Source organism: Streptomyces sp. NPDC091279 (assembly GCF_044757465.1).
In the GTDB taxonomy this organism is placed as follows: domain Bacteria; phylum Actinomycetota; class Actinomycetes; order Streptomycetales; family Streptomycetaceae; genus Streptomyces.
The window spans coordinates 112,726-225,255 of record NZ_JBIVVA010000006.1 but is presented as its reverse complement, the minus strand read 5'-3'; the positions used below and the strand labels follow the sequence as shown (position 1 = coordinate 225,255).

Here is a 112,530-nt window from a genome sequence, read left to right as displayed (position 1 = left end):
CATCCCCCAAGCCGGCCACTTCATCCCCGACGAACAGCCAGAGGCAACGGCGACAACACTGACAAAGTTCATCGACCAGGCGAGCACGAGCTAGGGGGCCCTACCACCGGGACCGACCCCGGAGACGGCCGGGGGGGGGCACCCCCGCCCCATGCCCCCATCCCGATACCCCTCACCTTCACGCATCCGCTACGCTGTCCTGGTCAGACACTGATACACAGTTGCCCGCTCAGTCGGCAGCGCCTTCGTAGCTCAGGGGATAGAGCACGGCTCTCCTAAAGCCGGTGTCGCAGGTTCGAATCCTGCCGAGGGCACAGCGAAACACCAGGTCAGGGGCCCTTCCGTCCGCGAGGCGGGAGGGCCCCTGCAATCTGTGGGAGACGCAAGAGGGCACGCCACCGCATGAGCACGGCAGGGTGCCCCCTTCGGCTACAACGCCCCGGCACGGGTCAGGCACACATCACGCGGCATCTTCCTCCAGGACGGACACTGCCTGGGCGGCGTCCGACCAGCCTGGTTCGAGGCTGGTACCGCCCGGCACATCCACGACGTCCTCTCACCACACGTACGAGCGTCACGCTCATGGTCACCCTGCCGCTGACTGACGGAATGCGCACTCTCCCTCAAGTGCCGACCGCTGATCCCCCATCCGGACGGCGCCGAGCGACGGAGGCCGGCGTTGGGCGTTGTCTGGAAACGTTGGAGGTGCGACCACGACCTCGATCCGCGGTCGCACGCGGAGAAGATGGAACGTACGCGAAGTTCAAGAAGTCGTTCAGTCCCATGTTCCGCAGTGTGTGCCTCGTCCAGCCGGAGTTGCACGGTCGCAGCCAGTTCCGGGTCGCTCACCACGTCCGCCACCGAAACCTTCAGCTCGACCATGGCCCATGCATCGCGGTACCGGTCCGGACGAACACTGATCGCGCTCGGATCGGCTGCGCCTTCGCAGCTCAGGGGATGGAGCACCGCTCCCCTAACTCTTCACGCCTCCAGGTCCCGACCGGGGCGCCGACGGCGGGGGACGTTCCAGTCGTCGAGGCGTTCGGTGATCCAGACGGGGTTGACCTGGTATTCGCGGGCGAGGGTGGTGATGGAGGTCCCGGCGAGGTAGCGGGCGGTGACGTCGGCTCGGTCGCCGGTGAACTGGGCCTGGGCGGCCCTGACTTCGGCGGTGGAACGGCGCCGGGTCCGGCCTCGGAAGACGTGCCCGGCGGGTCGGCGCAGCGCGTGGGCCTCGTGCCGGTGACGCCGGGGCACGCCCCACTCCACGAGCCGCAGCGCCAGCCAGTTGGCGGTGACGCCGTAGTCGGCGGCGATGCGGGAGACGGGCTCGCGGGCCTGGTAGCGCCGGATGATGGCCTCGCTGTCGGCGCGGGCTGCGTCACGGGCGGCGGTCTTGGAGCGGGGCTCGGGTGTCTCGGTCACGTCCATGGGTCTTCCGGTGCGAGTGCGTAGAGGGGGTGGGTGAGTCCGCCGATGCGGTGCCGGACGGGGGTGTAACGGCCTTGCTGGGCAGACGCGTTGGTGTGGTGGAAGGCCACCGGCCAGGCGGTGAGGGTGTAGGTGCAGTCGGTGTCCGTGAACCTCACGTAGAGGGGGTAGCCGTTCTTGATGTGTGCGCGGGCGGCGTGGAGTTCGGTGGGGTCGGTGGCCCAGGCGCGGAGGCGGGCGGGTCCGGGGGGTGCGGGGTAGGTGATGGTGTGCATCAGTGGTGATACCCACGGCGTGCGGGTGGGGGTGGGGTCGAGCCGTTCGGCGAGGTGCAACGCCTGCCCGGCCAGCCAACGGAGCACCAGCTTGGGGGAGATGGACTGGAAGGTGGCCAGCACGCACTGGGCGTTCTCGCCGGTGCCGTGGACGGGACCCTCGGCGCGGACCTCGGCCCGGTACAGGGAGGGCTCCAACGGCCTGACGCCGGTACGGTGAAACGGCTTGCAGCGCAGGCCAGTTGGGCGTCGTCGGCGTCGGCGTAACCAGCGAGGGAGACGGAACCTGCGTCGGGCGGTCACCGGGATGCCTGCCTGGCCTCGATGCGGGCGCGTTCCCCGGCGGCGAGGGCGTCCAGATCGGTCACCGGGTCGATCTCGTGCAGGGTGACGATGAGGCGGGCGGCGAGGACCCACCGCAGCGCGACGGGGTCGGAGAAGTAGCGGACCTCGTCCACACGCCCGGTGAGCGGGGTGAGGGTCTCCGGGTCGTAGACGGTTCCGGCGACGCCCCAGTCGACGGTGTATCCGACAAGGGCGGCGACCCACCCGCGCCGGAGGAACGGGCAGTGCTGCACGGCGAGTTGAGCGCAGGTGGCGTGCAGCGGGGGACTGGAGGTGCGCTCCCCCTCCCCGATGGGGTGCCGGTCGGCCGACGCCCCGAACAGGAACAGCAGGCGTTGGTCCGCGCGGGCGTCGAGTACGGCTCCGCCGCAGACCTGGCAGCGGGAGCGGGTCATGGTCTGGCGCTGGCGCAGGGCGTGGACGGTGTCCCAGCGGGGCTCCCCCACTCCGGGCACGGCGGGCATGCGCATCCACAGCACGTTCAACTGCCGGTCGACAGCCGGGTCTTCGTCACGGAAGCCGAGGCCGCTGACCTGCCTGCCGTGGCGGACGACCAACGCCTGCGGCGGCGGGTCCTCGCCGGACCAGGCGGTGAGGAACGGGACGGGGACGCCGTTCCAGTACCGGATCGGCCGGATCACCGGCGGCCCTCCCGGATCAGCCGCAGCAGGACACGGCCCAGGCCGCAGCCACCGGCGTTGTCGGTGCACTGCTCACAGCTCGGCGCGTGCTCCATCAGGGCGCGGTGGGCGACCTGACCGGCGTGCTTGCGGCAGGACCGCAGGAAACAGACGCGGCCGGCGGGGTCCGTCTGTTCACCCAGGGCGACGGCGGTCTCGATGGTCAGCCGCTCGCCGCCCCAGACGCATGCGCGGCCGGTCGCGCGGGGCTCGTCCAGGTCCGCGAGGGCGGGTAGGGCGAGGGCGGCCTCGATGGGTGGGCGGTAGGTCTGGGGTGTCATGGGGCGACTCCATGTGACGGTGAGTGAGTTACTCGTCACATCGTGCCGAGGTGGCAAGACGGGAAGTACCCCGGATTGGGGTACCGCCGCCGCAGTCTCCGCCTTGACTACTCCAGCCCGAACCAGCTACTCAGCAACCGCAGTTCCTCCGTGGTGCGCCGGTACTTCATGGTGAGGAGCAGGGCGGCATCGCGAGCCATGGGCTTGTACCGCGTGATCTGAGGCGCCGCCCGTCTGGCCTTCTGGAGATGCAGCAGTGCTTGCTCGCGTCGATCTGCTTCGACATGCACCCGGGCAACGTTGATGTGGTAGGCGCTGACGCGGGTGGGCGGGACCGAACTCGGGAGGTGCGTGGCCTCGATGACCTTGTCCGCCTCCGACACCTGTCGTAGCTCCAGGCGGGCCTGGATCTCGTGAATGGCCAGGTTGCCCGCGCCGAAGACCACGCTGTGCTGGCGGCGGTCGGCGGGCGCCGACAACTGGCCGAGCACCCGACGCGCCTCCTCCATATGGTGAGCGGTGGCCTCCTCGTCGCGGTCTCTGGACGCGAGCGTGATCTCGCGCAGCCGGATTCCACCCACGACGGTGAGGTACTCGGAGTCCCGGCCCGGCCCTTCGCCCTCCAGCCGCTCGCGTGCGGCCCGGAGGACCCGCAGCCCCGCTCCGTACTCGTGAGCCGACTTGAACGTCTCGACACGCTTGTACTCGGCCAGAGCGACCAGCACCGGGTCACCGGAGAGTTGCGCCGCCCACCTGAGCCTGTCCTCGACCTGGCCTCTCAGGTCGGGATAGCCCAAGCGATAGGTGAAGTTGTGCGCCATGTCGTAGGCCAGCGCCAAGAGGCGCGCGGCCTGCTGCTTCTCGGCTCCCGAGCGCAGGTGCACGGACGCCGTCAGCTCCTCGATCAGCGCCGGGAGCACCCGGCCGAGCCGGGTCAGTCGGCCGTGCACGCGGTGGTCCATGGCGACCTGTACATCCGCACGCAGCCTCGCCAACGAGCGGGGTGTATCGAACCAATCACCGGGGAGGTCCCAGTGGCGCAGGGCCGCTCGCACGTCGGTGATGGGCGCGTGTATCCGGTCATCCTGGGGTTGTAGTCGGTACGGCTGGCCCGTCAGGTCCTCGACTGTGACGTGCAGGGCTCGCGCGACCCCGGCCAGGAAGCTCGGGGTGGGCACGCGCTCCCCGCGCTCGACTTTCCGGATGATGCCGAGGGACAGGTGTGAGTGCTCGGAGAGCTGACGTTGCGTGTAACCAGCCAGCTTTCGGCGTGAAGCAACGCGCGCGCCGATGTGAATGTCAGTGGGGTCTGGCATGGTGAACTCCGTTCTGACGTCGACGCTCAGAACGGTACGCCCGGTCCGCTCCGGGCGCGGCGCCTCGGCAACCGGTCACCCGGGCCGGGGAGTTCCTCATCCCCCGTGACGCGGGGTTGTTCAGCGCCAGGGTGTCAGGCCGAGGTCGGCGGGCGGCCCGGGCGTGGGGCCCGCCGAGGTGTCCGGCCCGAGAGAGAGGGTTCCAAAGGTCGGACATCGGTGCGGAAAACGGTTACAGCTCAGGTCAGTTGGCGCCGTACCAGCGCGCCGATGGTCTCCCGCATCAGCGGGTGGTACCGGGCCTGCTGCGGAGCGGCCTCGCGGGCGCGCTTCAGCGCACGGTACGCGGCCTCGGTCTTGCCCATCTGGGCGTAGGCGCGGCCCATCTCCATGTAGTACCGGCCCACTCGCATCTTGGGGTGGCCTGGTGGGAAGTGGAGCTTCTGGGCCTCCTTGACCGCGTCTCCCAGCCGGCCCAACTCGACCCGGGTCGCGACCTCGTAGTGCTTGACGTTGGTCACGCCGAAACTGCACCAGTAGGCGCTTGGCACGTCGCGGCCGATCTGGCTCGCCGCCCGGCCCGCCAGTTCCAGGTAGCCGAGCACGCTGTCCTCGTTCTGGGCCTGAGCGGCGGCGATCGCCGAGGCGAGGTGGAGGCTCCCGGCGACAGCGAGGGCATTCACCGACTGCCGGTTCTCCGCCTGCTCGACCAGGCCGTGGCCCCGCTCGATGACCCGCAGTGACATGAGGTTGTCGCCTCGGCGCAGCAGCATGCTGGAACGCCTGGCCAGGCGCACGGCGAGCAGGAGCGGGTCCTGTGCCTGCTCGGCCATCCACCCCATCCGCTCCAGCGCGATCGACGCCAGGTCGTGGTAGCCCAGCCGGTAGGCGAACTCGTAGGACACCCAGTACGACCAGGCGAGGCTCTCGCTGGCACGCCGGCGGTCAGGGCCGGGCGGCAAGAGCGCGACGGCCGTGGTCAGTTCGCCGACCAGGCCCGGCAGCCTGGCCCCGACGTCCTTGTACTCGGTCGCGCAGGACGCGGCGCACAGGGCGGCGACGTCCTCGGCGACGCGGGCGACCGGGCGCGGTGTGACGTCGGGGTCGGGGCCGAGGTCGTACATGTCGAGTGCCTCGGACAGCGGGCTGATGAGCCGGTCGAGATGATCCTGCTGCAACTCGCTGGTGTAGGGCTGGCCGTGCAGCACGGCGACGTCGACCTGGAGGGCGCGGGCGATGGCGGCCACGACGGTGGTACTGGCCGGGGACAGTCCTGCCTCCACTTTGGCGATGGTGCTGCGCGCCAGGAACGCGCACTGCGCCAGGCCGGTTTGGGACAGTTGGCGGAGCTTCCGGTAGTCCGCGATCCGCGTGCCCGTGTGCTCCTCATAGCTCTGCGGCATGCTGAACTCTCCGTTCTGCCTCGACACTCAGAACGGTACGCCCGGTCCGCTCCGGGCGCGGCGGCTCGGCAACCGGTCACCCGGGCCGGGGAGTTCCTCATCCCCCGGACGCGCGAAAGCAGCCCCGGTCCCGTTGCGCCGGAGCGGGGCCGCCGTCGTTCAGCGCAGCGCTGCGGGAGAGGAGGTTCCTCGCCTCCGGAGAGCCGTCGAGGTCGCCCCCTCACGCCCCCTGCGACACCCGGTACCGGCCGTTAGCGCCCCGCCCACGCGCCCCCCTCCGCCACTCCCCCCAGCATCCCCGCCACCAACGCCGTCTGTTCCGGGACCGTGTCCGGGTAGATGTACTCGCCCTTTGCGTGGGCGCCGTTGCCTACTGCTCCCATGCCGCAGAGGACGGGGAGGCCGAGGGCGGCGATGAAGTTGGCGTCGCTGGCGCCTCCTACTGCCGTGTCCGGCAAGGAGGGGCGGCCCTGGGAACGCGCCACCTCTCGGGCCAGGGTCAGGAGGGGGACCGACGCCGGGCCCAGGGTCATGGGCGGGCGGTTCCAGGCGTGGTCGATGTCGATGCGGACGCGCGGGTCGCTGACCTTGATGGCGTCCAACTCGGCGTCGACCCGGGCCTGTTCGGCCGCGCTGCTGACGCGGATGTCGACGCCGGCGGTGGCGTGGCCTGCGACGACGTTGATGCCGGAACCGCCCTTGAAGAGGCCGGTGTTGATGGTGGTGCCCTGGGCGGGGTCGGCCACCGCGGCGGCGGCGACCACGAACTCCGCCAACGCCGTGATCGCACTCGCCCCGTCCTCCGGCGCCAGCCCCGCGTGCGACTCCACCCCGGTCGCCGTGACCTGGAAGATCCCGGTGCCCTTGCGGGCGGTCTTGACCGCGCCGTGGGCCGAGGGTTCCAGGACGAGGGTGGCGTCCACGCCCTGTGCGGTCGCCTCGATCACCGGGCGCGAGGACAGCGAACCGATCTCCTCGTCGCCGTTGAAGAGAAAAGTGACCGTGGGGAGCGGGGTGCCGGACTCGCGGGCCAGCTTCAGGGCCCAAATACCCTGCGCCAGGCCGGACTTCATATCGAAGATGCCCGGGCCCGACAGTTTTTCGCGGCCGTCGGCGGAGGGCTCGGGCTGCTGCCAGCCGGACAGGGTTCCCGTCGGCCAGACCGTGTCGTAGTGGCCGACCAGCGCCAGATGGCCGGGGCCTGTGCCCTCGTAGGTCAGGGTGAGGGTGTCGCCGCAGGCGCCGCCGGGGTGGCGTTCCTCGCGGTCGGGGCGGCCGAGGCGTTGCACGGTCAGGTCGCGCAGCAGGTCGAGGCCGCTCGCGAGCGCGGGCAGGTCGTAGCTGCTGGTCTCGTGGCCGACGAGGGTGACGATGTCGTCGACGATCCGGGAGGAGACCGACTGGGCGTGCGTCAGGAGGGCGGCGGGGGCGGGTGCGGGTGTCTCGGGCATGGGGTGCTTTCTGCTCCGTTCAGAATTCTTCAACGGCTCTGCTCAGTCTTCTTCGGCGGCTCTGCTCAGTCTTCCTCGGCGGCTCTGCTCAGTCTTCTTCGGCGGCTCTGCTCGGCTTCATTCCTTCTTCAACGGCTCTGGCTGTTGGGTCAGTTGATGCCCAGGGGGAGGCCCAGGAGGTACCAGGCCACGAAGAACGTCACCCAGATCACCCACACGACCGCCGCGATCGGGAGTGTGAACGAGGCCAGGGTGCCGATGCCCGCGGACTTGCGGTAGCGCTGGATGAAACCGAGGGCCATGACGAAGTAGGGGCTCATCGGGGTGATGCAGTTGGTGGCGGAGTCGGCGACGCGGTAGACGGCCTGGGTCGTCTCGGGCTCGATGCCGATGAGCATCAGCATGGGCACGAGCACCGGCGCCGCCAGCGCCCACAGGGCCGAGCCGCTGGTGATGACGAGGTTCATGAACGTGATCAGCACGGCGATGCCCACCAGCACCGTCCAGCCGTGCAGATGCAGGTCACGCAGGGTTTCGGCGCCCTTGACGGCGAGGATGTCGCCGATGTTCGTCCACTTGAAGTAGGCCAGGAACTGTGAGATCGCGAAGAACAGCACCAGGATCGGCGCCATCGAGCGGGCCCCGTCCACCATCGCGGCGATGACGTCACGGGCGGCGGTGAAGGTGCCGTTGACGCGTCCGTAGACGGTGCCGAGGACGGCGAAGAACAGGCCCAGGACGAGCGCCATCCCGCCCAGCAGCGGGGAGTTGACGATGCCGCCGCCCGCCCCGCGCAGCGGTGACGACGACGGGACCATCCCCAGTACCAGGAGCGCGAGGAACCCGGCCGCCACCAGGCCGGTCATGCGCAGCGCCCGCTGCTGGCGGGGGGTGACCTCGATCTCGGCCAGTTCGGCGGCGTCCGGCGCGGCGGACGGTTCGTCGGGCTCCAGGTCGGTGCGGCGGGCGAGGACCTTGTCGACGACGAGGGTGATCACCAGGGCGACCAGGAAGGACGAGCCGAGCCCGAAGAAGTAGTTGGCGACCGGGGTGACGACGTAGTGCTCGTCGATGGTGTGGGCGGCGGCCGTGGAGATCCCGGAGAGCAGCACATCGGTGGTGGTCAGGGACGGCGAGGCGTCGTAACCGGCGGCGATCGACACATAGGCGACGACGCAGCCGAGCACCGGACTGCGGCCCGCCGCGCGGAAGACCAGCGCGCCGAGCGGGATGAGGGTGACATAGGCGGCGTCGCCCGCGACATGGCTGACCATGGCCGTCATCGACAGCGCGAAGGTGAGGTACTTCCCCGGCACCCGCGCGACCATGCGGCGCAGCAGCGCGGAGAACAGTCCGCTGCGTTCGGCGACGGCGATCCCGAACATCACGGTGAGGACGGTGGCCAGCGGCGGGAACGACGCGTAGTTGTCGACGGCGCCCTCGACGGCCATGGTGAGGCCGTCCTTGCTGAGCAGGTTCTCCACCGTGATGGTCTCGTGGGTGCCGGGGCGCACCGCGCTGACCCCGGCCGCCGCGAGCACGGCGCTGAGAACGGCGACCGCGCCCGCCAGCATCCAGAACAGCCAGAACGGATCGGGGAGCCGGTTACCGACCTTCTCGATCGCCGCCAGGCTCCGGAACGCGGCACGCAGGACTCTCGACCGCGGCTCGGTCGGCTGGGGCGGAGCGGAGGTGACGCTCATCGGTACCTCTTCATGCACGGGGGATGTTCCTGCGAACACTGGCATTCGAATGGGAGATTCTCCATCTCAGGGAGGTAACGTTGGGATTAATCGGCGGCCGCACAGCGCAGACGCCCGTCATCGCGCCCGTCTAAGGTGAGGCCCCATGACCCGCCCTCTCCTCGACGAGCTGGACCGGCGCCTCATCGGCGCCCTGCACCTGGCACCCCGGGCCACCTGGGACGACCTCGGCGCGATCCTGGCCGCCGACGCCAGCACGCTCAAACGCCGTTACGACCGGCTCCACGAGGCACGGATGGTCCGCGCGATCGGGCAGGCCGACTGGGGCATGCACTCCACGGCGATGCCGGTGCACGTCTTCCTCGACATCACCGGCGAGACCCCCCTCGCCGTGCTCCAGCGCCTGCGCGGCCTGCCCCATCTCCAGCTCCTGGCGCAGATCTCCGGCGACTACCCGCTCTACGCCGTCGTGCACGCCCCGTCCGAGGCGGCCACCGGCGAGGCCATCGACCGGATGTTCTCGCTGCCCGGCGTCCGCCGCGTCAACGCCCTGCCCGCGCTCAGCACCCTGCGCCGTGGCATCACCTGGGACCCACGGTTCCTGAACGACACCGAGCGCGCCGACCTGCTCGCGCTCACCGGCGCCCGCACCGAGGCCGCCGCGACGGCCGCGCCGCCCGCCAAACCGCTCAGCGACGCCGAGCGCATCGTCGTCGCCCAGCTCATCCAGGACAGCCGGGCCTCCGCCGCCGGGATCGCCCGCACCGCAGGGCTCGCCACCTCCACAGCGCACCGGGTGGTGCGGCGGGTGCTCGACGAGGGGTGGGTCAAGCCGCGCCTGGAGACCGTGTCGGAGTGGCTCGGGTTCCGGACGGCGTTCATCCTGCGGCTGCGGGTGGCGCCGGGCGAGACGCCGGAGGTCATGCGCCGTATCGACCAGCTCCCGCAGACCCGGCTCGTCGCCCACGTCGCCAGCGACCTGTCCGTCCTGGCCACCGGCCTGGTCCCGGACCGCACCGCCCTCGCCCACTTCATCGACAACGACCTCGCCGCCATCCCCGGCCTCCACGCCGTCAACGTCACCATCATGCTGACGGAACCCCGCCGCTACTGGCTGGACAGGGACTTGGGGGAAGGGCTGGGCGACTTCCACGCACCGGTACTGCTGTGACGCCGCCTTGACGGACGGCGCCCTCTCAACTCCCTTGCCGGGATGGGGGACTTGCACGCGGGGACGGTGTGCGGGGGCGGTGCGCGGGGGCGGTGGTGGTGCGGGGGGGGCAGTGGTGGTGCGCGGTGGCAGTGGCGGTGCGCGGTGCTAACTGGCGCCGGGACAAGCCCCGTTGAAGCAAACCCCACTCAACCGGCGCCGGAGCCAACCCCCTTCAGCCCCCGGCGCCGAAACAAACCCCCTCCACCCGCGCCGGACGGACCCTGCCACTCCCCCACCGAACGCCCCCTCACTCCCCCACCCTCACCACCACACCCCCCGCCAACTCCCCGACCCCCACCGTGCCGTCCGCCGCCACGGTCACGTCGAGCCGTTCCCCCGCGATCCGAAGTCCCGTCAAGGTCAAGGGGCCGTAGGCCGACGCGAAGGTCGGGTGCACCGTGACCGTGCCCGACGGGACGTCCGCTTCCAGGCCCAGGGCGGACTGGAGGACCGCGACCACCGAGGCCGCCGACCAGGCCTGGGGGCGGCAGGACGCCGGGTAGGGCGCCGCGTCCGGGGTCTCCGACGTGCCGTGGCCCGCGAAGAGTTCGGGGAGGCGGGCGGCGAAGGAGGTGGACGCGGTCAGCAGGCCCTGCGAGAGGGACGCGGCCGCCGCCGGGAAGCCCGCCCGGACCAGGCCCCGCACGGCGATCGCGGTGTCGTGCGGCCAGACCGAACCGATGTGGTAGCCGTACGGGTTGAAGCCCGCCATCTCGGTGCTCATGGTGCGCAGGCCGTGCCCGGAGTCGAGGTCGGGGGCGGCGAGGCGGGCGGCGAGCAGGGCGCTCTCCTCGTGGTTCAGCAGCCCCGTGCCCAGCAGGTGGCCGAAGCCGGAGGTGACCGCGTCGACCGGGCGCCCCTCGCCGTCGAGGGCGATCGCCGGGTACCGGCCGTGCGCGTCCTCGACCCAGAAGCGGGCCCGGAACCGGTCGGCCAACTCCCGTGCCCACGCCTCCCATTGGTCCGCGCCGGGCCGGCCGAACGCGCGCAGCAGGGCCGCTCCGCCGACGGCGGCCTCGTAGGCGTACGCCTGCACCTCGCACAGGGCGATGGGGGCGCCGGCGAGGCGTCCGTCGCGGTGCCGGACGGAGTCCGAGGAGTCCTTCCAGCCCTGGTTGGACAGGCCCTTGCCGCTCTGGTCGACGTACTTGAGGAAGCCGTCGCCGCTCGCCGCGGCCTGGTCCCGCATCCAGGCGAGGGCGGCCTCGGCGTGCGGGAGGAGTTCCTCGACGTCGGCCGCGGGCAGGCCCCAGCGCCAGGCGTCGTGCAGCAGGGTGACCCACAGCGGGGTCGCGTCGACGGTGCCGTAGTAGACCGGCGGCAGGAACAGGGCGTCGTTGAGGGAGGCGCGGCGCACCTCGTGCAGGATCTTGCCGGGCTGCTCCTCGGTGCTGACGTCGGTGATCGCGCCCTGGCGGCGGGCCAGCGTGCGCAGGGTGCCGGCGGCGAGTTCGGTGCCGAGCGGCAGCAGCATCCGGGCCGCCCACAGCGCGTCGCGCCCGAACAGGGTCAGGAACCAGGGCGCCCCCGCCGCCAGGAACTGGTCCGTGCGGCCGCCGCCGGAGAACGCCGCGTCCGTCAGCCGCAGCCGGTCCAGATCGGCCAACGACTGCTCAAGCAGCCGGTCCAGGGCACGGTCGGCGCTGCGCAGTTCCGGCACGCTCCACGGCAGGCTGTCGGCGGGCGGCGCCGGGAACAGGTCACCGTCCGCGTACCCGGCCACGCAGATCAGGGTCAGCGACCACGCCTCACCCGGCGCGAGCCCGATGTCGTAGGACAGCCGCACGACAGCCCCCTCGGCGGTGTCGACGGCCTCGACGGCGTCCGGCGCCGGGCTCGTCGTCAGCCGCACGGTGAAGTCATCGGCCGCCCAGGACAGATCGGCCCCGCCACTGGCTCCGGCCCCACCACCGGCACCGCCACCGGCTCCGGCTCCGGCTCCGGCTCCGGCTCCGGCACCATCACCCACCACCCCCGCCGACCCCGGCTCACCCACCACCCCCGCCGACCCCGGCTCGCCCCCCGCCGCCAACCCCGCCGACCCCGGCTCCCCCGGCGTAGGCCACAACGGCCCTCGCCCCGGCGCGAGTTGGGGAACGCGCCCCGACTTCACACGTTCCATCGGCGCGAGGTCCGTGCCCGCCGTCACCGTCAGCCGGAACAGCACCGGGCGGGTGCCCGCGTTGGTGACCTCGAACGTCTCCTCCAGGCGTCCGGCGCCCGTGAGGCGGCTGTGGCGCAGGGCGACGGCCGGGTCCGGGGTGACCTCACCGAGGCCGCGCAGGATCGACCGGAACTCCGCCCGGTCCGCACCCCGCAGCCCGCCGCCGACCGGCGCCAGCGGAACGCCCTCGGCGACGACGGTCAGCCGGGACAGCGCCCGGCGGTCGCCGTGGTAGAAGCCGTCGGCACCGCCGTCGAGCCGCCCGTCCGCGCGCGAGACGACCAGGCTCGGGGCGTGCAGCGTGACGACCGCGTCGTGCAGGAACGGCTGGAGCCCGGTGGTCACGACGGGCGTCGCCGTGACCGATCCGTTGGCGTCCTGGGGCTTGACAGTGGTGTCCAAGTGAGTAGAACCTCTCAGCGTTAGATCGTTCCAAAGACAGTAAGCAGCTCTTCAGGGCGCTGACAATCCCTTTGGAACGCTAAAACTCACCACCAAGATCACACGAACAAGATCCACAGCCACCCTCGTGAGATCACGCACCACCGCACCACCGCACCACCGGAACCGCAGTACCGTTCCGCATCCGAAGTTTTCTCCCGTACGCCGGAGACCCCGCATGCCCCGCTCCAGCAACAGCGCCACGGCCAAAGGCGGCCCGGTGACCCTCGCGATGGTCGCCCGCCGGGCCGGGGTCTCGCCGCAGACCGTCTCGAACGCCCTCAACTCGCCCGCCCTGCTGCGCCCCGAGACCCTGGACCGGGTCCGGCGGACGATCGACGAGATGGGCTACCGGCCCAGCCGTGCCGCGCAGACTCTGCGCACCCGTTCCAGCAAGCTGATCGGCTACGGCGTCCAGCCGTCGTCGTTCAGCTATCCGGTGCTCGACCGGTTCCTGCACGCCGTCTCGCAGGCCGCCGACGACGCCGGGTACCGCGTCCTGCTCTTCGCCTGCCCGCCGGGCACCCCGACGCTCGCGGGGTACGAGGAGCTGCTCGACCAGCACGAGGTGGACGCCTTCGTGCTCAGCGGCACCGAGCACGGCGACCCCCGGCAGTCCTGGCTGGCCAAGCGGAACGTGCCGTTCGTCAGCTTCGGCCGGATGTGGTCGGGTCGGCAGATCGGCGACTGGGTCGACGTCGACGGCGCCTCCGGGACGGACGCCGCCGTCGAACACCTCGTCGCGCTCGGCCACCGCAGGATCGCCTTCCTCGGCTGGGAGCGCGGCGCGTCGGGCGCGGGTGACGACCGCGCCGAGGGCTGGCAGCGGGCGATGAAGCGGCACGGGCTGTCCACCCGGGGGCGGCGCGGGCAGAGTGTGAACGACATCGAGGCGGCCCGCGCGGCGGCGAAGCCGTTGCTCGACGCGGGAGCCACCGCTGTCGTCGGCGCGAGCGACCTGCTCGCCCTGGGCTGCTATCGGGCGCTGCGCGAGCGGGGCGCGGTGGCCGGGCGGGATGTCTCCGTGGTCGGCTTCGACGACTCACCCACCGCCGATCTCCTCTCGCCGGGCCTGTCGTCGCTGGCCCAGCCCCTCGAACAGGTCGGTCGGGAGTGCGTCCGGCTGCTGCTGGCCCGGCTGGCCGCGCCGGACGCCGAGCCCGAACGCATCCTGCTGGAACCGTCGTTGGCCGTCCGTGACAGTACGGCGGCACCGCCGGACCCGGCCTCCTAGCCGCCGGTCACCCGGGCGCCGCTGCCCCCCGTCACCGGCGCCCGGGTGGCCGGCACCCCAGCCGACGCGAGCCGATGACGACGGCCGGCTGCCGCTCACCCGCCCCACCCACCCCGGCCTCCGCATCCGGTGCGGTCCGGGCGAGCCCTCGACAGAAACGTTTCTCCACCACCTCAGAAGCCCCATCAAGCCGCACGTCACCCTCCTCCACCCCCACACCCCGGGCCCGGCCCCTGTGCCTCGCCCGGGTGGAGCCGCAGACGAACCACCCCCCGATTCCCGGAGGAATCCATGGCTCACCGTACGGCCGCCGCGGCCCTCGTCACCTGCGCGGCGCTGGTCGCCGTCAGCGGTTGCTCGTCGAACTTCGACAGCGGCCGGAAGACGGAGCAGGACACCGGCAAGCAGCAGCAGCTCAGCATCCTGATCGCCTCCTCGGGCGACGCGGAGACCAAGGCCGTGCGGGACGCCGTGGCCGCGTACGAGAAGGCGTCCGGCAACAAGGTCACCGTGGACGTCGCCAAGGACATCAACCAGCAGCTGGCGCAGGGCTTCGCGGGGCACCGGCCGCCGGACGCGTTCTATGTGAACTCGGACCAGTTCGCCAACTACGCCAAGGGCGGCTCGCTGTACGCCTACGGCGACCAGATCAAGGACGCCGACGACTTCTCGGCGCGGCTGCGGGCGTCGTTCACCTACGACGGCAAGCTGACCTGTCTGCCCAAGGACGTCTCCACGCTGGCGCTGGCGATCAACACGGACCTGTGGAAGAAGGCCGGGCTGACCGCGAAGGACTACCCGACCACCTGGGCGCAGCTGCGGACCGTCGCCGCCAAGCTGACCGGCAAGGGGGTCACCGGTCTGGTCACCAGCGGTGAGCACACCCGGCTCGGGGTGTTCCTGAAGCAGGCCGGGGGCTGGATCACCAACGCCGACCAGTCGAAGATGACCGCCGACAGCAGCCAGAACATCGAGGCGCTCACCTATGTGCGGTCGCTGCTGAAGTCCGGGGACCTCAAGTACGCGTCGCAGGTCGACACCAACTGGGGCGGGGAGGCGCTCGGCAAGGGCAAGGCCGCGATGACGATCGAGGGCAGCTGGCTGACCGGCGGCATGAAGACCGACTACCCGGACACCACCTACACGACGGTGCCGCTTCCCGCAGGGCCCGGCGGCAAGGGCACGCTCGCGTTCAGCCAGTGCTGGGGCATCGCCGCCGACAGCACGCACCGGGCCGCCTCCGTCGACCTCGTCAAGTACCTGACGTCGGCGAAGCAGCAGGTCGAGAACGCCCAGGCGTTCGGGGTGCTGCCGTCCAGGACGAGCGCGCAGGCCGCGTTCGTGAAGCTGGACCCGAGCGCCAAGGTGTGGGTGGACGGCACCGCCTACGCGCAGGGCCCGGTGACGGTGCCCGGCTTCGAGAAGGTGCTGACGCAGTTCAACACCGACCTCGCGACGCTGGCGACCACCGACCCGAAGACGATCCTCACCAGCCTCCAGCGCAACGGCGAGCAGGCGCTCACGAAGGACAAGGACAACTGAGCCGCCATGTCACCCTCCGCACCCCGCTCGTCGCACCCCCGGCCCGGCCCGCGCACCCGCGCGGGCTCGGCCCCCCGGGCGGCCGACCACTCCCCGGGCGCTCCTGACGCGTCCGGGGGGCCCGGCCCCGCCGCGTCGCCCCGTGCCACCTCTGCCCCGCGCGCGGGGCGCCGCGGCGAATCCGCCTGGGGCTGGCTGTTCGTCAGCCCCATGGTGCTCGTCCTCGGCCTGTTCATGGTGCTGCCGATCCTGATGGCGCTGTGGGTGAGCCTGCTGCACTGGGACGGGCAGTCCAACCCGTTCAGCGGCCGGGCGGACTTCGTCGGCCTCGCCAACTACCGTTCCCTGCTGACCGAGGACGGCCTCGACCGCACCCTGTTCGCGACCGCGCTGCGCAACAACGGCTACTACGTGCTGCTGACGGTGCCGTTGCAGACGGTGCTCGCGCTCGGGCTCGCGCTGATCGTCAACCAGCGTCTCCTGCGCGCCCGTTCGGCCCTGCGGACCGCGTTCTTCTTTCCGTCCGTGACCAGTTCGATCGCGGTCTCCACGATCTTCCTCTTCCTCTTCCAGGGCAGCGGCGCCGTCAACACGGCACTGTCCTGGGTGGGGTTGAAGGGCCCGAACTGGTTCAACGATCCTCGGGGCGTCCTCAGTCTGCTCCTCGGCGGCCTCGGTCTGGTCGACACCGGGCATCCCTCGGGTCTCCTCGCCGACCACACGTTCCTGGGCCTGTCGTGGTTCGAGTGGCTGTCGGGGCCGTCCGTCGCGATGTGCACGATCATCCTGCTCGCCGTGTGGACGACGTCCGGCACCTTCATGCTGATCTTCCTCGCCGCGCTCCAGGACATCCCGCGCGAGCTGGAGGAGGCGGCGGCGATCGAGGGCGTGAACCGGCGCCAGCTGCTGCGCCATGTCACGTTGCCCGCGCTGCGCCCGGTCCTCTTCCTCGTCCTGACGCTGGGCCTGATCTCCACCTGGCAGGTCTTCGACCAGGTCTATGTAATGGGCCAGGGCAAGCCGGGCAACACGACGCTCACCCCGGCGTTCCTCTCCTACTCGTCCGCGTTCGACGACGCGGACTTCGGGCAGGGCGCGGCCATCGCGTTCATCCTGCTCGCCCTGATCCTCACCATGACCGCCGTCCAACGTCTCGTGCTGCGTGAGCGCACGCCCCGCCCCCGGAGGAGCCGATGACCACGAAGTCCCCGGCCCGGCCGGTCCTGCCGCGCTTCGCCCGCCCGCTGCGGTGGGCCGGGTACGCGGCGGTGGCGGCGGTGGGCCTGCTGTATCTGCTGCCGTTCGTGCTGCAACTGGTCACCGGCTTCAAGACCGACCCGGACGCGGCCGCGCACCCGCTGGGACTGCTGCCGACCACCCCGACGACCGCCGCCTACCAGCGTCTTTTCGGGCTGAGCGACACCGCGGCCGGGGTGCCGTTCCTGCGCTGGCTGTCCAACTCCGCGTTCGTCGCGGTCGTCGTCACGGCCGGGCGGGTGCTGTTCGACGCGATGGCCGGGTACGCGCTGGCCCGGCTGCGGTTCCGGGGCCGGGGGGTGCTGTTCGGGTTCGTCATCGCGGTGATGGCGGTGCCGAACGTCGCGCTGCTCATCCCGCGCTTCCTGGTGCTGAACACGTTCGGGCTCTTCGACACCTACAGCGGCATGATCCTGCCGCTCCTGGTCGACGCGGCCGGGATCTTCATCATGAAGCAGTTCTTCGAGTCGATCCCGAGGGAGGTCGAGGAGGCGGCCCGGGTGGACGGCGCCGGGGTGTTCCGCACGTTCTGGTCGGTGGTGCTGCCGATGGCCCGACCGGCCCTGCTGACGCTGACGATCCTCTCCTTCCAGGGTTCCTGGAACGAGTTCACCCACTTCCTGGTCGCCACCCAGTCCAGCCGGTACGAGACCCTCACCGTCGGCCTCGCCCGCCTGGTCTCCGGCGGCCTCGGCGGCGGCACCCAGTACCCCCTGAAACTGGCGGCGGCCCTCCTGGCCACCCTCCCGGTGGCAGCCCTCTTCTTCTGCTTCCAGCGCTACTTCGTCCAGGGCGCGAACGCCGGGGCGGTCAAGGAGTAGGCCGGGCAGCGGAGTTGGGGGCGGGGGCGGGTTTCCGGCGCTGTGCGACGGCGGCTGCCGCCAGCGTCCCCGTCACCGTCAGGGAGGCCAGCGCCAGGGCGGTCATCGCCGTTGCCGGGGTGGTGAGTTGGGCGACGGTGCCGGCCAGGGTCGCGGCCAGGCCCTGGCAGGTGAGCATTCCGGCGGAGTGCAACCCCAGGGCGTGGCCGCTCAGTTCGTCCGGGGTGAGGGCCATCAGCCGCTCCTGCTGGACGAGGCTCGCGCCGAACCCGATCGACGCCGACCCGACCGCGAGCGCCGCCACCCACACCGTCGGCCGCAGCGCGAACAGCAGATAGGGCGCCGCCAGCAGCACGAGCAACGGCACCGCGAGCCGTCGGCGGACCCGGCGTGGCAGCAGACGGCCGACGGTCACGTCCCCGATGAGCATCCCGGCGGCCGCGCAGGCGAAGAGGGGGCCTGCGGCGTGCGGGGCGTAGGCGACGAAGAGGGCCTCGCAGCCGACGACCAGACCGTTGGGCAGCCACAGCCCGAGCAACGTCAGTCTGCGGGAACGGTCCGACCAGAGCAGGGAGTTGGCCCGCCAGGTCGCGCCGATCGAGGGGCGTCCGGTGGCCCGGGGCGGGCGGCGGCTCAGGCCGAGGCGGGCGACGGAGGCGGCCAGCAGATACAGCACGGCGGCCACCAGCAGCGCGGCTCGCGGGGAGAGCGCGGCGACCAGGACGCCCCCGGCCGCGTAACCGGCCACCTGCATCAGCCCGTTTGCCATGTTGCACACCGAACGCCCCAGCAGATAGCCCTCCTTGGGGAGGATCTCGTGCAGCAGTCCCCACTGGACGCCGCCGCCGAGGGAGGCGACCAGGCCGAGGGTGAGGGACACCGCGAGGAGCACGCCGACCGGCAGGCCCGGGGTCGCGAGGGCGGCGGTGCCGAGGGCGTACGCGAGGGCGATCAGCGTCAGGGCCGCGCGCGGCGGGATGCGGTCGGCGGCGGACAGCAGCGTCGTCGCGCCCACGACCTGCGCCAGCTGCGGGGTGAACATGCTCACCGCCGACAGGAACGGCGAGCCCGTCGCCCCGTAGACCAGGGTGCCGAGGGCGGGCCCGGCGACCGTCATGGCGGCCGACCTGGACGCGGTGTGCAGGAACAGCGGGGTGAACTCCGGGGCCCGGAACAGGGCTTGGTAACTGCGCATGCGGGGAGTCTGAGCAGCCACGGCGGCGCCGGGTACTCTTTCGCACCCGCGCGAAACGTGACCGGAAGGGCGGCGGACATGGGCTGGTGGCGGCTCGACGCGGACACCCTCGCCCGCAGCCGGTTCGTGGTGTCGCCGTTCGCCGAGACCTTCGCCTGCCTGAAACTGCTGCACGCCGGGGTGGGCGCCCATCCCGGTGAACGGGACTGGCTGCGCCGCCAGTTGCCGGGGTACCGGGCGCTGCTGGCGGCCGACCCGGTGACCGCGCTGCTGGTGCGGGCCGGGCTCGGCCGGGACTGGATCGCCGACTTCCTCACCCCCACGCCCCGCGACGGCGAACCCTTCCCCGACACCCTGGCCCGCGTCCGCGCCGTCGCCCCCGAGGACGCCCATGCCCACCTGCGCCTCTCCCTCGCAGGCCCCCTCCCGCCCGCCCTGGCCGACCGCGCCGACCTCCCCCGACGAGCCGCCGATCTGCTGGAGTCGATCTGGCAGAACGGCGTCCGCCCGGACTGGGAACGGCGGCGCCGCATCCTCGAAGCCGACGTCGGGGTACGGACCGCGCAGGTCAGCCGGGGCGGCTGGGCCACCGTCCTGGACGCGCTGCGGCCCGGCACCCGGTGGCTCGGCGAGAGCCGGTTCCAGGTCAACCGGCACGCGTATCCGCCGCGTGCCATCGAGGGCGCCGACCTGCTCCTGATGCCGGTCACCCCGCAGCGGCACGGCTGGGTGTCCTGGGAGGACGGCGCCCGGTACGCGCTGGTCTACCCGTGCGCGGGCACCCTCGCCGACCCCCGGGGCGCCCCGGTCCCGGCCCCGCTCGGCGCCCTCCTCGGCACCGCCCGCGCGGGCGTCCTGGTGCTGCTCGAAACCCCGCTCAGCACCAGCCAGTTGGTGGCGATCACCGGCCAGCCCCTCGGCTCGGTCGGCCGCCACCTCCGCCTGCTCCTCGACGCGGGCCTCCTGGAACGCCGCCGAACGGGCCGCTCGGTCCTGTACACCCGAACAACAGCGGGCGAGGCACTGGTCGGAGCGGCGGCCGGGGAGGGGGACGGGTAGGCCCCCAGGAAACCACCCGCCCCCTACGGAACACCCTCCCCCGTAGGAGACCGCTCCCCCTAGGGGCCGCCCGGATCGCTTCCTGGCTCCCGCCTCCTCCCCAGGGCCCGGCGGGCCGCCCCCTCTCCCGGCGGAGTTAGCATCCGGGGATGACGACTTCCGACAGCAGCAGCACAGCTCCCCTCGGGGTGGAGATCGGCGCGCTCACGGGCGGGTCCGCCGATCTCGGCCAGTACGCCGGGCAGGCCGTGCTCATCGTGAACGTGGCCTCCAAGTGCGGCCTCACCCCGCAGTACTCCGGCCTCGAACGCCTCCAGGAGCGGTACGCGGCGCAGGGCTTCACCGTGCTCGGCGTGCCCTGCAACCAGTTCCTCGGGCAGGAGCCGGGCAGCGCCGAGGAGATCGCCGAGTTCTGCTCCGCGACCTACGGCGTCTCCTTCCCGCTCACCGAGAAGACCGAGGTCAACGGCGATCACCGGCACGCCCTCTACCAGCGCCTGGTCGACTTCGCCGACGGCGAGGGGCACACCGGCGACATCCGCTGGAACTTCGAGAAGTTCCTGATCGGCCGCGACGGCACCGTCGTCGCCCGCTTCTCGCCGCAGACCGAGCCGGAGGCCGCCGAGGTCGTCGCGGCCATCGAGGGGCAGCTCGCCTAGGAGCAGCGGCACGGCTCCTGACCGGTCCCGCCTCCAACGGGGCCGGACCGGGCGGGAGTCACTTCAGTTCGTCCGGGCAGGGGGTGCCGCGCGGCACGGTGTACGGGGCCGCGAGCCGGTAGGTGCCCGCCTTGGGGGCCACCAGCATCGTCCACTGGTCGCCGTCCGCGTCCTTCTCCGTCTCCAGCAGACAGCCGTTGACGTTGTCGTACGTCTTCGGGGCGTCGTCGGCGCGGTGCTGGGAGGCCGCCGTCTCCTGGGGCGCGGCGAGCTTCTTGCCCTGGGCGTCGACGATGGACAGCCACGGCGAGTACGGAATCCGGATGAGGACGCGCCCGGCCTTCTTCACCCGCATCGTCATCTCGCCCTGCTCGGCCCGGTCCACCACCGCATTCGGCTCGGCCAGCGGGGCGGGGTCGGTGACCCGGAACAGCTGCCAATTGGCGTCGCCCCAGACCTGCTTGAGGTAGGGCATGCCGCGCTGGACGAGTTCCCGCTCGCGCTCACCGCCGTTGCCGTCCGGCTGGTCCTTGGGCAGCACGACGAAGTGGACGGCCCAACGCCGCAGCCACTCATGGTAGTTGGCGGAGTTGAGGGTGTCGTCGTAGAAGAGCGGGTTGCGTTCCATGTCGGCCTGGCGGTTCCAGCCCCGGGCCAGGTTGACGTAGGGCGCGAGCGCGGAGGCCTCGCGGTGGGAGGCGGCGGGGACCACCTCGACCCGGCCCTTCTCGGCGCCGACCTCCTGCAACTCGTTGACGAGCGGCGCCAGTTCACGGGCCCAGGAGGCGGCCGGGGTGGTGTGGACGACGTCGTCGACGGTCTTGGAGCCGATCCAGGTGGTGAAGACGGCGACGGCCAGTGCCGTCGCGTACCACCTGCGGGTGCCGCGCACCGCGAACGGCAGGGCCGCCGTCAGCGCCACCCCGCCGAACAGCATCACCAGCCGGGTGATGTTCGACCCGATCTGCGAGCTGACCGCCCACACCCCGACCACCGACAGCGCGTACACCCCGGACGTCAGCCGGACCGTCGTCCACCCCTTCGGGACCAGGACCACGCACAGCACCGCGAAGAGGAACGGCAGCACGGCCGAGCCGAAACTCATCGGCTGGGTGCCCGAGAACGGGAACAGCCACGCCGACAGGCCCACCACGGCGGCCGGTGCGAGCCCCAGCGCCCAGGCACCGGGACGTCGTTTCTGGAGGAACATCGCGACGGCGACCAGACCCACGAAGAGACCCGCCACCGGCGACGACATCGTGGCGAGGGCGGCGAGGGGGGCCGCGCACAGGGCCTTCGCCCAGCGTTTGTGGCGCCAGCGGTGCGGCCAGCAGAAGACGGTGGCGACGGCGCCCAGCGCGAACACCGTGCCGAGGCCGAACGTGACCCGGCCCGAGGCGGCGTTGCAGAGGAAGGCGAAGACGCCGGAGAGCGACGCCCACAGCGGGTTCCGCACCGAGCGGCTGCGGATCAGGATCATCGTCAGCAGCCCGGCCGAGACCGTACCGGCGATCATCATCGTCGTCCGCACGCCGAGCAGGGACATCAGATACGGCGACACCATGCTGTACGACACCGGGTGCATGCCGCCGTACCAGGCGAGGTTGTACGCGGAGTCCGGGTGGCGGCCGACGAACTCGGCCCACGCGTCCTGCGCCGCGAGATCCCCGCCGCTGTTCGCGAACGTGAAGAACCAGACGAGGTGGAGGACCCCGGCGAGCGCCGAGATGGCGAGCACGGGGTGGCGCAGGAGCCGTTCGCGCAGGGCGAGCAGGGCGCGGGTGACGGGGCGGACGGGGGCGTCGGCCGGGGTGGCAGTGGGGTCGTGATGTCTCGGCGCGGGTACGTGTATTCGCCCGTCGGCTCCCTGGCCGGGTTCGGCGTCGTCGGCGTGTGTCGGCTCCGCAGTGGCCACCTGTAGGCACTCCCCATGGTGTCCCGAGTTCGGTCGCGGGACACGTCCCGTCGACCGCCTGCCCCGATTCGTGACGCTAGCACGCACCCCGCCGACGGTCGCCCGGGTGGGCACGTCGACGGGGTGCGGGAGCGCTGCCGGCCGCTGCCGACGGGTCAGAGCAGGCGGGTCAGCTTCGCGCCGAGGGCCGGTTCGGTGAGGTCGCTCTGCAACTGCACCGGCACCTTGACCGCGCCGCCGTCCCCGTCGCCGACGGTGAGCGTGCCGACCCGGGTGCCCGCCTTCGCGGTGTGCGGGATGTCGTCGGCGTCGAAGGACAGCTTCACCTTCAGCCCCGACCAGCCGACCGCGCTGACGTCCTTGGAGGCGACGATCGGGGTGTGGCCGCCGAGCTGGTCGTCGACGTACCCGACGACGTCGCCCTTCTTGAGGATCTTCGCCGACTTCAGCGCGTCCTGGGCGGCGACCATCGCGGTCTTGCTGACGGCGTTCACGGTGTCGATGATCGGCGCGGTGTGCTGGCCGAGGATCGCGCCGACGACGGTGACGGTCTCGCCGCCGACCTCCTTGGTGGCGGCGAAGAGCAGGTTGCCGCCGGCCTTGGTGGTGGTGCCGGTCTTGATGCCGAGGGCGCCGTTGTAGGGGACGAGTCGGTTGTAGTTCGTCCACTCCTTGCCGGAGGGGTCCTTCCAGGTGGGCAGCTTGGTGATCTCCATCAGGGCGGGGATCTTCACCAGCTCGTTGCCCAGTTTCACCTGGTCGGCGGCGGTGGAGACGGTGGTCTCCTTGAGGCCGGAGGCGTCGGTGTAGGTGGTGCCCGTCATGCCGAGTTCCTTGGCGGTGTCGTTCATCTTCTTGATGAACGCCGCCTCCGAGCCCGCGTCCCAACGGGCCAGCAGCCGCGCGATGTTGTTGGCCGACGGGATCATGATGGCCGACAGCGCCTGGCGCTCGGTGAGGACGTCGCCCTCCTTGACGGTGTCGAGCGTGGACTCACCGTCCTTGCTGTAGCCGCCCTCCTTCTCGGCGAGCGCGTCCACCGGGACCTTCGCGCCGTCCTGGCCGGACTTCAGCGGGTGGTCCTTGAGGACGATGTACGCGGTCATCGCCTTCGCGACGGACCCGATGGCGACCGGTGTAGCGGTGCCGAAGGCGTCCATCGTGCCGATGCCCTCGACGTCCAGGCTGCCCTGCCCCTCGGACGGCCACGGCAGCGTCGCCTTGCTGCCGTCGAAGGTGTACGAGTCCTCGGCGGTGAGCGCGAGGGTGGGCGACGGCAGCGGCCGGAAAGCCTGTGCGATCGCAACGATGAGAATCAGGAGGAGGACCAGCGGGGTCCAGATCTTGACCCGCCGGACCAGGACGCGGACCGGGGTCTGCGGGGGCGGCGGGGTGTTGGTCAGCTCGGCCAGCAGATCGAGCGGCGGCTTCGGCGGCAACGGCGTCTGCGTGGTCCGCTCGGGCCCGACCTGCGGCACCAGCGCGGTGACGTCCCCGGCGCGCGGCGCCTTCGGCTCGTCCAACGGCTTCAACGCCACGAACCTGCTGGTCCGCTCGGGGTCGCCGCCGAGCTTCAGCATCGTCGTCGGCTGATCGACCTCGGGCTTCGGCGCCGGGGCCTTGAACACGGCGGTCGGCTGATCGAGCTGCTCGGCGCCGGCGTCCCCGTCCTCACCCTTGCCGGTGCCCGTGCCCGTGCCGTCGGGGTCACCCGTAGGGGCGGCACCCTTGGGGGCCTCGTCGCCACCAGCGGGCCCGGAGGGGTCCTCGGGGGCATCCGGGGCACCCTCGCCACCACCGGGGACGACAGCGCCCTCGGGGGCCTCCTCAGCGCCGTCGGCCTTCTCGGCGGCGTCACCCTCGGCATCGGCACCGGCGCCGGACGCGGCCGACTTCGCCGGGGCTTCCTCGCCGGTCTCCTCGCCGGTCTCCTGGTCAACGGCGGGAACGGCGGCCGCCGTCGGGGTCGCACCGCCCTTGCCGCCGGACGCGGCCGACTTCGCCGGGGCTTCCTCGCTGTCCGCCGGTGCGGACGGGTCTATCGGCGCCGTGACCGCCGTTGCCGATCCGGTGCCCTTCGCCGGCTCGGGGGCCTTCGCCTGCTCGTCGGCGGCGCCCTCGGCCGCCTCCGGCCCACCGTCGGCCTTCGGGGCAACGCCGGTGCCGGGCTCGGCGCCGGAACGGGACTCCGGGTCGGCGTCGGGGTCGAGCTCGGGGTCGGCGTCGGGGTCCGTGTCGGGGTCCGTGTCGGGGTCCGTGTCGGGGTCGGCGTCGGCGGCTCCGGCGCCCTGACCGGCGTCGGCGGTGACTGCGTTCCCGGCCTCGGGCTTGCCCGCGCCCTCGGCGGTCCCGGTGGCCGGGGTGGTCGTGCGCTGCGGGTCACCGGCGTCCGGGGTGCTCGACGGGGCCTCGGCGTCCGGGGCGTCGTCGCTCGCGTCGGCGTCGTTGCCGTTCGCGTCGGCGGCGTCGTCGTTGCCGTTCGCGTCGGCGTTCGCGTCGGCGTCGTTCGTCTGGGGGTCGGGGCTGGGGCGGACCCAGCCGGCCACCGCCTTGCGGGCGGGGGCGTCGTCGTCCGGGGTGGGGTCGGGGTCGGTGGTGGCCTCCGTCGTCAGGTCCCGGGTGGAGATCACCCGGGTCGCGGTGTCGACGCCGCCCGAGGCGGAACCGCCGGGTTCCCTTGTCATGCCCACGCGCGGGTCGCGGGAATCCCGCTCCGCGTTCCCGGACCGCTCCGGGGTCCCGGGGTTCACGGAATGGTCGGAATTCCTGGATTCGGGAACCGAACCCCCGCTCCCCGACGTCGGTCCTGCCGACGACTCGCGCTGCTTCGACCTGTCGGGGGACTCGCCCGCCACCGATGCCTCCTCATGCCGCACGTACTCCGTGCGTCTTGCGAACAGTGAACCGTCGCCCGCGACAGCGCTCCACCGCGCTGTCCGAACCATGTACCAGTGTCCTGCTGTGTGGGCCTGGCCACTGCGGTAGACGAGAACGACATACCTACCGGTTCCCTCACAAACAGGTCACGCACCCTCGACAGATGAATGTGAGAGGGGTCACCCTGTCTGTCATCCACGCGGGGAGGCATGGATGGGCAGGAGCCGCAGAACCATTCCGGAAGAGCTTTTGCTGCTGGCGTTGGACCCGGCCACGGGTACCACCGCACAGCCGCAGTCGCTCGACCTCGGTCTGGCCGGAGCACAGCTAGTGGAGCTGGCGCTGGCCGGACGGATAGCCCCAGATGGGGATCGTATCGCCGTGGTGGCACCACGGCCGACCGGAGATCCGACTCTGGACAGCGCGTTGGAGCTGCTGCGTAGGCGTGGCGCTCCGGTACGGGCGGTCCACTGGATCGGCGGGCCCCGACTGGGGCTGCGCCAGACGTATCTCTCGCATCTCGAACGGTGCGGCATGGTTGCCGCCGTGCCCGGACAGATGTGCGGAGTGCTGCCGACGACTCGTTACCAGGCGACGGACACCGAGATCAGCCGGGAGATCAAGGCCCGGCTGGACTGCGCGATCCGCACCGGCGTTCCGCCGGACCCGCGGACCGCGGCGCTCGCCGCCCTGGCACACGCGGTCGGCCTCGGCAAACACCTGTATCCGGGCAACGAGGGTCGCTCCTCGCGCTCCCGGCTGCGGGACCTGATCAGGCACGACCCGATGGGCGGCCTCGTGGCGCACGCCGTGATGGACGTCCAGAACGGTGTGGCGGCACAGCCACGGCGGGCTCCGGCCCCGGCCGGCCGACAGGCCGCGACCGGACCGGGCAGGCCGGTGCCGGAACCCGCTCGCGGTGTTCCGATGCAGCCACGCCGGGACGTCATGGCGCGCGTCCCGGCACACTGAGCCGCCGCCTTCTGGGGCGAACTCCGTTCGGCAGCAGGGCAGTTGTGCACGCCGTACCCGAATCACCGAGATCCGGTTCGGGAGCCGCAGTCCGCGCGGGCGGCGGGATCGTACGTCGGTCGTCCCTCAACGGGGCTGTCCGGTCGGACGGTTCCGTCGTCCGCGCGGCCGCGTGCGCGGCCGCATTATGCGGGACCGGGGCGCCGTTGTGCCGTGATGTGGCGTATGCGCACCGCATATCAACCGTTTCCCAGCGGTAGTGAGCACCTTGGTGGCAGTCTGCTCAACAGCAGATACGCAAAGTGGCAGGTATGTGGCACGCAGCCGGAGGTGCACGTCTCGTGGCGTCCAATGTCAATCCCACCGTCCGGCGTCGGAGGCTGGGGCAGGAGCTTCGTCGGCTCCGCGAACTCAAAGGCATGACGGCGGAAGAGGTCGCCGATCGCCTCTTGGTGTCGCAGTCGAAGATCAGCAGGCTGGAGAACGGCCGGCGCAGCATCAGCCAGCGGGACGTCCGTGATCTCTGCGGGGTCTACGAGGTCGAGGACGTCCGGGTGGTGGACTCCCTGATGCAGATGGCCAAGGACTCGCGTCAGCAGGGGTGGTGGCACACCTTCGGCGACATCCCGTACTCCGTCTACATCGGTCTGGAGACGGACGCGGCGAGCCTTCGGGTGTACGACCCGCAGGTGGTGCCGGGGCTGTTGCAGACGCGGGAGTACGCGCAGGCGTTGATCGCGGGCGCGTTGCCGGAGACGGCACCGGCCGACATCGAGAAGCGGGTCAGCGTCCGGATGCGGCGCCAGGAGCGGATCACGGCGCCGGAGAATCCGTTGCGGCTGTGGACGGTGCTCGACGAGGCCGCGCTGCACCGCCGGGTGGGCAACGGCGCTCTGATGCGGGACCAGTTGGAGTTTCTGGTCGCCCAGTCGCAACTGCCGCATGTGACGGTGCAGTTGATTCCGTTCGAGATGGGCGCGCATCCGGGACTGAACGGGCAGTACGCGATCCTGGAGTTCCCGGACGCGGCGGATTCCAACGTCGTCTACATCGAGGGCGTCACCAGCGATCTCTATCTGGAGAAGGCGAACGACGTCCAGAAGTACAGCGTGATGTATGAGCACTTGAGGGCGCAGGCGCTCAATCCCGACCAGTCCCGGCAGTACATCGAGGACGTCGCGAAGACCTACACGCGGTGAGTTTCGTTCCGGTCTCCGGGAAGGTCGCGCACGGTACACCTTCCCGGAGCCGGAGTGGAAGACCCCCCGGAATATGCCATCCAGTCGAGTGAACGCCCCCGTCGCGGGTGGGGGATTGCGAGTAGCTTCGAAAACACGCCGGCGAGCACCAGGTTGGCGCGCACCGCGAGGCCGGTTCCGCAGCGGAGTCGGCACCCGGTGACTGCAACTCAACGACTGGCAATACGGAGCGAAAATGGCAATTCTTCAGGGTGTCTCGGACACGTGGACCAAGTCGTCGTACTCGACGGGCAACGGCGCGTGCGTCGAGGTCAAGTCCCCCGTCGTCGCGGCGATGGCCGTGCGCGACTCGAAGGTGACCGACGGACCGGAGTTGGCTTTCCCGGCGGACACGTGGAACACCTTCGTGTCCTCCGTCAAGGCCTAGGGAACGGCCCTCCTGATTCTCGGCCGTAGTCCAGGGGAATAACTGCACACGCTGTACAGAATGAGCCCTCTCGACCAGTCCGCCGTCCTTGCCGAGGGGGCTCGGCCTGTGTGCCGGCGTCTTCTGACCTGACGGTCAACTCCGGGCTTTCGCGCCGGTGTCGGTCTGTTTGAGAATGCGGGCCGCCGCGTTGAGTCCCTGCCGGATGGCCTGGTCCATGTCGATATAGGTGTAGGTCGCGAGGCGTCCGGCGAGGTGCACCCGGGGGCCCAACTCCTGGGCTACCAGGGCGCGGTAGTCGTGTGCGAGGCCGCGGTTCTTTCCCTCGACGTCGTCGACCGGATAGTGGCGGGCGGGCGCGCCGGGGTATTCGTAGCTGACGACGGTGCCTTCGCGGGTCTGGCCGCTCATCCACTTGGTCTCGATGCGCCGGGTGTACGTCTGGTCGAGCCCGGGGTGGTTGACAACGCCGCACGGCAGGACGTGATCGGCGCCCGGGATGAAGTGGCTCTCCAGGCGGACGCCCCGCCACGGCAGTTCGCCCAGGGCGTGCCGGAAGAAGACGTCGAGGGGCGCGGTGAGAACGACGGCGTCCGCGCCCCGGGTCCGCTCGGCGACGTTCTCGGCGTCCACCGGGGCGCCCAACTCGACCGGGACGCCGCCGAGCAGGGCGTCGATGAGGGTGAGGTAGCCGCCGCGCGGCCAGCCCTGATAGGGGTCGCGGAAGAGGTCGCGGTAGCCGTCGACGCGCAACTCGATGCGTTTGGGCGCCCATTGGGCGGCGAGTTCCCTGGGGTCGGTCCCCCACTGCTTGATGGTGTAGGGCCTGATGAACAGCGCGTAGAGGGTCGGTCCCATGATGTCCTCGCACCAGGTCTCGAAGTTCGTGGTGCGTGGTGTCCTCGGGCACTGGTCCAGCTCGCGGCGGATGTCGGCCCACTGCGGCAGCTGTTCGAGTTCGGAGATCTGCGGTGGCCAGGACAGCACCCGGTCGTCGACCTCGGTCATCACCCGGTGCCGGTAGGGCAGCATCTCCACCCGGTCGGTGACGAAGTCCCACACCTGCCGGTCGGTGGTGTGCAGGATGTGCGCGCCGTGCGGTTCGTAGAGGATGCCGCCCGCGTGCTCGGTGCGCAGCTGGCCTCCCCACACGGGGCTCTGTTCGAGGACGCGCACGTCGGCGCCCGCGTCGTGCAGGGCTGCGGCGGCGGTGGCTCCGGCGAGGCCGCTGCCGATGATGGTCACCTTCACTGTGACGCCTCCTTCTTGGCCGGGAACGCCGTGTCCTGTCCGGCGAGGACGCGGTGACGGAAAACCCACAGCCGCAGGACCACGAACCGGCCGACGGTGCCGACGGCCGACGACACCACCAGGGCGGCCAGTTCGAGGCGGCGGGGCGGGGTGGCCACCACGGCCCGCAGCAGGACCAGGGCGCCGGAGGTGAGCAGGGAGTACGCGGCGAGGACCAGCAGGCCCTGGGCCTGGGTGCGGGCGGCCGAGCCCCGGTGCGCCGCGAAGGTGAAGCGGCGGTTGGCCTCGGTGTTGACGAGCGTGCACACCAGGAGGGCCGCGAAGTTCGCGGGCAGCGGGGGCAGCCGGGTGCGCAGCAGCGTGTACAGGGCGAGTTGGAGCAGCACGCAGGCGGCGCCGACGACGCCGAAGCGGACGGCCTGGCGCAGCAGGGGCCGCTCCGGGGGCCGGTTCACCTGTGCTCCCCGGTCACCCGGCGCCACAGCGACGACGAGAATCGGGGGTCGACGAACTCGCTGAACGCGGTCCACTGCGGATACATCAGCCGGAACGTGTCCGGGTCGAGCGCGGAGTCCTTGGCGAGGTAGACGCGGCCGCCCAACTCGGCCAGCAGCGCGTCCAGTTCGTGGAAGAGCCGCAGGGTGCGCCCGCCCCTGTTCACGAAGTCGAAGGCGCCGCCCAGGCCGTGGAACGGGAACGACATCATGCCCGGCGCGGTGGCCGGTCCGTAGCGTTTGAGGATGGCGAGCACGACGAGGTTGTCCGAGCGGCGGACGGCGTCGAGCAGCCGGGGCAGCCCGGTCCGGACGGCGGCCGCCGGGAGCAGGAAGTGGTACTGGTAGAAGCCTCTGCGGCCCAGGAGCCGGTTCCAGTCGCCGAGCGAGTCCATCTGGTAGAGGTAGGTCCGGTAGTCGACCGGGCCGGGCTGCTTGCGCGCGCCGAGCCGGAACCAGGTGCGGTTGAACGCCTGTGCGGCGGGCCGGTTCACGCACCATCGCGGCAGGTCGAACGGCACCCGGGGCCGGGGTCCTTCCGGTGGCAGGGAGCGTTCGCCCGGCCCTTCGTCGCCCAGCTCAAGGAGCCCGCGAAATTTCTGACGGTCCGTCATGTCGAGCCATGCGGTGGCGTGTTCCGCGCGGCCGGCGGTGGTGTCGAGGTGGTCGAGGAGTCCCGGCAGGTCGGTGTGGGCGTGGGTCTCGACCTGGAGGAACGACGACTGCACGCGCCGCAGTTGGAGCGTGGCGGTGGTGATGAGGCCGGTCAGGCCCAGGCCGCCGATGGTGGCGCGGAAGAGCGGCGCGTCGGTGTCGGGGCCGCAGCGGTGCGGGCCGTCGCCGCGCAGCAGCTCGATCTCCAGGAGGTGGTGGCCGAAGGAACCGGCGCGGGGATGGTTCCTGCCGTGCGCGTCGTGGGCGACGCAGCCGGCGACGGAGGCCAGGCCGGTGCTCGGGGAGACGGCGAGGCGCCAGCCGTGCGGGGTGGCGTGCCGTTGCACCTCGCCGATGGTCACGCCGGCCTCGCAGTGCAGGACGCCGGTGTGCGGGTCGAAGGAGAGGACGCGGTTCAGTCCCCGGGTGTCGAGCAGGGTGTTGCCGGCGTTCAGGCAGCTGTCGCCGTAGGAGTGGCCGAAGCCGCGTGGCAGCACCGAACCGGCGCTGTCCGGGAGGGAGTCGAGTCCGCGCTCGATGTCCAGCACCCGCTGCCGGTACCGGTGCACCCGGTTCCAGGCCAGCGGTGCGGCCCCGTGGTCAGTGCGCATGAGGGTCCACTCGTTCGGGTGCGGTACGGGGGCCCCGGCGCAGGGCGAGCAGGGCACCGGCGCCCAGCAGGGCGGCGCTGGCCGGGAGCAGCGGGAGCTTCGCGGGGCCGGGTCGCACGCCCCGGGAGCGCAGAGCGCGGATCGCCTGCTCCTGCTGGCTCTCCCGGTCGCCGATGTAGCCGTTGACGAGGTCGTCGGTGGCCCGTCGGCAGGCGGCCGCCGTGCTGGTGCCGGGGTGGGTGCGGCGGTCGGTGGCGATGCCGGTGGCGATCCGGTCGTCGCGTACGGGGACGTTCCAGCGGTAGTCGCCGCCCGCGTAGAAGGTGGGTGACTGGCTGCCGGACAGCAGGAACGCGCCGACGAAGACGGCGACGGCGGGTACGGCGGTCCGCAGCAGGATCGTGAGCCGGGCGCGGAAGTCCCGTGCGGGGAACCAGAGTTCCTGCACGGCGAGGTAGGCGCGGGTCAGGGCGTACGCGGCCACCGCGAGGGTGCCGATCACCAGCACGGTGGCGATCGTCGTGACGGTGTCCGCGCTGACCGGGCCCGGTGCGCAGGGCGGCAGCAGGGCGAGGACCGCGTCGGCCGGGTCGCCGTACCCGTAGTACAGGCCGGAGCCGAGGTACTGGAGTCCGGAGAGCAGGTTCACGGCCCCGTAGGTGATCAGGAGGAGCCGGGTCCAGCGCGACCGGGACGTCACGCGGCTGAGGAGCAGGGCGAGGGTGCCGCCGAGGATGTGCGAGAGCGGGCCGACGATCAGGGCGAGGAACCGGGGGGTGGCGCCGGTGCGCGGAGGGAAGGAGAAGTTGCCGTACCCGTCGCCGAACAACGGCACGTGCAGTCCGGCGAGTTGGGCGCCGAGGAGGCCGCTGACCACCAGGTGCGACGACTCGTGCAGGGCGACGCCGAGGCGTGAGGTGACCCAGATCAGCAGGGCGAGCGCGGCGGTGAAGCCGAGCAGGCGTCGCCGGTGCACGCTCAGGCCGCCGCGTCGTGCGGGTACCGGCTTCCCCAGGGTGCCTGGCCGGTGACGTAGGCGCCGTGCACGGTGAAGTTGTACCGGATGCCCTGGAACCGCAGCCGCCAGAGCAGGAGTTGGCCAAGGCACCGCAGGCAGGCGCGGGCCAGCCGCCAGCTGACGATGGAGACCGTGCCGGTGGTCCGTTTCCGGTGGGTGATCGGCACGTTGACCACCGGGACCTGGAGGGTGTGGGCGAGGACCGCGATACAGACGTTGGGGATGAAGACGCCGGTGGGGATGTTCTCGGCCGCGAAGGCGAGGTAGTGCCGTTCCATCAGGCGGTAGGGCACGTTGGCGTCGGGGATGCGGACGCCGAACAGGGAGTTGAGCAGCAGCCGCAGGGAGAAGGAGATGAACCGGCGGGAGGGCGGGGTGCTGCGCCGCACCCGCCACCCGAAGACGAACGGCGCGCGGTCGCGGTGCTGCCAGACCGTGGGGAACTCGTACGGGTCGAACTCGTTGTCGGAGTCGACCTGGAAGATGTGCCGGGCGCCGGATTCGAGGGCGAGCCGATAGCCGTTCACGACCGAGGGGCCGTGTCCGATGCCGGTCTGCCGGACGATGCCGATCCTGGGGTCGGTCGCCGCCAGTTCGGCCAGGATCTCGGGGGTGCGGTCCGTGGAGCCGTCGTCGAGGACGATCACCTGGACCGTGTCCTCGGTGGTGAGCCCGGTGGCGGTCAGGACGTCCAGCCATGCGTCCAACGTCTGCCGGATGCATCCTTCCTCGTTGCGTGCGGGCATGACGATCGCGAGTTCCGTGGCCACGTGAAACCCCTTCCTCTGAGAGTGCGCCCATGCCGTGGAGAGTGCGCCCGTGCCGTGCCGCCCCCAGCCGCCGAAGAGTTTCTCGACAGCCGGTTCATTCCGGCCTCACAGGAATTGCGGGAGACGGCCGGGGATCAGCGGTACGGGGCGGAGAATCCTTCGCCGGGCGGGAGGTTCTTGAGGGTGTGCGGAGAATTGAAAAAACCGTACCGGGCACCCCGGGGGACGACAACCTGCGCCTTCACAGAGAGCGTTCGGGACCACACCCGCATACCGAACAGCCGGTGGCGCGTATTCGGCAGCGGACCTATTCGCCTTTCCGGTCCATGGAAAGGTGAGGATGTGTCACGTCGATAGGGGGCGGTGTCGGCGCGCGGGTGTCAGAGGTCGGCGCCGCCGTCTTTCGTCCCCTGTCCCGCGACGCGCTGGGCGAAGTCGGCCCAGGCCCGCGCGCACTCCCAGGCGAGGTCGGCGACGGACTCCACGCGGTGCGGCGGCACATGCTCGACGAGCCGGTCCCAGTCCTCCGCCCGCCCCAGGTGCAGATCGAGCAGGCGCAGCAGGGCGCGACCGGCCTCGGTCATGCGCAGCGAGGGGTCCTGACGCAGCAGGTCCACGGTGGAACGACGTTGCGGGGAGCCGGCAGGCCGTGGGCGCGGGGTGTCCTGGGGCGGTACGGGGAGCCCTCCGGGCGGGAGGTCGCGCCGGTGCTCGGCGCCGGGCGGACGCTCGGGCGGGCGCTCGGCCTCGTGGGTGGGGGTGGGGGCGGGGGCGGCGCCAGGGGGGCCGCCGGGGTGACCGTCGGGGGTGGCCGGGCCTGCCCGGAACGCCTTCTCCCCGGTGGGCAGGCGGCGTACTCGGCCGTCGCGTCCGGTGCGGGCCGTCAACTGAGGAAATTCCTCAGACAGGCGCCCTCGGATCGCGCCGACGGTCTTGGGCGACAGGCCGACCAGAGCCGCTATCCGCCGGTCGGACCACTCGCCCCGGTCGCGCAGGATGCGGCCCGCGGCGGCCTTCCGGTCGGCCAGTGTCAGCGGTAAGCCGTGGGCGCTGTTCACCCGGACCGCCTCGACGAACGCGTCCTCGGGACTGCCCTCGAAGTACCTGACCTGTATGGTCGCGCGCCCCCGCGACTTCGCCGCCGCGAGCCGGTGCATGCCGTCGATCACCCGCATGCTGCCGAGGTGCACGAGGATGGGCGGGAATTCCTTCCCGGACTCGGCCAGGAGCCTCACGTGTTCGTCGCACGTTCCCCGGAGCCGTACCGCTTCTCCGTCGAGAAGCATCGCGAGGGGCACGGTTTCACTCGCGGACTCCGACGCGACCGGCAACGGCACGGAATGCAGCGACGAATATATCAACTCTTTGCCGTTCACGATCTCTCCCTTGAGCACCTTGGACTTCCGCTCGGTCGACTCACCCCCCAAAGGCCCGGCACGCCTCCATATAGGACATTAGCGGCTCGATAGCGACAGTTGAAGGGCAGCAATACCGCACCCACGCAAGGACCGAAACCCTTTCGAGAACGGAAGGAATCTCCTTCAAACCTCATTTATTTATTCTTGACGGCTCGGCTTTTGAATCTTCACACCGTCTCCCGAAGTGCGCCTCTCGGCCGTTCCGGCTGGTTCTCGACCCCCTACCCCTATTCACATCCATGAATAGGGGTCAGCGAGTCGAACCTTTTACCGCCTCTTGGCCTTAGCCTTACTTGTCGTGTCCATGCGCTCACACCCACGATGAGCGGGCACGTCGCGGTCACCGGCGCCCCGTCCCGCACGGGTGAACTGCCGTGCCGCCGAACGGAGTTCACAAGTCAGACCCCGGAAGGGGGGCGCATGAACAGTCTCGACTGGGCCGTACTCATCGGCTACTTCGGGGTGATGGTCGCGATCGGCCTCTGGTCCCACAAACGTGTGGACGACGTCAGCGACTTCTTCACCGCCGGAGGCAAGATGCCGTGGTGGCTGTCCGGCATCTCGCACCACATGTCGGGCTACAGCGCGGTGATGTTCACCGGGTACGCGGGCATCGCCTACACCTACGGCGTCACCTCGTTCATCACCTGGTCCTTCCCGATCGCCCTCGGCATCGCCATCGGCTCGAAGCTGTTCGCGCCCCGCATCAACCGGCTGCGCTCACACCTGCACGTCGCCTCGCCGCTGGAGTACCTCAAGGCCCGCTACAACCTCGGCACCCAGCAGGCCCTCGCCTGGTCCGGCATGCTGCTGAAGATCGTCGACGTGGCCTCCAAGTGGGCGGCGATCGCCACCCTGTTGTCGGTGTTCACCGGCATGTCCCTGAACCAGGGCATCCTCATCACCGGCGCGATCACCGCCCTCTACTGCACGATCGGCGGCCTGTGGGCGGACGCGCTGACCGAACTGGGCCAGTTCGTCATCCAGTTGCTGGCCGGGGTCGCCATGTTCGTCGCCGTCGTCATGAAACTGAACGACAAGGGCATCGGCTTCCTCGGCGCCTGGGACGAACCCGCGCTGCGCGGGCACGGCGAACCACTGGTCGGCCCGTACGGCACGGTCTTCCTGCTCGCGTTCCTGTTCATCAAGCTCTTCGAGTACAACGGCGGCATGCTCAACCAGGCCCAGCGCTACATGGCCACGGGCAGTCCCCGCGAGGCGGAGCGCTCCGCGCGGCTCTCGGCGCTCCTGTGGCTGGTGTGGCCGGTCGTGCTGTTCTTCCCGATGTGGATGTCGCCGCTGCTGGTCGAGGCGCAGAAGCCGGACGGTTCCGACTCCTACGCCCTGATGACCGAACAGCTGCTGCCGCACGGGCTGTTGGGCCTCGTCATCGTCGGCTTCTTCTCCCACACCATGGCCATGTGCTCGTCCGACGCCAACGCCATCGCCGCCGTCTTCACCCGTGATGTGGCGCCGGTGCTGTCGAAGGGGGCGCGGGGGTGGGGCTCGCGGTCCGCGCTGGTCGCCGCGCGGGTGACGACCGTTGTCTTCCTCGGCCTGTCGATGGCCGTCGCGACGCAGGTCGACTCCCCCGCGTTCAAGGACATCATCACCGTGGTCATCAAGTGGGTGGCCGGGTTGATGGGGCCGATCGCGATTCCGATGATGCTCGGGTTGTTGCGGGCGTTCCGGAGGTCCGGGCCGACCGCTGCGCTCACCAGTTGGGCAGCGGGTCTCTTCGCCTTCTGGCTCGTGAACTATCCCATCAACTGGAGCATCGAGGGTGGGGTGCCGCTGGAGTACCAGGTCTCCGCGCCGCTCGCCGTCTCCCTGATCCTCTACATCGCCGTCGGGTTCCTGCGCCCCGAGGACACCCCGGAGCGCCTCGCGATCATCACCCGCGTCAACACAGACGCCCCAGCCCCGACCCCGGCCCCCACACCAACGGCCCCCCACCCCACGGACTGAGCCCGCCACGAAGGGAACGCAGACCCGCCACAGCTGCCCGCACCCCCAAAACACCGGTCCGTGGCCGGGTGCGGGCCCACCGTGACTCGTCGCGCAGTTCCCCGCGCCCCTAAAAGACCGGTGCGTGGTCGGGTGCGGGTGCATCGTGGCTGGTCGCGCAGTTCCTCGCGCCCCTTGAGGGGCAGAACCCACCGTGGTCGGGTGCGGGTGCGTCGTGGCTCGTCGCGCAGTTCCCCGCGCCCCTAAAAGACCGGTGCGTGGTCGGGTGCGGGTGCATCGTGGCTGGTCGCGCAGTTCCTCGCGCCCCTAGGGGGTGGTGCCCCGAGGCCCGTTGGCGCAAGGGTCCTTGGGTGGGACCGCAGGCCGACTACAGCGAGCCCCAAAGGGGCGCGGGGAACTGCGCGACCGGCCACGACGGCGCCGCAGCCGGACAACGAGCGAGCGTGGCACCCACCCCTCAAGGGGCGCGGGGAACTGCGCGACCAGCCACGACGGCGCCGCAGCCGAACGACAACCGCCCCCGGCACCCACCCCTCAAGGGGCGCGGGGAACTGCGCGACCGGCCACGACGGCGCCGCAGCCGAACCACAACCGCCCCCGGCACCCACCCCTCAAGGGGCGCGGGGAACTGCGCGACCAGCCACGACGGCGCCGCAGTCGAAGGACGGCCGGGTGCCGCACCCACCCGTAAGGGGCGCGGGGAACTGCGCGACCAGCCCTCGCGGTCAGCGGGATCTACCGGTTCCCGGGGTAGTTCGCCGGCCCGGCGACCTCGCAGGCGCGATACGCCGCCGCCGTAAGCCACGCCACCCCACCCGCGTCCTGACGAAGGTCGATGTACACGGCCAACGTGGACACCAGATACCGGTACTTGGACCCGGTGTACCCGTTCTGCGTCGCCCGGGACAACGCCTCCCCCTGCTGACACACCCCCGCCCCCGTCCCCACGGTGGGACACCGATACCGCCACCCCCCGGTGTTGTCGTGCTCAAGCCTGCCGTGGGCGGCAACCGCGGTGTCCCGGTCGGCCAGCGCCAGCACCTCCACGGAGACGAGAACCCGGTCGTCGGCGTCGACGTACGTCCCGGTGACGACCTTGTCGCTGGAGCACCCCGCACGGGCGAGAACGGCCGTGGCCTGCACGTTCGTGGTGAAGGTGCCGCACGTCCCCACGCCCCCGCCGTTGCGGGCGTACCGCACCCCCTTGGCGTCGGTGAAGGAGTCAGGCAGCAGCGCGGCGACGGAGACCGGCGTACGGTCGGTCGCCGCGTCGTCGAGCGTCCCGGCGTCGAAGGACGGGCTGGGCGAGGGCGTGGGCGAGGGCGCCGGAGTGGGGGTCGGCAAGGGCATGGGACTGGACGTCTCCGCATCCGCATCCGCATCCGCGTCCGCGTCCCCCGTGTTCGACGACATCGGCGTCCGCGAGGCCAACTGCCCCCACCCGGAGCCCCGTTCGGAACCGTCGGCGGAGGACGTCGCCTTCGTCGACGCCGTCTTCTCCGTGCCCCCGTCCCAGTTCTGGTAGGTGAACGTCAGCGCCACCCCCACCACCGCGACCACCGCCAACGCCCCGGCCCTGATCACGAACGTGTTGTGCTGCGTGTTGTGGTGGCCGACCTGCACGCCCTGGGCGCCCTGGGCGTTGACGTTCGCACGGCGGTTGTTCGCGGGCATGACTCCCGACCAGGTCGCTAGAACGTGTTGTGCTGCGTGTTGTGGTCGCCGACCTGCACGCCCTGGGCGCCGCTGGCGTCCACGGCGATGCCGCCCGCCCGGCGCATCTGGTCGAGCAGGAGGCCCGCCATGGCGACCGCGGCCCGGTCCCGCTCGATCCCGGAGCCCGCCAGCGCGCCGGCCAGCCGCCGCCGCCACACCTCCGGGTCCGGATCGGACGCCTCCAGCACATCGACGTCCGCCCCGCTCCGGTCCAGCCGCCTGCGCACCGCCGCGCGCAACGTGAGGTACAGATCGTGCACGGTGGACCGCGCGCTGTCCGTGAGCCCGGCCGACGCTCCCGCCACCAGTGCGGCCGCCACCATTTCCACCTCGGACATCAGCCAACCCCCTTGACCCTGAACGTCGTTCGGCATGCAAAGAAGCGTGCCGCCGAGGCGCTCCCCCGTGGCGCTCGGCGGCACCCGCTCAGTGTGCGCCCGCAACGCCACCGTTCGGAAGAGCTTTCTAGAAATCTCCTCTAGAAAATTTATCTAGAACGGAGTTCTGGAAGCTGGCGATCTGGAATAGGATTCCGGCATGAGCCCCAAGCAGCAGCGCGGCGAGATCACCGTCGATCGCCTCCTGGACGCCGCGTTGCAGGTGTATGTGACCGAGGGTGAACGAGGGTTCACCGTCAAGGCGGTGCGGGAGCGCAGCGGGGTGAGCCTCGGCAGCCTCTACCACCACTTCGGCACCATGGACGGCCTCTTCGCCGCGCTGGCCGAACGGTGGCTGGGCCGCCTCCTCGTCGAGATGGTCACCGCGCTCCAGGAGCAGGAGGGTGCCCGGGAGGGTGTCCGGGCGATCGTGGAGTCGTATCTGAACTTCCTCCGCGAGCACCCGGACGCGGCCCTCTTCCTGCACTCGTCCGACGCCGACCGACGCGGCATGCAGGCGGGCAGGGAACTGCGCGACGTCCAGGAGGCCCGGCTCTCCCCCTTCACCCAGTGGGCGCAGACGCACATCGCGTCGGGCGAACTGGCCCCGCTCCCGGTGCCGTTGCTGGAGGGGCTGCTCCTGGGCCCGCTCGTCGGCACGGCCCGCCGCTACCTCGCGGGCTACGGCGACATCGACCTCGACGAGGCGGTCGAGGTACTCCCGGAACGGATCTGGCGATCGGTCGCCGCGTAACCCGCGCAGGTTCGGCAGGCGAAGGTCAGGACGTGGGCAGATCCGCCAAGCCGAGAAGCAGCCCCTTGACCTCGGTAGCGTCAATCTCGTCGCGCCCGCGCCCCCGCCCGCGCCCCCGCCCGCGCTCCCGTCCAGACTCCCGTTCAGGCTCCCGCCCCCGCTCCCACCCGGGCTCCGGGCGGGAGCAGAGCAGGACGGGGCTGTCCTGCGGGTCGTCGGGGAGTCGGCCGTGGCTGCCGCGTATGCCGGACGGGTCGAGCGGCACGGTCCGGATGCGGTAGCGCAGACCGGCCTTCTTGCGGGCGACCTGGGCCAGGGCGCGCGCCTTCACGGCGGGCACGGCGGGGTCGTAGAGGAGTTCGGCGGGGTCGTAGCCGGGCTTGCGGTGGATCTCGACCTGGCGGGCGAAGTCCGGTGCCCGGTCGTCGTCGAGCCAGTAGTAGTACGTGAACCACGCGTCGGACTCCGCGACGGCGACGAGTTCACCCGCGCGTTCGTGCGCGAGCCCGTGCCGCGCCTTGCCCTGCGCGTCGAGCACCTCGGCCACCCCGTCGAGACCGGCGACGAGGTCGCTGACCTGCGTGAGGTCGGCGGGGTCGCGGACGTAGACGTGGGCGGTCTGGTGGTCGGCGACCGCGAAGGCGCGGGACGTCCACGGGTCGAGGTACTCCATGCCGTCCTGCGTGTACACGTCGAGGAGACCGGCGCGGCGCAGGGCGCGGTTGATGTCGACGGGGCGGGAGGCGGGCGCGATGCCGTATTCGCTGAGGACGACGACGGTGGCGTCCTCGTTCCTGAAGTGGTCGAGGAGGGGGCGCAGCGCGTCGTCGAGGCGGCGGGCCTCGCGGGCGGTCTGCGGGGAGTCGGGTCCGGTGCGCTGGGGTTCGTAGTCGAGGTGGGGGACGTAGACGAGGGTCAGGTCGGGCTGGTGCTCGTCGAAGATCTGGCGGGCGGCGCCCAGAATCCACTGGCTGGAGGGCATGCCCGCGTTGGGTCCCCAGTAGGTGAACAGGGGGAACGGGCCCAGCCGGTCGGTGAGTCGGTCGTGCAGTTCGGGCGGCCGGGTGTAGCAGTCGGGTTCCTTGCGGCCGTCGGAGTAGTAGACGGGGCGCGGGGTGACGGTGAAGTCGACGTCGGCGCCCATCGCGTACCACCAACAGACGTTGGCGACGGTGTAGTTGGGGGAGGTGCGGCGGGCGGTGTCCCAGATCTTCTCGCCGCCGACGAGGGCGTTGTGCTGGCGCCAGAGGAAGACCTCGCCGAGGTCGCGGAAGTACCAGCCGTTGCCGACGATGCCGTGGTCGGTGGGCGTCACGCCGGTGAGGAGGGTGGACTGCATCGAGCAGGTCACGGCGGGGAGGACGGGGTTGAGGCGGGCCTGGAAGCCCTGGTCGGCGAGGGCGGACACGGCCGGCATGTGGCGCAGCAGGCGGGGGGTGAGGCCGACGATGTCGAGGACGACGAGGCGCGTCATGGGGCGGTCTCCTTGCGCGGGGTGCGGTGGGCGGTGTGCTGCGTCAGGCCGAGGGCGGTGAACTGGTCGCGGGTCCAGGCGAGTTCGGCGGCGAGTCCGTCGACGAGGCCCTCCCGGTCGGTGGGGCGTTGCCGTGCGGGCAGCACGGACCAGGTGTAGGTCTCGACCTCGACGTGATCGCAGACGGCGTCCGGTCCACCCAGCAACTCCCTTAGTGCCGAGGCGAGTTCACCGGTGGTCGTGCGCAACGGCGGTTCGGGTGCGGCGTGCAGGGGGGCGTGGAAGTGGACGCGCCAGGCGGAGGTGTCGTCGAGGCGTCCGGCGAGGGCGTCGGGGAGGTCGTCGACGCCGGTGACGACGCCGTGCGGGGCGCTGCGGGTCTGGTGCAGGAAGCGGGGTTCGGCGAACCGGGTGAGGGCGCGGCGGGCGGCCGGATCGGCGGGGTCGTCGGCCTGGAGGGCGCTGGAGGCCTGCACTTTGACGACCGGGAGTCCGGCGTCGGCGAGGCGGCGCAGGGCGTCGGCGGGTTCCTCGAACTGTACGGCGAGGTGGCAGGTGTCCAGGCAGATCCCGAGCCGTTCGGGGTCGAGTCCGCCGAGTTGCTGGGCGGCCTGCACGGTGTTCTCGACGACGCATCCGGGTTCGGGTTCAAATCCGACCCGCACGGCACGTCCCGTCTTCCGCTCCAACTCGGCTAGTTCTGCGGTGAGTTGGTCGAGGGCGTGGCGTGCGGTGTCGTGGGCGGGCGTCGGCCAGGGGGTGCGCCAGGCCAGCGGCAGGGTGGAGACGCTGCCGCGCCGGGCGTCGTCGGGCAGCAGGGCGGCGAGTACGCGGGCGCAGTCGACGGTGTAACGGAGCCGGGCGGGGTCGGTCCAGTCGGGCAGGTAGACGTCCCGCTTGACGACCTCGCGGTGGAATCCGCCGTAGGGGAAGGCGTTGAGGGTGACGGTCTCCAGGCCGCGTGCGGTGAGTTCGCGGCGCAGGTGGCCGATGGCGTCGGGGCGGTCGGTGAGTGCGGTGACGACGTCCCGGGCCAGCCAGAGGCCGATGCCGAGCCGGTCGACGCCGAGCCGTTGCCTCACCGGTTCGGCGTAGGAGGCGAGTTGGCCGATCACGCCGTCGAGGTCCTCGGCCTGGTGGACGTTGCTGCAATAGGCGAGGTGAACGGTGGTGCCGTCAGGGTGTAAGAAGCGCACCGGGTCTCACTCCCCGCCGCGCTGGACGGAGTTGCCCTGGAAGAGGGCGGTGGCGTCGGGCGCGACGGTGTCGAGGTCGAGGCGTCCGCTCTGGCCGTAGAAGGTGACGGGGTTGCGCCACATGACCTCGTCGACGGTGTCGTCGTCGAAGCCGGCCGCGAGCATGGCGTCGGCGGTCTTGCGGGTCTTGAGTGGGTCGCTGCGGCCCCAGTCGGCTGCGGAGTTGACGAGTTTCCGTGCGGTGCCGTGCTCTTGGAGTATCCGCACCATGCGGTCCTCGCTCATCTTGGTGTCGGGGTAGACGGAGAAACCCATCCAGCAGCCGCTGTCGGCGACCATCGCGACGGTGAGTTCGTTGAGGTGGTCGATGAGGACGTGTTCGGGCGGGATGCCGGACTCGCGGACCACGTCGAGGGTGCGGCGGGTGCCGACGGCCTTGTCCCGGTGCGGGGTGTGGACGAGGACGGGTAGGCCGTTTTCCAGGGCGAGTTGGAGTTGCCGGGCGAGGGCGTCGTCCTCTTCGGGCGTCATCGAGTCGTAGCCGATCTCGCCGACGGCGACCACGCCGTCTTTGGCGAGGTAGCGCGGCAGCAGGTCCAACACGCCTGTGCAGCGGGGGTCGTTGGCCTCTTTCGGGTTGAGGGCGATGGTGCAGCGGTGCTGGATGCCGAACTGCGCGGCGCGGAACGGTTCCCAGCCGAGCAGCGCGTCGAAGTAGTCGACGAAGCTCTCGACCGAGGTGCGCGGCTGGCCGAGCCAGAACGACGGTTCGACGACCGCGCGTACTCCGGCCGCGTACATCGCCTCGTAGTCGTCGGTGGTGCGGGAGGTCATGTGGATGTGGGGGTCGAAGATGCGCATCGTGCGGCTCCTGTGGGTGTGGTGGCGTGGAAGGCGGTGAGGGCGAGGACGGCGGCGGCGCGGCGTTCGGGTACGGGTGAGTGGGCTTCGGCGGCCAGTCCGGAGGCGTCTGCCGCGGCCCCGTGGGTGCGGAGCACGGGCCAGATGTCGGCGGGTACGGTGCGTCCGGCGGCGACGCGCTCATGGGCGAAGTCCCCGAGCATGCGGGCGAGTTCGCGATCGGCGCGGGTGTCGAGTCCGGTGATGCGGTCGAGTGGGATGCTGTGGAAGACGCACTTCAGAACGGCGTGCCGGTAGCCGTCGGCGTCCAGGTGCCGGGCGGCGTAGGGGCCGAGGGCCGCCTCGATGAGCCGTGTGTCGTTGCCGCGCAGCGCTTCCCGTACGAGGGTCAGTCCCAGGGCGCCGTAGGCCGGGTCCGTGTCCTCGATCGACGCCAACGACCCGAGTACCGCGCGTTGTTCGGCGGCGTCGCCGTACCGGTACAGGGCGGCGACCTCCTCGGCGAGGGGTGTCCCGCGCAGCGGCAGGGCGCCGAGCAGCCGGGCCCGGGCGGCGTCGGCCACCGTCCATCCGGCGAGCAGCGGTGCCCGTCCGCAGCGGCGTCCGACGGCCGGGAAGACGGCACGCACCGCCTGCGGGTGCTGGGCGATCCGGGTGAGGGCGTCGTCGAGCCACTGTCGGGCGGCGTCGTCGAGATGTCGGTCGAGGGCGGCAAGGACCTGGGTATCCACCGCGCATACCTCCTCTTTTCGGGCAGCCGTGGGACACAACTGCCTTACGGTGATGGTGAGTTGAAAACGCCCCGAGGGGAACGAGGGGGACGCCCCGGAATCGGGACGCACCGGTGCCGGAACGCGCCGGCGGCACAACGCCCCGGCGTCAGAGAGCGTTTCAGCGCCACAACACCCCGGAGCCGGAGCGGCTCGCCGTCAGGATGGTTCGGCGGCCTTGAGGAACTCCAGCGAACGGCGGGCGACTTGGGGTGCGTCGAGGGCGGCGCCCTGGATCTCCACCGAGACCGGCCCCTGGTATCCGGCGGCCTTCAGGGCGGCCAGCACGGGCGGGAAGTCGATCTCCCCGGCGCCGAGTTCGAGGTGCTCGTGCACTCCGCGCCGCATGTCCTCGATCTGGACGTTCACCAGGTGGGGCGCCGCCAGTTCGACGCAGCGCGGCAGGGGCAGGGGGTCGACGCAGTGGGCGTGCCCGATGTCGAGGGTGATGCCGAAGAGGTCGGGGTCGCCGAGCCGTCGCCGCAGCTCGACCACCTTCTCCACGGTGTCGATGAACTGGTGCGGCTCGGGTTCGAAGCCGAGGGCCACCCCGTGCCGCGCGGCGACCTCCAGCACCTCTTCGCAGCCTCCGGCCAGCCGCTTCCAGGCCTCTTCCGCGGGCACGTCACGCGGCGCGGGGCCGCTGCACAGGTGGACGGCCGGGGCGCCGAGGTCGGCGGCGATCCGCACGGCGCGGCCGAGCAGGTCGACGCGGCGTTCGGCGCCGGGCAGCGTCATCAGGGTGGGGTGGTGCTGCTGCCAGGGGTCCAGCAGATAGGGCGCCCCCGTCTCCACGGTCACGGTGAGCCCCAGCCGGTCCAACCGCCGTGCGAGGCGGGCGACTTGCCAGGTCAGGTCGGCGGCGTACGGGTCGAGGTGGCGGTGGTCGAGGGTGATCCCGACGGCGTCGTATCCGAGGTCGGCGAGGACGGTCAGGATGTCGTCGAGCCGGTGGCAGCCGAACCCGTTGGTCCCGAACCCGAATCGCAGCCGCTCCAACTCGGGCCCGGGAAACGGCCGTTGGGCGAGCGTGGGTCTGGAGGTCATGTCGGTGACACCTTCCGGGCGAGCCTGCGCGCCAGCGGATGCGCCACGGCGAGGACCGAGGCGAGCCGCACGGCCCCGCCGCCCGCGGTGAGCGCCGCCTGCAAGGGCATCAGCGCCATGATGCCGGTGCCGACGGCGTTCTGGACGTTCGCGGCGGAGGGCTCCCGCACCGCACGTGCCTGCGCGGTGCCGTACGAGGCGAGGTAGCCGAGCGCGCCGACGGCGGCGCCGACGCGGGCGGCGGAACTGCGGCGCCGCACACCCGGAAGTACCGCTGTGGCAACGGCGGTTGCGGTGCTCCCGGCCAGGGTCGCGACCGGCAGCGCGGGCGGGGCGCCGGTCACCTCGTGGCGGCTGAGCGCGGTGAGGGTGTAGGTGTGCGCGCCGACCAGCAGGGCCGCCGGGAGCGCGGCCGCCCGCTGTCCGGGTGCCGCTCCGGCGAGGACGTTCAGGGTGCGGGCGCCGGCCATCGCGGCGGGCCCGGCGGGGGTCGACTTCAGGCGCAGGTCGTACGCCCAGACCAGGCCGGTCAGCGGCACGGCCACCCCGAGCGCCCGGCGGCCACCGGCCAGCGCGGCGAGCCCGAGCCCCGCCGCCGTGAGCCCACCGGCCACCGCGAGCGCGGTCCGGCGGCCAACTCGCCCTGACGGCACGGGTCGTTGGGGCCGTTCCACCGCGTCGACACTCGCGTCGGCGTAGTCGTTGAGCGCCATCCCGGCCCAGTACAGGGCGACGGACGACGCCATCGTCACGACGACCCGGGGATGCGGCCGCCCACCCCCGGCGACCGCACCGGCGAGCACGTCACCCGGCACGCTCAGGGCGGCGGGCATCCGGACGAGGGAGGCGAGATCGGCGAGCCGGGGGGACTGAGACATCCCATTTGGGCTGTGCATGACCAAACCCTATACGCGCCCCTTTGACGTTTAAACACCTGACTGCCTGTCAATTCGGTGAAGAGTCTGCATTCATAACTCTTGGACAGGTACTAGACGAAATCAGGCCAATGTCCAAAACAGCACCTCTGGAACGCCGTTGCGGAAGAAGGCGGGCCGGTATGAGCCTGCCCCAACGCCGTTCTACGCGAACGAGAGGACGATGCGAGAGTCGCCCTTGTCGATGACGTGACCTGCGGGAAGTGCATGGTCCGGCGTGCCCGCCGGGTGGAGGGCGAGACGAGGTACGGCGGTGCGGTCGGCTCCCCACGCGGTGATGTGCGCGATGAGGCGTTCGGCCAGACCGACACCCTCGGGCCCGAGGTGGGCGGCGCCCAAAAGCGAACGCCGTTCGGTGTCCCCGTCGTCGCGCTTGGCGATCAGGTAGGCCAAGGAGCTTTTGGAGACCAGTGCGGGGCTTCGGCCGATGATCGCAGGGCGGCGCAGTCCGTTGTCCACGGCGGCTGGAGTGGCTTCGAGTCGGCAGACGGTGTCCTCGAAGGCGGTCGCGCGGAGCCAGATCCCGTCGAAGGATTCCTCGCCGCCGACCCGGACGTCCGACCATGCCTCTGTCGCCGCCTGGGTGAGGGCGTCGTTCAGCCGGGCGGCGTTCACGTCCTGGTCCTGGTCGTGGTGGATGCGAACGGTGCCGTCGGCCGACTCGGTGGTGTGTTCGCCGTCCTGGCCGACGATGGGGACGAAGCCGCACAGCTCCATGGTGTGACTGACCAGTGCTTCGCCCTGGCGGGTGAGGGCTACGGAGCGGGTCTGGCCGCGCCAGCGCAGCGGGAGGACGAACCGTCCGCCGTCGACGAGTTGGTCGCGCAGCGTCAGGGGGATGTCCCAGAAGCCCACGGTGCCGATCATGCGGGTGTAGGGGCCGTACTCGGGCGCGCCCTTCAGCCCGTCGCGTTCCATGACCCGGACGTGCTCGTATCCGGCCCGGTCGAGCGCGGTGCGGGCGTGCAGGGCGACGTCGGGTTCGATGTCGATGGTGGTGACCTGGCCGTCGTCGCCGACGATCTGGGCCAGGAGCGCGGCGTTGTAGCCGGTGCCGGCGCCGATCTCCAGGACGTGGTCGCCGGGCTGTGCGTCGAGCTGGGTGAGCATCATGGCCACGATGGACGGCATGGAGGCGCAGGACAGGGCGAGCGGCCCGTCGGGGTTGTCCTTGATGGTGACGGCCTGGTCGTGGTAGGCCACGGCCGGATCGAGCCCGGGCAGGTGGATCTCCCGGCGCACGGTGCGCAAGGCCTCTTCCACACGCGGTGGGAGCGGCCTGTCGACCAGAAGCTGGTCGACGAGACTGTTGCGGAGGGCATCGACGGTCGGGGTGTCATTCACGTGGGAATGCCTATCAGTCGAGGAGGAGGCACGTCTGCCAGGTCGGTGCAGCGCGCCGGTTCGGGTCGAGGGTGAGCAAGGTGAGCAGTACGCCGTCCGAGCCTGTGAGAAGTCCGTCCGTGCCGGGTACCGGCTGCTGGTCGAGATGAGCGGCCAACCGCGCGCGCAGCAGGGGTACTTGTGCGGGAAGCGGACTGCCGGGGGCGGCGTCGGCCGCGGCGGCTGCGGCGACGAGGACGAGTCCTGCCCAGCCGTGGCAGACCGTGGCGTCGCGGAGCAGGCCGAGTTGCGGCGGGTCGGTGAGGCAGGCGGTCAGCGCGTCTTCCGCGCGTCGCCGCGCGAGGGCATGGCCGCAGACGAGAGCGGCCAGTTGAAGAGCACGAGCGATGCCGGGGGTGCCGTAGCACCAGGACGGCCGGCCCGGAGTCCTGAAGGAGGGCGGTCCGGTGTACCACTCCTCCACGGTGATGGCCTCGGGCCAGGCCGTTCCACCCGACAGGACACGGCAGGACCACTGTTCCAGCAGTCGGCACGCGTACGACAGCGCCTCGAACTGTCCGGGTACCACGAGGCCTGCGCGGGCGGACAGCGCGAGGAGGGCGACAGGACCCGCTACGCCGTGCGCGAGCCCGAAGTTGCCATGCCCGTGCGGGAGTTCCTCGACGGGCCGGCCGCTCGGACTGTCCGAGGTCCACCAGCCCGGTACTTGCCGGTCGTCGATCGTGACGGGCTCAAGCAACAGCCGGACCTCGTAGCGCAGCACGTCCCGCAGAAGCTCCGGCCTGCTCCTGCGGTGCAGGAGACAGGCGCCGAGCCCGGTGAGCCCACTGATCAGGTCGTACTCCCGCGTCCTCGGCAACTGGCCGGCGGCCAGCCGCGCCCCCGCCGCCGCGAGCCGGGCGCGCACCAGACCGGCGACCGCCTCGTCCAGCGTTTCGAGCGCCGGGCGGTAGGCCGGATGCCCGGCGGTGTGCAGCGCGTAGGCGAGGGCCGGTGCGCCGCGATACAGGCTCGCCTCGTCCAGGTGGACGGAGGCGGGCTCGGCGACGACGGCGCGGGCGGTGCGGTGCGCCGCCTCCCACACTCCGTCGGCGTGGGCCGCGACGGCCTGCCGAAGAAGTGTTCCGACTCCACCCGCGCCCAGCTCGTGGACGTGATCGTTCACTGGCTGGTCTCCGTTCACTGGCCGCTCTCCCGTATCCACGCGGTACGACACGCTTGTCGGGCGGCGTGACGGCAGACGGCTTCCGCATCACGGTCCGGTCCGATGAAGCGGTTGTGATGCATGTGGAGAAGCGACTCCAACACGGTCGTCACCTGCCGGTCGGCAAGGTGTTCGCGGTAGCGGCGCAGCGCATCACGCCGGGCGGCGTCGGCTGCGTCGAGGCGTGGCGTCCAGCCGGGCGGCCGTGCCCGAAGGCCGGTGGATGTCTGCTCCGCGAGCAGGTGGTTGACGTGGGAAAGGCCGCTGCCGGGGGCGGGCGTGGTGGCCATCCAACGGGTGCCGTCCGCGTCGCCGAGGAAGTCGAGAACGATGTCGATCATGCCGAGAGCGCACAGCGCACGTCGATCCGCGTGCGGGAGGTCGGTCAGGGCGTGACGGACGATCCTGCTGTCGGCCGTGAAGACCTCCTCGGCAGCCTTCATGGCGGCGCCGATGCCGTACCGGCCGGTTTCGGGGCGGTACCCGTCGAAGGCGTGCCGGGAGATCAGTGCGTCGTCCTGGAGCTGCCGAGCCCAGGACGCGAGTGTCCGGGTGAGGGTGGCGTGCGTGTCCGGATCGGTCGCGGCGACGCGCAGACGCAGGTGGTTGTCCTCCAACAGCGAGTGATAGCGGACGAACCAGGTGGGGTGCTGTTCCAGCGGGTCGGGAAGCGTGCGGGCGAGGATCTGGTCCATGACGGCCGGGGCGGTGAACAGCTTGACCTGTACCCACGGCTGATCCGCGTCGGGACCGACAGGGGTGCGGTGGGTGACCACAGGCGCGTCGGCGGTGTCCGGGTGGGGCAGCGGCGGCCGGGTGGACGTGAGGGACACGACGATCTCGTGGGCGTGCCCGATCCACCCCGACTCCTCGTCCAGGAAGGCCTCTTGGAGGTCGGCGCTGCCGTGGCGCCGAAGATGGTCGAACAGGATGCGTGCGTGCAGGGCCTCGCGCAGGTCGAGGCGCAGGGTCCGGTCGTCCTCCCTGAGTTCGAGGAACTCCGGGCAGCGCCAGGTGCGGGTCCAGCCGGTCAGGGCGTCGCGCCAAGCCGGTGTGAAGGGTCCGGCGGGAAGGTCGCCCGGTGTGATCTTCCATCGGGCGGGGGTGAGCAGGGCCTTGCCGTAGCGGACGCGGGGCAGGAACGGCATCCCGGCGCCGAGCGGGCCCCAGTCGAACGGGGTCCAGGCAGTGGCGAAGCCCCGGCCGAGCTGGGCCAGGAAGCGGGCGATGGGCGGTGCCTGTTTGTCCAGAGCGAGCGGGTGCAGGACGACCGGCTCGACGACGCGTCGTCGCGAAAGGCTCACCAGGTGCAGGTGCTTGCCGGTGGACAGCACCGCCAGGTCGTCCAGGGGGATGAGATGGGCGGCGGGCGGCCGGTGCTCGCCCAGCGGAATCACGTACGGCAGGAACGCCGGGATGCGCGCGACGTTCTCGGCATGCGGATAGTCCGGGGTGAACGACAGCTGCGCGGGAAGTGCCCCGTCCACCAGGGTCGGCAGCTTCCCGTACGTCTCTCCCAGGCCGCTGTCGGGCAGCATGGCCGCGAACCGGCCGGTGAGATTCCCGGTGCTCCAGGCCGGACGCACCGATACCGTGAAGTCACCTTGGTCAAGGGCCTGTTGGCTCCTGGCGTGGACCTTCACGCCCATCTCGACGTGCGGCGCGAGGGCCACATCGTCGTCGGCGCTCTGCGCGGTGGGGCTCAGTTCGTCGATATCGGCGTCGGTGAGGCAGATCTCGTGCACTCCGGTGACCGCGGCCTCCCAGGCCCGCCGCATCAACAGTTCGTCCCTCGGCAGCGCCCGGTCCTGCTGCTCGGGCCTCAGCGATGTGGGGAAGCCGGCGGGCAGTCCCACTCCGGCCGCGAGGTCCACGGCGTCGCGCACGGGAACGAGGCTGCCCGCACCGTACCGGTCCCAGAACACACTGTGGTAGGCGGCCCAGTTGGGCTTCGCGCCCTGGTGACGGGTGAGCCGGACCAGGACCTGGGCGGCGGCCTCGGCCTCGGCCAGAACAGGTTCGGGGATCTGCACAGTGGCGTCGAGACGAAGGTCCACGCCCAGCCGTACGCGCCCGGCGTCCTTGACCGTGGTCATCCGGCGCTCGGCCTCTTCGCGGATCTCCCGCGCCGCTGACCGGCCCCAGGCCGTGTTGTGGCGATCCAGCAGGTGATGAACGGCGGTGAGTTCGCGCAGTACTCCGATGGTCTCCGGCTTCAGGTGCGCTCTCGCGGGCTCCAGGGCGCGAAGGAGATGACCGAGGGGGTCCATGTCCGTGACCGGGGCGTGGAGTTGAGTGGTGAGCAGTCTCGCGTCAAGGGCCGCGGTGAGGAGGCTTGTCGCTTGTGCGACCGAGCCGCCCATCTCGTTGAGCCGTTCCACGATGTTCCGGCAGGGCACCGGGTCGGTGCTCATCTTCAGGACGACCGCCAGCGGCGGGGTGAGGCGGACGGTCGCCGTTCGGCCGCCGGGCATGGGGCGTTCGAGGGTGTTGCCCCGCCGCACCGTCAAGTTGTCGACTGCCACCGTCAGATGAGGCAGGACGTCCGGGCGGCCCTGGAGGTCGCGACGCACGTGGTCGAGCCAGAGGGCGTCCGGACGGGCCACCGGGCGATGCTCGACGCCGAAGCGGCCGAGAGCGGGCCCGGTGCGCGCGATGGTCACCCCGGCGAAAAGGCCGAACGGGGTCGGTCGGCCAGTAGCACGCAACAGGTACCGGGCTGTGGAGGTGACCGTCTTGCGGATTCTTCCCGGTGACAGGCCCGGATCGTCCATCGCCTGCTCCACGGCACGGACCAGGTGCGGCGCGGCGGCACGTACCGCGGTCGCGAAGTCCGCCTGGGACCACACCTCGGCCAGCCATCTGCGACACGCTTCCGGGTCGTCCGGTGCGGGCCAGTGGCTGTGCTGCCCGGTGCCGGGGGCGACGCCGGCGCGCAGGAGAAGCACATCACCACGCCGGAGAAGTCTGGCCCGCTTCATCGTTCCTCCTTGTCAGGTGTCCGGCCCGGTGGGCCGGATCGCTCCCCGGCGCACAGGATCAGGCCGATGGCCGCGCGGTCAGTCGCTGGTGCAGGAGGACGCGCACGAGGACTTGCAACCGTCGTTGGTGTCACAGTTGGCCGGTACCGGATGCGGAGCGTCCGTGATCGTCACATCGAGGTGCCAGTCCTCCTCCGAGAACGGGAACGACGCGGTGTCCGGCGTGCTGGCCAAGGCTGCGTCTTCAGCCGTCGGAACGGTCATCTCATTGTCTCCGACTACTTGGTTGGAACTGCTCGCACGGGCTGCGGGCAGCGCTGGCCGAGCCCGACACTCGTGCCTGGTCAAAGACCCTCTGCAAGGGCTGATACGAGCGTGGCCATCGTGGCGGTACAGATCCAGCCCCGTCCCTTCATCGGTTCTTCGTACGGAGTCGACGTTCTTCCTCGCCTCTTCCTCGGATGTTCCTCGATTTCGCCAAGTACGTTCTGCACAGGGCATGTTGACGGAGCGATCGGCTTACCGTCGTGGCAGTGATGGGTGGGACGGACAGGAGGGGAGGCGTGGTGCGCACGTTCTTCCGGTGCTGGCTCGACGAGCGGGAGCTACGCGACCACAAGGACTTCCGGCAGCCGTTCCTGGAGGTGGCCGCGCGGCTGGGCCTGAAAGGACTGGAGCCTGCCAAGCCGACCTTTCAGGCCTGGTACTACGGGACGCGAAAGCCGCAGGGGGACTTCCGCCGAGTGGTCGTCGCCTGGACCGACCACAGCATCGATCAGCTGTGGACCGAGGTCCCAGAAGGAACCACTCCTGCCTTCCGGCCCCTGTCCGACACGTCATCCACGGCACGTCATGCCGATCTCGGCATGGACCTGAGCGACATGAGAAGGACGGGCGCGATGGCTGTTCGACGCGCGAAGGAATTCCTCCTGGGGGCCGACCGGGAAAGAGTGGGCACGGACACCCTCGACCTGCTCAAGGACGACGTTGCCCGACTCGTCGCCGCGTATCCACGAGAACCCCTTTCAGCGATCTGGACCGATCTGCTGGATTCTCAGGGAAAGGTGCTGCGCCTCCTGGAAGGCGGCCGGGTTCGGCCGTCGCAGTTGCGTGAACTCAACTTCATGGCCGGCGCCCTGTCCTTCCTCGTGGCCAAGGGTTTCAACGACCTGGAGGACTGGGGCCAGGCAATGACGATGGCCCGGGTCGCCGCGGCCTGCGCAAGGGACGCCGAGCACCCGCCCCTCGTCGCCCTCGTCGACGGTCTCAAGTCCCTGATCGCCTACTGGGCGGACAGGCCAGGGGACGCTCTCCACTTCGCCCGGCAGGGCACGGCAACAGCCGCCGATCACCAGGGCACGGTGGGGCTGTGGTTGCTCGGCCTTCAGGCGCGTGCCGCGGCCGTCCTGGGCGATGAGGAGACAGTCCGCTCGGCGAACCAACTGGCCACCGACCGACGCGACCACGTCGTACCGGATGAACTCGACTCCCTCGGCGGCCTGTTCACCTACGCGGAGGAGAAGCAGCTCTACTACACGGTGGAATCCGAAGCTCTCCTCGGTCACGGTGGCGCGCAGCTCGCCTCGCAGGCCGAACGGGCCGTGCAGGGCTTCAGCGACCCCACCGCCCCGTCCTGGGCCTTCGGGGATCTGGCCGGATCACAGTGCGACCTCGCCCTTGTCCGTCTTTACGGTGGAGACGTAGAAGGCGCCGCTGCCGCCGTTCGACCGGTCCTGGACCTGCCGACCTCGCACCGGAACACCGGCATCGTCGTGTCGGCCGGGCGCGTCCGCCTGGCGCTCACGAGCGATCAGGTACGCACTGCCGTCGCTGCCCGTGAACTCCGCGAGGAGATCGAGGTTTTCCCGCAGACGCGCCCTGCCCTACCGCGATAGCCCGCAGGTAGAGTCCCCCGACATGTACCCGGTCAAGCGTTCCAGCCGGCGCCTGGATCTTCGCGACCTCGCGGTCGATGACGCGGATGCGGTGTTCGCGATCTACGGCAGCAGAGAGGCCACGGAGCACCTGTCGTTCGAACCGCGTACCCGCGACCAGGTCGACGGCATTGTCACCCGATCCGTGGCCTGCGCCACAGAGAATCCACGAACCGAGTACGCGCTCGCGGTCGTGGAACGGGACACGGAACGCGTGATCGGCTTTGGACGGCTTGCCCTGGACCCTCATCAGCAGCGCGCGGCCACCTTCGGCTTCGCGCTGCGCCCGGACGCGTGGGGCGTCGGCTACGGCCTGGAGACCGTGCGACTCCTGCTGGGACTTGGCTTCGAAGAACTTGCCCTGCACCGAATCTGGGGTGCGCGCTCCCCTCTGAACGAGGCTTCCGCGAAGACCATGACGGCGGCGGGCATGGTGGTGGAGGGCACCATCCGAGGCCACATCGAGAAGGCGGGCCGATGGCGCGACTCGGTGGTGCACTCCATCCTCTTCGAGGAGTGGAAGCCCTAGGGCTCCACCCCTAGTACCCGCCCGTCTCCCGCCCTCCGTCACGCCCTCGGGTAGCGCGTCAGCCAGGCCGGGGACGCGCCTGCGGGGCCGTGCAGGGCGGGGCCCTGGGTCATCTCCATGGCGAAGTCGTCGGCGAGTTCGAGGAGGGTGGGGCGGCCCTCCAGTTCGGCGAGCCAGGCCGGCGGGAGCGCCGTTTCGCCGTGCAGGGCGCCGAGGAGGCCACCGGCGAGCGCGCCGGTGGCGCCGGAGGGCCCGCCCTGGTTCACGGCGAGGCACAGCCCGTGCCGGATGTCCTCACCGACGAGGGCGCAGTAGACGGCGGCGGCCAGCACCCCGTCCGCCGTGCCGTCCCCGACCAGCTCCTCCACCCGGGCCGGGTTCGGTATGCCCTGGCGGACCGCGCCGAGCGCCTGTTGCAGCCCGTCGGAGACGCTCTGGTGCCCGGGGCGCGCGGCGAGCAGCGCGAGCGCCTGCTGCACGGCCCCGTCGAGGCTCTCGCCCCGGGCGAGGGCGTGCACGATCACGGCGTACGCCCCCGCCGCGAGGAACCCCGTCGGGTGCCCGTGGGTCTGCGCGGCGCACTCCACGGCGAGCTGGACGACGAGTTGGGGCTCCCAGCCGACGAGGAGGCCGAACGGCGCCGACCGTGCCGTTGCCTCGGGGCCGGGCTCGGCCGGGTTCTTCGGCGACTCCAGGGTGCCCATCCGGTCGTCGCCGAAACCGATCAGCAGGGGGCGGGTGGGGTCGCGGCGGGCGTAGAGCCACTCCTCGCGGGCGAGCCAGCCGTCGTCCTTGCGGCGTTCGTCGGGGCCCCAGTCGCGTTGGGTGGTAGCCCAGCGCAGATAGGCGCGGTGCAGGTCGGTCGGCGGATGCCAGGCGCCGGTGTCCCGCCGGACCTGGGCGCGTATCAGCCCGTCCACGCTGAACAGGGTGAGCTGTGTGAGGTGCGTGATCGCACCCCGGCGCCCGTACCCGAAGCCCAGGTCGACGAGGCCCTCGGCGCCGTACGCGGCCCGGATCTCGTCGAGGGTCAGCCCGTCCACGGGAGCCCCCAGGGCATCCCCGACGGCCGCGCCGAGGAGCGTTCCCCGCACCCGGCTGCGGAAGTCCTGCTGTTCGCCACGGCCCCAGACGGCGCCCACGGTCGCACCCACCAAGACCTCCCCGACCACACTCTGCGCAGGCTCTACGGCTCAGCACTGTATTCGAACGGGGACTCTGGGTTGAGGCCGCCGGAGTGTGGATTAGGTGACAGCGCGTGGCGAAGCGGGCCCCGGATCACTCCCCCGAACCTCCCGGATCACTCCCCCCGAGCCCCCCGGACCGCCCCGGTCCGCCAACGTCGCCGGCCGCACCGCCCCCGGTCCGAACCGTCGGCGGGCCCGGTCGGCGGCGGCCTCCAGCGCGCGGGCCCGGTCGGCGGCGGGGTCCAGGGAGAGCTGGCGGTGGCCGAGGCCGGCCGGGAGCAGCACGTCGGCACGGAGCGCGAAGCCCCGCACCCGGGCCCGTTGCAGACCGAGGCCGTCCAGCAGTTCCAGGGCGACGGCGATGAGGGCGGGCGAGTGGGCGGTCGGCTCCGGCAACGCCCGCGTCCGGGTGCTGGAACTGCCGTCGGCGTAACGCACGGTGAGCGTCAGCCGTCCGCCGATCTGCCCTTCCTGGCGCAGGAGTTGGCTGATCTCCTCGGCAACTCCCAGCACGGCACGGTGGTGTTGGGCCGCGTCGAGACAGTCCCGTTCCAGATCGACGTCGGCGGCGAGGTGGGCGGCGGGGTCGGCCGGGGTGACCGGGTGGGGGTCGTGGCCTCGGGCCCGTTCGCTCAACAGCCGTGCGGGGCCTGCCCCGAGGAGACGTTGCAGGGTGCCCGGGGGCAGCTCGGCGATCTGGCCGATGGTGTGCAGACCGTACCGGCCGAGTGTCTTCGCCGTGCTCCGCCCGACGCCGGGCAACGCGGTGACGGGCCGTGGACGCAGCCAGTCGGCGGCCTCCCCGTCCCGGACCCAGGTGGTCTCGCCGGGCCCGGACACGTCGGCGGCCATCGCGGCCAGCATCCGGTTCCCGGCGAGCCCGGCACAGCTGTCGATGCCGTAGATCCCCTTCAGCCTGAGCAGCACCATCTGCACCACCCCGTAGGGCGACGTCCCGAAATACCGGCCCGCCGCCCCCACCTCCAGCTGCACCACCCCGGACGAGCCGCACCACACATACGGCGTCACCCCGGACACCACCTCGACAACGTCCCCGACCGACCCCGCCCCCACGGCATTCAGGGGCGCGGAAAACTGCGCGACCAGCCACGCCGACGGCGCCGCACCCGCCCCACGAGCCCCCCTCATCCCGCACTCCCCGGGCTGGTGTGCCCGAACTTCTTCAGGTCCGCCGACCGACTCCCCGCAGGCAGAAGATCCGCATACGGATGCAGCCGAGCCCCCGCAGTCCCGTCGGCCAAAGTCCGCGAAACCCCCCGCCCCGCCGGAACGACCTCGACGGGTTCACCAGAACCGACAGACTCAACGGCCTCAACGGCCTCAACGGCCTCAACGGGCTCCACGGCCTCAACGGGTTCCACGGGCCGACCCGGCCCACCGAACCCGGCGCCACCCGCATCCCCCGCGCCCCCGGCGCCACCCGTACCCCCCGCAGACCGCCCCCGCGTCGGACGCGCCGGACCCGTCGCCCCCTCCCCCAACAGGGCGAGCGCGGCTTCAGGCCCCCGGTCCCGCCGGGCCTCGGCGATCTCGTCCAGGTCCCAGACCATGCTGCCGACGACCGTACGGCGAGTACCCCGCACCTGCACCGTCCCCCGCACCAGCAACAGCCCGCTGTGGAACACGGTGTAGGCACACGCCGGATGCGAGTCCTCGAAGAACGCCAGGTCGACGAGGCCCGACCCGTCCTCCAGGGTCACGAAGATGATCCGCTTGCCACTGGCGATCGGCGGAGTCTGCGTGGAGGCCCGCACCCCCGCGACCAACACCTGCCGCCCGCCCCGCACTTCGGTGAGCCGCGCCGCGTCGGTCGCCCCGATCTCCCGCAGCAACCGGTGATGATGGTCCATCAGATGCCGTGAGACATCGATGCCGAGGGTGTTCAACTCCGCGCCCAGGGACTCCCGTCCGCTCATCTCGGGCAGCCCGCTGGGCTCGGCGCCGCCCACCGCGCCGGTGTCGAGGGGGAGTTGACCGACCCCGGCGCTGCGCACCCGCGACTGCCGATGCAACTCAGCGATCTGGAGCAGCAGATCACGCCGGGTGAGACGGCCGTCGTGCAGGGAGTCCAACGCGCCGATCTCCGCGAGGCGTTCAGCGACGGGCCGGCTGGGACGGCCCCGTTGCCAGAAGTCGGACAACGTCCCGTAGGGCTGCCCGGCCTCGACCCGAGCACACTCCTCCTCCCCGATACCGTGCACGGCACTCAACGCAAGCCGAACACCCCACCGCCCAGGGCCAGTTGCCCCACCGACGACCGAACCCCCGTCGCCCGGACCCCCGTTGCCCGGCCCCCCGTCACCCGAGCCACCGCCGACCGGCCCCCCGTCGCCCCCACTCCCCTCACCCCGTCCCACCCCTTCTGCCCCTCCCACCAGTTCCACCCCTCCCACCCACTCCACCAGGTGCCGCACCTTGGAACGGTTGACGTCGACCGGCAGTACGGGCACCCCGCGTCGGCGGGCGTCAGCGACGAGGACGCGCTTGGGCCACATGCCGGGGTCGTGTTCGAGGAGCCCGGCGAGCAGGAAGGCGGGATGGTGCGCCTTGAGCCAGGCGCTCTGCAACGCGGGCACGGCGAAGGCGACCGCGTGCGCCCGGCAGAACCCGTACGCCCCGAACGCCTCGACGGTCCTCCACACCTCGTCCCGGACCCCCGCGTGATACCCCCGGGCCCGGGCCTCCCGGTGGAACCAGTCCCTGACCCGGGGCAGCCGCTCCTTGTCCCCGAGCGCCCGCCGGGCAATCTCCGCCATCGCGTGATCACAACCGGTCATGACGGCCAACGTTTCGATGATCTGCTCGTGCCAGATGGTCACGCCGTAGGTGTCGGCGAGCACCGGCTCCAGGTCCGGGTGGGCGTACGCCGGAGTGCCGCCGTGCCGGGCTGCGATGTACCGCTCGGGCATGCCCCCGGCGACCGGTCCCGGCCGGAAGAGGCTGATGTCGGCGATGACGTCCTGCTGGTCGCGCGGCTGCAACCGCGACAGCAGGTCCTGCTGGCCCGGCGACTCCAGCTGGAACAGGCCGAGCGTCTGGCTCTCCTGGATCAGTTTGAACGCCAACTCGTCGTCCAGCGGCACCTGTTGAGGATCGTCGAGGTCGACATGGTGCCCGGTGGCCCGTTCCAGTTCGCTGACGGCGTGGGCCATGGCGGACTGCATGCGCACGCCCAGCACGTCGAGTTTGATGTTGCCGAGCGCCTCGATCTCTTCCTTCGCCGCCATGGCCATGGGGTAGTCGCCCTGCGGGGTGGGCTGCACGGGCAGCCGGTCCAGGAGGCTCGCGTCGCTGATGACGACGCCGCAGGGGTGCATGGCCATGCCGTGGACGAGCGCGTCGAGTCCCTCGGCGAGTTCCCACAGCGGCCCGAACCTGCCTGCCTCGGCGGCGAGTTGGCGTAGTTCGGGCAGTTCGGTGAGGGCGCCGGTGATGTCGCGGGCGCGCAGGTGCGGGAAGCTCTTGGCGATCCGGTCGACGTCGGCCGGCGCGATCCCGAGGGCGAGTCCGGTGTCCCGCAGCGCCCGGCGCGCCCGGTAGGTCTCGGGCATCGCGGTGACCGCGACCCGTTCCTTCCCGAACCGTTCGAAGATCACGTCGTAGCACTCCAGTCGCCGGGCGGATTCCACGTCGATGTCGATGTCGGGCAGCGAGCGTCGGCGCGCGCTGAGGAAACGTTCGAAGAGCAGCCGGTGGGAGAGCGGGTCGGCGGTGGCGATGTCCAGCGCGTGGCAGACCAGCGACCCGGCGGCGGAACCCCGGGCGGCGACCCGGATGCCCTTGGCCCGGATGTCGGCCACGACCTGCCCGACGGCGAGGAAGTACGCGTCGTAGCCCAACGTCGAGATCACGCCGAGTTCCTCGTCGAGGCGGGCCCGCGCCGCCGGGTCCCGGTCGAGGCCGCGCCGGGCGAGGCCGTCCTCGCTCCACCGGCGCAGCACCCGCGCGGCGCCGCCCGGCGCACGCCCGGCGCCGAAGAGCGCGGGTTCGGGCAGGTGCGGGGTGCCGAGCCCCAGGTCAGCGACGGGGTCGACGGCGCATTCGGCGGCGGTCTCGACGGTGTCCGCGAGCAGGCGCCGGGCCCGCCGGACGTCGTTGCCCGCGCTCTCCGCGACCGTCCGGGCGACGGCGGCCATATCCCGTTCCCCCTTGAGCCAGCGCTGCCCGCTGTCCAGGCGCCGCCGGTCGATGGGCCGCAGCAGCCGCGCCGCGTCCAGCACATCGGCGAGCCGGTGCTGCGCGGGATCGGCGTAGCGAACGGCGTTGGAGAGCACGGCGGTGGTCCGGGTGCGGTCGGCGAAGGCGAGGGTGCGACCGGCGAGCCGCACCGATCCGGGCCCGCCACCAGCACGTTTCAACGCGACGACCTCCAACCGCACCCCACCCCCGGCCCCGCCCCCGGCCTCGCCCCCGAAGATCTCCCGCCACGGTGCGAGCAGCTTCCCGGCGACGTCCTCGCGCCCCGCCGCCAGCGCCCGCACGGGCTCGGAGAGCGGCCCGAGCAGCACCGTCAGCCCCGGGCCGCCGTGCTCGCGCAGCGCGTCGAACGGCACGACGGGTGCCGTTCCCGATCCCGCGCCGGCGTGCGCGGCCGAGGTGATCCGGCACAGCCGCGCCCACCCGGCGCGGTCCCGGGCGAGCAGCGTGATCCGCAACGGCGGCTCGACGACATGGGCGCCGCCGCGCGCCGGGGTGCGCCGGCGCGGTCCGGGCGGCGGGGGCGCGAGGGCCTCCACGGCGAGGTCGACCCCGAGGATCGGCCGCACCCCCGCTCCGGCGCACGCCCGCGCGAAGCGCACCACCCCGGTGACCGTGTCCCGGTCGGTGAGCGCGAGGGCGTCCATGCCACGGTCGGCGGCCCGCCGGGCCAGCTGTTCGGGGTGGGCGGCGCCGTACCGGGCGGAGTACCCGGACGCGACATGCAGATGGCTGAAACCCGCCATGCCACACCTCCACCTCTCCTCCCCTTTTCAGCCATGCGCCCGATATGTTCTCTCGTACGCCCGTTCGATTAGCGTAACCCCATCGACCCTGATCAGCGACCACATTCGAACGCGGGATCGATTGATCAAGGGGGCGGGCACCATCTGAAACAGGCCACTGTTTTCGTCAGGCGCCGGGCAGCCAGAAGCAGTTGGAGGCGACGGAAGGGCACCGAAAGGGCAGCGGGGAGAACGACGGTCCCGGCGCCGCGCGCGGAACGGCCCCGCACCCTTTCGGGACACGGGACCGGGCGTCGAACGGGGCGGACCGGAGCGGATCGCGGCCAGGGTCAGGGTCGGCTGCGGGCGGGGTCGGTCGCGGGCGGGATCAGAGCGGGTCGCGGACGGGGTCAGAGTTCGTCGCGGCCGGGGTCGGCGGAGTGGCCCCAGTTGGTGTTGAAGGTGTGCAGGACGTGGACGTAGCGCCGGACCTGGGCGGCGTTCTCGATCGTTCCGATACCGGGGATGTACGGGACGTTCGGCGTACTGGTGTTCCCCAGGCCCTGGAGGTTCCAGTAGAAATTGGACAGGATGCCCCAGTTGTTCTCCAGGTTCTGCTGCCAGGTCGGCAGGCCCTGGCGGCCGGTGCCCCAGTCGCCCATCGCGCCCCGGAAGACGCCTTCGAGGTCGTTGAAACGGGCGGCCTCCGACGTCATCTGGATGAGCAGCATCAGGGAGCGGGCCGTGTTCTGCGTGTTGCTGGTCGCGGAGGTCTGGTTGGCGAGTTGGAGGATGGACGCGCGGATGTCGTTCCAGTGGATCGGCAGGCTGGAGCGGTCGCGTCCGGCGGCGCCGACGAGGGACTGGTAGTTGCCGCCGAACGGCAGGTTGCGGTGGGAGCCGATGGGGGCGCGGTTGAAGCTGGCGTCGTTGAAGGTGTAGGAGGTGCCGCTGCCCTGCGGGGAGTAGCCGACGACGTACAGGTTGTCGGGCTGGACCCACAGGTCGACGGCGCGACGGCGGCCGCTGTCGTCGTGGGCGGACAGCGAGACCCGGACGATGCCCTCGGTGGGCGAGGCATCCTGCGTGTACTGCACGCCTTCCGGCCGGGTGTCGGAGACGGCGGCGCGCAGGCTGGCGATGAACGTCGAGTAGGCGATGCGCTGGTTGCCACTGGGGGCGTCGCCGAGGTCCAGCCAGACGTGGTTGACGGAGCCGTCCGAGGTGTGGGCGCTCGCGGGCCCGGCGGTGGCGAGCGCGCCGGGCAGAACGGCGGCCAGCGACAGGGTGATGCCGAGCAGCGCCCGGCGCATCCGGCCGGGCCGCGTCGAGGCGCCGGGGAGGCGAGGTGTCATGGCGTCAACTCCCTTACAGGGGTGGGGGGTTGGATGATGGGCCCAGGCAGGTTGCTGCCGTGCGGGCGGGCTCATTGTCGCCGTGACCGGGTCGGCGGGCGCGTGACGCGGCCGATGCGGGCCGAGGCCGGTTTTGCGGGGGCCGGGGCTGTCCGTGGTGGGCGGCAGGATCACCGGCATGAACTTCACCCGTACCACCCAAACCACCTGTACCGCCCGTACCACCCACACCACCCGTACTGCCCGTACCGCCTGTACCGCCCGTACCACCCACACCACCCGTACTGTCCGTACCGTCCGTACCACTCCACCGCGTCCGGTCGACGTCGCCGAGGTCTTTCCCGAGCTGGCTCCGTCGGCGCGTCCGGCGATCCGGTTGCATCCGCGTGCCGGGGGCGCCTTCGGTGTCGGAGAGTTCGGTGGGGGGGTCCGTTGCTGTGGCCCGCTGAGGAGCCGTGGCCGCACTGCGACGGCCCGACGCACCCGGAACACCCCCACACGGACCTGATCCAGTGACCTTCAGGTCGGCAACTCCCCAACAGGACACGCCAGTTCAGGCCGGGCCCGGTTCGGAGAACAGGTCACCAACGCCAACGCCAGGTAGGAGGGCCGCTCCAGATAGAACCCGAGGGCCACGTCTCCGCCCGAACTGAGCGTCTCGACAACGGAGTTCAGGAGCGGGCCGAGTTGAACGGCGTCGCGCCGCACCTCCGGAAGGAACCGAGGCGCGAACTCCTCCACCCGCTCCCCGAGCCACAACGCCGCCTCCTTGGGCTCACCCCAGCTCCCCCGCACCAGGGACCGCGGCTTGACGAGCCAGAACGCCGTTTCCAGGGGCGGCAGTTCAGAGGTGGGGAACTCGGCGGCCACCTCCCGATAACGCTGAACCAACTCCGGCCGACTACCGGGCGGGGGCGGTTCGGGATACGGCGGCCGCCGCAGGGCTTCCTGATCGAAGCGCTGCTTGGGCCCGGCCCAGAGATAGCCGTGATGATGCACGGTCGCTCCGTTCGGTGAAGGTGAAGGGGATCACGCCCCAGCCGGCCCCGCCCCGAACGAGACCTGGACCAGAACCGGCTGGGGGGAGGGAAGAGAACCGTCAGATCTTCAGCCCGAACCGGGCCGGGTCATGAACGGAAGTCGGCGGACCAAGTCGTCAGAAGGCGCCGGGCGTCCTCGTCGAAAAGGGCGTAGCCCTCCAGTGCGGAGAACAGTTCCAGGTGCATTCCGATATCTCTCGGGTCTCTCAGGATCACGACGCCGGCCGCGTTCTCCACGGTGGCGAGCCGGGTGTCGTAGACCGTGAAGGTGTCCATCGGGGCCACCGGCCGGTATCCCGCTATCGGAATCACGCCGAGCCGAAGATTCGGCAGGCGGGTGAGCGAGGCCAGCCGGTCGAGTTGCGCCACCATCCCGGCCGGGGGCAGGAGCGGCCACCTGACGGCCTGCTCGGTGAGGACGAAGGTGAACCGCTTCGTCGTGTCGTGCAGAATCCCCTGCCGCTCCAGCTTCCGCGCCACCGTCTTGGTGATGTCGGCCGGAGAACGGGCGAGGCTGGCCCGGATGTACTCAGGGGTCGACAGCAGTCCGGTGGCCATCGACAGCAGGAAGTACCGGAACTCCGTGGACGAGGATTCGAGGGCGGCGAGTTCGGACTGCTTCTTCTCCAGCCCTCTCCGGCGGAGCGTTCGAAAGCCCTGCCATTCGGTGTTGGCCAGTCGCGCGAGGGCGATCACCTCCTCGGCGGCCTCGGGCGGCGCGGCGACGGCCTGGAGGATTCGCTCCAGGTCGAGCAGGCTCGGCAGCACCTTCCCGTTCTCGATCCGGCTGATCTTCGACTGGGACATGTTGCACCGCAGAGCGAGCCGTTCCCCGGTGAGACCGGCCCGCATGCGCAGTTCCTTCAGATGGGCGGCCAGTTCCTGATTCGGCTGTCCCACCTGTTCAAGATTGAGCGTCACCCGCGCACGTACTCCGGAAAAGGGGTCGACTCGTGACCCGTGAGTCGGGTGGCTGTAGAACGTCTGGACATGCCAAACCCCCTCGTTCCAGGCCCTGTTGGGCCGTCTGCCTGATGACAGTAGAGGGGGTGGCGGCACCCGTCCACGCAGGCTGGCGGGTATGCGCGTCCTTGCATAAAGAGGGCCCGTCGGGGGTCAGCCAGGGAAACGTTCACGCATTCCGTGCCGCGTTTTACGCCTTCCCAGCCGTAGCGGGCGCCGCAGAGAAGAGCGCTCCCAGCCTTCGTGTGTGAGGGGCACTCGGCGTCACCTCCCGACGGGCCGGAGCCGTTGGCAGGGCAGCCCCCTTGCCTTCCGGCGGGGCGGGGCGGGGTAGCGTGAGCACGGTGAGCAATGCTGATGGGGGGCCTACAGTGATACCGGTCAGGCGTGTGGTACTTCCGCTGGCCATCTGGGTGGCCGTGGTGCCGTGGCTGCTCGCTACGGCGACGACCATGCTGTGGGGGTTTTCGGAGGAGCCGGACGGGCTGTTCCTCACGTTCGGCACCCGGATGGTGCTGGTGCCGATCCTGCTGGTCGGTGAGGTCGTCGGTGTGGTGGCGGTCTTCCGGCGCTATGACGGTCTGCGCTCCGACTTCTGGCCGGGAGCCGGGCTCGCGTTTGCTCTTCTGGCGCTGTTCACCGTGATGGGTGTGGCCGCCACATGGGGCGAGTGGGGCGCGATGCTGTGGATCTGGGCCCTGTACACCGGCTACGTATTCTTCGTGTTCGGCTTCGGCGGGATGGCCTGGAAGAAGGTCTTCGCCTAGTTTTCGCGGAATCGCGGCTATCGCGGTATGAGGAAGGCCCCCGGCGCCGCTTGGCGCAGGGGGCCTTCCTCATGCTCGGTTGCTTACTTGTACTTGCCGTAGTAACCGGTGAGGTTCTTCAGTTCGCACTGCAAGGCGCCGACGAGGCACAGAGGGGAAGCGTACTTGCTCTTGTAGACCCAGGTGACGCGGCCGCCGTTGTAGATGTAGATCTCGTGGTTGGGCATCTGCCGGTGGTTGCCGGAGCGGATTTCCCAGCCTCCACGGGTGATGTGGAATGTCAGGGCGCCGTCGATGGCTCCCTTGATCTTGGCTATGCCGCCGCAGAATGGGTTGCTGGAGTGGGTCACCATGCGGATGTCGGCGTACCCGGAGCCGGCGCCGAGCTTCTTGACCTTCATGTCCTTGGCGCTGGCGGTCTTCTTGGCGACCAGCTTCTTGTTGGACTTCTTGTAGACGTGAGTGGTCTTGACGGAGGTGTATCCGCTGACCTTGTGCGTCTTCCAGTTGATGACGGCTGACTCGGAGGTGCGGTACCGGGAGCTCTTCCAGTCGAAGCTGCGATTGTCGCCGCCGTAGACGTACTTCGAGCCCCAGTACTTGCACGCCTTGGGGATGGGCTGGTTGATGTACTTCTGGGGGATGAACGTCGTCCACGTCAAGGTGGTGGTGGCCGCTGCCTTGGCCGCCGCGGCCTGGGCGGTGGATGTGCGCTGGACGGCTGCCGCTTCGGTCTCGCCGCGGTTGACCTTGGGCACGGCGACGGTGAGGCCCCAGGTACGGGCGGTGGAGGTGTCGCCCTTGAGCTCGGGGATGATCCGGTACTGGTAGGAGGCACCATCGGTGGCGGTGGTGTCCTTGAAGGAGGCCTGGCCCGGCTTGGTGGTCGTGAGGGGGGTTTCGCCCCGGACAATGGTGTAGCGGGCTCCGGCCGCGTAGGGCTTCCAGGACAGCGTCACGGCCCCCGGAGCGGCCGTGGAGGTCACGCCCAGGTCGGCCAAAGCACCGTTGACGAGGGCGACTTGGCCGCCGCTGGTACGGCCGATGCTCAGACGCTGTTCGGCGAGGTCTGAGCGCTGCTGTGCGCTCAGAGGTGCCGGGGTGCCGGGGGCGTCGGCGGCAACTGCTGTCGTGGACAGTCCGGCGAAGGTGCTGGAGACGAGCGCGGCAGCGGCGAGGGAAGCTTTGACGCTCGATATTCTTGACTGCACGTGCTCTCCTTCGGATTTCTGATTGAGGGCAGCGCGAGTGGGGCGCGAAGATTTCGCGCCCCACTTAGGCGCGATGGATAGACTTGCAGCGCGGGATAAACGATCGCTTGACGACCCAGCGATCGAGATTTAATGGCAGACAGCGGCGAGCTCGGACATCCGTGGTGACGGATTCTCAAAGACTTCCTGCGCGACCTGTTCGCACCCCCAGCCGCCCAATATCGCAACTCGGCAAGGCGCGTGAACGGCGGCCGGGCCCGGGCGTGGGCGCTGCTTCTCAAAGAGCGTGGCTTCACGGACGTGTTCGCGTCCACGCTTTCCCCGCCCCTCGGGCAGTCGGCGTGCCGGCACGTTGGTTGTGCAGGGTGCCCGAGGGGGTGAGAGTGCAGGGGTCAGTCAGCGAAGACGTTGACGCATTCTGTCGCTTCCTTGACGTAGACCCAGCCTTCGAGGATGCCTCGGTATTCGTAGACCCACAGGATGGTGCAGTAGTTGCCCTTGGGGTACGTCTCGCCGTAGCCGTGCCAGAGGCAGCTGAGGGAGACGCCCTTGCCGGAGAGGGCCTTGGTGGAAGAGTTGCAGAGTTCGGTGCCGCTGGGGTTGACGACCTCGACGTGGCCGGAGAACGTGTGGACGACTCCGGCGGCGTCGGAGTAGTTGAAGGCACGGTCGGTCGTCGCGCTGCCGACGATCTGGTGGATGACCAGACCGGCGCCGTTGACGTTGGTGCAGACCTTGGCGTTGCCGTTGTCCGAGCAGAGGTCGGCGCTGGCGGCGGCGGGCCCTGCGGACAGGGCGGCCAGGCTCAGGGCGGCGGCCACGGCCGTCGAGAAGGCGGCGATTCTGCGCGTCACGGAACGCTTGTTTCCCCAGTTCAGGGTGGGCTTGGGCATGTTGTTCCTCGTTTTCGGGCGGCGCTGATCGGACAGCGCGGGGTGGAACGGGGCCCGGTTCCAACGGCGTTGACGTCGGGGCAAGCGTCTCAGGGCATCAATCAGGGCAAGTCATGACAGAGGCAAAGGTTGCCCCAGATCTGCGGAGACGGGACAGGGCGGCGCGGAGGTCGTCCGTGCCGTTCTGCCCCGCTGGCGAGGATGAACCGCAGCGGGTTCCCCACGTCCGCAGTGGCCGTGCTCAGCTTCACCGGCCCGTGGAAGAGCGTCGAGCAGGGCGTCGCGAAACTGACCGCCTTCTGGACCCCGCACAGCTGACCGGCGCGGCGGCCAGTACAGGCTGAACTCCGGGGAGTTTCCTCGGAGTTCAGCCTGTTTCCGGGTATGCATGGGACGGCAGTCACCGCTCCTCCCCCACCTCCGTCTCCGACGCAGACCCCGACTCCTTCTCCGGCACCGGCACCGGCACCGGCTCCGACGCCGACCCCGGTTTCGTCCCCGCCGTCGGCCCCGTCACGAACTCTTCGAGTGCGCGGAGTAGCACGGCACGTTCCGGGTGCCGTTGGACGGACAGGAAGAGGGCCCAGGAGTGGGCGAACTCCCGTAACGGACCGAGTCTGTCGGTCATTTCGGCGCGGGTGGCGGCCTCGCAGAGCTGCCAGGTGAACGCCTCGATCCACTCCGGCGCGACGCGAGAGAGTTCCGTCCACAACTCCTTCGGCGTCAACTCCGGTTGGAGGGCGCCGGATTCACGTTCACACATCGCACTCGGCCCAGACGGTCTTGCCGGGCCCGTTGCGCCGGTAGTGCCAGTCCCAGCGGGTGGCGAGGGCGGTGACCATGAGGAGGCCCCGGCCGCTCGGGCTGACGTAGGGGTCGCGCGGGGCGGTCACCGCGGAGGGGCGGGGCGGCACGGACTCGGCGCGGGTGTCCGTCACCTCGACGCGGGCGGTCCGCAGGCGCGGCGCGACATGCAGGCACAGGTGGAAGTCCCGGCCGGCCACATGCCCGTGCCGCACGGCGTTGGCCACCAACTCGGCAACGATCAGTACGAGGTTGTCGTGCGCGTCGGTGCCGTAGGAGATGCCCCAGGCGTCCAGCCGAACGGCGGCGAGCCGCCGGGCGAGCCGCGCTCCACGCCGGGTCGAGGTGAACGCCATCGCAAAGACGCGTTCCTCGGCGGGGTCGGGGGCGAGACCCAAGTGGGAGGTGGGGTCGGTGAGTTCAGTGGGGCCGGGGGGACTGATGGGGATGCCGGGTTTGAACGTCATGCCCTTTACGGTCCCGTCTGTGGCGTAGCGTGACCACCGGTAACACAGCGACAGAAAAACGGGTGTACGCACAACGCCATTTTGTGTACGACACCCAGGGCGTGACCGCGTCCCCGAGGGGCCGTTGGTCCCCAGGAAAGGTGGTGAACCCCATGATGAAGCCTACGGATACAGCGGCGGAGACCCCTCCGCACGGCGACGACGAAGCTGTCCTGACCTTCGGGGACGGCCTGGAGAACGAAGACGAGGTCGGGCCCCGGCCTGCGGATGACTTCGCGAGAGGCATTGCCGTCGGGTTCGGGCAGAGCATGAAAGCACATCGCACGCGGGAGGGCCTGGACCGCGCGGAGTTCGGGAAGCTGATCGGCTACTCGACCGCGACGGTCGCGTCGTACGAGCAGGGCCGCAGGATTCCGACCGGCCCCACGATCGACAAGTCAGACAAAGTCCTCCGCGCGGACGGATTGCTGAGCTTGTGGAAGGAGCAGATGGAGCGAGCCCAACATCCGGCGTTCTTCCAGGGAATGGCTGCTCTGGAGAAGACCGCCATCGAGCTGCTGATGTACAACGCGATCGTTGTCAACGGCTTGCTCCAGACCGAGGAGTACATGCGGGCCCTGTTCTACATGCGGCGCCCGGCCCTGGACCCCGAACTCATCGAAGCGCGGGTAGCGGCACGTATGGCTCGGCGGGCCATCTTCGACCGTCGGCCCGCACCGCTGCTGAGTTTCATCATGGACGAGTCGGTCCTCATGCGCCCCTACGGCGGCAAGGACGTGCTGCGTGGGCAGTTGGAGCACCTCCTGCTGTTCTCCCAGCACCGGTCCGTGGACATCCAGATCATGCCGCTCGATCTTGTGGAAAGCGCGAGCGTGGACGGGTCGTTCATCGTGGCCACCCGCGAAGACGGCAGGCAATTCGCCTACGCCGAGTCCCAGGGAATCGGCTCGCTCCGAACCGATCGAAAACAAGCGGCTCTCGCCGCTGCCCGCTACGGAAGCATCCGCTCACAGGCTCTCCCACCCAGAGAGTCGATGGAGCGCATCGAAGGAGTACTGCGATCACTATGAACAAGACCAAGTCCTCGACCACCATCGCCAAGCTCGCCTGGTTCAAGAGCAGTTACAGCGGAGCTGAAGGCGGCCACTGCGTGGAGGTCGCGACCGGCACGGCAGCTGTGCACGTCCGCGACTCCAAGAACCTCGCCCACGGCAACTTCTCTGTTTCGCCGATCAGTTGGGGCGATTTCTTGACATACGCCAGCACCAGCGCGTGAGTTGAACCGGCGCCGGGGAAGCTGTGAGCATGTCTGAACTCAACTGGATCAAGAGCAGCCACAGCGGAACCGAAGGCGGCCAGTGCGTGGAGGTGGCGGCAACCCCCGCCACCATCCACGTCCGCGACTCCAAGAACCCGAGCCACGGCAACTTTGCTGTCTCGCAGTCAAGTTGGGGCGATTTCCTGACGTATGCGAGCACCAGCGCGTGAAGTGAGTCAGCGCCGGGGAAGCTGTGAGCATGTCTGAACTCCACTGGTTCAAGAGCAGCTACAGCGACGCCGAAGGCCACGAGTGCGTCGAGGTCGCCCTGCGCTGGTCCAAGAGCAGCTACAGCGGAACCGAAGGCGGCGCGTGCGTGGAGGTCGCCACCGGCGTGGCCGCCGTCCACGTCCGTGACTCCAAGAACCCGGCGTTCGGTAACTTCGGGGTCTCGCGGGCGAGTTGGGGCGAGTTTCTGACGTACGCCAGCGCCAGTCGCCGCGCGTGAGCTGACCGTACGGACGTGGGGGGGGGGGGGGGGGGGCCCACCCCCCCCCCCCCCCCCCACCCCAAACCCCCCCCCCCCCCCCCCCCCCCCCCCCCCCCCCCCCCCCCCCTTTTTTTTGGGTCGTGTTACACCGTTCACCACCCCACTGACGCCGCGGGTGCCCTCCCCGGGGGCCTGGGGGGGGGGCGGGGGGGGGGCCCCCCCCCCACGTCCGTGACTCCACATCCCCCCGGCCAGGCGACCTCGCGGCGCTACCGCTCGACGGCGATGTCCGCGAAGCTGATGACGAACGCGTCGGGATCGTCATCCTCGTCCAAGTGATAACTCGCGCTGGCCCACGCGTCGGTGAGGCGTACCCGGCGCGTCGTCGGGTCCGCCGGGTCCCCTGCGATGAGAACCACGTCCTGGTGCGTGTCCGTGTTCTCGACGTCCTCGACCCAACTGGTCGTCGCCGCATGCGACTTCCTTTCACGGGGCCTCACGGGGTCTCACGGGGTCGCCTCTCGACCCCGTCCGACGAACACGCTAGGCAGCTTGCCGATCATGCGAGTCGGCGGACGCGGAAGATCATCCGATCGGGGGTCGGTCGCACCGATGCGCCGCAGGTTCGGGCCGCCGTCAGCTAGCGCGCCACCAGCCCCGGGCCCGCCTCGACCGACCCGGCGCGCCGCGCGGACACCCCCGTGGCCGCCTCGGCCGACTCCAACCACCCCCGCGTGCGGGGCCGTTGGCCCGCCTCCGGAGGTTCCGTGCGGACGACGCCGCCGAGCCGCCGACGCGCGGGCCGCCCTCGTCGACGTTCCACAGCCGCTACCGTGGCGGCCCGATCGGCCAACCCCCGCCACCGTCCACGTCCGTGACTCCAAGAACCCGGCGTTCGGCAACTTCGGCGTCTCGCGCGCGAGTTGGGGCGAGTTCCTGGCGTACGTCAGCTCCAGCACGTGAGTTGACCGGGGACGGGGGCCGCCCGCCTCCCCCCTACACCCCGGCGCTCCCGCAGGGCCCCGCCCCGATGATCGTGTCGAGCATCGCGCGGGACGCCTGGAGATCCTCGATCGCTCGGGTGATCCGCTCGCCCTCGCGGCGCAGTTGGGCGCGCAGGGCAGGGCAGGTGGGCACCAGGCGTTCGTCGTCCGCCCGGATGCACGGCAGGACCTGCACGATCAGCGCGGTCGGAAGGCCCGCCGCCAGCAGACAGCGAATGCGACGCACCGTCTCCACATCCCCCTCCCCATAGACCCGGTACCCGCTCGGCAGCCGCTCCGGCGTCAACAACCCCTGCTGCTCGTAGTAGCGCAACAGCCGTTCATGGACCCCGGTGCGCCGCACCATCTCCTTCATGCGCATCCCGCGCCCCCGTCCCGCGCCCCTCGCGCCCCCGCGCCCGGCGCGACTTGACTCTGACACCGGTGTCGGAGTTTAGCGTCGGCGGCATGACCACTGACCACCCGCTTTCCGCCCCTGCCCTCGACGTCCTCCTGCGCGGGCGCGGCCCCGCCCTCCTCCTCGCCCACGGCGCCGGTGGCGGCATCGAGGGGAACTTCGGACACGTCCTCGACGACCTCGCCCAGGACCACACACTCGTCGGCCCGCACTACCCGGGAGCGGGAGGTTCCCCGGTGGCCGCCGGGCCACTGGAACTGGACGACCTCGCAGATCTCCTGGTCGAAGCCGCCGTCGCGGCCGGTCAGGACTCGTTCGCCGTTCTCGGGGAGTCCCTCGGCAGCGCCGTGGCCGTCCGGATCGCCACCCGGCATCCCCACCGGGTCCTGGCCCTCGTCCTCACCGCCGGTTTCCCGGCCGCCGACCCCGTCCTCGCGCTCGCCGCGCGAGTGATCAAGTCCCTTGCAGCTGACGGTCGTTGGGAGGACGTTGCCCGGTTCGCCCTGGTCTCCTGCATGTCCCCGGCGGACCTGGCGGACCTCGAACCGGCCGACCTGGATGCGCCGGTCGCCCAGACCCTCGCCGCGATGCCGCCGGGCATGACGGACCACTTCGACCTGGTGTCCCGCGTGGACGTCCGGGCCGACCTGGCGAAGGTGTCCGCGCCCACGCTGGTGGTGGCGCCGACCGGCGACCGGCTGGTGCTGCCCGAGAGTTCCGCCCGCCTGGCCGCCGGCATCCCGGGCGCCCGGCTGCTCGAACTCCCGGGCGCCGCCCACGTCTTGAGCGCGGCGGACCGCTCGACCTGGCTCCACCACGTCCGCGCGTTCCTCGCCGCCCTCCCCGGCACCCCCGCCCTCCCCGGCACCCCGGCGTGAACCCACCGCCGTTCGCGGAACAGGCCGGTCCGCTCCCGCAGCCGCCGCCCCGGCACCGTTCCGGCCTGCTCGTCCTCGCCACCACGACCTTCGTCGTCGTCACCACGGAACTACTGCCGGTCGGCCTGCTGACACCGATCGGCGACGACCTGGGCGTCACAGACTCCCGGGTGGGGCTGCTGGTCACCGTGTACGCCTTCACCGTCGGCCTGACGGCGGCCCCGCTCACCCACGCGACGGCGGGCTGGCCGCGCAGACGCCTCCACCTCACCGTGAGCGCGGTCTTCTCCCTCGGCACCGTGCTCTGCGCGACCGCGCCGAACTACCCCGTGCTGGCCATCGGCCGGTTCCTGTGCGGGACGGTGCACGGCGTCTTCTGGTCGATCGTCGCCGGATACGCCGCCGCGCTCGCCCCGCCCGGACGGCAGGCCCGCGCGACAGCCGTCGTCTTCGCCGGAAACTCCGCCGCCCTCGTCCTCGGCGTCCCCCTGGGCACCGTCCTCGGCGGCGCCGTCGGCTGGCGCGGCGCCTTCTGCGCCACGGCGGCCCTCGGCCTCGGCACCCTCGCCGCCGCCCGACGGTTCCTGCCCGACGTTCCCCACCGCCGCGTCCCGCCGCGGGCGAGCGGTCTCGGCGGTGCGCTGCGCCTGCCCGGCCTGCGCGGCATGGTGGCGGCGACCGCGCTGCTCGTCCTCGGACACTTCACCGTCTACACCTACGTGACCCCGCTGCTGCGCGACGCCGCCGCCTTCGGCACGGCCGCCACCAGCGCACTCCTCGCCCTGTACGGACTCGCGGGCTTTCTCGGAACGTGGCTCAGCGGTGTCCTGGGCGACCGCCGCCCGCACACCGTCCTGCTCTCCACCATCGCCCTGCTCGCCGGTTCGCTGGTCCTGCTCGGCGCGGGCATCCGGCTGCGGCCGCTCGCCGTGGCCGCCGTCGCCCTGTGGGGCATCGCCTTCGCCGCACTGCCGGTGACGCTGCAATCGAACGTGCTCCGCCTGGGCGCCGACGCCCCCGACGCCGCGTCCTCCTGGTACGTCTCCGCGTTCAACCTCGGCATCGGCGCGGGCGCCCTCACCGGCGGCCTGCTGAGCAACTCCCCGGTGACCACGCTCCCTTGGGCCGCCCTGATCCCCATGGCCCCGGCCCTCCTCCTCGCCCACACCTCCCGAGCAGCCTCCCGACCCCCACCACCCCGGTAAACACCGCCCCCACCACGGCAGTTCGGAAACGACGGGACAGCCCCGCCCGCCGAACAGCACCCCGGACCCGGCCACGGCCAACGGCGCCGCCCCGCCAACTGGCGCCGCCGACACCGCCGTTCACCCGCCGCGCGGGCGCCTTCGAGGGAGGGGCCCCGACCCACTCGGCCGTCCGGCTCGGCTCAGCTCTCCTCGGACTCCACGTACTTCTGATACGCGTCGGCGGTCAGCAGCTCATCCAGCTCGGACTTGTCCGAGAACTCGATCTCGATCATCCAACCCTCGCCGTACGGTTCGTTGTTGACCTCCTCCGGGGAGTCGCCCAGCACCCCGCTGTTGGTCGCGGTGACCGAACCGGAGAGCGGCGCGTACACCTCCGAGGCCGCCTTGACCGACTCGACCGTCGCGAACTCCTCGCCCCGCGCGAGCTGTCGGTCCACCACGGGCAACTCCACGAAGACGACATCGCCAAGCTGCTTCTGCGCGAAGTCGGTGAGGCCGACGGTCGCCTTCTTGCCGGTCACCCGCACCCATTCGTGCTCGCGGGTGTAACGCAGGTCGGAGGGGTAGTTCGCCACGGAGGCTCCTCACATCGTGGTCGTACGGAACGTGGTCGTCGTGCCGACCGCTCGGGTCGGCGGGCACATCCTGCCGGGGCGGGGGCCGGGGCGCCGGGGCCGTCACGCGGAAGGGTGATTCGCCGGGCGCGGCGCGCGGATGCGGGGGCCTCCGACGGGAGAACGGCGGCCCCCGCGCCCCTCAACTCCGGTCGCCGGGACCGCCGTTGCCCCAACCCTTGCGCGTCGGGACGTGTCAGAGGTGGCCGAAGAACAGGCTGCCCGGCGCGTCCGGGTCGTCGGACAGGAAGTGCTCCTGCACCGCGCGGATGAACTCCTGCCGCGAGATCGCCCCGTCCCCGTCGAGGTCCAGCCGGGCGAACGAGTCCATGGCGTCCGGCGCCGCGACGCCCCACACGTCCCGCATGCTGCGCGCGAACTCGCCCTGGCTGATCTCGTTGTCGCCGTCCACGTCGATGACGTCGAAGATCGCGTGCGCGGCGCCCTCGGTGACGTTGAGCCGACTGCTGTCGACGACCGCGACCCGGTTGGCCGTCACGAACTCGCTCTTCGCGAGCCGGTCCGTCTCCACGCCCGCGTGCCGCAGCAGCTCCAGCCAGTAGATCTGGAAGAACGACATCAGCGTCCTGGCCCGGCGGTCGTCCGCGGCGAGCTGGTAGGCCTCGATGTACCGGTCGGCGAGCTTCTTGTAATCCGCCCAGCTCAGGTAACCGTCCTGGTCGACGTCCAGGGTGTCGAAATGGCGCGTGAGCTTGGTGGTGATGATGTCCTGCGCGGCGGCGCTCATCGTGACGGTCCTCCGAGGTCGGGTACTACGGAAGAAACGATCGTTCCGCGCCCGCCACCCCACCCGAGCCGAACTCACCCCCGCTTCACTCTTTCGAGTACACACCCACCACTTTCCCGCCACTGACCTGGCCAAATAGAGAGGGTGAGGAGTCTCCAGAGCCTCTCCAACGGGCCTGGACAACGCCCTCTTCGACAGCGAGGACCACCCCTTGACGACGGCACACCCTGCCCCGCAGCCCGAGGACACCGCCGACCTCGCCGCCCTCCTCCGCAACCACGCGGGCGAACGGGCCGTTCTGCGGGCGCTCCCCTCGGCCCTCCCGTGGGTCCACCACCTGTCGCCGGCCGAACTGGAGGAGTTCACGGGCGAACTGCTCAACGTCCCTTGCGGGGCTGGCCAGTTGGAGACCCACGGCGACCTCCACCGCATCATCACGGAATGGCGGGCAACGGCTCGCGTCCTCGCCACCCCCGAACTGACCGCACAACTCACCCGGCCCCTACCGGACGAGGACCACGGCGAGGTGACCTGTCCCTTGCCGTGAGTAACGCCCGCGTCGACAAAGGCACTTGGCGGTTGCCGTTCTCCGGGGCGGCTCGCCGGGCGGACGGCGTCGGGCGTTTCGTCCGCCCAACTCGCCCTGCCGCTAACGCGTTTCGACGACCACCGACTCGATCACCATGTCCTTCACCGGACGGTCGTTGCGCGGGTTGGTGTCGGTGGTGCCGATGGCGTCGACCACCTTCTGGCTCGCCTCGTCGCTGACCTCACCGAAGATGGTGTGCTTCCCGGTCAGCCAGGTCGTCGCGGACAGCGTGATGAAGAACTGCGAACCGTTCGTGCCGGGACCGGCGTTGGCCATCGCCAGCAGATACGGCTTCGTGAACGCGAGGTCCGGGTGGAACTCGTCGGCGAACTTGTAACCCGGCCCACCCGTGCCGTTCCCAAGCGGGTCACCGCCCTGGATCATGAAGCCCTCGATCACCCGGTGGAAGACCGTCCCGTCATAGAGCCGTGCCGTGGTCTTCTGACCGTTGTTCGGGTCGATCCACTCCCGCTCCCCCTTCGCGAGCTCGACGAAGTTCTTGACGGTCTTCGGCGCGTGCTCCGGCAACAACCGCACCTCGATATCACCCTGGTTCGTCTTCAACGTCGCGTAGAGCTGTTCAGCCATGTCGTGTCTTCCCTCGGTACTCGGTTCTCGGTTCTCGTTGTTCGTCGCTCGCCCTGATGGCGAAGCCATCTCACCTTATGAGGGAAATCAGGCTGATTGTTGTCATTCGCACTGCTTGCGTGACCGTTTCAGGGGGCGGGTGGGGACAGCGGGGCGGGTGGGTCGATCCGCTGCCCCCCACGCCCTCGGCGTCCTCACTCCGGGTCTGTGCCGGTCAGTACGTTGGTGATCATGCGGGTGGCGAACTCGGGGTCCTCGGTGATGCGGCTGATGTGCTCCGCGAGCAGGAACGCGGTCGCCTCCAACGCCGTCATCTCGTCGTCGGTCCACTCCCCGTACTGGCGGCGCCACAGGTTGGGGCTGAGGCTGGTGCCCGCCGCGACGACGAGGCCGGCCATCATCGGGATCACCTCGGGGCGGATGCTCTTGGGCATCAGCCGCATCGACGCCACGAGGGTCGGCACGACGTACTCGATGACGTCCTTGCCGTGCTGCTCATGGGTGCCCCGCAGCCACGTCATATACATGTAGATGAGCGTGCAGGTGCCGTCCAGCATGTCGTCGATCCCGACAGGACCGATCTCCTTCGCCAACTGGTCCAGGAATTCCTGCCGTTCGCGCTCGGTGACCTCGCCCTCGGCACTGTGGATGGCCTTGAGCCGCGAGTCGACCATCATGAGCGCCGCGACCACATCGCCGACGGGAGCGCACTCGGGGTCGCAGGTCGATGCCACGGGAATCCTCCTCAACTGGACTGCGGACGACTGCCGGTCGAGCAGCGCCACGTATCCGTACGGTAACTACCGGTGAGGTTGGGGGAGGTGAGTTTTCCGTTTTTCCTGCGGTGGAGGGAGGGGTGGGGTAACGGGGAGGGACGCGCGGGGGACACGTGGGGGACGCGCGCTATTTCGAACGCCGAAGCGGGCAGGAACCTCTCATGGTTGCCACTCCTGCCTCAAAGGCCCTCAGACACACCGCTACTCTCCTCACGGCCACCCTGGCCCTCTACATCACCCTCGTCGCGTTCGGGAACATCACCGACTTCGGCACCAACCAGGCCTTCGTGCAGCACGTGTTGGCGATGGACAGCACGTTCAAGGACGACGACCTGATGTGGCGGGCGATCACCAGCCGGACCCTCCAGAACGCCGCGTACGTCGCGATCATCGCGTGGGAGACACTCGCCGCGCTCGTCCTGATAGCCGGAACGTGGTTCTGGGCCAGCCGCGATGCCGAACGCGGCCGTCAACTCTCCACCTACGGCCTGCTGATGCTCATGCTCCTCTTCGGCGCCGGGTTCATCGCGATCGGCGGCGAGTGGTTCTCGATGTGGCAGTCCGCCGACTGGAACGGCCTCGACGCCGCCACCCGCGTCTTCACGATCAGTGGAGTGACCCTGATCGTCGTGCAGTTGGCCGGACGGGACGGCGAGACCGGCCGGGCGGACGGTTCCCCCGCCAACAGGCCTGCGCCGTAACGTCGTTCAGCTCGGCCGCTGCCCGGTCAGGTGGGTCGCGAAGAACTCCGCGAGCCGCGCGACCGCAGGGCCGACGTACCGCTCCCGGTCGTAGAGGTCGACGTGACTGGCGCCCTCGATCCAGCGCAGTGCCTTCGGCTCGCGCGCCTTCTGGAACGCCTCCACGCTCATCCAGTCGGTCACCGCCTCGCGCCCCACCAGCATCAACAGCGGGCGCGGGGCGATGAGTTCAACGCCGCGGAACGCATCGAAGAACGTCATCCGGTCGACGCTCGACCAGGTGAACGACGTCGCCGAACGAGGGTGCCGCGCACGGTCCGTGCAGTAGTACTCGAACCCCTCGAACCCGTGCTCGCCGCCCAGGGCACGGGCCTGCTCGGCGGTCTCCGGGAAGATCGGGAAGGTCTGCGTCTCCGCGCCGCGCGCCTCGGCCGTGCGGGCCGCCGCAGCCGCGTCCAGCATGCCCTGGAGGACCCCGGGTTCCTGCGCCCCGTCGGCGCCGTAGCGGAACTGGCGGGCGATGTCGGCGGCGCTGACCGTCCCCACCGCCGTGATCCGGTGGTCCGTTGCGGCGGCGGCCAGCGCGTAACCGCCGGACGCGCAGATCCCGAGCACCCCGATGCGCTCGGGATCGACGTCGTCGCGAGTCGTGAGGAAGGAGACCGCCGCCTTGAGGTCCTCCACCCGCTGCGCCGGGTCCTCAAGACCACGCGGGGCGCCCTCGCTCTCGCCCTGGTGAGCGGCGTCGAACGCCAACGCCGTGAACCCCCGCTCGGCCAGCCGCCGCGCGTACAACCCGGCCGCCTGCTCCTTCACCCCGCTCCCGGGATGCCCCACGACAACGGCGGCACGCGGTCCGTCGGCTCCGTCGTCGGGGGTGTAGAGGTGCCCGGCGAGCACCAGGCCCGCACTGAGAAAGGTGACGTCCGTCTTCATCGCGCAGCGCTCCAGTCGTACGGGGTGTACGGGCTAGGCCCCGGTCCAGGGCGGGATGAACCCCGGCCCAGGGGGTGGGCCCGGCCCAGGGCGGGGTGAGCCCCGGCTCAGGGGAGTGAGATCCGGTGACCGGCGTCCCGGTTCCACCCCCAGCGTGCGCCCCGTACCTCCCCGGCGGCAGGCCCCGCCTTCCTAGGTGCGGCACACCCACCCAGGTGGCGGTACACCCGGAAGCACGAGCCACCCACTCTCCGGTCCCCACCCGCAACAAGCCGAGCCCGCACCCCCGGGCCACCCGTGGCCTCTCCCTCACCCTCACCGTCGAATACGTCAACCTGCGCGACGGCCTCAAGGCGCTTAGGGGGTTCCACCTAGGGGCGTCCACGTAGGGGCGTCCGCCTAGGGGGCTCTCGCCACCGGTTCCGTAGGTGATCGCCCCTACGGGTCCACGCGTCCTAGCCCTCCTTCGCCGCGTCCTCCATCGCCCGGCGCAGGCTGAGCGGGCGCATGTCCGTCCAGACCTCCTTGATGTAGGCCAGGCACTCCTCCTTCGTGCCGGACTTGCCCGCCTTCACCCAGCCCTCCGCCACGTCCTTGTCCGCCGGCCAGATGCTGTACTGCTCCTCCTGGTTGAGGACCACCTCGTAGGTGCGGTTGTCCTCTTCTTCATTCCAGCCCATCGCGATTTCCCTTCGTTTCGTTCCTCAACTGCCGTTCGGCGACCGGTGAACGAGGGAACGGCCCGTCCCGTCCCGCCCGGTCCTCGGCCCGGGTGCGCAGCAGAAGGCCGATCCAACTGCGGTACGGACGCCAGGCATTGGCGAGCGCGGCGAGTTGATCCGGCACCCGGCGCAGGACGGACGGCGTGGGGAAGGCGTGCAGGGTGCGGCCGGCGACCTCGACGGGCTCGCCGTACCGCTCCGCGAGGCGGGCCTTGATGCGGGCGGCCTGCGTTCGGCGGATGCGGTTGCCGATCACCGTCCAGACGGCGGCCTCGTACGGCGAGTGGAACAGCACCGGCCGCAGCCCCGGGAACTCCGCCTGGAGACCGGCGACGACCGGGTCCGCGTCGGCGCGGACCGACCGGCGCCGGTCGAGGGAACGGGGCGCCCGGCCTGCGAACGTGCCTCGATTTCCGTCCGCCAACGGCCAGTTGGACGCCGTTGCAGCGGCGGAACGGCGTCGCGGCGCACCGACTTTCCGCCACTTCTCGGCGCCGTTCGCCGGGAATCGGCCGCCGGTCCCCTGATAGCGGACGTCGATGTGTCACATACCGAGACCGAAACAGGCACGTTACCCAGACCGGCCGTACCCTTTGCCCAACGAGGCTTGCGCACAGGGGATTTAGCTACGCAAACCCGCCAACTCCTTGATATTTCTCACCTGGTGACCGGTCGGCCACCTCGCGTAACGTGCAGCCGCCACGCAGTCCGAGCTGCGAAGCCCTCTCAGGCCACAGTGCGGTGGCCGAGTACGCCAGGGATTCACCCTTCACGTTCCTCCACGGGGTTCTTCTATGCGTCATCCACGCATTCGTTCGTTCCAGCAGATCGAGCACGGCCTCGATCCCACCCGACCGGTGGTCACCCTCTTCAGCGGCGGCCTGGACAGTTCCTATCTCCTGCTGCGGTTACGCCAGTTGGGCGTGACGGACGTCCACGCGGTCACGGTCGACCTCGGTGAGGACGAGTCCAGCGCGTACAAGCGGGAAGTGGCCGACGCGCTCGGCGCGAAGCTGCACGTCCTGGACCGCAAACAGGAGTTCGCCGAGTCCTTCGTGGCTCCCGCCATCTCCGCACAGGCCGTGTACCTCGGCATCCACCCGGTCAGTTCGACGCTGAGCCGCCCGCTGATCGCCCGGGCCGCCGTCCAACTCGCCGACTCCCTCGGGGCGCAGGCGATCATCCACACCGCCAACCGCTCGCAGAACACCCTGCGCCGCCTCAACGGCGCGCTGGAGCTGCTGGGTTACCCCGAGCTGTACGGCAGCCCCTACGACCTCGACCCGGTCGACCGCGACGAGAAGCACCGCGCCCTGCTCGCCGCCGGTGTCGATCTCCTCAACGGCCGTCTGGTCAGCGGCGATTCGAACCTCTGGTGCCGGGAGTTCGAGTCCGGGATTCTGGACGACCCGGAGAACCACGCCGTGCCGGAGGAGATGTACCGCTGGAGCGCGCCGGACCCGAGCGCGCTGCCGACCGCGGTCACGGTGTCGTTCGAGAAGGGCCGCCCGACCGCCGTGGACGGCGCGCCGCTCCCCCTCGTCGACATGATCGCCCTGCTCAACCGGCAGGTCGGCGCGTACGGCCTCGGCCGGTACTCGGGGCTTGAGCACCTGGACCACGGCGAGAAGGTCCTGGAGATCCGCGAGATGCCGGCGGCGATGCTGCTGCTCGACTCCTACCGGCATCTCGAAGCGGCGTGCCTGGACGCGGAGTTGATCCGGGAGAAGCGGCATCTGGAGCAGATCTGGGTGCGGGAGGCGCTTGAGGGCCGTTGGTTCGGCGAACTGCGTGTCGCCGCACAGCAGTTCATCGACTCGTGCGCCCAGCGGACCACGGGTTCGGTGACCTGGCGGCTGCGTGCCGGTGGCGCGGAGACCCGTTCCATCGTCGCCCCGGCGCCGCTGTATCTGCGGGACCGGGAGCGCTGGGAGGAACGGGCCATCGCCGCCGAGGCGGCCGCCTACACCGCCCCGCAGCCCGTTCTCGTCTGAGTCAGCCGTCAGCCGCCACCCACCACCCGCACCCGCCACCCGTACCCGAAGGACAGCCATGAGCATCAGCAGCACCGCGGCGCGCACGGCCGACGCCACCGTCACCGCCCTCGCCGGACCCGGCGGCCACTTCCTGCCGTCCGAGCAGCTCTCGCAGATCCTTGAGGCGACCGAGGCCGACTGGGCCCGCCTCGCCGCGAACTGGGACGACCTGCGCCTCGACACCCACATGGCCGACGGCGGCACCTACCGCTACCGCCGTTACGGCCAGTTCGAACTGACCACGGCCACCGGCGAGTTGACCCTCCTGCCGCACGAGCCGTACCGCCAGGAGAGCGAGGTCAACGCCCTCAACGGCGGAGTCGACCGCCTCTTCGAGCCGTTGACGGAATCCTTCCTCAACAACCCTCTGTTCGCACGGCTGTTGACCGCGCTCGGCGAGATCTTCAGCGCCGTCGACGGCACCGAGCGCTGGAACATCAAGCTCCACCCGTACCGGATCACCGCCGGTGCCGAGGTCGGCCAGCCCGCCCCCGAGGGCCGTCACCGCGACGGCGTCACCTTCATCACGTCCCTGCTCATCAGCCGCCTCAACGTCGACGGCGGCGAGAGCAGCGTGTACACCAACGACGGCGACCTCCTGGAGACCGTCACCCTCACCGAGCCCGGCGACCTGCTCCTCGGTGACGACCGCCGAACTCTCCACTCCGTGACGCCGGTTCACCCCGTCGACGCCACCGCACCCGCCCACCGGGACGTCCTCGTCATCGCGTACACCGCCCGCTGACGTTCCCCCCAGCACGAGCGCCCCGGCCGTCGTCCATCGACGCGGCCGGGGCTGTGCGTTCTCACTTCTCAGGGATTTGCCATGCCTGCTCCGACCGCCGCCCCCAGAAACTGGCTGACCGACATCCCGGTCCTGCTGGTCGCCGTGGTGTGGGGTTCCAGTTACCTCGCCACCAAGGAGATCACCACCAGCGACACCGTCATCGCGCTGCTGCTGATCAGGTTCCTGATCGCGCTGCCGCCGCTGGGCATCGCCGCCCGGCGCGCGCTACGGCGCCTGACGGCTGGGGAGTTGAGGGGCGGGGTCGGCCTCGGGCTGATCCTCACCGTCATTTTCCTGCTGGAGACCTACGGTGTCGTGCACACCTCGGCGACCAACGCGGGCCTCATCATCAGCCTCACCATGATCTTCACGCCGCTCGCGGAAGCCGTGCTGACCCGGACCCGGCCGCGCCGCTCCTTCCTGGCCGCCGCCGGGGTGTCGGTCCTCGGGGTGGCGCTGCTGACGCAGTCGGGGGGGTTCACCGCACCGTCGTTCGGTGATCTGCTGATGCTCCTCGCGGCGATCGCCCGCACCGCCAACGTCCTCGTCATGCACCGCCTGCCCGCCGTGAAGAACACCGACGACGGTGCCCTCACCTTCGTCCAACTCGGCACCGCTGTCGTCGCGTTCGCGGTCTTCACGCCGTTCAGCGGTGAGACCCCGTGGCAGCTCGCCGGGTCGTTCTCCGGCGGGCAGTGGCTCAACGTCGTCTATCTCTCCCTGATGTGCACGCTGTTCGCGTTCTTCGTGCAACTCTGGGCCGTCCGGCGCAGTTCGCCGTCCCGGGTGAGCCTCCTGCTCGGCACCGAGCCGCTGTGGGCGGCCGTCGTCGGCGTCGCGATCGGCGGCGACCGCCTCGGCGTCGTCGGCATCATCGGCGGCGTCCTCGTCCTCGCCGGAACGACCTGGGGCCGACAGGTCGCCGAACCCACCGAGCAGCCCCAACCGGCCTCTGCGGCAACGCCGTTGACGGCCGCCGAACGCTGAACCCGCACGGGTCCGGCTACGAGATCTGCTACGAGATCTGCTTCTTCTCGGTGTAGAAGGCGTAGGCGAAAGCGCCGCTGCGCGACCCGGTCACGTCGGCCTCGAAAGCGACGGGACCGGGCGCGGGAATCTCCAGGCTCTGCTGGATGACCGACGCGTCGCAGGTGCCGGTGTGCGTCGCCGTCGGGACGTTCTTGCCGTCGACGGTGAACGTGAAAGCGACCTTGGCATTTCCGGTGCAGGTGAAAGCGAAGGTGACGCTCAGCACCTTCTTGTCCTGGGCGGGCAGGGTATTCCCGAACCGCGTCTCCAAGACCCCGGCCCCGCTTGCGAGTTCCTGCCTCCCGGTGAACGCCTGATCCAGAACGGCCTTCGCGACGCTCCCCACCGGACTCGCGCTCACCGAAGGGCTCACCGCGGGCGAAACCGTCGTCCGCCCGGAATCACAGCCCCCGACGAACGCCACCACGGCCCCGAGCCACACCACCGCGACGCCCCGCCGCAGCCCGCCCCGCATCATGATCCCTGCCGTCCGATCGAGCTGTCGGCGGGAACGGGCTCGTCGCCCGAGGTGGCGGCGCCGGCGTTGGTCGCCGCCAGCAGAACGCCGGTAAGAGTCAAGAAGGAAAGTGCGGTGTGCGTGATGACGCGCTTCATTTCGCCCCGTTGGAATGCGACTGGTCAAGTGGTTCAACTATGGGTAAAAATTCGCCCCTGACATCATCTTTATATCCAGCCACAAGTCATTCACGCAAGAGCCCAAGAAAACCTCAGAAAACCCTCAAGTCCCGTTGCCCGGAGGCTTTTTCCCCTCAGAAACGCCACCCGCCCGCGCCACGATTCGGCACGCAAACTCGCCCGCCCCACGAACACCCCTACCAAGTTCCCCGAGGAACAGGACAAGGAGCAGGCCAAGGAACAGGCCAATGAACAACCCGCCGAATTAAGGGAGTTGACGAATTGCCGTCATGGCGACATAGAGCGGCGTCCTCACGTTGTCGGAACGGCCTGTTCGGACCCCTCGGCGCCATCTTCGGCGGCTGGCACCGGAAAGACCCCGTCCGCCACGAGCCCCCTGTGGCAGATCCTGCTCATGGTCCGGCGCACCGCCTAGCCTGGGAGGCTGCCGGGCAACCCGAGATCGACGCCGTTCGCCGGCTGTTATGCGACGACGACGACCTTCGTGCCCGTTGTGCCGAACGCCCACAACGCCGTTCCGTCGGCTGTTTTCAGGCGGATGCCGCCGGTCGGGGAGCCTGCCGTGGTCGGGGGTGGGGAGGAGCCGTCGGTGGCGTTGGAGAAGGCGATGTTCACGCCGGACTTGGCCGTGAAGTACACGATGTGCTCGATCTTCACGCCGTCGGAGCCGGTGATGGCGCCCTCGGTGCGGGTGGAGACCGTGTAGTTCCCGGCGTCGGGGGCGACCGTGCCGGGCCAGACGGCGAAGGTGCGGCGGGCCGCGTCGCTGGCGTCGACCAGCCACACCCGTCTGTCGCCGACCGAGTAGACGATCCGGCGCCCGGTGCCCGAGGCGTCCGGGACCCGGGTCGGGGTCGGGGACGCCTTCGGGGTCGGGTGGGCGCTCGCGGACGCCGTCGGACGGGCCGACGCGGTGGGGTGCGGGCCCTGGTCAGCCTGGACGGCCAGGACGACGACGGCCGCGACCGCACCCGCGGTCAGACCGGTGACCCAGACCCATGAAGGCAGTCGGGCTGACACGGGCACGCAACTCCTCAGCTACACGTACTCGTCGAACGACGTCGGATCATCGTACTCACTCCAGCACCGGGAGAAGTTCCGGAAGATGCCCGTCGGAGGCCGCGGCGGCCCGCTGACGTTCCTCCGTGACCTCCCCGTACAGGGTCGTACGGGGCCTCGCCGGGCGGCCCGCCGCGTCCGCCACCGCGATCAGGTCCTTGACCGACTTGTACGAGCCGTACGACGAACCCGCCATCCGCGAGATCGTCTCCTCCATCAACGTGCCGCCGAGATCGTTCGCGCCGGAACGCAGCATCTCCGCCGCGCCCTCGGTGCCGAGCTTCACCCAACTGGTCTGGATATGGGGAATCCACGGGTGCAGCAGGAGCCGGGCCATCGCGGTGACCGCGCGGTTGTCGCGGATCGTCGGACCCGGCCGCGAGATCCCGGCCAAGTACACCGGCGCGTTGGTGTGGATGAACGGCAACGTCACGAACTCCGTGAAACCGCCCGTGCGTTGCTGGATTCCGGCCAGCGTGCGCAGATGGCCGAGCCAGTGCCGGGGCTGGTCGACATGGCCGTACATCATCGTCGAGGACGAGCGGATGCCCAGCTCGTGCGCCGTCGAGACGACCTCGATCCACGTCGCCGCGGGCAACTTGCCCTTGGTGAGGACCCAGCGGACCTCGTCGTCGAGGATCTCGGCGGCCGTGCCGGGGATGGTGTCAAGTCCCGCCTCCTTGGCGGCAGTCAGCCACTCCCGGATCGAAAGCCCGGTGCGCGTCGCCCCGTTGACGACCTCCATCGGCGAGAACGCGTGCACATGCATCCCCGGCACCCGTTCCTTCACCGCCTTCGCGATGTCGAAGTACGCCGTGCCCGGCAGGTCCGGATGGATGCCGCCCTGCATGCACACCTCCACCGCCCCTACGTCCCACGCCTGTTGGGCCCGGTCGGCGACCTGGTCGAGGGAGAGCGTGTAGGCGTCGGCGTCGGTGCGGCGCTGCGCGAACGCGCAGAAACGGCAGCCGGTGTAGCAGACGTTGGTGAAGTTGATGTTCCGCGTGACGATGTAGGTGACGTCGTCACCGACGGCTGCCTTCCGGACGTCGTCCGCGATCTTGGTGAGCGCGTCCAGGGCCGGTCCGTCGGCGTGCAGCAGCGCGAGGGCCTCGGCGTCCGTCAGCTTCGTCGGGTCGTCGGCGGCGGTCGCGAGGGCGGCCCGGACGTCGGTGTCGATGCGCTCGGGCACCATGCCGGGGGCGGCGGCCTCGCGCAGCGCCTCCCAGTCGCCGTACACCTCGTCGAAGTCGTCGCGGCGGTCGCCGGTGCGGCCCTCGGTGTCGATGGCGGCGTGCAGATCCGTACGCCCCGACGCCGTGAACGCCTCCTCCGGTTCCTGCCACGGGCGGCCCTCGACCACCGCGTCGGGCAAGGCCAGTCCGGTGGCCGGGTCGGCCAGCGCGGCGACGTGCGGGCGCAGCCTCGGGTCCAGCCATGGCTCACCCCGGCGCACGAACTCCGGGTACACGCACAGCCGTTCACGCAGCTCGAACCCGGCCGCCCGGGAACGTCTCGCCAACTCCTCGATCTGCGGCCACGGTCGCTCGGGGTTGACGTGGTCGATGGTGAGCGGCGAGACCCCGCCCCAGTCGTCGATACCGGCGCCGATGAGCCGTTCGTACTCGGCGTCGACGAGGTTCGGCGGGGCCTGGAGGCAGGCGCTCGGGCCCATGATGAGCCGGGCGACGGCGACGGCGGCGACCAGCTCGTCCAACTCCGCGTCGGGCATGCCCCGCATCGCCGTGTCGGGCTTGGCCCGGAAGTTCTGGATGATCAGTTCCTGGACGCCGTGGTAGGCGCGGGACACCCTCCGCAGCGCGAACAGCGACTCCGCCCGCTCCTCGTACGTCTCCCCGATCCCCAGCAGAATCCCCGAGGTGAACGGCACCGAGGAGCGTCCGGCGTCCTCCAACACCCTGAGCCTGACGGCCGGTTCCTTGTCCGGCGAACCGTGGTGCGGGCCGCCGGGCTCGGACCACAGCCGGGTCGCCGTCGTCTCCAGCATCATGCCCATCGACGGCGCGACCGGCTTGAGCCGCTGGAAGTCGGTCCAGGACAGGACGCCGGGGTTGAGGTGGGGCAGCAGGCCCGTCTCCTCCAGGATGCGGATGGAGATGGCGCGGACGTAGGCGATCGTGTCGTCGTAGCCGTGCGCGTCGAGCCACTCCCGCGCCTCCGGCCAGCGGTCCTCGGGCTTGTCCCCGAGCGTGATCAGCGCTTCCTTGCAGCCCAGGGCCGCACCCTTACGGGCGATGTCCAGCACCTCGTCCGGCGACATGAACATCCCGTGCCCCGCCCGCCGGAGCTTGCCGGGCACGGTGACGAACGTGCAGTAGTGGCACTTGTCCCGGCACAGCCGGGTCAGCGGCACGAACACGCTCTTGGAGTAGGTGATGACGCCGGCCCGCCCGGCCGCCTCAAGTCCCGCGTCCCGTACCCGGGCGGCGGAGGCGGTGAGGTCGTCGAGGGCCGCGCCGCGCGCCTGGAGCAGAACGGCGGCCTCGTTGACGTCGAGGGCGACGCCGTCCCGGGCGCGTTTGAGGGCGCGACGCATGGAGTTCTCGGTGGGGCCGGTTCCGGAGGTCGCGGAAGTCGTCATCCGTCGAGCATACGAGCGCCCTGATCAGCACCGGGAGGGACGGCCCGGTTTGCGCAACGCCAGCGGCGTTACGGGGTGTAACTGGCGGCGCCGAAGGAACGGGGCGTAGGAGGGGGCGTGGGGGTGGAGGGGGCGTGGAGGAGGCGCGAGGGTTAGCGGGGGTCGCGGAGGTTAGAGGGTGTCACGGACGGGCGCCCACTTACGGACTCGCGGGGGCCTCACGTTCGTTAGAGGGTCTCGCGAACGCGCCCCCGGCCGCCGACACACCCAGCCCTCACGTTCGTTAGACCCTCTCACTCAACCGACGCCCTCTCGCAGGCGCGCCCCCCCGCCCCCCGGCGCACGTACCCCTCACCCCCGTTACACCCCCTCACCAAAGTGAGACCGTGTCTGCCGAGTAACGCTTCCTCACGCGCGCGATGGGGTCTCCGGGTCCGGGGTCTTCGGGGTCGGGGTGGGCTTGTCCGGGAGGTCGAGGCTGCTGCGGAGGCTGATCGGCTTGAGGAGCAGCCCCGCGACCACCGCGAGCACCGCCGCCCCCGCCGCCAGCAGGAACACCCGCGCCGTCGCGTCACCGTACGCCGCGCGGACGATCTCCTGGGCGACCGAGGAGGTCTGGTCGGCGGCGGAGAGGCCGGCGGCGTTCAGGCCGGTCGCGACCTGTTCGTCGACCCGGCGGGCCAGCACCGCGCCGAGGACCGCGACGCCGATCGTGCCGCCCAGCGAGCGGAAGAACGACACCGTGGAGCTGGCCGCGCCGACGTCCTTGAGCTGGACGGTGTTCTGGACGGCGAGGATGAAGTTCTGGAGGGTCATGCCGACGCCCATGCCGACGCACATCATCGCCGCGCTCAGGAAGATCAGGGACGTCTTCTCGTCGATGACGCCGAGGCCCGCGCAGCCGACCGTCAGGAGCACGGCGCCGGTGATGACGTACGGCTTGATCTTCCCGCTGCGGGTGATCAGGCGCCCGGCGACGATGGAGGCGATGAGGGTGCCGGCCATCATCGGGATCGTCAGGAGGCCGGCAGTGGTGGCGGTGTAGCCGCGGCTCAGTTGGAAGTACTGGCTGAGGAAGACGGAGGCGCCGAACATGGCCGTGCCGACGGCGAGGCTGCCGAGGATGGCCAGGGCGGTGGTGCGCTGCTTCACGATGGCGATCGGGACGACGGGTTCGGCGGCGCGGGTCTCCACCCACGCGGCGACGGCGAGCAGGGCGAGACCGCCACCGACCATCGCGGCGGTCTGCCAGGAGCCCCAGGCGAAGGAGTTGTCGACGAACGACACCCACACGAGCAGCACGCTGACGCCGGCGGATATCAGGGTGGCGCCGAGATAGTCGATGCGGACGTTGTCGCGGCGCAGCACGGGAAGGTTCAGCGTCCGCTGGAGCAGGAAGAACGCGGCGGCGGCGAGCGGCACGGCGATGAAGAAGCACCAGCGCCAGCCCAGCCACGAGGTGTCGACGATGAGGCCGCCGAGCAGCGGTCCGCCGATGGTCGAGGTCGAGGTGGTGCCGCTGAGGTAACCGCTGTACCGGCCGCGTTCGCGGGGCGGGATGATCGCGGCGATGGCGATCTGGACCAGCGCCTGCACGCCGCCCACGCCGATGCCCTGGAGGGCGCGCGAGGCTATCAGCTGGCCACCCGTCTGGCTGATCCCGCAGGCCAGGGTGCCGAGCACGAAGATGCCGATGGCGGCCTGGAGGAGGACCTTCTTGCTGAACAGGTCGGCGAGCTTGCCCCAGATCGGGGTGGTCGCCGTGGTGGTGAGGAGGGACGCGGTGACGACCCACATGTACTGGGTCGGCGAGCCCTGCACGGCCCCGATGATCTTCGGCAGCGCGCTGGAGACCACGGTGCTGCTGAGGGTCGAGACGAACAGGGCGAGGAGCAGGCCGCTGAGGACCTTGAGCACCTGGCGCTGGGGCGGGGTCGAGGTCTCGGCGGCTGTCCCGGTGCCGGTCTCCGGGCCCGTGGCCGGGGGATGTGACTCGTTCACTGCGCTCCTCGTCAGACGGGTGTCAGATCGCCGGTTCGCCATACACCATGTATGACAAATTCGTCTCACTATACGCGGCGTATAGTGAATTCAGGCCGTGCTCCGTGGAAGAGACTGGACGGATGGAGCCCACACCCCGCAGGAACCTGCGCGAGGAGCAGAAGGTCCTGACGCACCGCCGACTGCTCGACGCGGCCGTCACGGTGTTCGCCGAGACGTCCTTCCTCGACGCCCGCATGGAGGACATCGCCCGGGCCGCCGGGGTGACCCGGGCCACGGTCTACGCCCACTTCCCCGGCAAGGCCGAGATCCTCGACGCGCTCGTGGACCACGTGTACGGCCTGATGGGCGAGGCCTACGCCGAACTGGCCGCCCTGCCCCGCTGGACCCCCCGCACCGTCCGCGCCTGGCTCGACGGCGCCGAGGTCAGGTGGCGGGAGATGGCGCCGGTCCGCCGGGTCACCAACGCGGCGGCCCCGGGGGCGTTCCGCAGTCTCAGCGAGGGCCGCGCGCAGTACCTCAAGGCCCACGAGAGCTATGTCGACCTGCTCGTCACGCCGCCCGGACGCTGGCGGGGCACCGATCCCGCCGAGGCACGTCAACGGGCCATGATGGCGGTGCTCCAGACCGAGTCGTTCTTCTCCCTCTGGATCGCCGCCGACTGGCCGTTGGAGACCGCCGATCCGCTGCGCCTGCCGGCCGACGCGCTCTGCCATCTCCTCGCACCCGCGCTGGAGAACGACGCGTAGCGCGCCCGGCGCCGGGCGTCACCGACCCCGGCGGCGGGCGCGGCGGGGTGCGCGAAGGCCGCTCCTTCACGCACCCCGCGCGGCGACGACCGGGGATCAGGCGCCGGCGTTGCCGAGCATCGGGCGGTCCAGGCCGTCCTCCTTGCGGCCGAGCAGCTGGAGGTTGCGGGCGCCGAAGTCGACGACCAGCGGCTGCCCGGAGATGTAACGCGCGGCGTGCGAGTTGAGGAAGACCAGCGGGTCGGCCATCTCCTCCGGCGTGGCCAGGCGGTTGTTGAGGCCGGCGTTGGCCTCCAGCAGTTCGCGGCCGCCGCGCATCACGGCGAAGTCCGGCGTCAGACCGGTTTCGGTGTTGGTGGGGAGCACGGCGTTCACGCGGATGCCGCGTCCCGCCAGCTCGGTGGAGGTGTGCGCCGTGAAGAGGTTGATCAGCCGCTTCGAGAGCACGTAGGCGAGGGGGCCCGGCTGGTCGTTCATGCCGAGGTCCTCGATCGCCTTGACGATGCCGTCCCAGCCGTCGGCCTGGAGCAGGCCTTCCAGCTCCTCCTGGTACCGCTCCCAGTTGATGCCGCCGATGGAGGACACGTAGGCGATGGCGCCGCCGTCGCTCATCCGGGACTCCAGGTACGTCTTCGAGATGTACTTGTAGGAGCCGTAGTTGATGAGCAGCGTGGTGTTGTAGTCGTGCTGGAGCCCGGAGACACCGGCCACGCCGAAGAACGCGTCGATGTGCGCGGGCAGCGCCGCGAAGGCCTGGTCGATGTCCTCGCGCACGCCCAGGTTGGCCCGGGTCGCGGAGGCGAGGCCCACCAGCTCGGTCGGCGCGTAGTCGAGGGCGTGGACCTCGGCGCCCAGCTCCACGAGCCGCTGGGCCGTGGCCTTGCCGATGCCGGAGGCGGCGCCGGTCACGACCACGGTCTTGTCGGCGTACTGAAGGAAGTCGCTCATGTCGTCAGTTCCTCTCACCCGCGCCGGTGTCCGGCGCGGGGCTGCTGCGGGGGGCTGCGGTGGGGGCTGGCTGCGGGGCTCGCGTCAGGCGAGCGGGAGCGGGAGGGCCGAGCCGATGGTCTTGGTCTCGGTGAAGGCCTCGAAGCCCTCCCGGCCGCCTTCACGGCCGATGCCGCTGGCCTTGTAGCCGCCGAACGGGGCGTCCCCGCCGGAGTACGAACCACCGTTGATCATGAAGGTGCCGGTGCGGATGGCGCGGGCGATGCGCAGCGCGCGTTCCCGCGAGGCCGACTGGACGTATCCGGACAGGCCGTAGCGGCTGGCGTTGGCCAGCGTGATCGCCTCGTCGTCGGTGTCGAACGGCGTCACCGTGAGTACCGGGCCGAAGATCTCCTCCTGCGCGATGGTCGAGGCGTTGTCGACGTCGACGAAGAGGGTCGGCTCGATCCAGAAGCCGGGCCGGTCGGGAACGTTGCCGCCGGCGGCGAGCTTGGCGCCCTCCTCCTGGCCGACGCGGATGTAGTCGGCGACCCGGTCGCGCTGCCGGGCGGAGATGATCGGGCCGGCCAGCGTGCCCGGCTCCGCGGGGTCGCCCCAGGGGGCGTGCTGGAACGCCTGGGTGAGACCGGCGACGACCTGGTCGTAGACACCGCGCTGCACGAGCAGCCGGGTCGGCAGCGCGCAGCCCTGCCCGGAGTGGGCGAGGGCGCCGAGCGCCGCCGGGATCGCCTGGGTGAGGTCGGCGTCGTCGAGGATGACGGAGGCGCTCTTGCCGCCCAGTTCCAGCATGGTGCGCTTGAAGGTCGGCGCGGCGCACTCCAGGACGCGCTGCCCGGTGACCGTGGACCCGGTGAACGTCACCATGTCGACGCGCGGGTCGGTCAGCAGGAGTTCGGCGGTGTCCCGGTCGCTGGTCGTCACCAGGTTGACCACACCGGCCGGGATGTCGGTGCGCTCGGCGACGAGCCGGCCGATGCGGGTGGCGTTCCACGGGGTCTCGGGCGCCGGCTTGGCGACGACGGTGTTGCCCGCGGCGAGCGCCCCGGCGAGCTTGACGATCATCAGCCCGAAGGGGAAGTTCCACGGGGTGATGGCGGAGACGACGCCGACGGCCTCCTTGAGGACCCACCGCTCGGTGGGTTCACCGGCGCGGCTGACGGCGTCGTCGATCCGGCGCACCCACTCGAACCGGTCGATCTCGTCGATGTGCCACTGGAACTTCTTCAGCGGGTCTTCCAACTGCGCGCTGTAGGTGAGCATGCGCGGGGCGCCGACCTCCGCGATGAGTTCCTCGCGCAGCGCCTCCTTCTCCTCGATCAGCGCGTCCAGGAGCTGGGTCAGGCAGCGCTTGCGGAAGGCGTGGTCGACGGCCCATTCCGTCTCGTCGAACGCGCGCCGGGCCGCCGCGATCGCCGCGCGCATGTCGTCCTGGCCGGCGTCGGCCACCGTGCCGAGAACGGTGCCGTCGGCCGGGTTGAGCACCTCGAACGTGGCGCCGTCCGCCGCGCCGCGCAGCTCTCCGTCGATCAGCAGACGTTCCTCGTGGGCCGTTGCCGTGGACGGCGGGGCGGCTGGAGTGTTGGACATCATTGTCTCCTGGGTCTCCTGTGTGGGGGGTGCGGGAGAAAAAGGGGTCGTGCAGTACGCGCGGCCACCGCCCGGACGCGCCGGATCGGCCCGTGCGGGTGCGGTGTCGCGCCCGGTGTCCGCGCGCTGAGTGGAGGCAACGACGGTGCGGGCGGCGCCGGTCGAGAGGGCGCCGCGTCGGCCGTCGCGGGTGGGGGTGCCTCGGGGGGGGTGCCTCGGGGGGCGACGGCGGCCGGGGTCCTGGCCGGACCGCGGCCGCCGTTCGGGAGCGACCGCGGCCCGGTGCCGGGCACGGGGTCGACGCCGTTCACCGGCCCGGGGTCAGGACCCCGTGGCGGGGGCGGCCGGGCGCACGGCGGTGTCCCAGTCGGCGCCGGTGGCGATGGACTGGCGCCACTGCCGCAGCTGCCGGGGCGGCACGCCGACCGCGAGGGCGCCGGAGAGCCGGTCGCCGGTGCGGTACGCGGCGACGAACTTCCGCTCGGCCAGGTCCCCTTCCACGATCCGTACCTCGTCGTGGCCGCGCAGGTAGCCGTAGGCCTGGACCTTCATGTCGTACTGGTCGGACCAGAAGTACGGCACCGGCGCGAACGGCTTGCGCGCGTCCGGGTTGAGCAGGTTGCGGGCGGCGGCCATGCCCTGTTCGGCGGCGTTGGTGCGGTGCTCGATCCGCATCGAGGTGCCGAACAGCGGGTTGTACCAGCGGGCCACGTCACCGGCCGCGTACACGTTCCGCGCCGCCTCGCAGTACTCGTCGCACACGACACCGTCACCGACGGCGAGTCCGCTGCCCTCCAGCCACTCGGTGTTGGGCACCGAGCCGATGGCGATCAACACCTCGTCGGCCTCGACGAGTTCACCGTCGGCGAGCCGGACGCCGTTCTCGGTCACCTCGGCCACGGTGACACCGCAGCGCAGGTTGACGCCGCGTTCCAGGTGGGCGCGGGTCAGCACCTCACCGACGTCGGTGCCGACGGCGTGGGCCAGCGGCACCGGGGCGGGTTCGAGGAGCGTGACCTCGCAGCCCAGGCGCCAGGCGACGGCGGCGGCCTCGGCGCCGAGGAACCCGGCGCCGACGATCACCAGTCGGCTGCCCGGCGTCAACCGGTCCCGCAGCCGCAGGGCGTCGTCCAGGGTGCGCAGCACATGTCCGCCCGCCGAGGGCAGCCGGCGCGGCCGCACCCCGGTCGCGATGACGAGGCCGTCGTACGGCACCGAGGAACCGTCGGCCAGCTCGACCACCCGGTCGGTGAGGCTCAGGCCGGTCGCGGCCACGCCGAGCCGCAGGTCGAGGCCGAGCCCGGCCAGGTCGTCGGCGGTGCGCAGGGCGAGCTTCTCGGGCTCCCAGTCGGCGGCCAGCAACTGCTTGGACAGCGGCGGGCGGTCGTACGGGGCGAGCTGTTCGTCGCCGATGAGGGTGAGGGTGCCGTCGAAGCCCTCGCGGCGGGCCGTCTCGACCGCCGCGAGTCCGGCGGCCGAGGCGCCGACGACGACGATGTTCCTCATCCTTCGACCAGGCGGATCGCGGCGGCCGGGCAGACGGCGATGGCTTCCTTGACGTCGTCGAGCTGCTCGGCGGCGGGCGTCTCCTCCAGGAGGATCGCGATGCCGTCGTCGTCCTGGTCGAATATGTCCATCGCCGCGAGCACGCACTGTCCGGACGCGACGCACTTGTCGGCTTCGAGTTCCACCTTCATGGTCGGTCTCCTTTCTCCACGACGCGCGTCCGCACGCACGTCGTCACGCGGGTCTTCGGGTAGGGGGGCGGTGCGCCGGTGGGGGCCACCGGACGGTCACCAGGTGACGGGCAGTTCGTGGACGCCGTAGATGAACGCGTCGTTCTTGAAGCGGACGTCGTCGAGGGAGTCGGCGGCCAGCTTCAGCGTCGGGATGCGCTTGTACAGCGTGCTGTAGACGACCTGGAGTTCCATGCGGGCCAGCGGCTGGCCGAGGCACTGGTGGACGCCGAAGCCGAAGGCGACGTGGCGGCGGGCGTCGCGGGTGATGTCGAGGCGGTCGGGGTCCTCGAACACCTCGGGGTCACGGTTGCCGATCTCGTTGACCATGATGACGCCCTCGCCGGCCTTGATGACCTGGCCCGCGATCTCGATGTCCTCGGTCACCGCGCGGCGCCGGCCGAGGTGGGTGATGTGCAGGTAGCGCAGGAGCTCCTCGACGGCGGAGGCGACCAGCTTCGGGTCGTCGGACTCGCGCAACAGCTTCAGCTGGTCGGGGTTCTGGAGGAGGGCCAGCGTGCCGAGCGCGATCATGTTGGCGGTGGTCTCGTGACCCGCGATCAGCAGGAGCAACGCCATCTGCGTCGCTTCCTCGTGGGTCAGCTCACCGGCCGGGACGCGGGCGGCGATGCTGGAGATCAGGTCGTCCTTGGGATCGGCGATGCGCTTGCCGATGAGGGTGGCCAGGTAGCCCGCGACCTCGCGCGTGGCCACGCCCCGCTCCTGGGGGGTGGCGGTCGTGCGGACCATGGTCTTGGTGTTCTCCTGGAAGAACTCGTGCTCCTCGTAGGGCACGCCGAGGAGTTCGCAGATCACCAGCGAGGGGATCGGCAGCGCGAACGCGTCCACCAGGTCCAGCGGGCCGCCCTTGGCCAGCATGTCGTCGATCAGCTCGTCCACGATGCGCTGCACCGCGGGCCGCATGGCCTCGATCTTCTTCACGGCGAACGGCGCCGTCACCATCCGGCGCAGCCGGGCGTGCTCGGGGTCGTCCATCATGATGAAGCTGAGCTTGCCTTCGCCGCCCTCGGGGCTGGCCTTGGTCGGGTAGCCGGGCTGGTCGGTGTCGGCGCTGACCCGCGCGTCGCCCAGCAGGGCCCGCTGGTCGGCGTACCGGGTCACGAGCCAGGACTCGCTGCCGTCCCACAGCCGCACCTTGACCAGCGGCGCCTGGCTCTGGAGTTCCTTGAGCGCGGGCGGCGGGTCGAAGGGGCACCGGGACTCCCGGGCCATCGGGAACTCAGGAACGGTGCCGCCCGCTTCGGGGGCGGTACCGGTCAGGGTGTCAGCCATGGGCTCTCCTCGGTGGTGGGGCGGATCAGCCTCGATGAGCACATGCAAACACGGGAGTTTGACGCGGGCCGGTCAGTTTCCTGACAGAACCCTGACGTGGGGCAGATCACATTGCGGGCCCTCTGGGCACCTCTTCAACGCCGCCCACGGTGACGCCGGTCACGCCCCGGGGTGAGCTGCGGTGATGCGGGTCGCGGCGGGGGCGCGGGGTGCGGGACGCGGCGAGCTGCGGTGGCGCGGGGTGCGGCGGGGGCCGAAGGGACGAGGCGGGCGCGGCGGGCGACAGGGGGCAACCATACGCATGTACCCCTTACCCCCGTTAGACCGTCTAACTCGGCCGACACCCTCTCGCGGACGGGCCCCCACTCGCCAACGCGCCCACCCCTCACGTCCGTTAGACCCCCTAACCCCCGCCAGTACCCCCAACCCCCGCGAGTACCCCTAACCCCCGTTACACCGCGTCGCGGCCCCCGGGGAGGAACTCCGCGTAGGTGTCCAGGGACGTCAACGTCTCCTTCTCTCCCGTCGCCTCGATCGAGACGACGATCTCCTCGATGCCGAGGCCGGCATAGTGGTCGAGCTTCGCCCGGGTCGGCACGACGGCGAACGGGACGACCTGGAGGGCGCCCGGGTCGCGCCCCGCGTCCTCCCACGCCGCCCGCAGCACCGGCAGCGACTCCCCCAACCCGCCCCCACCGATCGGCAGCCACCCGTCCGCGTACGCGCTGATGTGGGCGAACATCTTCGGCCCCGCACCCCCGCCGATGAGCGTGCGCGGGCCGACCACCGGACCGCGCGGCGCCTGGACCGGCTTGGGGTACGCGAGGCTGGGCCGGACGCTGTTGAACTCGCCCTCGTAGCCGGTCGGTTGCTCGGTCCACAGGGCTTGCATCAGGGCGATCCGGTCCCGGACCAGTTCGCGTCGGGTACGCCAGACGACGCCGTGGTCGGCGGCCTCCTCGACGTTCCAGCCGTAGCCGACGCCGAGTGTGAAACGGCCGCCGGAGAGGTGGTCCAGGGTGGCGATCTGCTTGGCCAGGTCGATCGGGTCGTGCTGGGCGACCAGGGAGATGCCGGTACCGAGACCGAGCCGTTCCGTCACGGCGGCGGCCTGGCCGAGGGCGACCAACGGGTCGAGGGTGCGGCCCAGTTGGCGGGTCGGCTCGCCGCCCCCGGGGTAGGGGCTGGTCCGCTCGGTCGGGATGTGCGTGTGCTCGGGCAGGTAGAGCCCGGCGAAACCGCGCTGTTCCAGTTCCCGGGCGAGCCGGGTCGGGGGGATCGTCTCGTCGGTGAGGATGACCGTTACGGAGATACGCATGACTCTTCCCGTCCTCGGACAACGTGGCTGACTTGAGGGTGGCTCGACAGTCGCGACCGTCGCGACGGCTTCGGTGGCCTGGATCGCCTCGGTGACGTGGCTGGATCGACGCTACCTCCCGGGCTGGCGCTGTGACCTGCGTGAACGAGCCATATGCCGGGGGCGTCGGGCCGAAGAGGTGGGTGAACGGACGTGCGGGAAAGGTTTCGCTGGAATTCTCGGTCGGGGTGCTGGTGGCGTCCGCGCGTCTCCCCGATGGTGGCCGCATGGGTGAGGACAGCCACGACATCGGACGACGCGCGCTTCTCGTGACGGGCGCGGCGACCGCGCTCACCGTGGGCGGCGTGACCTTCGCCTCGGCCGCAGGGCAGGACCGGACGCCGCAGTCACGGACCATCCGGGGCACACTGCCCACCGGATCGCCGGACTACGTCTACGTGCCCGTCGAAGTGCCGCCCGGGGTCAGGGAGTTGAGCGTCTCCTACAGCTACGACCGGCCCACCGTCCCGACCGGTACCGCGGGCAACGCCCTCGACATCGGCCTCTTCGACGAGCGGGGCACCGGCCTCGGCGGCCGGGGCTTTCGGGGCTGGTCGGGCGGGGCGCGCACGGAGTTCTTCGTGCGCGCGGACGACGCGACGCCGGGCTATCTGCCGGGCCCGGTGCGGGCCGGTACCTGGCATGTCGCGCTGGGCCCCTACACCGTCGCCCCGCAGGGTCTGACGTACGAGGTGACGGTGACGTTGGCGTTCGGTGAGCCGGGCACCACCCCGACGCCGGTCCATCCGCCGGAGCGGGCCAGGGGGCGGGGGCGGGACTGGTACCGGGGGGACTGCCATCTGCACTCCTGGTACTCGGACGGCCGCCGCACCCCGGCCGAGATCGCGGCGCTGGCCCGCGCGGCCGGGCTCGACTTCCTCAACAGCTCCGACCACAACACGCACGCCGCGCATCCGCACTGGGCCGAGTCGGCCGGCGACGACCTGCTGATCCTGCTCGGTGAGGAGATCACCACCCGCAACGGTCATGTGGTGGCCCTCGGCACCGACCCGGGCACCTTCGTCGACTGGCGCTACCGGGCCCGCGACCACCGGTTCGGCGCCTACGCCCGGCAGATCCGGCGCTCCGGCGGCCTGGTCGTACCGGCCCACCCGCACGCGACGTGCGTGGGCTGCGGCTGGAAGTTCGGCTTCGGGGAGGCGGACGCGGTGGAGGTGTGGAACGGTCCCTACACCCCCGACGACGAGGTGACGCTCGCGGAGTGGGACAACCTCCTGGTCGCCGCCGTGCGCGGCGGGCGCGCGGACTGGCTCCCGGCGATGGGCAACAGTGACGCGCACCGCGATCCGGACGTGGTGGGGCTGCCGCAGACGGTGGTGCTCGCCGACGACCTGACCCGCGCGGCCATCCAGGACGGCATCCGCGCGGGCCGTTCCTATGTCGCGGAGAGCAAGGACGTCGCCCTGACGTTCACGGCGACCGGCGGCCGTGGCCTGCGCGCGGGCATCGGCGAACGGCTCCCGGTCGCGTCCGACGCCCCCCTCACCGTTCGCCTCGACGTGACCGGCGCACCGGGCTGCACGGCTCGGCTGGTCACCGACGAGGGGGTCCTGCTCACCGGCGCTCCGATCCCGTCCGACGGGGCGGGCTCGCTGGAGTGGCGGACGACGGCCGGGTACGCGGCGTATGTCCGGGCGGAGGTCAGGCACCAGCCGACGTCGCCTCAACTCCCGGGCGCCCTCGCGGCGTTCACCAACCCGATCTTCCTGGGCCGGGGCTGACGTTCCGGTTCTCCGGTCGACGCCGACGGGAATGCGCGGGACAGTGGGAGGCACCCTCACGTTCCCAGGAGATGCGATGTCCGGTCGAGCCGAACGCAAGTACCGGGCGGTCAGCGCGCTGCAACGCCGGGTCGTCAACCCGTTGCAGCGCCGGATGCCCGCCCAGACCCTGCTGGAGACGACCGGCCGCGCCTCGGGTCTGCCCCGGCGCACCCCGGTCGGCGGGCGCCGGGTGGGTGACGCGTTCTGGCTGGTGTCGGAGTTCGGGGAGCGCGCGCAGTACGTCCGCAACATCAAGGCCGACCCCCGGATCAGGGTCCGGCTGCGCGGCCGCTGGCACACCGGCACCGCCCACCTCCTCCCCGACGACGACCCCACCGTCCGCCTCCGCGCCCTGCCCCGCATGAACAGCGCGGTCGTCCGAGCCGTCGGCGCCCACCTCCTCACCATCCGCGTGGACCTCGACGACTGAGCCGGAGCCGTCGGACACGTCCGAACGTCGGTGCCGTCCGCCACGTTCGACGGCTGAACGTCGGTGTCGGCGGCCCGTGTTCGACGGCTGAACGGTGATACCGGCGGCCGTGTCGACCGGTCCCGGCGCCTGCTCCCGCGCTCCCCCCGCTCACCGTCCCCGGGACGTGATCGCGTGGGCGAGTTGGGTGAGGTGGTGGGCGCCGGTGGGGTCGGGGGCGGCGTCGGTGAGGGCGGCGAGCGCGGCGGTGCGCTGACGTTCGGCCTCCTCCTGTGCCCAGGCGCGGCCGCCCGCCCGTTCGATCAGGCGGGCCGCCTCCTCGATGTCGGGGTCGCCGAGGGCGCCGTTCTCGCGCCGGTACAGCTCGGCCAGTCGGCGGGCGTCGGGGCCGCCCGCCGCGAACGCCGCCACGACCGGGAGGGAGTTCTTGCGTCGGCGCAGGTCGGCGCCGACCGGTTTGCCGGACACCGCGCTGCGGCCCCAGATCCCGAGGAGGTCGTCGACGAGCTGGAAGGCGAGCCCCAGGTGGTGGCCGAACCGGCGCAGCGCGTCGGTCCGCCAGGGCTCCGCGCCCGCCACCAGGCCGCCCAGGGCGCAGGCGCTCGACAGCAGGGCGGCGGTCTTCCCGGCCGCCATCGTCAGGCACTCCTGAAGGCTCACGTCGGTACGGCGTTCGAAGGCGAGGTCGGCGCCCTGGCCCGCGACCAGACAGAGCAGGGTGGCGCACAGTTCGCTCAGCAGCGCCGGTTCGCCGGCCAGGGTCTGCATCGCGACGACGAGGAGCGCGTCGCCGGTGAGGACGGCCTGCGGGTCACCGAAGAGCGCCCAGACCGTGGGGCGGCCGCGGCGCAGGGCGTCCCGGTCCATGAGGTCGTCGTGGATCAGGGTGAAGTTGTGGACGAGTTCGACACCGGCCGCCGCCGACGCGGCCCGCTCCGGTGCTGCTCCCATGGCCCGCGCGGCGGCGAGGACGAGGCCGGGGCGGATGCCCTTGCCCCAGTCGCCGGTGGCCGGGTGGCGCTTGTGGGCACGCCAGCCGAAGTGGAACTCCGCGACCGAACGGGTGGGCTGCGGAAGCCGGTTGACGGCTTCGCGCAGGGCGGGTTCGGTGAGGTCGCGCGCCTGGGCCAGCAACTCCCGGACGTTCTGTTCCTGGCCGACGGCGGTCACCGGTGCGCCTCCGTCATCATTACGCGGGCCTGCCGTACCAGTGGGCCGGTCATGGGCGGTCCCGGAAGGGGTGGGGGGCGACCGGGAAATGCGGGAGGAGGAACCCGCCCTCGCTCCCGGAATTCAAGGGTTCGCGCACGCGAAATTCCATGGAATTTAACTTCTCCTTTGACCGTTCGGGAGCCGTCGGGTGAAATCCGCCGGGCCTCGCCCGGATGTCCGGCGACGAGGTCGGTGGAATGGTTTCGGGATTCTGGTCGACCCGGCTCTCACGGACCGCCGCCCCCGCCGAGGACCCTTACGGGTCGGTGTCCGTCACAGGCCCTGTTCGGCCCAGGTCGTCAGGGTGTCCCGGAGGCCGCCCCTGATCTCCTCGATCTGTTCGTCGCTGAAACAGTCGGGGCCGTAGGCGAGTTCGACGGCGAGGTGGCCCTCGAAGGCGAGGACGAGGGCGGTCAGGCCGCCCCGGCCGGTCTCCGGGTAGTACTGGTCGAACGCGAAGACCGTGCGCAGGTCGGTCAGGCGCAGCCCGGCGGGCAGGCGCGGCGCGGGGTAGGCGTGCAGGCTGCTGAGCAGGACCGTCGACGTCATGAGTTCGGGGTGGTCGGCGAGGTGTTCGAGGAGCCTCGCCTGGTAGACGTGTTCGCCCCGGTGGATGAATCCGCGCAGGTCGTCACCGATGGTCTGGGCCAGCTCCACCGGGTCGGAGTCCCGGTCCACGGTGACCAGGCAGGTGTGCGGGGCGACGGCGACGACCAGGGCGTCAGCGGTGGTCGTGGGGCGCAGTCGGCCGCGCAGGTCGACCGGGGACGACAGGGCCAGCGTCAACGGCCCCGCGTCCCGGTCGAGGCGGCGCCTGACGGTGAGCAGCAGGGCCGCGCCGATCAGGCTGTGCGACGACACCCCGGCCTCCCGGGCCCGCCGCAACAGGGCGGCGGCGACGCCGGGTTGGAGCAGGACCCGGGAGGCCTGGACGGTGGCCGGGGGGCTGCCGGTGGGCCGTGCCTCGTAGGGGAGCATGGCGACGGGTTGCCGACGGATCTGTTCGACCAGGCGGGTCCGGTAGCCGTCGATGTCCTCGGGGCGGCTCGGTGGCAGCAGCCGGGACAGGGACGGGGACAGGGGCTGCGGCGGGGGCACCGTGACGCGGCCGCCGCCGGCGAGTTGGCCGTAGGTCTCCCAGACGTCGGCGTGCAGGGCGTACAGGCTGCGGCCGTCGCAGATGACGTGGTCCGCGCTCAGCACGAGGAGGTGCCGGCGGCCGTCGCTCAGCAGGACGGCCCGCACGAGGGGCCCGCCGACCGGCATCGGCGTGTTCCGTTCCTCCTCGGCCTGCGCGAAGCCGCCGGGGCGCACGGTGAGGACGGGCAGTTCGGCCGGGTCGAGCGGGCGGAAGACGGGGCGTCCGTCCTGGGTGTCGATGCGGCAGCGCAGCGCGGCGTGCTGGGCCACCCGGGCGGTGAACGCCCAGGCGAGAAGCCCCTTGTCCACGTCGCCCTCGACGACCGCCGTCACGACGATCCGGTCCCGGACCGCCAGATACAGCGACTCCAGGGGACACAGTGCGCGGGATTCCCCGTCCTCGGAATCCGGGGACATCGTCATCGGGCTGTCGAAATCATTCATTTCTTTCCTGCCATTGCTCGCGCTTTCTTCGCGCTACGGGCGCAAGACCGGCGCCGGAATCACGGGCTTCGCACAAAGGGACCCTCGCGGAGGTACTTGCGCCAGTGAATCAGAGTGGAGAAACGGAATAGATCACGCCAGCCCCGAACAGGGGTTTCTAGGGGGCCTAGGGGGTCCCCTGCCGCCCGGGCGGATGGTCCCCGGCCGGGCCCGGATCACCCGGCTCGCCCCTGACTGGCTTGAAATGGCCGCCCAGGAAGGACATTTCCCTCAACGCGGTCCGGACGAGGGGCGGCCTGGCGCCCTGGTACTTCTTCGGCAACCGGTTCTGTCATACCTTCGGGGGCTCCACCGTGTGGTCGTCCACCGAGATGATCAGCGGAAACGAGGATTCGGTGCCCATGGCGGCCACCGTGACACCCATCTGATGGTCCGTCAGCAGACTGTGGGGCGGCGCCCTGGGGCGAAGAGCATGTGAGGGGTTTGTGACATCCCGCGAGCCGACGCGTGATTGCACCCTCCGGAGCTGACGCAGATGGCGTGAACAAGGCAAACTGACAGGGTTGGTCACAGGGTTGAGGGGGACGGCGATGGACGTACCGCGGGAGCCGGAGGCGCCGCGCGCGCCGGAGCAGCGGCACCCCGAGACACCGGCCGCGACCCTGGCACTCGGCTTCGGCGTGCTCGGCCCGGTCCGCGCCTGGCGGGGCGGCGCGCCCCTCGCCACCGGCTCCCCGCAGCAACGCGCGCTGCTGGCCGCCCTGTTGCTGCGCGAGGGCCGCACCGCGACCTCCGCCGAACTGATCGACGCGCTGTGGGCCGACGCCCCGCCCTCGCAGGCGTTGGCCGCGGTGCGCACGTACGCGTCCCGGCTGCGCAAGGTGCTCGGCCCCGAGGTGCTGGTCAGCGAGTCCGGCGGGTACGCCGTACGCGGACTCGGCGACGGCGCCCTCGATGTCACCATCGCGCAGGATCTGTCCGCCGAGGCGGAGAAGGCCCGCACCGCGGGTGACTTAGCGCTGGCCCGGGACGCGCTGGGCCGGGCGCTGGCCCTGTGGGACGGCGAGGCGCTGGCCGGGGTGCCGGGCCCGTACGCGGAGGCGCAGCGGGTCCGCCTGGAGGAGTGGCGCCTCCAACTCCTCGAAACCCGCCTGGACATGGACCTGGAGCAGGGCTGCCACGCCGAGTCCGTCTCGGAGTTGACCGCGCTCACCGCCGAACACCCCTTGCGGGAGCGGCCGCGTGAGCTGCTGATGCTGGCCCTGTACCGCAGCGGGCGGCAGGCCGAGGCGCTCGCCGTGTACGCCGACACGCGCCGCCTGCTCGCCGACGAGCTGGGCGTCGACCCGCGCCCCGGCCTCAAGGATCTCCAGCAGCGCATCCTGCGCGCCGATCCCGACCTCGCCGAACCGCCCGCCCCGACCCCGGCGCCGATATCCGCGCCGCCCCGGCGGCCCGCGCAACTCCCGGCGACGGTGCCCGACTTCACCGGGCGGGCGGGGTTCGTCGCCGAGCTGAGCGAGGTGCTCACGTCGGTGGAGGGCCGGGTGATGGCGGTCTCCGCGGTCGCGGGCATCGGCGGCGTCGGCAAGACGACCCTCGCCGTGCACGTCGCCCACCAGGCGCGGGCCGCGTTCCCCGACGGACAGCTCTACGTCGATCTCCAGGGCGCCGGGCCGCGTCCCGCCGACCCGGAGACGGTCCTCGGCTCCTTCCTGCGCGCCCTGGGCACCAGCGAGTCCGCGATCCCCGCCTCCCTGGAGGACCGGGCCGCCCTGTACCGCTCGGCCCTGGACGGGCGCCGGGTCCTGGTGTTCCTGGACAACGCCCGGGACGCCGCCCAGGTGCGCCCGCTGCTGCCCGGCACGGAGGGCTGCGCCGCGCTGGTCACCTCCCGGGTGCGGATGCTCGACCTCGCCGGTGCGCACTCGGTCGACCTGGACGTGATGGCCCCCGACGAGGCGCTGTCGCTGTTCACGAAGATCGTCGGCGCCGAGCGGGTCGCCGCCGAGCGGGAGGCGGCCCTCGATGTCGTCGCGGCCTGCGGTTTCCTGCCGTTGGCGATCCGGATAGCGGCGTCCCGGCTGGCGAGCAGGCGGACCTGGACGGTCTCCGTGCTGGCCGCGAAGCTCGCCGACGAACGCCGCCGCCTCGACGAGTTGCAGGCCGGTGACCTCGCGGTCAAGGCGACGTTCGAGCTGGGCTACGGGCAGCTGGAACCGGCGCAGGCCCGCGCGTTCCGGCTGCTCGGGCTTGCCGACGGTCCCGATCTGTCGCTGGCCGCGGCCGCCGCCGTTCTCGATCTGCCGGTGGCGGAGACCGAGGATCTGCTCGAAGCCCTCGTCGACACCTCGCTGTTGGAGTCGGCGGCGCCCGGCCGGTACCGGTTCCACGATCTGGTGCGGCTGTACGCGCGGTCCTGCGCGGAGCGGGACGAGTGGCCGCCCACCGAGCCCGACGCGGCGCTCTCCCGGCTGCTCGACTTCTACCTGTCCGGCGCGGTCGCCGTGTACGCGATCGAGCGGCCAGGCGACGCGCTGGTGGACCATCTGGCGCCCGCCGCGCACCCCGGGTTCGCGTTCGCCGACCGGCACGCGGCGCAGGACTGGCTGTACGCGGAGGCGATCTGTCTGCTGGCGTGCGTGCGGCAGGCCGCCGCCCGGCCGCAGGACCTGGCCCGCGCGATCGACCTGCTGTGGGCGGCGCACGACCTGTCCGAGTCGGGGGCGAACGCGCGGGCGTACGAGGCGACGGCGGAGGCGCTCCTCGAATCCGCGCGCCTGAGAAGCGACCCGCGCGCCGAGGCCCGCGCCCTGGTCACCCTCGTCACCGTGCACCACGTCAGCGGCCGGTTCCAGCAGGCCGACCGGGAGGCGGAGCGGGCGGCGCGGCTCGCGCTGGCGGCGGACGACCTGCTGCCGGTGTGCTGGACCCGCAACGCGCGCGGCGTCATCGCCCTCTACCAGAACCGGCACGACGACGGCGAGGAGCACCTGTCCGCCGCGATCGAGCACTTCCGCACCCTCGGCGACCGACCCGGCGAGGCCAGCTCCCTGTGCAACCTCTCCCGCATCCACCTCGCCACCGGCCGCACCACGAGCGCGGTCGCCCTGGCCCGGCAGGGCATCGCCATCTACGACGCCATGGACAACGCCCTGCGCGGCGCCAACGGCCGGTACGCGCTGGGCCTCGCGCTCACCCAGAGCGGCGAGTTGACGGCGGCGACGGAACGGCTGCGGGAGGCCCTCGCGGTGTTCCGGGACAGCCGGCAGCGGCTGTGGGAGGGCATGAGCCTGTTCCGGCTTGCGGAGGTCGACCTCGCCGCCCGGCGTCCCGCGCAGGCCGCGGCCAACGCGGAGTTGGCCCTGTCGGTGCTGCGCGGCCTGGGCGGCGAGTGGCGGCGCGGCAACGTCCTGACGGTCCTCGGGCGGGCCCTGGCCCGGATCGGCCAGACCGGCCGCGCCCAGGTGTGCTGGCAGGAAGCGGCCCTGATCTACGAGGAGTTGGGGTCGCCGGAGCTGGCCGAGGTGCGCGAGCTGCTGGCTCCCGCACAGGCCGCCTGACGGCGCTCGCCGCCGCCGTTCATCATTCGTTTATGCACGTGAGCGATGCTGTACGCAGATGGTCCGTCGCGTCGGGGGGCAGACAGACCACCGCAGGGGCCTCACGGCCCGGAAGAGCCGTCTGGTCACCCCCGGGGGAGTGACCAGGCGGTCTCTGTCCACCGGCCCCCTTGTACGACGTGGAAGGGGAGTTGAGACCTATGAGCAGGACGGTCAGGCCCGAGGACTCGCACATCACCACCGGGCCCGCGACGACGCGGGACGCCGACGCCGACACCTTCGAGGACATCGTGACGAGGGGCGACATCCACGCCACGACCGAACCGGCCGCCCTCGGCCTGCACGCCACGGCCGAGCCGCCGAAGCTCACCGAGGTCGCCGCCACCGAGCCGGACACGGAGATCAAGGACATCCACGCCACCACGGATTCCTTCAAGCCGGCCCACTGACCCTCGCGGAACCGCTCGCCGGGGGACGGGCGAAGGGAAAGGCTCGCCGGGGGACGAGCCACGGGGGAACAGCTCGCCGGGGGGGCGAGCAACGGGGGTCGCCCGCCGGGGGACGGGCGATGGGGGGTCGCTCGCCGGGGGGCGAGCGACAGAGGGGCGGGAGATCGATTCCCGCCCCTCGGTTGGCTGTCGAGGATCTCGCAAGGTGAGGTCGGGGTCAGGTGTCGAGCGGGGCCCGCTCTTCGACGACGCAGTGGGCGAGGTCCTCGACGACGTACGCCTCGGCCCGTACCCGCCCCGTCGCCGTGCCCTTCGCGGACACGGTGACGTCGACGGAGACGTAGTCGAGCTGCCGGCCGCCCTTGTCCTCGAAGGAGACCCAGGCCTCGAAGGTGCCCCTGCGCCCGTTCGGGTTGCTGACCTCGACGGTGGTGTAGGGCTCGGCCGCGGTGGCGCACCGCACCAGCCTGGCCGTGCCGTCCCGCGAGAGCGACGCGTTGCCGCCGCTCGCCGAGGAACTGGGCGTGGCACGGTACCCGGGCCGACGGACCGGGCCGCTCCCGCTGCCGTCACCGTCGTTGCTCTCATCGTCGTCGTAGGCGCTGTCGGAGCCACCGGAGCCACCCGTAGTACTTGAGGCGCCCGTAGTACCCGAGCCACCCGTAGTACCTGAGCCGGATGAGCTGTCGTGGTCCTGGCTGGAGCTGCTGCACCCGCCGCCGCTGCCACTGCTGCCGTGGCGGCTGGTGGTGTGGTGGCGGCCGGTCGAGAACCCGGACAACGCCAGGACCACCAGCCCGATGACCGCCGTGAACCTGATCGTGCTTCCCCGTACATGCATACCGGCAACCCTAGTGAGCGCCTGTCACGGCCATGTCACCGTGCCCCGACCGCCACAGAGGCTTCACAGCGGCTCACTTCTTGGTGGGGAGCTTCGCCGTGAGGGTGCGGGCGACCTTGACGACCGGGTCGTTCGTCGCGGTGGGCGGGGTCGTCGGGGTGGCGGACGTCTTCGCGAGGGTCAGGACCCAGTTGCGGGTGCCCGCGTTCCACACCACGAACGTGATGCTCTGCCGGGCCTGTGTCTGGTACGCGGTCTCGCGGAACGCCTGGGTGCCGAGGCCGCTCACCGGGTCGACCAGCACCTTGCTCATCCCGGCGGCGGCGGGGTGGGCGCTCAGATCGTGGGCGGCGGAGAGTTCGGCGGCGTAGGTGCGGGTGGCCGGGGTGAGGGACAGCGTGGCCGTGCCGTCGGGGGCGCTGTAGTCGCAGACGTCGGGCGCGGTGCCCTTGTTGGGCTGGACGCGGGCCGTGAGGCGGGCGGTGGGGACGAGGGTGCGGGCGACGCCGGTGGTCAGGACGGTGCAGAGTTCCGAGGGCGGCAGCGTCTTCACCGAGGGCGTGGGGCTCGGGCTCGCGGCGGGCGCGCTGGTCCCGGCGGTGGCCGAGGCCGTGGCGTGGGTGGAGCTGTCGCAGCCGGCCAGCAGGCCGAGGGCGAGCGCCGCGAGCGAACCTGCGGCGGCGGCACGGAGGGAACGGCGCACCATCATGGGATCAAGTCCTGGGGGTGGGGGCGGTACGGAGGAACGAGGGGGACGCTGAGGCATCCCGGTGGTCAGCGGGATGCCTCAGCGCGCTGGTCACGACCGGACGGGATCACGACCGGAGGAGGCCAAGTCGGACGGAGTCACGGTCGGACCAGATCATGACGGCTGGGGGGTGCCGCCGTCATGAGCTGATGGCGTCAGTTGGTCCAGACGTTGTACGTGCCGTAGTCGCTGACGCGGAGGTTGGTCGCCCAGCTGCCCCAGCGCTCGTTGGGGGACCAGGTGTACTCGTAGGCCTTGCCGTTCGGGTTGGTCGAGTTGACCAGGCAGCGCGAACCGTTGCTGTGGTAGATGCCCTGGTAGACACCCGACGTCCAGCGGCGCTCGACGACCTGGATCGGCTGGGCGAACTGGCCCGGGCTCAGGTTGGTGGTGAAGGTGAACGACGTGGTGGTGGAGCCGCTCTGGTTGTACGACGGGGTGAGGCTCGCCAGGTCGTTGCCGATGACGGGGATCGGGACCTTGACGCTGAGACCGGCGGACCACTGCCAGCCGGTGGTCTTCGCCTGCTGCCAGGCGTAGGAGCAGCTGGGAACGTTCCACGGGCACTGGAACGTCGGGCCGCGCCAGATCCAGTCCTGCCAGGTCTTGCTGGCCTGCTGGAGGCTCACCGACGTGGTCTGGTGGTCGGTGGACCAGTTTCCGGCCATGTCGTGGGAGGAGTTCTCCGAGTTGCCCAGGCACTCCTGGCTGTCGGCCGAGGCGATGCCGGGGGACGCCAGCAGCACCATCGGGGCCAGGGCCAGCGTGGCCAGCCCCATCCACTTCCTGCTCTTCTTCTTCCGTGCGACCACGGAGTCCCCACCACTGCCCGTGCCGGCGTTGACCGTCACTGTGTTCTCCTCATGTGCGTTCGGCGCTGGTGCCGAATCCGAGTGAAGCGCGCCGGCAGTGTGCGCCCGGCGTCTGGAACCGAGATTCGCCGCACAGGAGTTGTTCAGGAACTCGCTCCCCCACCGGAATCAATTACTTGACCCGCCGCTGGGACGTCGTTCAACAACCACTCACCAGGCCGTTGCCGACGGACAGCCATCTGCCGGCTCCGTTCACCCGCACGTCACCCGGACGTATCCCACCGGTCGGCGGCGAACATGGCGGGAATCAATCGGCGGGGGAGGTTTCACCGGGAAACAACGAGAACGGGGAGACCCAACGGGGGCGGGAGAGCAACGGGGAGCGCGGGGAGCGCGGCTGCGGGGCAACGGCGAGGCGCCCGGCCGGGGATTCCCGACCGGGCGCCTCGGACCCGGGTCACCCCGAGCCGTTGAACCGTCATGTCCCTGGGTGCCGTCGCCCCAGGGCTGCCGTCACTCCAACTGTGCCGTCGCTCCAGTTGTGCCGTCAGGCCGTGCGGGCCGTTCCGGTGCCCTTCTCCGCGTCCAGGGCGTACACGCAGCGGTCCTTGCTGCACGCGTAGACGACGCCGTCGCGGACGACCGGGGAGCCGGTGATCTCGCCGCCGGTGGCGAGTTTCCAGCGCAGCCGGCCGTCGTCGGCCTTCAGGGTGTAGAGGAGGTGGTCGGTGGAGCCGAAGTGGATACGGCCCTCGGCGACCGTGGGGGCGCCCACGATGTCGCCGCCCGCCTGGAACCGCCATTTGGGGGTGCCCGTGACCGCGTCCAGCGTGTAGAGGCCCTTGCCGCTGCCGACGTGGACGTGTCCGGCGGCGACCAGGACGGGGTCGATGGAGGCGCGGGACTCGGTGGCGATGCGCCAGCGGTCACGTCCGTCGGCGGCGTCGAGGGCGTAGACGGTGCCGAGGTAGTCGGCGAGGTAGACGCCACCGCCGGTGACGGCGGGCCCGGGCACGAAGGCGGGCGGCGACAGGAACGCGGCCGGTGCCTCGAAGTGCCACTTCACCTGGCCGCTCGCCACGTCGAGGGCGAGGACGCGGGTGCCGGCGGAGAGATAGACGTATCCGTCGGGCGCGTGGGTGAGGCGGATCGGTACGCCGCCGCAGGAACCGGCGTCGCCGACGGGGTAGGACCAGCGTTCGTCGCCGGTGCGGGCGTCGAGGGCGCGCAGCCGGGCGTCCTGCCAGACGTAGACGGTGCCCTCGTGGACGGCGGGCCCGGCCTCGGGCGACTCGAAGTCGGTCTGGCAGCCGGTGATCTCCCACAGCTTCTGCCCGCTGGAGGCCTCCCAGGCCTGGACGCCGCCGCCCCGGCTGCCGGTGACGACGGTGCCCCGGTCGGCCTGGAGCGAGTACACCCACGCGTCGGTGGACAGCCGCCACAGGTCGGCGCCCTCGCGGGCCTCCAGAGCGAACAGGGTCGGCCCGTCGGAGGCGTGGATGCGCCCGTCGGCGACGGCCATGGACCAGGCGACGTCCCGGGTCTTGAAACGGCGGCGGCCGGTCGCCACGTCCAGGGCGTGCACCTCGAAGGAGGTGACGTAGACGAGGTCGCCGTCGACGGAGGGGGTGCCCCAGACGTCGTTGGACATCCGGAACCGCCAGGGGCGCCAGCCGTTCGGGGTCTCCGGGGGCAACGGCGGAGGTACGGGGACGACGGGGTCGGCGCCGTTGATTCCGGTCCGGGGTTTCGCCCAGGAGCCGGAGAGGGCGGACTCGGGGGGCGGGGCCTTGACGGCGGCGGCGCGGACGTCGGTGACGCGGGGACCCGGGCCGATCGGGACCTGGGCGCCGGCCAGCCGGACCGGGCCGACATCCGGGGCGCCGACCGGCAGCGGGGGCGCCGGGATCACCGGGTCGTGGGAGGGCGGCGGCGGGATGGGGAGGGGGCGTGCGCCCGCGGGGCCCGGTTTCAGCGCGGGCCGGCCGCCTCGGCGGGCCTCGATGAGGGCGACGGCGCTCTCCGGCAGCCACGCGGACGCCGTTCCGCTGTCGTCGGAGCCGGAGCCGTACAGGTGCGGGGCCAGCTGGGACTGGAGGTCGGCGGGGCCGGGGCGGCCGGTGGCCTCCATCTGCATGCAGGAGTCGATCAGCGGGCGCAGCTCGTCGGGCAGGCCCTCCAGGTCGGGTTCCTCGCGCAGCAGCATGAAGACGGTCTCGACCGGGTTGGCGCCGTGGAAGGGCGGGTGCCCGGTGGCGGCGAAGACCAGCATCGAGCCGAGCGAGAAGACATCGCTTGCGCCGGTGACGCTGCGGGAGTCCTTGGCCTGCTCCGGGGACATGTAGGCGGGGGTGCCGACGGCGACGTTCGTCATGGTCAAACGGGTGTTCGAGACGCCGGAGGCGATGCCGAAGTCGATGACGCGGGGGCCGTCCTCGACGACGAGGACGTTGGACGGCTTGAGGTCGCGGTGGACCAGGCCCGCGCCGTGGATGGACTGGAGGGCCTCGGCGACCCCGGCGGCGAGCCAGCGCACGGCCTGCGCGGGCAGCGGCCCGCACTCGTTCACTATCTCTTCGAGCGACGGCGCCGGAACGTACGCGGTGGCCAGCCAGGGCACGGCCGCGCGGGGATCGGCGTCGACGACGGCCGCCGTGTAGAACCCGGAGACCGCCCGCGCCGCCTCCACCTCGCGGGTGAAGCGGACGCGGAAGAGCTGGTCCTCGGCGAGTTCCGTACGGACCGTCTTGATCGCCACGCGCCGCCCGGACGCCGAGCGCGCGAGATAGACCAGCCCCATGCCGCCCGCACCCAGCCGTCCCAGCACCTCGAACGGCCCGATCCGTCGCGGATCGTGCTGCGTCAGCTGATCCACCACTTGCCTGCCACCTCCCCGTACGGGTCACGCCACCGACTCTTGGGCGCGACCCCGTGCAGCGTCTCACCACCGCACCGCCCTGGGCGGCACGCACCCTTGATTGTTCCTGTCCGGGCCACAGGTTGCGAACCCGGGCATGAATGTGGGTGCCTCCACCCATATCAAGACAAAGAAGGACTGGTCAGCGCTGCAACAGGGCGAAGGACGCCCCTTGATTGTCGATGACGACCGCCACTTTTCCGTACGACGTCTCGAACGGTGGCACCTGGACCCGGCCGCCGAGCCGGACGACGGTGCCGAGGGCGGCCTCGCAGTGGGCCACCTGGAAGTGGACGAGGAAGTGGGGCGGCATCTCGGCGACGAAGACGTCGTGAACGGCGGCCCGCCCGAAGTCGGGGGCGGCACCGGGGCCGAAGAGGGCGTCGTGAAAAAGGCCACCGTAGAAGTCGTTGACGATCTCGGTGTCGCGGGCGTACAGCTCGGCCCAGGCGAAGGTGCCGTTCTCGTGCCGCCGCCCGAACCCGGGGTGCAGGTCCGGCTGCCACAGCCCGAAAACGGCGCCCTCGGGGTCGGTGACCAGGGCGGTGGTCCCCAGCCTTGCGACCGGCACGGGCGCGGTGACGACCTGGCCGCCGGCCGCCCAGACCCGGTCGGCGAGGGATTCCGCGTCCGGGGTGGCGAAGTACACGGTCCAGACGGTGGGCATCCGTCCGTCGGTCTTGCGCGCGAGCGCGGCGACGGGCTCCCCGCCGAGCCGGGCCCAGACGGTGTCCCCGGGAGCCACGGCCTTCCCCCGCGCCACGTCCCCGGGCCCGACACCCGCCCCGTACCACCCGGAGGACCCGTAGTACTCCGGACGCCCACCCGGAGAGGAGGACTCGGGGTCACCCTGAGCCCCGCCCTCGGGGGGTTCGGGGTCGCCCGGAGCGTCGGGTCCGGGGGCGTCGCCCTGGGGTTCGCCCTCGAACGTCCACCCGAACAGCTCACCGTAGAACCGCTTGCCCGCCGCGAGGTCGGGAAGCTGCGCGTCCACCCAGCAGGGGACGCCCTCTCCGTACGCGGATGCCCTGTTTTCGGCCATAGCGCCAAAGTAACGGCGACGAGCGCAGCCCGCAGACCAGGCACGGTGGCCTCGAAGGCCTCATGCACCCCATTTGCAGTCGGCCGAATCGCGCTCCGATCTACCGTCGGTAAGCTGACGGCATGACAGGACAAGTGCGTACCGTCGACGGCCGCGTGGCCGGCCGACGTGGGCAGGCGACCCGGCAGAAGCTGCTCGACTGCCTCAGCGAGATGCTCAGCTCCTCCCCCTACCGGGACGTCAAGGTCATCGATGTCGCCCGGAAGGCGGGGACTTCACCCGCGACCTTCTACCAGTACTTCCCGGACGTCGAGGGTGCCGTCCTGGAGATCGCCGATCACATGGCCGCCGAGGGCGCCGAGTTGACCCAGCTACTCGCGGGGCGCAGCTGGGTGGGCAAGGCCGGTTGGCAGACCGCGCAGGAACTCGTGGACGGTTTCCTGGAGTTCTGGCGGCGTAACGAGGCGTTGCTCAGGGTGGTCGATCTCGGCGCCGCCGAGGGAGACAAACGGTTCTACAAGATCCGGATGAAGATCCTGAACTCCGTCAACACCTCATTGTCGGACTCCATCGCGGAGTTGCAGGCGAAGGGGCGGATCGACAAGGACGTGAGTCCGGCGGCGGTCGCCGGTTCACTGGTCGCGATGCTCGCGGCGGTCGCCTCGCACCAGAAGGGATTCCAGAGCTGGGGAGTGAAGCAGGCCGAACTCAAGCCGAACCTGGCGCTGTTGGTCCACTTGGGCGTGACCGGAAAGAAGCCGACGAAGTAGCCGTCGACCCAAGTCCTGTCTGGCAGGCGGCGACAGCCCCGGGGAGGGGCCGCCGCCTGCCGCCATGTCCGGACCCGAAGACCGGCTGACTCGTGCCGCTGCCCCACGGTTGCCCGGGGGTACCTTGCGGCCGGGACCGCGGCCCTTTTCCCCTGGAAGGAAAGCCGACCGAGGGGAGCCCAGGGCCGTTCCGGACAGGGCGCGGGCCCGGCCCACGGTCCGCGAGGGGCCGTTCAGCGGTGCCCGCCTCCGCTCTCCCCCACCGGGTGGAGGCCGCCGGAACCCACGACCAGTCGTTCCCCAACTGGCGTATACCGGACTGATTTTGGGCCGAGGCGACGGACGAGGTCAGGGTGGACGACAGCGCGTCCGACCGCGACTGAGCCTGGTCAGCGCCCGAGTTGCCAGGAGTGGCCGGGCGGGTGGTCGGCGAAGAGGTGGCAGACGTCGTCGGGCCGGGGTCCGGTGCCGGTGCAGAGGGGAAGCAGCGGGAAGGTGAACTGTTCCCCGTCCCACCGCACCCACAGCTGCGTGGTGGGGTTGATCTCGGTGAGGTAGTAGGCGTGGTCGTGGGGGTGTCCGGCGGCGAGTTCGCAGACGGCTTCGTCGTATTCGGGCGGGGAGAGGTCGGTGGGGTCTTCTCCGGCGGCGAGAAGGTGCCGGATGAGTGCGTCGCGGGGTGGGCGTCCGACGGTGTTGCAGTGCCTCATGTGTCACTCCCTGGGGTGGGTGGTCGTCCGGGGGCGGGCCGTCGGGGAACGTTCCAGTCGTCGAGGCGTTCGGTGATCCAGACGGGGCTGACCTGGTATTCGCGGGCGAGGGTGGTGATGGA

Annotated in this window: 103 protein-coding genes, 1 tRNA gene and 3 pseudogenes (2 of these 107 cut by a window edge); 36 read left to right on the top strand and 71 right to left on the bottom strand. The window is 71.0% G+C overall.

Annotation, left to right across the window (positions count from 1 at the left end):
* On the top strand, window positions 1-94 hold the 3' portion of the coding sequence (locus ACIQOU_RS17265; RefSeq protein WP_401537554.1) for an alpha/beta fold hydrolase. The gene continues 854 nt to the left of window position 1, outside the view; the window shows 94 of its 948 coding nt (coding positions 855-948); the start codon falls outside the window, past its left edge; its stop codon occupies window positions 92-94.
* Between the two features lie 147 nt (window positions 95-241).
* Window positions 242-314 (top strand) — tRNA-Arg (locus tag ACIQOU_RS17260).
* 667 nt (window positions 315-981) lie between these two features.
* Here the strand turns inward: ACIQOU_RS17260 and ACIQOU_RS17255 are convergent.
* From ACIQOU_RS17255 to ACIQOU_RS17215, 9 genes and pseudogenes are all read right to left on the bottom strand, one after another.
* On the bottom strand, window positions 982-1,431 hold the full coding sequence (locus ACIQOU_RS17255) for a hypothetical protein (RefSeq protein ID WP_401537553.1): 450 nt from the start codon (window positions 1,429-1,431) through the stop codon (window positions 982-984).
* Window positions 1,422-1,904 carry a hypothetical protein gene (locus ACIQOU_RS17250; protein ID WP_401537552.1) on the bottom strand — a complete coding sequence of 161 codons (483 nt, stop codon included), beginning with the start codon at window positions 1,902-1,904 and terminating at the stop codon, window positions 1,422-1,424. The genes ACIQOU_RS17255 and ACIQOU_RS17250 overlap by 10 nt, the downstream gene beginning before the upstream one ends.
* 101 nt (window positions 1,905-2,005) lie before the next feature.
* Window positions 2,006-2,692 carry a hypothetical protein gene (locus ACIQOU_RS17245; protein WP_401537551.1) on the bottom strand — a complete coding sequence of 229 codons (687 nt, stop codon included), beginning with the start codon at window positions 2,690-2,692 and terminating at the stop codon, window positions 2,006-2,008.
* Window positions 2,689-3,012, bottom strand: a complete 324-nt coding sequence (locus tag ACIQOU_RS17240) for a hypothetical protein (protein WP_401537550.1) — start codon at window positions 3,010-3,012, stop codon at window positions 2,689-2,691. Before ACIQOU_RS17240 ends, ACIQOU_RS17245 begins: the two co-directional genes overlap by 4 nt.
* 107 nt (window positions 3,013-3,119) lie before the next feature.
* Window positions 3,120-4,007, bottom strand: coding sequence for an XRE family transcriptional regulator (locus ACIQOU_RS17235; RefSeq protein WP_401537807.1), 888 nt, complete (start codon window positions 4,005-4,007; stop codon window positions 3,120-3,122).
* Window positions 4,008-4,139: 132 nt separating this feature from the next.
* Window positions 4,140-4,328 (bottom strand): annotated as a pseudogene (locus ACIQOU_RS17230) (helix-turn-helix domain-containing protein); the annotation flags it as partial.
* Between the two features lie 239 nt (window positions 4,329-4,567).
* Entirely contained in the window at window positions 4,568-5,731 is a 1,164-nt protein-coding gene (locus tag ACIQOU_RS17225; protein WP_401537549.1) for a helix-turn-helix domain-containing protein, read from the bottom strand.
* A gap of 251 nt (window positions 5,732-5,982) precedes the next feature.
* Entirely contained in the window at window positions 5,983-7,182 is a 1,200-nt protein-coding gene (locus ACIQOU_RS17220) for a M20 family metallopeptidase (RefSeq protein WP_401537548.1), read from the bottom strand.
* 149 nt (window positions 7,183-7,331) lie between these two features.
* Window positions 7,332-8,885 (bottom strand): AbgT family transporter, encoded by a 1,554-nt coding sequence (locus ACIQOU_RS17215; RefSeq protein WP_401537547.1) that lies wholly within the window; start codon window positions 8,883-8,885, stop codon window positions 7,332-7,334.
* Between the two features lie 145 nt (window positions 8,886-9,030).
* On the opposite strand from ACIQOU_RS17215, the gene ACIQOU_RS17210 reads away from it, so the two are divergent.
* Window positions 9,031-10,056 (top strand): Lrp/AsnC family transcriptional regulator, encoded by a 1,026-nt coding sequence (locus ACIQOU_RS17210; RefSeq protein ID WP_401537546.1) that lies wholly within the window; start codon window positions 9,031-9,033, stop codon window positions 10,054-10,056.
* A gap of 289 nt (window positions 10,057-10,345) precedes the next feature.
* On the opposite strand, the gene ACIQOU_RS17205 is transcribed toward ACIQOU_RS17210, so the two are convergent.
* Window positions 10,346-12,664 (bottom strand): glycogen debranching N-terminal domain-containing protein, encoded by a 2,319-nt coding sequence (locus tag ACIQOU_RS17205; RefSeq protein ID WP_401537545.1) that lies wholly within the window; start codon window positions 12,662-12,664, stop codon window positions 10,346-10,348.
* A gap of 217 nt (window positions 12,665-12,881) precedes the next feature.
* Here ACIQOU_RS17205 and ACIQOU_RS17200 point away from each other — a divergent pair, with 217 nt between their 5' ends.
* From ACIQOU_RS17200 to ACIQOU_RS17185, 4 genes are all read left to right on the top strand, one after another.
* Complete coding sequence (locus ACIQOU_RS17200; RefSeq protein WP_401537544.1) at window positions 12,882-13,937, top strand: LacI family DNA-binding transcriptional regulator; 1,056 nt, start codon at window positions 12,882-12,884, stop codon at window positions 13,935-13,937.
* A gap of 291 nt (window positions 13,938-14,228) precedes the next feature.
* Window positions 14,229-15,479 carry an extracellular solute-binding protein gene (locus tag ACIQOU_RS17195; RefSeq protein ID WP_401537543.1) on the top strand — a complete coding sequence of 417 codons (1,251 nt, stop codon included), beginning with the start codon at window positions 14,229-14,231 and terminating at the stop codon, window positions 15,477-15,479.
* Window positions 15,480-15,689: 210 nt separating this feature from the next.
* Window positions 15,690-16,676 (top strand): carbohydrate ABC transporter permease, encoded by a 987-nt coding sequence (locus ACIQOU_RS17190; RefSeq protein ID WP_401537542.1) that lies wholly within the window; start codon window positions 15,690-15,692, stop codon window positions 16,674-16,676.
* Entirely contained in the window at window positions 16,673-17,557 is an 885-nt protein-coding gene (locus tag ACIQOU_RS17185; RefSeq protein WP_401537541.1) for a carbohydrate ABC transporter permease, read from the top strand. Before ACIQOU_RS17190 ends, ACIQOU_RS17185 begins: the two co-directional genes overlap by 4 nt.
* Here ACIQOU_RS17185 and ACIQOU_RS17180 read toward each other — a convergent pair.
* Entirely contained in the window at window positions 17,547-18,752 is a 1,206-nt protein-coding gene (locus tag ACIQOU_RS17180) for an MFS transporter (RefSeq protein ID WP_401537540.1), read from the bottom strand. The two genes, ACIQOU_RS17185 and ACIQOU_RS17180, sit on opposite strands and share 11 nt — an antisense overlap.
* A gap of 78 nt (window positions 18,753-18,830) precedes the next feature.
* On the opposite strand from ACIQOU_RS17180, the gene ACIQOU_RS17175 reads away from it, so the two are divergent.
* Entirely contained in the window at window positions 18,831-19,811 is a 981-nt protein-coding gene (locus ACIQOU_RS17175; protein WP_401537791.1) for an ArsR family transcriptional regulator, read from the top strand.
* 149 nt (window positions 19,812-19,960) lie between these two features.
* The gene (locus ACIQOU_RS17170) at window positions 19,961-20,470 is read left to right on the top strand and encodes a glutathione peroxidase (RefSeq protein ID WP_401537539.1); all 510 of its coding nucleotides are present in this window, start codon (window positions 19,961-19,963) and stop codon (window positions 20,468-20,470) included.
* A gap of 58 nt (window positions 20,471-20,528) precedes the next feature.
* Here ACIQOU_RS17170 and ACIQOU_RS17165 read toward each other — a convergent pair whose 3' ends face one another.
* On the bottom strand, window positions 20,529-22,385 hold the full coding sequence (locus tag ACIQOU_RS17165; RefSeq protein ID WP_401537538.1) for an MFS transporter: 1,857 nt from the start codon (window positions 22,383-22,385) through the stop codon (window positions 20,529-20,531).
* Window positions 22,386-22,540: 155 nt separating this feature from the next.
* Window positions 22,541-25,135 (bottom strand): D-alanyl-D-alanine carboxypeptidase, encoded by a 2,595-nt coding sequence (locus tag ACIQOU_RS17160; protein WP_401537537.1) that lies wholly within the window; start codon window positions 25,133-25,135, stop codon window positions 22,541-22,543.
* 340 nt (window positions 25,136-25,475) lie between these two features.
* Between ACIQOU_RS17160 and ACIQOU_RS17155 the strand changes: the two genes are divergently transcribed.
* From ACIQOU_RS17155 to ACIQOU_RS17145, 3 genes are all read left to right on the top strand, one after another.
* A complete protein-coding gene (locus tag ACIQOU_RS17155) occupies window positions 25,476-26,234 on the top strand; it encodes a GPP34 family phosphoprotein (protein ID WP_401537536.1) in 759 nt (252 codons plus the stop codon).
* Between the two features lie 341 nt (window positions 26,235-26,575).
* Entirely contained in the window at window positions 26,576-27,433 is an 858-nt protein-coding gene (locus tag ACIQOU_RS17150) for a helix-turn-helix domain-containing protein (protein WP_401537535.1), read from the top strand.
* Between the two features lie 235 nt (window positions 27,434-27,668).
* On the top strand, window positions 27,669-27,860 hold the full coding sequence (locus ACIQOU_RS17145; RefSeq protein WP_401537534.1) for a DUF397 domain-containing protein: 192 nt from the start codon (window positions 27,669-27,671) through the stop codon (window positions 27,858-27,860).
* 135 nt (window positions 27,861-27,995) lie between these two features.
* On the opposite strand, the gene ACIQOU_RS17140 is transcribed toward ACIQOU_RS17145, so the two are convergent.
* From ACIQOU_RS17140 to ACIQOU_RS17115, 6 genes are all read right to left on the bottom strand, one after another.
* Window positions 27,996-29,111, bottom strand: coding sequence for a UDP-galactopyranose mutase (locus ACIQOU_RS17140; RefSeq protein WP_401537533.1), 1,116 nt, complete (start codon window positions 29,109-29,111; stop codon window positions 27,996-27,998).
* A complete protein-coding gene (locus tag ACIQOU_RS17135) occupies window positions 29,108-29,566 on the bottom strand; it encodes a GtrA family protein (protein WP_401537532.1) in 459 nt (152 codons plus the stop codon). Before ACIQOU_RS17135 ends, ACIQOU_RS17140 begins: the two co-directional genes overlap by 4 nt.
* The gene (locus ACIQOU_RS17130) at window positions 29,563-30,870 is read right to left on the bottom strand and encodes an FAD-binding protein (protein ID WP_401537531.1); all 1,308 of its coding nucleotides are present in this window, start codon (window positions 30,868-30,870) and stop codon (window positions 29,563-29,565) included. Before ACIQOU_RS17130 ends, ACIQOU_RS17135 begins: the two co-directional genes overlap by 4 nt.
* Window positions 30,860-31,846: a hypothetical protein gene (locus ACIQOU_RS17125; protein ID WP_401537530.1), complete on the bottom strand. Its 987-nt coding sequence runs from the start codon at window positions 31,844-31,846 to the stop codon at window positions 30,860-30,862. Before ACIQOU_RS17125 ends, ACIQOU_RS17130 begins: the two co-directional genes overlap by 11 nt.
* 2 nt (window positions 31,847-31,848) lie before the next feature.
* Window positions 31,849-32,658, bottom strand: a complete 810-nt coding sequence (locus ACIQOU_RS17120; protein WP_401537529.1) for a glycosyltransferase family 2 protein — start codon at window positions 32,656-32,658, stop codon at window positions 31,849-31,851.
* A 380-nt stretch (window positions 32,659-33,038) separates the two neighbouring features.
* The gene (locus tag ACIQOU_RS17115; RefSeq protein WP_401537528.1) at window positions 33,039-34,034 is read right to left on the bottom strand and encodes a hypothetical protein; all 996 of its coding nucleotides are present in this window, start codon (window positions 34,032-34,034) and stop codon (window positions 33,039-33,041) included.
* A gap of 462 nt (window positions 34,035-34,496) precedes the next feature.
* Between ACIQOU_RS17115 and ACIQOU_RS17110 the strand changes: the two genes are divergently transcribed.
* Window positions 34,497-36,044 carry a sodium:solute symporter family protein gene (locus tag ACIQOU_RS17110; RefSeq protein WP_401537527.1) on the top strand — a complete coding sequence of 516 codons (1,548 nt, stop codon included), beginning with the start codon at window positions 34,497-34,499 and terminating at the stop codon, window positions 36,042-36,044.
* 735 nt (window positions 36,045-36,779) lie between these two features.
* Here the strand turns inward: ACIQOU_RS17110 and ACIQOU_RS17105 are convergent.
* Together ACIQOU_RS17105 and ACIQOU_RS17100 are read right to left on the bottom strand one after the other, a co-directional pair.
* Entirely contained in the window at window positions 36,780-37,718 is a 939-nt protein-coding gene (locus ACIQOU_RS17105) for a hypothetical protein (protein WP_401537526.1), read from the bottom strand.
* A 17-nt stretch (window positions 37,719-37,735) separates the two neighbouring features.
* Window positions 37,736-38,098, bottom strand: coding sequence for a hypothetical protein (locus tag ACIQOU_RS17100; protein ID WP_401537525.1), 363 nt, complete (start codon window positions 38,096-38,098; stop codon window positions 37,736-37,738).
* A gap of 199 nt (window positions 38,099-38,297) precedes the next feature.
* Between ACIQOU_RS17100 and ACIQOU_RS17095 the strand changes: the two genes are divergently transcribed.
* Window positions 38,298-38,891 carry a TetR/AcrR family transcriptional regulator gene (locus ACIQOU_RS17095; RefSeq protein WP_401537524.1) on the top strand — a complete coding sequence of 198 codons (594 nt, stop codon included), beginning with the start codon at window positions 38,298-38,300 and terminating at the stop codon, window positions 38,889-38,891.
* A gap of 25 nt (window positions 38,892-38,916) precedes the next feature.
* Here ACIQOU_RS17095 and ACIQOU_RS17090 read toward each other — a convergent pair whose 3' ends face one another.
* From ACIQOU_RS17090 to fxlA, 10 genes are all read right to left on the bottom strand, one after another.
* Entirely contained in the window at window positions 38,917-40,365 is a 1,449-nt protein-coding gene (locus ACIQOU_RS17090) for an alkaline phosphatase family protein (RefSeq protein WP_401537523.1), read from the bottom strand.
* Window positions 40,362-41,561, bottom strand: a complete 1,200-nt coding sequence (eboE, locus tag ACIQOU_RS17085; protein ID WP_401537522.1) for a metabolite traffic protein EboE — start codon at window positions 41,559-41,561, stop codon at window positions 40,362-40,364. The genes ACIQOU_RS17090 and eboE overlap by 4 nt, the downstream gene beginning before the upstream one ends.
* Window positions 41,562-41,567: 6 nt before the next feature.
* Window positions 41,568-42,422, bottom strand: a complete 855-nt coding sequence (locus ACIQOU_RS17080) for a TatD family hydrolase (RefSeq protein WP_401537521.1) — start codon at window positions 42,420-42,422, stop codon at window positions 41,568-41,570.
* Window positions 42,392-43,153 (bottom strand): EboA domain-containing protein, encoded by a 762-nt coding sequence (locus ACIQOU_RS17075; protein WP_401537520.1) that lies wholly within the window; start codon window positions 43,151-43,153, stop codon window positions 42,392-42,394. The genes ACIQOU_RS17080 and ACIQOU_RS17075 overlap by 31 nt, the downstream gene beginning before the upstream one ends.
* 198 nt (window positions 43,154-43,351) lie before the next feature.
* Window positions 43,352-44,239 carry a sugar phosphate isomerase/epimerase family protein gene (locus ACIQOU_RS17070; RefSeq protein WP_401537519.1) on the bottom strand — a complete coding sequence of 296 codons (888 nt, stop codon included), beginning with the start codon at window positions 44,237-44,239 and terminating at the stop codon, window positions 43,352-43,354.
* On the bottom strand, window positions 44,236-45,117 hold the full coding sequence (locus ACIQOU_RS17065; protein WP_401537518.1) for an SCO3242 family prenyltransferase: 882 nt from the start codon (window positions 45,115-45,117) through the stop codon (window positions 44,236-44,238). The genes ACIQOU_RS17070 and ACIQOU_RS17065 overlap by 4 nt, the downstream gene beginning before the upstream one ends.
* A 201-nt stretch (window positions 45,118-45,318) precedes the next feature.
* Window positions 45,319-46,518 carry a methyltransferase, FxLD system gene (gene fxlM / locus ACIQOU_RS17060; protein WP_401537517.1) on the bottom strand — a complete coding sequence of 400 codons (1,200 nt, stop codon included), beginning with the start codon at window positions 46,516-46,518 and terminating at the stop codon, window positions 45,319-45,321.
* A gap of 13 nt (window positions 46,519-46,531) precedes the next feature.
* Window positions 46,532-47,683 carry a lanthionine synthetase C family protein gene (locus ACIQOU_RS17055; RefSeq protein ID WP_401537516.1) on the bottom strand — a complete coding sequence of 384 codons (1,152 nt, stop codon included), beginning with the start codon at window positions 47,681-47,683 and terminating at the stop codon, window positions 46,532-46,534.
* A 14-nt stretch (window positions 47,684-47,697) separates the two neighbouring features.
* Complete coding sequence (locus ACIQOU_RS17050; protein ID WP_401537515.1) at window positions 47,698-50,703, bottom strand: lantibiotic dehydratase; 3,006 nt, start codon at window positions 50,701-50,703, stop codon at window positions 47,698-47,700.
* A 78-nt stretch (window positions 50,704-50,781) separates the two neighbouring features.
* The gene (gene fxlA / locus ACIQOU_RS17045; RefSeq protein ID WP_401537514.1) at window positions 50,782-50,937 is read right to left on the bottom strand and encodes an FxLD family lanthipeptide; all 156 of its coding nucleotides are present in this window, start codon (window positions 50,935-50,937) and stop codon (window positions 50,782-50,784) included.
* A 329-nt stretch (window positions 50,938-51,266) separates the two neighbouring features.
* On the opposite strand from fxlA, the gene ACIQOU_RS17040 reads away from it, so the two are divergent.
* Together ACIQOU_RS17040 and ACIQOU_RS17035 are read left to right on the top strand one after the other, a co-directional pair.
* Window positions 51,267-52,598, top strand: a complete 1,332-nt coding sequence (locus ACIQOU_RS17040) for a hypothetical protein (RefSeq protein WP_401537513.1) — start codon at window positions 51,267-51,269, stop codon at window positions 52,596-52,598.
* Window positions 52,599-52,620: 22 nt separating this feature from the next.
* On the top strand, window positions 52,621-53,166 hold the full coding sequence (locus ACIQOU_RS17035) for a GNAT family N-acetyltransferase (protein WP_401537512.1): 546 nt from the start codon (window positions 52,621-52,623) through the stop codon (window positions 53,164-53,166).
* Between the two features lie 38 nt (window positions 53,167-53,204).
* Here the strand turns inward: ACIQOU_RS17035 and ACIQOU_RS17030 are convergent, their stop codons facing one another.
* The 6 genes from ACIQOU_RS17030 to ACIQOU_RS17005 all read right to left on the bottom strand — a co-directional run bounded on the left by ACIQOU_RS17030 (window position 53,205) and on the right by ACIQOU_RS17005 (window position 62,612).
* Window positions 53,205-54,320 carry an ADP-ribosylglycohydrolase family protein gene (locus tag ACIQOU_RS17030; RefSeq protein WP_401537511.1) on the bottom strand — a complete coding sequence of 372 codons (1,116 nt, stop codon included), beginning with the start codon at window positions 54,318-54,320 and terminating at the stop codon, window positions 53,205-53,207.
* A 90-nt stretch (window positions 54,321-54,410) separates the two neighbouring features.
* A complete protein-coding gene (locus tag ACIQOU_RS17025; protein WP_401537510.1) occupies window positions 54,411-55,502 on the bottom strand; it encodes a DNA polymerase thumb domain-containing protein in 1,092 nt (363 codons plus the stop codon).
* Window positions 55,499-59,317, bottom strand: a complete 3,819-nt coding sequence (locus tag ACIQOU_RS17020; protein WP_401537509.1) for a DNA polymerase III subunit alpha — start codon at window positions 59,315-59,317, stop codon at window positions 55,499-55,501. The genes ACIQOU_RS17025 and ACIQOU_RS17020 overlap by 4 nt, the downstream gene beginning before the upstream one ends.
* A 389-nt stretch (window positions 59,318-59,706) precedes the next feature.
* Complete coding sequence (locus tag ACIQOU_RS17015) at window positions 59,707-60,651, bottom strand: ribosome-inactivating family protein (RefSeq protein WP_401537508.1); 945 nt, start codon at window positions 60,649-60,651, stop codon at window positions 59,707-59,709.
* 519 nt (window positions 60,652-61,170) lie between these two features.
* Entirely contained in the window at window positions 61,171-61,650 is a 480-nt protein-coding gene (locus ACIQOU_RS17010; RefSeq protein WP_401537507.1) for a hypothetical protein, read from the bottom strand.
* 128 nt (window positions 61,651-61,778) lie between these two features.
* Entirely contained in the window at window positions 61,779-62,612 is an 834-nt protein-coding gene (locus tag ACIQOU_RS17005; RefSeq protein ID WP_401537506.1) for a helix-turn-helix domain-containing protein, read from the bottom strand.
* 431 nt (window positions 62,613-63,043) lie between these two features.
* Between ACIQOU_RS17005 and ACIQOU_RS17000 the strand changes: the two genes are divergently transcribed.
* Window positions 63,044-63,421 carry a hypothetical protein gene (locus ACIQOU_RS17000; protein WP_401537505.1) on the top strand — a complete coding sequence of 126 codons (378 nt, stop codon included), beginning with the start codon at window positions 63,044-63,046 and terminating at the stop codon, window positions 63,419-63,421.
* 83 nt (window positions 63,422-63,504) lie between these two features.
* Here ACIQOU_RS17000 and ACIQOU_RS16995 read toward each other — a convergent pair whose 3' ends face one another.
* Both ACIQOU_RS16995 and ACIQOU_RS16990 read right to left on the bottom strand, forming a co-directional pair.
* Entirely contained in the window at window positions 63,505-64,632 is a 1,128-nt protein-coding gene (locus ACIQOU_RS16995) for a hypothetical protein (RefSeq protein WP_401537504.1), read from the bottom strand.
* A gap of 392 nt (window positions 64,633-65,024) precedes the next feature.
* Window positions 65,025-65,525: a hypothetical protein gene (locus ACIQOU_RS16990; protein ID WP_401537503.1), complete on the bottom strand. Its 501-nt coding sequence runs from the start codon at window positions 65,523-65,525 to the stop codon at window positions 65,025-65,027.
* Window positions 65,526-65,717: 192 nt separating this feature from the next.
* Between ACIQOU_RS16990 and ACIQOU_RS16985 the strand changes: the two are divergent.
* Window positions 65,718-65,843: pseudogene (locus tag ACIQOU_RS16985) on the top strand (histidine phosphatase family protein); the annotation flags it as partial.
* Between the two features lie 82 nt (window positions 65,844-65,925).
* On the opposite strand, the gene ACIQOU_RS16980 reads toward ACIQOU_RS16985, so the two are convergent.
* Both ACIQOU_RS16980 and ACIQOU_RS16975 read right to left on the bottom strand, forming a co-directional pair.
* Complete coding sequence (locus tag ACIQOU_RS16980; protein WP_401537502.1) at window positions 65,926-66,288, bottom strand: hypothetical protein; 363 nt, start codon at window positions 66,286-66,288, stop codon at window positions 65,926-65,928.
* Complete coding sequence (locus tag ACIQOU_RS16975) at window positions 66,281-66,796, bottom strand: ATP-binding protein (protein WP_401537501.1); 516 nt, start codon at window positions 66,794-66,796, stop codon at window positions 66,281-66,283. Before ACIQOU_RS16975 ends, ACIQOU_RS16980 begins: the two co-directional genes overlap by 8 nt.
* Window positions 66,797-66,948: 152 nt before the next feature.
* On the opposite strand from ACIQOU_RS16975, the gene ACIQOU_RS16970 reads away from it, so the two are divergent.
* The 4 genes from ACIQOU_RS16970 to ACIQOU_RS16955 are packed head-to-tail and all read left to right on the top strand — an operon-like array spanning window position 66,949 to window position 68,562.
* Complete coding sequence (locus tag ACIQOU_RS16970; RefSeq protein WP_401537790.1) at window positions 66,949-67,866, top strand: Scr1 family TA system antitoxin-like transcriptional regulator; 918 nt, start codon at window positions 66,949-66,951, stop codon at window positions 67,864-67,866.
* Complete coding sequence (locus ACIQOU_RS16965; protein ID WP_401537500.1) at window positions 67,863-68,072, top strand: DUF397 domain-containing protein; 210 nt, start codon at window positions 67,863-67,865, stop codon at window positions 68,070-68,072. Before ACIQOU_RS16970 ends, ACIQOU_RS16965 begins: the two co-directional genes overlap by 4 nt.
* Window positions 68,073-68,101: 29 nt before the next feature.
* Window positions 68,102-68,284 (top strand): DUF397 domain-containing protein, encoded by a 183-nt coding sequence (locus ACIQOU_RS16960; protein ID WP_401537499.1) that lies wholly within the window; start codon window positions 68,102-68,104, stop codon window positions 68,282-68,284.
* 23 nt (window positions 68,285-68,307) lie between these two features.
* A complete protein-coding gene (locus tag ACIQOU_RS16955; protein ID WP_401537498.1) occupies window positions 68,308-68,562 on the top strand; it encodes a DUF397 domain-containing protein in 255 nt (84 codons plus the stop codon).
* Window positions 68,563-68,813: 251 nt separating this feature from the next.
* Here ACIQOU_RS16955 and ACIQOU_RS16950 read toward each other — a convergent pair whose 3' ends face one another.
* Window positions 68,814-69,044, bottom strand: a complete 231-nt coding sequence (locus tag ACIQOU_RS16950; protein ID WP_401537806.1) for a hypothetical protein — start codon at window positions 69,042-69,044, stop codon at window positions 68,814-68,816.
* Here ACIQOU_RS16950 and ACIQOU_RS16945 point away from each other — a divergent pair.
* Window positions 68,953-69,507, top strand: coding sequence for a DUF397 domain-containing protein (locus ACIQOU_RS16945; protein ID WP_401537497.1), 555 nt, complete (start codon window positions 68,953-68,955; stop codon window positions 69,505-69,507). The genes ACIQOU_RS16950 and ACIQOU_RS16945 overlap by 92 nt on opposite strands.
* 33 nt (window positions 69,508-69,540) lie before the next feature.
* On the opposite strand, the gene ACIQOU_RS16940 is transcribed toward ACIQOU_RS16945, so the two are convergent.
* Window positions 69,541-69,909, bottom strand: a complete 369-nt coding sequence (locus ACIQOU_RS16940; RefSeq protein ID WP_401537496.1) for a MerR family transcriptional regulator — start codon at window positions 69,907-69,909, stop codon at window positions 69,541-69,543.
* A gap of 86 nt (window positions 69,910-69,995) precedes the next feature.
* Here ACIQOU_RS16940 and ACIQOU_RS16935 point away from each other — a divergent pair, with 86 nt between their 5' ends.
* Together ACIQOU_RS16935 and ACIQOU_RS16930 are read left to right on the top strand one after the other, a co-directional pair.
* A complete protein-coding gene (locus tag ACIQOU_RS16935) occupies window positions 69,996-70,823 on the top strand; it encodes an alpha/beta fold hydrolase (protein WP_401537495.1) in 828 nt (275 codons plus the stop codon).
* Complete coding sequence (locus ACIQOU_RS16930) at window positions 70,820-72,028, top strand: MFS transporter (RefSeq protein ID WP_401537494.1); 1,209 nt, start codon at window positions 70,820-70,822, stop codon at window positions 72,026-72,028. Before ACIQOU_RS16935 ends, ACIQOU_RS16930 begins: the two co-directional genes overlap by 4 nt.
* Window positions 72,029-72,210: 182 nt before the next feature.
* Here the strand turns inward: ACIQOU_RS16930 and gcvH are convergent, their stop codons facing one another.
* Window positions 72,211-72,606, bottom strand: coding sequence for a glycine cleavage system protein GcvH (gene gcvH, locus ACIQOU_RS16925; RefSeq protein WP_401537493.1), 396 nt, complete (start codon window positions 72,604-72,606; stop codon window positions 72,211-72,213).
* A 235-nt stretch (window positions 72,607-72,841) separates the two neighbouring features.
* Complete coding sequence (locus ACIQOU_RS16920; RefSeq protein WP_401537492.1) at window positions 72,842-73,393, bottom strand: EF-hand domain-containing protein; 552 nt, start codon at window positions 73,391-73,393, stop codon at window positions 72,842-72,844.
* 211 nt (window positions 73,394-73,604) lie between these two features.
* Here ACIQOU_RS16920 and ACIQOU_RS16915 point away from each other — a divergent pair, with 211 nt between their 5' ends.
* Window positions 73,605-73,940 (top strand): prevent-host-death family protein, encoded by a 336-nt coding sequence (locus tag ACIQOU_RS16915; RefSeq protein WP_401537491.1) that lies wholly within the window; start codon window positions 73,605-73,607, stop codon window positions 73,938-73,940.
* Between the two features lie 102 nt (window positions 73,941-74,042).
* Here ACIQOU_RS16915 and ACIQOU_RS16910 read toward each other — a convergent pair whose 3' ends face one another.
* The gene (locus ACIQOU_RS16910; protein ID WP_401537490.1) at window positions 74,043-74,570 is read right to left on the bottom strand and encodes a peptidylprolyl isomerase; all 528 of its coding nucleotides are present in this window, start codon (window positions 74,568-74,570) and stop codon (window positions 74,043-74,045) included.
* Between the two features lie 194 nt (window positions 74,571-74,764).
* Window positions 74,765-75,304: a hypothetical protein gene (locus ACIQOU_RS16905; RefSeq protein ID WP_401537489.1), complete on the bottom strand. Its 540-nt coding sequence runs from the start codon at window positions 75,302-75,304 to the stop codon at window positions 74,765-74,767.
* A gap of 203 nt (window positions 75,305-75,507) precedes the next feature.
* Here ACIQOU_RS16905 and ACIQOU_RS16900 point away from each other — a divergent pair, with 203 nt between their 5' ends.
* Entirely contained in the window at window positions 75,508-76,047 is a 540-nt protein-coding gene (locus ACIQOU_RS16900; RefSeq protein ID WP_401537488.1) for a DUF2165 domain-containing protein, read from the top strand.
* A gap of 6 nt (window positions 76,048-76,053) precedes the next feature.
* Here the strand turns inward: ACIQOU_RS16900 and ACIQOU_RS16895 are convergent, their stop codons facing one another.
* The 3 genes from ACIQOU_RS16895 to ACIQOU_RS16885 all read right to left on the bottom strand — a co-directional run bounded on the left by ACIQOU_RS16895 (window position 76,054) and on the right by ACIQOU_RS16885 (window position 78,129).
* Complete coding sequence (locus ACIQOU_RS16895; RefSeq protein ID WP_401537487.1) at window positions 76,054-76,983, bottom strand: alpha/beta hydrolase; 930 nt, start codon at window positions 76,981-76,983, stop codon at window positions 76,054-76,056.
* Between the two features lie 455 nt (window positions 76,984-77,438).
* Window positions 77,439-77,663, bottom strand: coding sequence for an MbtH family protein (locus ACIQOU_RS16890; RefSeq protein ID WP_401537486.1), 225 nt, complete (start codon window positions 77,661-77,663; stop codon window positions 77,439-77,441).
* On the bottom strand, window positions 77,650-78,129 hold the full coding sequence (locus ACIQOU_RS16885) for a hypothetical protein (RefSeq protein ID WP_401537485.1): 480 nt from the start codon (window positions 78,127-78,129) through the stop codon (window positions 77,650-77,652). The genes ACIQOU_RS16890 and ACIQOU_RS16885 overlap by 14 nt, the downstream gene beginning before the upstream one ends.
* Before the next feature lie 370 nt (window positions 78,130-78,499).
* Between ACIQOU_RS16885 and ACIQOU_RS16880 the strand changes: the two genes are divergently transcribed.
* The 3 genes from ACIQOU_RS16880 (at window position 78,500) to ACIQOU_RS16870 (ending at window position 81,515) form a co-directional block, all read left to right on the top strand.
* Window positions 78,500-79,699 (top strand): argininosuccinate synthase-related protein, encoded by a 1,200-nt coding sequence (locus ACIQOU_RS16880; RefSeq protein ID WP_401537484.1) that lies wholly within the window; start codon window positions 78,500-78,502, stop codon window positions 79,697-79,699.
* 58 nt (window positions 79,700-79,757) lie between these two features.
* Complete coding sequence (locus ACIQOU_RS16875) at window positions 79,758-80,486, top strand: 2OG-Fe dioxygenase family protein (RefSeq protein WP_401537483.1); 729 nt, start codon at window positions 79,758-79,760, stop codon at window positions 80,484-80,486.
* 81 nt (window positions 80,487-80,567) lie between these two features.
* Window positions 80,568-81,515: a DMT family transporter gene (locus ACIQOU_RS16870; RefSeq protein WP_401537482.1), complete on the top strand. Its 948-nt coding sequence runs from the start codon at window positions 80,568-80,570 to the stop codon at window positions 81,513-81,515.
* Between the two features lie 28 nt (window positions 81,516-81,543).
* On the opposite strand, the gene ACIQOU_RS16865 is transcribed toward ACIQOU_RS16870, so the two are convergent.
* The 5 genes from ACIQOU_RS16865 to ACIQOU_RS16845 all read right to left on the bottom strand — a co-directional run bounded on the left by ACIQOU_RS16865 (window position 81,544) and on the right by ACIQOU_RS16845 (window position 87,876).
* Complete coding sequence (locus tag ACIQOU_RS16865) at window positions 81,544-82,032, bottom strand: hypothetical protein (protein ID WP_401537481.1); 489 nt, start codon at window positions 82,030-82,032, stop codon at window positions 81,544-81,546.
* Window positions 82,032-82,172: a hypothetical protein gene (locus tag ACIQOU_RS16860; protein ID WP_401537480.1), complete on the bottom strand. Its 141-nt coding sequence runs from the start codon at window positions 82,170-82,172 to the stop codon at window positions 82,032-82,034. The genes ACIQOU_RS16865 and ACIQOU_RS16860 overlap by 1 nt, the downstream gene beginning before the upstream one ends.
* Window positions 82,173-82,676: 504 nt before the next feature.
* Window positions 82,677-83,240 (bottom strand): hypothetical protein, encoded by a 564-nt coding sequence (locus ACIQOU_RS16855; protein WP_401537479.1) that lies wholly within the window; start codon window positions 83,238-83,240, stop codon window positions 82,677-82,679.
* A 49-nt stretch (window positions 83,241-83,289) separates the two neighbouring features.
* Window positions 83,290-85,875, bottom strand: a complete 2,586-nt coding sequence (locus tag ACIQOU_RS16850) for a bifunctional FO biosynthesis protein CofGH (RefSeq protein WP_401537478.1) — start codon at window positions 85,873-85,875, stop codon at window positions 83,290-83,292.
* Window positions 85,876-86,283: 408 nt separating this feature from the next.
* Complete coding sequence (locus ACIQOU_RS16845; protein ID WP_401537477.1) at window positions 86,284-87,876, bottom strand: MFS transporter; 1,593 nt, start codon at window positions 87,874-87,876, stop codon at window positions 86,284-86,286.
* A gap of 122 nt (window positions 87,877-87,998) precedes the next feature.
* Between ACIQOU_RS16845 and ACIQOU_RS16840 the strand changes: the two genes are divergently transcribed.
* Window positions 87,999-88,625, top strand: coding sequence for a TetR/AcrR family transcriptional regulator (locus ACIQOU_RS16840; protein WP_401537476.1), 627 nt, complete (start codon window positions 87,999-88,001; stop codon window positions 88,623-88,625).
* 96 nt (window positions 88,626-88,721) lie between these two features.
* Here the strand turns inward: ACIQOU_RS16840 and ACIQOU_RS16835 are convergent, their stop codons facing one another.
* From ACIQOU_RS16835 to ACIQOU_RS16810, 6 genes are all read right to left on the bottom strand, one after another.
* Window positions 88,722-89,573 (bottom strand): SDR family oxidoreductase, encoded by an 852-nt coding sequence (locus ACIQOU_RS16835; protein ID WP_401537475.1) that lies wholly within the window; start codon window positions 89,571-89,573, stop codon window positions 88,722-88,724.
* Window positions 89,574-89,657: 84 nt separating this feature from the next.
* Window positions 89,658-91,160: an aldehyde dehydrogenase family protein gene (locus ACIQOU_RS16830; RefSeq protein WP_401537474.1), complete on the bottom strand. Its 1,503-nt coding sequence runs from the start codon at window positions 91,158-91,160 to the stop codon at window positions 89,658-89,660.
* A gap of 321 nt (window positions 91,161-91,481) precedes the next feature.
* Window positions 91,482-92,666 carry an NAD(P)/FAD-dependent oxidoreductase gene (locus ACIQOU_RS16825; protein ID WP_401537473.1) on the bottom strand — a complete coding sequence of 395 codons (1,185 nt, stop codon included), beginning with the start codon at window positions 92,664-92,666 and terminating at the stop codon, window positions 91,482-91,484.
* A complete protein-coding gene (locus ACIQOU_RS16820; RefSeq protein ID WP_401537472.1) occupies window positions 92,663-92,857 on the bottom strand; it encodes a ferredoxin in 195 nt (64 codons plus the stop codon). The genes ACIQOU_RS16825 and ACIQOU_RS16820 overlap by 4 nt, the downstream gene beginning before the upstream one ends.
* A gap of 96 nt (window positions 92,858-92,953) precedes the next feature.
* A complete protein-coding gene (locus ACIQOU_RS16815) occupies window positions 92,954-94,189 on the bottom strand; it encodes a cytochrome P450 (protein WP_401537471.1) in 1,236 nt (411 codons plus the stop codon).
* A 451-nt stretch (window positions 94,190-94,640) separates the two neighbouring features.
* Entirely contained in the window at window positions 94,641-95,507 is an 867-nt protein-coding gene (locus tag ACIQOU_RS16810) for an LLM class F420-dependent oxidoreductase (protein ID WP_401537470.1), read from the bottom strand.
* A 266-nt stretch (window positions 95,508-95,773) separates the two neighbouring features.
* On the opposite strand from ACIQOU_RS16810, the gene ACIQOU_RS16805 reads away from it, so the two are divergent.
* Together ACIQOU_RS16805 and ACIQOU_RS16800 are read left to right on the top strand one after the other, a co-directional pair.
* Entirely contained in the window at window positions 95,774-97,288 is a 1,515-nt protein-coding gene (locus tag ACIQOU_RS16805) for a CehA/McbA family metallohydrolase (RefSeq protein WP_401537469.1), read from the top strand.
* A gap of 76 nt (window positions 97,289-97,364) precedes the next feature.
* Window positions 97,365-97,760 (top strand): nitroreductase/quinone reductase family protein, encoded by a 396-nt coding sequence (locus tag ACIQOU_RS16800; protein ID WP_401537468.1) that lies wholly within the window; start codon window positions 97,365-97,367, stop codon window positions 97,758-97,760.
* A 150-nt stretch (window positions 97,761-97,910) separates the two neighbouring features.
* On the opposite strand, the gene ACIQOU_RS16795 is transcribed toward ACIQOU_RS16800, so the two are convergent.
* The 3 genes and pseudogenes from ACIQOU_RS16795 to ACIQOU_RS16785 all read right to left on the bottom strand — a co-directional run.
* On the bottom strand, window positions 97,911-98,930 hold the full coding sequence (locus ACIQOU_RS16795; protein ID WP_401537467.1) for a polyprenyl synthetase family protein: 1,020 nt from the start codon (window positions 98,928-98,930) through the stop codon (window positions 97,911-97,913).
* 315 nt (window positions 98,931-99,245) lie between these two features.
* Window positions 99,246-100,556, bottom strand: a complete 1,311-nt coding sequence (locus tag ACIQOU_RS16790) for a condensation domain-containing protein (RefSeq protein WP_401537466.1) — start codon at window positions 100,554-100,556, stop codon at window positions 99,246-99,248.
* A 196-nt stretch (window positions 100,557-100,752) separates the two neighbouring features.
* A pseudogene (locus tag ACIQOU_RS16785) lies at window positions 100,753-100,980 on the bottom strand (amidohydrolase); the annotation flags it as partial.
* A 166-nt stretch (window positions 100,981-101,146) separates the two neighbouring features.
* Between ACIQOU_RS16785 and ACIQOU_RS16780 the strand changes: the two are divergent.
* Entirely contained in the window at window positions 101,147-104,119 is a 2,973-nt protein-coding gene (locus tag ACIQOU_RS16780) for a BTAD domain-containing putative transcriptional regulator (protein WP_401537465.1), read from the top strand.
* A gap of 200 nt (window positions 104,120-104,319) precedes the next feature.
* Window positions 104,320-104,568: a hypothetical protein gene (locus ACIQOU_RS16775; RefSeq protein WP_401537464.1), complete on the top strand. Its 249-nt coding sequence runs from the start codon at window positions 104,320-104,322 to the stop codon at window positions 104,566-104,568.
* 217 nt (window positions 104,569-104,785) lie between these two features.
* Here ACIQOU_RS16775 and ACIQOU_RS16770 read toward each other — a convergent pair whose 3' ends face one another.
* From ACIQOU_RS16770 to ACIQOU_RS16750, 5 genes are all read right to left on the bottom strand, one after another.
* Complete coding sequence (locus ACIQOU_RS16770) at window positions 104,786-105,409, bottom strand: hypothetical protein (protein ID WP_401537463.1); 624 nt, start codon at window positions 105,407-105,409, stop codon at window positions 104,786-104,788.
* A 73-nt stretch (window positions 105,410-105,482) separates the two neighbouring features.
* The gene (locus tag ACIQOU_RS16765; protein WP_401537462.1) at window positions 105,483-106,118 is read right to left on the bottom strand and encodes a hypothetical protein; all 636 of its coding nucleotides are present in this window, start codon (window positions 106,116-106,118) and stop codon (window positions 105,483-105,485) included.
* Window positions 106,119-106,312: 194 nt separating this feature from the next.
* Window positions 106,313-107,008: a hypothetical protein gene (locus ACIQOU_RS16760; protein WP_401537461.1), complete on the bottom strand. Its 696-nt coding sequence runs from the start codon at window positions 107,006-107,008 to the stop codon at window positions 106,313-106,315.
* A 508-nt stretch (window positions 107,009-107,516) separates the two neighbouring features.
* Complete coding sequence (locus ACIQOU_RS16755) at window positions 107,517-109,847, bottom strand: PQQ-binding-like beta-propeller repeat protein (protein WP_401537460.1); 2,331 nt, start codon at window positions 109,845-109,847, stop codon at window positions 107,517-107,519.
* A 181-nt stretch (window positions 109,848-110,028) separates the two neighbouring features.
* Window positions 110,029-110,928, bottom strand: a complete 900-nt coding sequence (locus ACIQOU_RS16750) for a VOC family protein (RefSeq protein ID WP_401537459.1) — start codon at window positions 110,926-110,928, stop codon at window positions 110,029-110,031.
* Window positions 110,929-111,062: 134 nt separating this feature from the next.
* Between ACIQOU_RS16750 and ACIQOU_RS16745 the strand changes: the two genes are divergently transcribed.
* Entirely contained in the window at window positions 111,063-111,698 is a 636-nt protein-coding gene (locus ACIQOU_RS16745; RefSeq protein WP_401537789.1) for a TetR family transcriptional regulator, read from the top strand.
* A 389-nt stretch (window positions 111,699-112,087) separates the two neighbouring features.
* Here the strand turns inward: ACIQOU_RS16745 and ACIQOU_RS16740 are convergent, their stop codons facing one another.
* Complete coding sequence (locus ACIQOU_RS16740) at window positions 112,088-112,408, bottom strand: hypothetical protein (RefSeq protein ID WP_401537458.1); 321 nt, start codon at window positions 112,406-112,408, stop codon at window positions 112,088-112,090.
* A protein-coding gene (locus tag ACIQOU_RS16735; RefSeq protein WP_401537457.1) for a hypothetical protein crosses the window boundary here: on the bottom strand, window positions 112,405-112,530 show its final stretch. 330 nt of this gene lie beyond the right edge of the window; 126 of the gene's 456 nt are visible here — the last part of the coding sequence; its start codon lies off the right edge, out of view; its stop codon occupies window positions 112,405-112,407. The genes ACIQOU_RS16740 and ACIQOU_RS16735 overlap by 4 nt, the downstream gene beginning before the upstream one ends.

Excerpts from the sequence above, each read along its gene's own strand:
- ACIQOU_RS17255 (WP_401537553.1), bottom strand. The coding sequence starts at position 1,431 with ATGGACGTGACCGAGACACCCGAGCCCCGCTCCAAGACCGCCGCCCGT.
- ACIQOU_RS17240 (WP_401537550.1), bottom strand. The coding sequence starts at position 3,012 with ATGACACCCCAGACCTACCGCCCACCCATCGAGGCCGCCCTCGCCCTA.
- ACIQOU_RS17225 (WP_401537549.1), bottom strand. The coding sequence starts at position 5,731 with ATGCCGCAGAGCTATGAGGAGCACACGGGCACGCGGATCGCGGACTAC.
- ACIQOU_RS17220 (WP_401537548.1), bottom strand. The coding sequence starts at position 7,182 with ATGCCCGAGACACCCGCACCCGCCCCCGCCGCCCTCCTGACGCACGCC.
- ACIQOU_RS17215 (WP_401537547.1), bottom strand. The coding sequence starts at position 8,885 with ATGAGCGTCACCTCCGCTCCGCCCCAGCCGACCGAGCCGCGGTCGAGA.
- ACIQOU_RS17210 (WP_401537546.1), top strand. The coding sequence starts at position 9,031 with ATGACCCGCCCTCTCCTCGACGAGCTGGACCGGCGCCTCATCGGCGCC.
- ACIQOU_RS17200 (WP_401537544.1), top strand. The coding sequence starts at position 12,882 with ATGCCCCGCTCCAGCAACAGCGCCACGGCCAAAGGCGGCCCGGTGACC.
- ACIQOU_RS17195 (WP_401537543.1), top strand. The coding sequence starts at position 14,229 with ATGGCTCACCGTACGGCCGCCGCGGCCCTCGTCACCTGCGCGGCGCTG.
- ACIQOU_RS17190 (WP_401537542.1), top strand. The coding sequence starts at position 15,690 with ATGGTGCTCGTCCTCGGCCTGTTCATGGTGCTGCCGATCCTGATGGCG.
- ACIQOU_RS17185 (WP_401537541.1), top strand. The coding sequence starts at position 16,673 with ATGACCACGAAGTCCCCGGCCCGGCCGGTCCTGCCGCGCTTCGCCCGC.
- ACIQOU_RS17180 (WP_401537540.1), bottom strand. The coding sequence starts at position 18,752 with ATGCGCAGTTACCAAGCCCTGTTCCGGGCCCCGGAGTTCACCCCGCTG.
- ACIQOU_RS17175 (WP_401537791.1), top strand. The coding sequence starts at position 18,831 with ATGGGCTGGTGGCGGCTCGACGCGGACACCCTCGCCCGCAGCCGGTTC.
- ACIQOU_RS17170 (WP_401537539.1), top strand. The coding sequence starts at position 19,961 with ATGACGACTTCCGACAGCAGCAGCACAGCTCCCCTCGGGGTGGAGATC.
- ACIQOU_RS17155 (WP_401537536.1), top strand. The coding sequence starts at position 25,476 with ATGGGCAGGAGCCGCAGAACCATTCCGGAAGAGCTTTTGCTGCTGGCG.
- ACIQOU_RS17145 (WP_401537534.1), top strand. The coding sequence starts at position 27,669 with ATGGCAATTCTTCAGGGTGTCTCGGACACGTGGACCAAGTCGTCGTAC.
- ACIQOU_RS17130 (WP_401537531.1), bottom strand. The coding sequence starts at position 30,870 with ATGCGCACTGACCACGGGGCCGCACCGCTGGCCTGGAACCGGGTGCAC.
- ACIQOU_RS17110 (WP_401537527.1), top strand. The coding sequence starts at position 34,497 with ATGAACAGTCTCGACTGGGCCGTACTCATCGGCTACTTCGGGGTGATG.
- ACIQOU_RS17105 (WP_401537526.1), bottom strand. The coding sequence starts at position 37,718 with ATGCCCGCGAACAACCGCCGTGCGAACGTCAACGCCCAGGGCGCCCAG.
- ACIQOU_RS17100 (WP_401537525.1), bottom strand. The coding sequence starts at position 38,098 with ATGTCCGAGGTGGAAATGGTGGCGGCCGCACTGGTGGCGGGAGCGTCG.
- ACIQOU_RS17095 (WP_401537524.1), top strand. The coding sequence starts at position 38,298 with ATGAGCCCCAAGCAGCAGCGCGGCGAGATCACCGTCGATCGCCTCCTG.
- ACIQOU_RS17090 (WP_401537523.1), bottom strand. The coding sequence starts at position 40,365 with ATGACGCGCCTCGTCGTCCTCGACATCGTCGGCCTCACCCCCCGCCTG.
- ACIQOU_RS17080 (WP_401537521.1), bottom strand. The coding sequence starts at position 42,422 with ATGCGCATCTTCGACCCCCACATCCACATGACCTCCCGCACCACCGAC.
- ACIQOU_RS17070 (WP_401537519.1), bottom strand. The coding sequence starts at position 44,239 with ATGACCTCCAGACCCACGCTCGCCCAACGGCCGTTTCCCGGGCCCGAG.
- ACIQOU_RS17065 (WP_401537518.1), bottom strand. The coding sequence starts at position 45,117 with ATGTCTCAGTCCCCCCGGCTCGCCGATCTCGCCTCCCTCGTCCGGATG.
- ACIQOU_RS17050 (WP_401537515.1), bottom strand. The coding sequence starts at position 50,703 with ATGAAGCGGGCCAGACTTCTCCGGCGTGGTGATGTGCTTCTCCTGCGC.
- ACIQOU_RS17035 (WP_401537512.1), top strand. The coding sequence starts at position 52,621 with ATGTACCCGGTCAAGCGTTCCAGCCGGCGCCTGGATCTTCGCGACCTC.
- ACIQOU_RS17025 (WP_401537510.1), bottom strand. The coding sequence starts at position 55,502 with ATGAGGGGGGCTCGTGGGGCGGGTGCGGCGCCGTCGGCGTGGCTGGTC.
- ACIQOU_RS17020 (WP_401537509.1), bottom strand. The coding sequence starts at position 59,317 with ATGGCGGGTTTCAGCCATCTGCATGTCGCGTCCGGGTACTCCGCCCGG.
- ACIQOU_RS17015 (WP_401537508.1), bottom strand. The coding sequence starts at position 60,651 with ATGACACCTCGCCTCCCCGGCGCCTCGACGCGGCCCGGCCGGATGCGC.
- ACIQOU_RS16990 (WP_401537503.1), bottom strand. The coding sequence starts at position 65,525 with ATGCCCAAGCCCACCCTGAACTGGGGAAACAAGCGTTCCGTGACGCGC.
- ACIQOU_RS16980 (WP_401537502.1), bottom strand. The coding sequence starts at position 66,288 with ATGTGTGAACGTGAATCCGGCGCCCTCCAACCGGAGTTGACGCCGAAG.
- ACIQOU_RS16975 (WP_401537501.1), bottom strand. The coding sequence starts at position 66,796 with ATGACGTTCAAACCCGGCATCCCCATCAGTCCCCCCGGCCCCACTGAA.
- ACIQOU_RS16970 (WP_401537790.1), top strand. The coding sequence starts at position 66,949 with ATGATGAAGCCTACGGATACAGCGGCGGAGACCCCTCCGCACGGCGAC.
- ACIQOU_RS16965 (WP_401537500.1), top strand. The coding sequence starts at position 67,863 with ATGAACAAGACCAAGTCCTCGACCACCATCGCCAAGCTCGCCTGGTTC.
- ACIQOU_RS16960 (WP_401537499.1), top strand. The coding sequence starts at position 68,102 with ATGTCTGAACTCAACTGGATCAAGAGCAGCCACAGCGGAACCGAAGGC.
- ACIQOU_RS16945 (WP_401537497.1), top strand. The coding sequence starts at position 68,953 with ATGAGAACCACGTCCTGGTGCGTGTCCGTGTTCTCGACGTCCTCGACC.
- ACIQOU_RS16940 (WP_401537496.1), bottom strand. The coding sequence starts at position 69,909 with ATGCGCATGAAGGAGATGGTGCGGCGCACCGGGGTCCATGAACGGCTG.
- ACIQOU_RS16935 (WP_401537495.1), top strand. The coding sequence starts at position 69,996 with ATGACCACTGACCACCCGCTTTCCGCCCCTGCCCTCGACGTCCTCCTG.
- ACIQOU_RS16920 (WP_401537492.1), bottom strand. The coding sequence starts at position 73,393 with ATGAGCGCCGCCGCGCAGGACATCATCACCACCAAGCTCACGCGCCAT.
- ACIQOU_RS16910 (WP_401537490.1), bottom strand. The coding sequence starts at position 74,570 with ATGGCTGAACAGCTCTACGCGACGTTGAAGACGAACCAGGGTGATATC.
- ACIQOU_RS16900 (WP_401537488.1), top strand. The coding sequence starts at position 75,508 with ATGGTTGCCACTCCTGCCTCAAAGGCCCTCAGACACACCGCTACTCTC.
- ACIQOU_RS16895 (WP_401537487.1), bottom strand. The coding sequence starts at position 76,983 with ATGAAGACGGACGTCACCTTTCTCAGTGCGGGCCTGGTGCTCGCCGGG.
- ACIQOU_RS16890 (WP_401537486.1), bottom strand. The coding sequence starts at position 77,663 with ATGGGCTGGAATGAAGAAGAGGACAACCGCACCTACGAGGTGGTCCTC.
- ACIQOU_RS16880 (WP_401537484.1), top strand. The coding sequence starts at position 78,500 with ATGCGTCATCCACGCATTCGTTCGTTCCAGCAGATCGAGCACGGCCTC.
- ACIQOU_RS16875 (WP_401537483.1), top strand. The coding sequence starts at position 79,758 with ATGAGCATCAGCAGCACCGCGGCGCGCACGGCCGACGCCACCGTCACC.
- ACIQOU_RS16870 (WP_401537482.1), top strand. The coding sequence starts at position 80,568 with ATGCCTGCTCCGACCGCCGCCCCCAGAAACTGGCTGACCGACATCCCG.
- ACIQOU_RS16865 (WP_401537481.1), bottom strand. The coding sequence starts at position 82,032 with ATGCGGGGCGGGCTGCGGCGGGGCGTCGCGGTGGTGTGGCTCGGGGCC.
- ACIQOU_RS16860 (WP_401537480.1), bottom strand. The coding sequence starts at position 82,172 with ATGAAGCGCGTCATCACGCACACCGCACTTTCCTTCTTGACTCTTACC.
- ACIQOU_RS16850 (WP_401537478.1), bottom strand. The coding sequence starts at position 85,875 with ATGACGACTTCCGCGACCTCCGGAACCGGCCCCACCGAGAACTCCATG.
- ACIQOU_RS16840 (WP_401537476.1), top strand. The coding sequence starts at position 87,999 with ATGGAGCCCACACCCCGCAGGAACCTGCGCGAGGAGCAGAAGGTCCTG.
- ACIQOU_RS16835 (WP_401537475.1), bottom strand. The coding sequence starts at position 89,573 with ATGAGCGACTTCCTTCAGTACGCCGACAAGACCGTGGTCGTGACCGGC.
- ACIQOU_RS16830 (WP_401537474.1), bottom strand. The coding sequence starts at position 91,160 with ATGTCCAACACTCCAGCCGCCCCGCCGTCCACGGCAACGGCCCACGAG.
- ACIQOU_RS16825 (WP_401537473.1), bottom strand. The coding sequence starts at position 92,666 with ATGAGGAACATCGTCGTCGTCGGCGCCTCGGCCGCCGGACTCGCGGCG.
- ACIQOU_RS16820 (WP_401537472.1), bottom strand. The coding sequence starts at position 92,857 with ATGAAGGTGGAACTCGAAGCCGACAAGTGCGTCGCGTCCGGACAGTGC.
- ACIQOU_RS16815 (WP_401537471.1), bottom strand. The coding sequence starts at position 94,189 with ATGGCTGACACCCTGACCGGTACCGCCCCCGAAGCGGGCGGCACCGTT.
- ACIQOU_RS16810 (WP_401537470.1), bottom strand. The coding sequence starts at position 95,507 with ATGCGTATCTCCGTAACGGTCATCCTCACCGACGAGACGATCCCCCCG.
- ACIQOU_RS16805 (WP_401537469.1), top strand. The coding sequence starts at position 95,774 with ATGGGTGAGGACAGCCACGACATCGGACGACGCGCGCTTCTCGTGACG.
- ACIQOU_RS16800 (WP_401537468.1), top strand. The coding sequence starts at position 97,365 with ATGTCCGGTCGAGCCGAACGCAAGTACCGGGCGGTCAGCGCGCTGCAA.
- ACIQOU_RS16790 (WP_401537466.1), bottom strand. The coding sequence starts at position 100,556 with ATGAATGATTTCGACAGCCCGATGACGATGTCCCCGGATTCCGAGGAC.
- ACIQOU_RS16780 (WP_401537465.1), top strand. The coding sequence starts at position 101,147 with ATGGACGTACCGCGGGAGCCGGAGGCGCCGCGCGCGCCGGAGCAGCGG.
- ACIQOU_RS16775 (WP_401537464.1), top strand. The coding sequence starts at position 104,320 with ATGAGCAGGACGGTCAGGCCCGAGGACTCGCACATCACCACCGGGCCC.
- ACIQOU_RS16770 (WP_401537463.1), bottom strand. The coding sequence starts at position 105,409 with ATGCATGTACGGGGAAGCACGATCAGGTTCACGGCGGTCATCGGGCTG.
- ACIQOU_RS16765 (WP_401537462.1), bottom strand. The coding sequence starts at position 106,118 with ATGATGGTGCGCCGTTCCCTCCGTGCCGCCGCCGCAGGTTCGCTCGCG.
- ACIQOU_RS16750 (WP_401537459.1), bottom strand. The coding sequence starts at position 110,928 with ATGGCCGAAAACAGGGCATCCGCGTACGGAGAGGGCGTCCCCTGCTGG.
- ACIQOU_RS16740 (WP_401537458.1), bottom strand. The coding sequence starts at position 112,408 with ATGAGGCACTGCAACACCGTCGGACGCCCACCCCGCGACGCACTCATC.